We start from the raw sequence: 111,101 nt of genomic DNA on the forward strand, positions 1-111,101 counted from the left end.
CAGTGGTATCGCCTCGCAGCCGAGCAAGGCCATGCCGACGCTCAGTACAACCTCGGCGTCATGCATGGCAACGGCTTGGGCGTGCCGAAAGATGACGTTGAAGCTGTGCGGTGGTATCGCCTCGCAGCCGAGCAGGGCAATGCCTCCGCCCAGTTCAACCTCGGCGTCAGGTATACCAACGGCTGGGGCGTGCCGAAAGATGACGTTGAGGCTGTGCAGTGGTATCGCCTCGCATCCGAGCAAGGCGATGCCGTCGCCCAGTACAACCTCGGCGTCATGCATGACAACGGCAGGGGCGTGCCAAAAGATGCCGTTGAAGCTGTACGATGGTATCGCTTGGCAGCCGAGCAAGGTAATGTCAGCGCCCAAAACAACCTCGGCAACATGTATGAAGACGGCAGCGGCGTTCTGAAAGATGACATTGAAGCTGTGCGGTGGTATCGCTTGGCAGCCGAGCAAGGCCTTGCCAGCGCTCAGTACAACCTCGGCCTCATGTATGCCAACGGCTTGGGCGTGCTGAAAGACTTAGTCTTCGCGCACATGTGGTCGAATATCGCCGGTGCCAACGGTCATGAAAATGCACCAAAACTCCGCGATTTATTGGAAGGTGAAATCACGCCTGAACAAATTTCGGAAGCAACACGACGGGCAAGGGGTTGCATGTCTTCTGGATACAGCGACTGCGATTGAGACATATGGTTTCCATCGCAGCGCGAAGCCTACCACGATAGGGCAATCCGCAATGCGGGGGGGTGTCTGAAACTCTATTGCTATCTGCACAGGGACCGGCGTGTATTCAATCCCGGTATTGTTAATACAGGTTTCGCGCGCGCTGGTCATCCCCATCCTTCTAGTCGTCCGGTTACGGTTCCTTCGTTAGGTCCAGCTTATCCATGATTTCATCAAGGGCATCGTCGGGCTGGTCCGCCTCAAGTTTGCGAGTGGCTTCGTTAAGGCGCTCTATCTACTTTTCATCATTCTTTTCAATTGACTCACTCATTGCTTGCCTGCTGTATCAGTCAATATGGAAAAGCCGACGATTGCCTCTATAGATGAATTTCTAGCCAGCGACAAATTTTTGGATGGCCTACATCCAGAATGGGGCGAGGGGCGCTTAGGCGTACAGCAGTTCAAGTGGAACTTAGTAGATGGCTTGAATATTGCACTTAGGGCTCACCTTGACGTCAGCCTAAAGCCTTCCTTGGATAGGCCGACGGTTTTGCTCATTTTCCATGGCCACCCGATATTTCGGCTAGACGTTGTACCTGACAATGAGGAAAAGCCAAATCCGCCCTGGGCGGCAGCATTGAAGTTGCCCAACTACGTTAAGGGAACTCACACGCACCCATGGTACGCAAACAAGGAACATGTCGCGTTGAATTGGGATAAGGCACTGCCATGTAGAGAGCCACTGCACCATAAGTTGTCTGAGTTAGATCAGGTATTAGCATATGTAGCGGACGCCCTGAATATAACGATGACCCCTGAGCAAAGGGTTGTTTATCTACCGAAACAGGGTAGATTCTTGAACTAAGGAGGCGAGAAAATGGACTGTTTAAGCTTGCGAAGTTTGACCGCTCGCCTTGATAGCTGCGTCGAAAGCTCAGATGGTAATGTGTTCAAAACCCATTGCCTGTACCCTTCATTCTCGCCAGTTTTTGTAACAATCTCAGCATGGGGCGACGGCTTCCGCGTGTCGGATGGTGGGGGTGCCAGCGAGAGTGTAATCCGCCAAGGCCTTGACGCTCACGCCCTGACCGCTGCCCTTAAGGCAGCTAAAAACAAATATCACCTTATTGAGCACGATGGTGTTTTGTCTCTAAAGATCGACAGCGGTGATTGGATCGAGAACGCAATACTTGCTGTAGCAAATGCATCGGCAATGGCAGCAAGCTTGGCGTATGCTCATGTCGAGCAAAAATCTTCAAAAGATATGGTGCCAGAAATCATTGCGGCCCTTTCGGAATTTGCCCCACTTAGCCAAATTGCCACAGATTACCAAGTGCGCGGCCACAGTGGTAAGGTTCGGAAATTTGACGTTGCTGTTATTGGGCCTCACAACCTCTTGTTTAAAGCGGTAAGTCCATTCGCCGGGTCTGTAAATTCAGCCTACGTTGCTTTTTCAGATGCACTTCGTGAAGGTAGCCCAATGTATTCATCTAGCACTGGGTATGGTGTTTTCCGAGAAAAGCTAAGCAGCGAAGATGCCACGCTATTGAACGATGTGGCTATTCTTGCTCCAGTTGCTTCTATTGGCCATGCGGCAAAGCGGGACTTCATTCGTCACTCTTAAGCCCTTTGATATGTAGGGCGCTTTCCAATGGTGCCCTTAAGAGCACTAAACGAATGGCGGCAAAGCGCGAATGACCATCGCGCACAAAGGGGATGCAAAGGGGGATTGATACGCAAGATTATTGCGTATCAATCTGAATTATAAGGATAATTCATTTTTAAATGGTGCGGGCGGTGGGACTCGAACCCACACGGGGCTACGCCCCAACAGATTTTAAGTCTGGTATGTCTACCATTCCATCACGCCCGCATCAGGACGCGGGCGAAACATAGCCGCTTTCGCGCGGGTGTAAAGCCAATGCGGGCGGTCCGGTGCGGCGCGCCTACAACTCTTCTTCGGCCGCTTCAAGCGCTCCGAGCAGATGTCGCTCGGGCAACCACGGGTTCAATTCAAGTGCCGCGCGCAATACCAATGCGGCCTCGGCTGGGCGCTCAAGCGCCATCAGGGTCATCGCCTGCCCGGTCATTGCCGCGATGTGGCGCGGCGACAGAGCCACGGCACGTTCAAGATCAGGAAGCGCGGCGCTGTAATCCTGCCTTATGAAATTGACAAAGGCGCGCTGATTGTACCCTTCGGCATAGGCCGGACAATAGGCGACAAGCGCATCAAAGGCCTTGACCGCGCCCTCAAAATCATAAGCGGCGCGGCGGGTCATGCCCTCGTCCAGAAGGCCTTGGGCATAGTCATCGGGCGCATCGGCCCAATATTGCCACATCTGATTGGAAATGATCCGGCCCGAGACCTCATCCGGGGCAGATTGCGCAGCCTCTATAAGATCGCCGATTTCCGTACCATGGTCGGGCGCCTCAGGGCAGGTTGCTGCCGCGAGCGGTCCGCCCGCAAGCCCGGTCAATCCAAATGCCAGAACCAGATACCTCATGACCCATTAGTATGGGGCGAGCCTCCGATTGGTCAAATCACATCGGACAGGGCGTTTTCTTTGACTGCCTGCATCGCCACATAGGTCGAGGTATTGGACAGATGCGGCAGGGTCGAAATCTGCTCGGCCAGAACCCGGCGATAATCGCTCATACTCTGGGTACGGATTTTCATCAGATAGTCGAAATTTCCGGCGATCAGATGAACCTGCTCGATCTCGGGAATTTTCGCAACAGCCGCATTGAATTCGGCCAGGGCCGCCTCGCGCGTGTCATGCAGGCGAACCTCGACAAAACTGACGTGATCAAGCCCAAGACGGATCGGATCGAACAGCGCCCGATATCCGGTGATCACCCCGTCGCGTTCCAGCCGGCGCAACCGCGCCTGCGTGGGCGATTTCGACAGCCCGATTTCGCGCGCAAGCTCGGTCACGCTGATCCGGCCATTGCCAGCCAGAACCCTTAGAATCGCCCGGTCGAACCGGTCCAGGTCACTTTGTTCGCTTTGGTCCATCTTTTGCTCCAATATGATGCGTTTGACCTGATATTTACTTGTAATCGGGAAAAGTAACTTAATCAATCATGCTACCTTAGGCGATCTTAGCCAGAGGGATGCTTTCATGCCATATGACACCGATATTCGCCGCGCCATTGATCTGGCAACCTATGCTGACGAGGGCGAAACCCTTGCCCGTCTGATCGGGATAGCCGCTTTGTCCGAGGAAGACCGGTCGCGCATCTGCGCCCGTGGCGCGCAATTGGTTCGTGATATCCGGGGCCAGTCGAACCCCGGCCTGATGGAGGTGTTTCTGGCGGAATACGGTCTTTCGACCGATGAAGGCATCGCCCTGATGTGTCTGGCCGAGGCGCTGTTGCGGGTGCCGGATGCCGAAACCATCGACGCCCTGATCGAGGATAAAATCGCGCCGTCAAACTGGGGCAAGCATATGGGGCATTCGACCTCATCCTTGGTCAATGCCTCGACCTGGGCCCTGATGCTGACCGGCAAGGTTCTCAAGGAAGACGCCCCCGGCCCGGTCGGCCATCTGCGCAGCGCGATCAAACGCCTGGGCGAGCCGGTGATCCGCACCGCCGTCGCCCGCGCCATGAAGGAAATGGGCCGCCAGTTCGTTCTTGGCGAAAACATCCGCGCCGCCATGGACCGCGCCGCCAACATGGAGAAAAAGGGCTATTCCTATTCCTACGACATGCTTGGCGAGGCCGCGCGCACCGATGGCGACGCCACCCGCTATCACCTGAGCTATAGCCGCGCGATCACCGCGATTGCCGATGCCTGCACCAATGCCGATATCCGCGACAATCCCGGCATTTCGGTCAAGCTTTCGGCGCTGCACGCCCGCTATGAAGAGGCCCAGCAAGAACAGGTGATGGAGGTGCTGGTGCCACGCCTGCGCTCTCTCGCGCTGCTGGCGAAATCCGCCAGGATGGGTCTTAACATCGACGCCGAAGAGGCCGACCGCCTGTCGCTGTCGCTCGATGTGATCGAAGCCGTTCTGGCCGAGCCGGCGCTTGCGGGCTGGGACGGATTTGGCGTCGTGGTTCAGGCCTATGGCCACCGCGCCAGCCTCGTTCTTGACCATCTTTATGACCTCGCCACCCGGCTTGATCGCAAGATCATGGTCCGCCTCGTCAAGGGCGCCTATTGGGACACCGAAATCAAACGCGCCCAGGTTGAGGGCATCGAGGGCTTTCCGGTCTTCACCTCGAAAGCCGCCACCGACGTGAGCTATATCGCCAATGCGCGCAAACTCCTGTCGATGACCGACCGTATCTATCCGCAATTCGCCACCCATAACGCCCATACCGCCGCCGCCATTCTGGAAATGGGCAGCGATAAATCGACCTTCGAATTTCAGCGTCTGCACGGCATGGGCGAGGCCCTGCACGGCATCATCCTCAAGGCCGAGAATACCCGCTGTCGCATCTATGCCCCGGTCGGCGCGCATCGCGATCTGCTGGCCTATCTGGTGCGCCGCCTTCTGGAAAACGGCGCCAACTCAAGCTTCGTGAACCAGATCGTCGATGAAGAGGTCGCCCCCGAGGTGGTCGCGCGCGATCCGTTTGATGCGGTCAACGATCCGCCCGCCGATCTGGCCGGTGGCCCTGACCTGTTTCAGCCAGAGCGCCCCAATTCACGCGGCTTTGATCTTCATCACCGCCCGACGCTTGATGCGGTGATTGCCGCGCGCGACGCCTTTGCCACGCATAAATGGGCCGCCACCGCGCTTGTCGCGGGCAAGGCGAAGGGCAATGCGCCGGTGCGCGTCGACAACCCCGCCGATCCCGCCGACAGCCCCGGCACCGTCGCCCCCGCAAGCGCCGCCGAGATCGAAACCGCCCTGTCATCGGCAAGACCCTGGGATGCCGCCCCGGCCGAACGCGCCAAGGTTCTCAACAAGGTCGCCGACCTTTATGAGGAAAACTTTGGCGAGATTTTCGCCATCCTGTCGCGCGAGGCCGGCAAATCCATTCCCGATGCGGTGGCCGAACTGCGCGAAGCGGTCGATTTCCTGCGCTATTACGCCGCCAACGCCCCCGAGGCCCCGGCGGTTGGCATCTTTACCTGCATTTCGCCGTGGAATTTTCCGCTGGCGATTTTCAGCGGCCAGATTGCGGCGGCGCTTGCCGCAGGCAACGCGGTGCTGTCCAAGCCCGCCGAGCAAACCCCGATCATCGCGCATTTCGCGATCTCGCTGATGCACAAGGCGGGCCTGCCAAAAACTGCGGTGCAACTTTTGCCCGGTGCGGGCGATGTCGGCGCGGCGCTTACCTCTGACGCGCGCGTCGGCGGTGTGGCCTTTACCGGATCGACCGGCACGGCGATGAAAATCCGCGCCACCATGGCGCAAAACCTCGCCCCCGGCGCACCGCTGATTGCCGAAACCGGCGGTCTCAATGCGATGATCGTCGATTCCACCGCCCTGCCCGAACAGGCGGTGCAGGCAATCGTTGAATCCGCCTTTCAATCGGCTGGCCAACGCTGTTCCGCGCTGCGCTGCCTCTATGTGCAAGAGGATATCGCCGAAGATTTCATCAAGATGCTCAAGGGCGCGATGGATGTGCTCTGCGTCGGCACGCCCTGGCATATCTCGACAGATTGCGGCCCGGTGATCGACGAAACCGCGCGCAAAGGCATTGCCGATCACATCCAGAAGGCCCGCGCCGAAGGCCGCCTTATGCATGAGTTGATGACGCCGAACGCCGGCACTTTCATTGCCCCCAGCCTGATCCGTATTGGCGGAATTGAAGAGTTGGAGCGCGAAATCTTTGGTCCGGTCCTGCATCTGGCGACCTTCAAGGCCAAGCATCTGGACAAGGTAATTGATGCGATCAACGCCACCGGCTATGGGCTGACCTTTGGCCTGATGACGCGGATTGATGACCGGGTGCAACATGTGACCGAGCGGGTGCATGCCGGGAACATCTATGTCAACCGCAACCAGATTGGCGCCATCGTAGGCAGCCAACCCTTTGGCGGCGAGGGCCTATCGGGCACCGGCCCCAAGGCCGGCGGGCCGCATTATCTGACCCGCTACACCGCCCGCCCGGCGGCACCGGTCGAGGCCGAATGGTCCGGCGCGATGACAGCCAAGGACGCACAAACCGCCCTTGAGCGCACCAACGCCGTGCCCGGCACCCCGCGTCAGGACATCGTGCTGCCCGGCCCGACAGGCGAATCCAACCGCCTGACCACCCGCGTGCGCCCGGCCCTGTTGTGCCTTGGGCCGGGGGCCAAAGCCGCCGCTGAACAGGCCAAGGCAGTCACCGATCTTGGCGGCGTCGCAGTCGAGACCACAGGCAGCCTTGACCCAGAGGCGCTTCAGTCTCTTGCCGGGCTGTCAGGTGCGATCTGGTGGGGCGATGCCAAGACCGCGCGCAGCTACGCCCTGGCACTGAGCGAACGGACGGGTCCGATCATGCCGCTGATCACCGGCATGCCCGACACCGGCCATGCCCTGCATGAACGTCACGTCTGCGTCGATACAACGGCTGCGGGCGGCAATGCAGAACTCCTGGGCGGCATGGCTTGACCTTACCACAGCATGGGGCCAACGTGGCCCCATGTTCCCGATCCGCGACCATAACCCTTCGAGGCGCACGCCCTATGTGACCTATGCGCTGATTGCCCTCAACGTGGTGATCTTCATCGGCTATTGGCCCCTGTTCGGCGATGCCCGCGCACTCAATATGTTCTTTTACGATTGGGCCATGATCCCCGCGCGGGTCACGCAATCCGGCGAGTATTCCGGATTGCTGACCTCGATGTTTCTGCATGGCGGGGTCATGCATCTCTTGGGCAACATGCTGTTCCTGTGGATTTTCGGCGACAACATGGAGGACCGGATGGGCCACCTGCCCTATCTCGCCTTCTATCTCGCCTCGGGCGTCGGCGCGGGCCTTGCACAGCTAGCCTCCGACCCGTCTGCAATGGTGCCCACCGTCGGGGCCTCGGGGGCGATTGCGGGGGTGATGGGGGGCTATCTTCTGCTGTTTCCGCGCGCGCGGGTCGATATCCTGATCATCTTCATCGTGTTCTTCCGCATCATCACCATTCCGGCCGCGATCCTTCTGATACTGTGGTTCGCGATCCAGCTCTTTAGTGGCATCGGCGCCGACCTCAGTAATGGCGGCGTCGCCTATTGGGCGCATGCGGGTGGCTTCGTGGTCGGTGCGGCCCTGACCGTGCCACTGTTCCTGCGCCTCGGCGGGCGGCGCTTCTGGGATGCCACACACGGACAACCGCCCCATCCCGAGGCGCGCTATGTCTATCGGCGCACCTCCATTCCCCCCGTAAGGCGAAAACGATGACACAGCCCCACAAAGCCACCTGCCATTGCGGCGCGGTCGAACTGCGCGTGACACTGTCCGAGGGGCTGGCAAGCGCGCGCCGCTGCGATTGCAGCTTTTGCCGCAGGCGTGGCGCCGCCGCGGTCACCGCCCCGCTGTCCGGTCTCGAGGTGATCAAAGGCACCGACAATCTGACACTCTATCAATGGGGGACAGGCACGGCGAAACATTACTTCTGCAAGACCTGCGGGATTTACACCCACCATCAACGCCGCTCAAATCCGAATGAATACGGCGTCAACCTTGGCGCCTTGGACGGGATCAACCCACGCAACCTTGGTGACATCCCTTGGGTCGACGGGGTCAATCACCCCTCCGACACCTGAGTTCTTCTTGGCAAAAATACTCAAAAAGAAAATTCTACGAATTTTCCTAGCCCGCCTCAGCCGCGGATCACACCGGCGAATTTGTCGAAAATCGCCTCGTTGCCACAGATCACCTCGCCATCGGCAAGAATGTCGCCGCCCTTGCGCAGCGGCTCGATAAAGCCGCCCGCCTCGCGCACGATAACGATACCTGCCGCCATATCCCAGGCATTCAAGCGCCGCTCCCAAAAGCCGTCATAGCGCCCGGCCGCCACATAGGCCATGTCAAGCGCCGCAGAGCCCCACCGCCGCACGCCGGCACAGGTCGGCATGATCCGCGCCAGATCCTGAAGCGTTTCCGGCAGGTCGGCGCGCCCGCCAAACGGCAGGCCCGTCGCAAAGATTGACTCGATCATCTTGCCGCGCCCCGAGACCCGCAGGCGGCTTTCATTGAGCCAGGCCCCGGCGCCTTTCTCGGCAAAGAACGCCTCGTCCTTGGCCGCATCATAGATCACGCCGGCGACAATCTCGCCCTTGTGCTCAAGCGCGATTGAGACCGCCCAATGGGGCAGACCGTGCAAAAAATTCGTGGTGCCATCCAGCGGATCAACGATCCAGCGCCGCGTCGGGTCCTGCCCCTCTTCGCCGCCGCCCTCTTCGGCCAGCCAGCCATAGGTCGGGCGCGCGCCCATCAGTTCGGTCTTGATGATCTTTTCGGCGGCGATATCGGCGCGGCTGACAAAATCGCCGGCGCCCTTCATCGACACCTGAAGGTTTTCGACCTCGCGGAAATCCTTGGCCAATGCCCGCCCCGCTTTGCGCGCAGCTTTCAGCATGACGTTGAGATTGGCACTACCTACCATTGCGACGGCTCCTTTTGGGTCAGGCCGCGCGTATACGCCGCAAGTGCGCGCCACACAAGGGGGCGGCGGCCCAATCCGATCCGTTTGCCCTAATAGGGCATCGGGTGCTCTTTATGCGTCGCGTCGATCTCCTCAAGGACCTCGTCGCTTAACGTGATCTCGCCCGCGCCAAGCGCCAGATCAAGCTGTTGCGGGGTGGTCGCGCCGAAGATTGCAGAGCACAGGAACGGCCGCGTCAGACACCAGGCAAGCGCCATCTGCGAGGGATCAAGCCCGTGCCTTTGCGCAATCTCAAGGTAGGCATCGACGGCAGCAAAGGCACGCTCGGTCCTGCGCCCGCCAAGATCGCCGTTGATCGCCATGCGCGAGCCGCCGGGCACCGCCCCACCCTGATATTTGCCGCTCAGGAAACCGGCCGCTAGTGGGGAAAATGCCAAAAGGCCAACATCCTCATTCACGCTCAGCTCGGCCAGATCGGTATCAAAGAGCCGGCACATCAGCGAATATTCGTTCTGGATCGAGGCCGCCCTTGGCCCCTGCCCGGCCTCGGACAGACGCAGCCATTGCGCCGTGCCCCAGGCGCTTTCGTTGGACAGGCCAAAATACCGGATCGTGCCGCGATCGACCTCGCGCTGTAACACCTCAAGCGCCTCTTGCATATGCGCAAGCGTCTCGTCGCGGTTCTGGCCAGATGGATCAAAACGCCAGTTCTTGCGAAACATATAGCTGCCCCGGTTGGGCCAGTGAAACTGGTAGAGATCAATGCAATCGGTCCTGAGACGGCGCAACGAGCCTTCAATCGCCTCGGGGATGGTTTTGGCTGAAATCGGCGCGCCATCGCGGGCATGCTTGAAGCCTTCCCCGGAATGCTTGGTGGCAAGGATCACATCCTCGCGCCGACCGCTACGGGCAAACCAGTCGCCGATGATCTCTTCGGTCCGCCCGGTGGTTTCTCCCGAAATCGGGGTGGTCGGATACATCTCGGCGGTGTCGATGAAATTTACCCCGCGATCCAGGGCGCGCTCGATCTGGGCATGGCCCTCTTGCAGGGTGTTCTGCGTGCCCCATGTCATCGAGCCAAGGCAAAGCGCGCTTACCTGCAAGCCGGTGCGCCCCAACGGTCTTTTCTGCATCTTCCATCCCCGTTTATCTGTCGTTCGCGCGCAATCTAGCGAATTTGCGGCTCGCGTCACCCCCACATGGCAGGGCCTGACAAAAAGTAGTGAAGATGCTGGAATAACAGTCGTGACATCCGCCCTGCTACCCCGCCAATCCCATCGCCCGTTCGCTGGCGGCGCTGCGGGGCGCCGGGTGCATGGAAAGTGGCGCAAACGTGACATCCATTTCACCCCCAACCGTGTAGTGTTTGATGATGTATCGCATTGCCCTCTTGTTGTGTCTGATTGCCGGTCTCGCAACAGCCGCCCCGCAAACCTATCGCCTGAACACCGCCCGCTCGACGGTGGGCTTTACCTATGGGTTTGGCGAGGCTGAAAACAAAGGCCAGATGCCGGTCAAATCCGCCACCATGCAGATTGACCTCAGAAATGTCTCGGAAAGCCATATCGACGTCAGTCTTGATGCCGACGGCGCCAGGGCCGGGTTTTTCTTTGCCACGCAGGCGATGAAAGGGCCCGAGGTGCTCGACACGGCGCAGTTCCCCACGGTTCGGTTCACATCGACACGGATCACCGGCACCCTGCGCAAAGCCCGCATCGTCGGCAACCTGACCGTGCGCGGCGTTACCCGGCCTGTAACGCTCGACGCCGCGCTCTATCGACAGCGCGGCACAGACCCCGACGACCTTGACAACCTGACCGTTTTGCTGACCGGCACGATCAGCCGCTCTGCCTTTGGGGCAAACGGGTTTTCAGCCTATGTCGGCGACAAGATCGGATTACGCATCATCGCGCGGATTGAAAAATAGCCGCTCCTGCGGAAAACGACACCTCTTTGTCGAAAAACATCAAGGGCCCTCTGCGGCAGGATGACATGTTGGCGGCACAATGCGCGTGATCATTTCCTTTGCGGCCCTCTTTTTGTCGGTCATCCTGCTTCAGCTGTCCACCGGGGGCGTTGGCCCGCTGGATGCGCTCTCGGGGCTGGCGCTTGGCTTCACCACCGCGCAGATCGGCATTTTGGGATCTTCGCATTTTGTCGGCTTCTTCATCGGCTGCTGGTTCGCGCCGCGCCTGATGGGAAGCATCGGCCATTCACGCGCCTTTGCCGCCTTTACCTCGGCCGGGGCAATCGGGCTTTTGGCGCATATGGTGGTGATTGATCCCTATGCCTGGGCGCTGATGCGGGTCGCCTCGGGGCTTTGCGTGGCGGGGTGCTACACGGTGATCGAGGCCTGGCTTCAGGCCAAGGTCACCAATGAGACGCGCGGCCGCACGATGGGCATTTACCGGGTGGCGGATATGGGGGCCTCGCTGATGGCGCAAATGCTGATCAGCGTGCTCGCGCCGGCCTCTTACGTGTCCTACAACCTGCTGGCGATCCTGTGTTGCGCCGCGCTTTTGCCGCTCACGCTCAGCCGTCTGCGCGAGCCGGAAACCCCCGATGCCCCGCGCCTGCGCCCGATGCTGTTGATCGCCTGCTCGCCGCTGGCCGCCGCCGGGGTTCTGGTCGCCGCCCTCTCAAGTGCGTCGTTTCGGATGATCGGCCCGCTTTACGGCCAACAGGTCGGCCTTGCCGTGGATCAGATCGCGGGCTTTCTGGCGGTCTTCGTTCTGGGCGGGGCCGTGGCGCAATACCCGGTCGGCTGGCTGGCGGATCGCTATGACCGTCGCTGGGTTCTGATCGGCCTGTCGCTTGCCGCGATCCTGAGCAGCGTGATCACCGCTCTTACCCGTGACCTTGATACCTTTGGTATCCTGGCAACCGCGTTTTTCTTTGGCATGACCACCTTTCCGATCTATTCGGTCAGCGCCGCTCATGCCCATGATTTCGCCGAGGCGCATGAGCGGGTCGAGCTTTCGGCGGCCTTGATGTTCTTTTTCGCCCTTGGCGCGATTGCCGCGCCGCTCATGGCCTCGACCCTGATCGAGCAATATGGCCCGCCGGCCATGTTCGTGATGATCGCCGCCGGGCATGCCCTACTGGTGGTCTTTGGCCTGTTCCGCATGCGCATGCGCCCGGTCGCGGAACGGCGCACCTCTTATGTCTGGACACCGCGCACCTCGTTCGTGATTGGCCGCCTCACAAGGCGCAGCCGCGACAAACCTGAGAACCGGCGCTAGAACTGCCTGCAAAGACGCGCTAAAGGGGGCACGAACCTTCAAAAGGCAGGCAATATGGCACGGCATCTGATCACATCGGCAATTCCCTATATCAACGGGATCAAACACCTTGGCAATCTGGTCGGGAGCCAGCTTCCGGCCGATCTTTTTGCCCGCTTCCAGCGCAGCCGCGGCAATGAGGTGCTGTTTCTCTGCGCCACCGATGAACATGGCACCCCGGCGGAATTGGCCGCCGCCAAAGCGGGCAAGCCGGTGGCCGACTATTGCGCCGAAATGCATAGCATTCAGTCTGAGATCGCCAAGGGCTTTGGCCTTAGCTTTGACCATTTTGGCCGCTCGTCCAGCCCACAGAACCACGCCCTGACCCAGCATCTTGCCGGCAAGCTTTACGAGGCCGGGCTGATCGAGGAGGTGACCGAAAAACAGGTCTATTCCAATGCCGATAAACGCTTTTTGCCCGACCGCTATATCGAGGGCACCTGCCCCAATTGCGGATATGACAAGGCGCGTGGCGATCAATGCGAGAATTGCACCAAACAGCTTGACCCCACAGACTTGATCGACCCGCGCTCGGCGATTTCCGGGTCGACCGATCTTGAGGTGCGCGAAACCAAGCATCTGTTCCTGCGCCAAAGCCAGATGCGCGAGCGCCTGAGCGCCTGGATCGACACCAAGACCGACTGGCCGGTCCTGACCACCTCGATTGCGCGCAAATGGCTCAACGATGGCGACGGGCTTCAGGATCGCGGCATCACCCGCGATCTGGATTGGGGCATTCCGGTCAAGCGCGGCACCGATGATTGGCCGGGGATGGAGGGCAAGGTATTCTACGTCTGGTTCGACGCGCCGATCGAATACATTGCCTGCGCCGGGGAATGGGCCGAGGCGAACGGACTTGACGACGCCGCATGGGAACGCTGGTGGCGCACCGGGCGCGGCGCCGATGACGTGCGCTATACCCAGTTCATGGGCAAGGATAACGTCCCCTTTCATACGCTTGGCTTTCCGGCCACGATCATGGGCTCGGGCGAGGATTGGAAGCTTGTCGATTACATCAAGAGCTTCAACTATCTCAACTATGACGGCGGCCAGTTTTCGACCAGCCAGGGGCGCGGCGTGTTCATGGATCAGGCGCTTGAAATCCTGCCCGCCGATTACTGGCGCTGGTGGTTGCTTAGCCATGCGCCCGAAAGCTCGGACAGTGAATTCACATGGGAAAATTTTCAGGCCTCGGTCAACAAGGATCTGGCCGATGTGCTTGGCAATTTCGTCAGCCGCGTCACCAAGTTCTGTCGCTCGAAATTTGGCGAAGAGGTGCCTGCGGGCGGCGCATATGGCCCTGATGAGACCGCTTTGATCGAACGGCTGAACACGCGGGTGCGCGAGTATGAGGCGCTCATGGAGGCGATGGAGGTGCGCAAATCCGCCGCTGCGCTGCGCGCGATCTGGGTTGAGGGCAACGAATATCTGCAAAATGCCGCGCCGTGGTCAACCTTCAAGGACAGTCCCGAGCAGGCCGCGATGCAAATCCGCCTCGCGCTCAACCTGATCCGGCTTTACGCGGTGCTGAGCGCGCCGTTCATTCCCGAGGCCTCGGCCCGCATGCTGGCTGCGATGCACACTAAGGATGACAGCTGGCCGGATGACATTGGCGCGGCGCTGGAAACCTTTGCACCGGGCCATGACTTTGCCGTGCCCGAGGTTCTGTTTTCCAAGATCACTGATGAGGCACGCGAAGACTGGCAGGCCCGGTTTTCAGGTCAGCGCACCTAATCGCGAATGCGCTCAGAGGGTGGTTAGCACCCTTTGGGCGGTCATTTCCCCGGCCGAAAACGCGCCGTCGATCAGGCCGGGGCTTTGATCGGCACTCTCGGAGACGGCAAACCACAACCGCCCGCCCAGATGCCCGGCGCGTAAGGTTTCGGGGCCGATGCCCGGATGCTCTGGCGGCGTCGCGAGATCAAGCGTGCTGCAAATCAGCGGCTCTTGCGCCCAATCCTTGATGACAAGCTCTGACGGCGCGCCCGCCTCTGGCCCAAAGCAGCGCACAAGCTGATCCAGAATCGCCCCGCGCACCCCCTCCGGGTCGGCGGCGCGCTCCGTAGCGCCAATCCCGACAAAGCCGAACAACGCCCCTACCTCAGCAGACGCAGGCGTATGATCATGCAGTTCGGCCAGCGGCCCGCTGCGGCTGGCCATCCGCCCCGACAGCCCGGTCTCGCGCCAGAAGGCGCGCGGATAAATCGCAACCGCCTTGGCCTGTTGCGCCATCCATGTCGGCGCGGCGCGCATCGCGCTCTCAAGCGCCACTGGCAGGCCCATGATTTCAACCTTCTCAAGCGTGCCGCGCAGCGGCGTGGCAAGGATGACCTGGCGCGCGCCAAGGCTCTGACCGGCGGCGGTGGTCACCCGCAGCGCGCCATTGCCGGCCTCAACGCGCACCACCGTTGCGCCGGTCTGAATGGTCTCGGGTCGCAGCTTTGCGGCCAATGCATCGACAATCGCGGAAGGCCCGCCCACAAGGCGCGAAATGCCGTCCTGCCCGATCAGGTGCTGGCGGCGCGGCGGCCCGCCGAATCCGTCGAGAATACCGTCTCCCGCGTCATGCTGGGCAAAGGGCGCAAGCGCCAAACGGCCCATCCAACGCGCGACCGCAGGCTGCCAGCGGGGCCAGACCCATGTCGGACCCAGATCGCCCAGCACCGCGCCGTCATCGCCCCGCACGGCCTGAACGCGCCCGCCAATCTCTGCGCCGCCCTCAAGCACAACGACCCGCGCGCCGCCCTCTTGCAGGCAAAGCGCCGCCGTCAGCCCGGCAATGCCCGCGCCGATCACCAGAACGTCACTGTCACGATCCCTGGCCATGCTGTCCCCTCCTGCCCCGATGCCCTGGGCTTAGACCGGGGCCGCGCGAAAATGGCAAGCGGTGATGTGGCAGGTCGGATTTAGGGGGAGCCGCGCAACCTTGCGACGGACCAAAAAGCGGTGATCAATTCCCGCCGCTATCGCCTGACAAGAGCGTGAGCAGAGGCCTCAAGTCATTGACTCGGGGCCGCTTTGCGCGCTCTAGTAAAAAGCCCCATGCGCGAGGCTAAGTCATGAAAATCAACCTAGGCACGATTAAGGCACTATCGCTTTCGGCGCTACTTGCGGCGCTGTGCCTGCCCGCATTTGCCGGGGATGTCACCCGTGGCGAGGCCTTATTCAAGGATTGCCGCGCCTGTCATTCGGTAATTGACGAAACCGAAACCGCCATCATTCGCGGCGGGCGCACCGGCCCTAACCTCTATGGGGTGATCGGGCGTCATGCCGGCAGCGTGCCGGGGTTTTTCTATTCCACGTCGATGGTTGCCGCCGGGCAGCAGGGGCTGCGCTGGAACGAAGAGGATTTCGTGGTTTACGTCAAGGATGCGACCGCGTTTTTGCGCGACTATCTCGACGATCCCGATGCGCGCGGTAAAATGGCCTATAAGCTGCGCGATACCAAGAAGGCCCGCGATGTATGGGCGTATCTCGAAAGCGTCACCAAGGCCCCCTGACCCTAGATCGCACCCCAAAACCGGTTGATCCGCCGCACCTCTTCATGCCAGAGCGCAATAAACGATTCCGCCAGTTTCGAGGGCGGGCGATGCGCGGGCGTGAGCGTGGCAAAGGCCAGCGAAATACCCGGACGAAAGGGGCGGAACACCACCCGATCCTGATCAGTCCCGCGATAATGCAGATAGCTTTCGGCGCTGAGCGTGTCGATGATCGCACAGGCCAGACCGTCTTCGACAAAGGTCAAAAGCGGCAGGTAATATTGCGTCTCAAAGCGCACATCCAGATGCCGACCGGCCAGTGAAAACGCTTTGTGAAGCTCTTTGTGGCTATGGTGATCCGCATGCAGCGCCGCCAGCGGCCTGCCATCCAGATCGGCAGGCGTGAGTATCGGTTTTTGCGCCAGCGGACCATCGGCCGGAACCGCGCAGATGCAATCGCTGGCGAAGGGTTCAGAGCGCACCAATTGGGTGTTCACCCCGAATTCGACGCCAAGATCGGCAATCCCGAGGTCATAGCTTTGGGTTGACATCAATTGATGCACCTGCGGCGAGCTGCGCGTCAGCACGGTCACCTTGATACCATCATGGGCCCGGGTGATGCGGCTGATCATGCGTGGCAGCAAAAACACCGAGGGCCCCGGCATCGCCACGATCCGCAAACTGCCGCTTTCAAGATTGCGCAGGTTTTGCATGTTGCGCTGTGCCGAGGTCATGCGATCAAGGATTTCGGTCGCCTCGGCCAATAGATAATGCGCCTCGGGCACGGGCGACAACCGCTTGCCCTTGCGCTCAAACAGACAAAAGCCAAGCTCGGATTCAAGCTGGGCAATGGTGCTTGAAATCGCCGGTTGGGTCCGATGGAGGTTGCGCGCCGCTTGGCTGACAGAGCCGGCGAGCATCACTTCGCGAAACACCGTGAGTTGCAGTAAATTCATGAAATCACCCTTATAAGATATTTTTATATTAATCCAAAAATTTGCGATTTGTATTTATGTTTTTTCTGCGCCACGATGCGAGATATCGGGGGGGTGCGGCCCCACGCCTTTGGGCGTTGTCAATTGGCCAACTCACATTCCGCCCGCAACAAAAACCAACAGTGGAGAGATGAAAATGACATTTATGAAGCGAATTTCGGCGGCGCTCATGGCCGGCGCGCTGCTGGCCGGGCCGGCGCTTGCGCAGGATATGACGTTTTTCCGCATCGGCACCGGTGGCGCCGGCGGCACCTATTTCCCGATTGGCGGCATCATCGCCAACGCCATTTCCAACCCACCCGGCTCGCGCCCCTGCGACGAGGGCGGCAACTGTGGTGTGCCGGGCCTTGTGGCCATGGCGCAATCGACCAACGCCTCGGCGCATAACGTGAACGCCGTGCAGGCTGGTCAGATGGAGGCCGGTTTGACCGGCGCCGCGACGCTGCATTATGCCTATAAAGGCATCGGCGTGTTCGAGGGCAACCAAAAGCCTGATGTGCGCGTGATTGCCAACCTCTTCCCCGAAGATCTGCACCTTGTGCTGCCCAAGGACGCAAAACTGAACGGTCTGGCCGATCTCAAGGGCAAGCGCGTTGGCATTGCGCAGGCGGGTTCGGGCACGCAGATCGCGGTCGAGCTGATCCTTGCCGCGCATGGCATCACCCGCGATAACATCGAAGAGGCCGAGCTTAACAACACCCAAAGCGCCGAACGCCTGGCCGACGGGCAGCTTGACGCCTATTTCTATGCCGCCGGCACCCCGGTTGCGGCGATGATCCAGCTCGACAACACCAAGGGCATGGAAATCTATGACTGGACCGAGGAAGAATTGAAAACCGGCAACGAGGCCGTGCCCTATTACATCAGGTCATTGATCCCGGCGGGCACCTATCCGGGCGTTGATTATGACGTTGATACGCTGGCTGTGTCGGGGATGCTGATCACCAATGCCAATCAGCCAGAAGAGCTTGTCTATGAGATCACCAAGGCGCTTTGGTCTCCGACCGCACGCAAGCTCTTGGACAACGGTCACCCCAAAGGCAAGGCGATCACCGTTGAAACCGCGCTTGACGGGGTCGAAGGGATCGGCGTGCCGCTGCATCCCGGTGCCGAGAAATACTATCGCGAAATCGGCATGCTGAAGTAAATCAGCGCGCCCACCGGGGGTGGGTCACTTAACACCCGCCCCCGGTTTTTCGCCCCCCAATCCCCCGACAGGAGTGTTTCGCCATGAGCAGCGAGCAAACGCTGGATGCCAAGGCTCTGGAAGAGCTTGAGAAAAAGTACGATTCCGCGCTCAATACCCGCGACAACGGACCCGTGCTTAAAAAACTCGGATATTGGGCGGCGATCATCTTTGCGCTTTACCATATCTGGACCGCAGGCTTTGGCACGCCGGTCGATCATGTGCACATGGGCATTCACCTGGCCGGGCTTTATTTCTTTATTTTCATCAGTTTCCCTCTGATCCGCACGGCAAGCAGCCTGCATTACAAGGGCCCGAGCACGATGGCGCCGGGCAATGTGCCGCTCTATGACTGGGCGCTGATCGTGCTGAGCGTCCTGGCCGCCCTGTTTCTCTGGATAAGCTGGCGGGGCTTTACCGGCTTTGGCCTTGATATCCCCGAACAAACCCTGCGCCAGGGCAACCCGACCACCACCGATGTCGTGCTTGGCACGATCCTTGTTCTGTCAACGCTGGAAATTGCGCGGCGCACGATTGGCTTCGTGTTGCCGCTGATCATCATGGTGTTCATGATCTATGCGCTTTTCGGGCCGCAGATGCCCGCCCAGATCTTGCGCCATCCGGGCGTTGACTGGCGGCAGTTCGTCAACAACATGTATTTCCCGTCCGAAGGTATCTTTGGCATCACGCTCTGGGTGGTCTCGACGGTGGTGTTTCACTTTGTGCTGTTCGGCGTTGTCGCCCAACGCATGGGCCTTGGCCAGTTTTTTATCGACAATGCGATGATGCTGGCGGGGCGCTATACCGGCGGGCCGGCCAAGGTGTCGGTGGTATCCTCGGCGTTCTTCGGCACGATCTCCGGCTCGTCGATTGCCAACACGGTTTCGACCGGGTCACTGACCATCCCCAACATGAAAAAGATGGGCTATCCGGGCCATTTCGCCGCCGGGGTCGAGGCCGCCTCTTCCGCCGGCGGTCAGATCACCCCGCCGATCATGGGCGCGGCCAGCTTTCTTATGGCCGAATATCTTGAGGTGCCCTATACCACCATCGTGATCGCCGCCATCGTGCCCGCGCTGATGCATTATATCGGCGTGATTTCGATCGTGCATTTCACCGCCCGCCGCCTTGGCCTGACGGCCTATGCCAAAGAAGATCTGCCGCGTTTTCTGGCGGTCTGGCGCGAAGGCTGGGTCACGATCGTGCCGCTGATCGCGCTTTTGATGGTGCTGTTTTCGGGCTATTCCCCGAATATGGCGGCGTTCATGGGGCTGATGCTCTGTATCATCGTGGGGTTCTGCGGCATCGACAAGCCCGCCACCTTGATCATCCCGCTTGGGTTGTTGGGCTTTATCTTCTGGAAAGCCTCTCCGATGAGCGGGGCCGGATTTTCGCCGACAATCGCCGGGATGCTTGGCGCGCTCACGCTGATCGGATCGCTTCACCGCAACAAACGTCAGGATTTCGGCGACCTGCTTGATAGCTTTCACATCGGCGTGCAATACGCGCTCGCGGTCGGGGCGGCCTCGGCGGCGGTGGGGATCGTGGTCGGTGTGATCAACACCACCGGTGTCGGCTTTCGCATGGGCTTCATGGTCACCAACGGCGCCTCAGACATTTCGATGGCGATTGCGCCGCTGCTTGACTGGATGCCGGTCGAGGCCTTCAGCCAGCCTTCACTGCAACAGTTCATCTCGCTGGTGCTGATCGCCATGGCCTGTATCCTGATGGGGGCCGGCCTGCCGACGACGGCGCTTTATATCATGCTGGTTGCGGTCGCCACCCCCGCGCTTAGCCAGCTTGGCGTGCCGCCGCTCGCGACCCATATGTTCGTGCTCTATTACGGCGTCATATCCGAGATCACGCCGCCGGTCTGTGCCTCGGCCTATGCGGCGGCGGGGATTGCCAATGCCAACCCGTTTCGCACCGGCATGACCGCCTTTACCCTTGGCCTGGGCAAGTTGATGGTGCCGATGGTCTTTGTCTATGCGCCGACAATCCTGATCGTGCTGCCGGAATATTTCACGCTTGGCTCATTCCTTCAGGTCTCGATCACCAGTGGCTTCGGGATCTTCTGTATTGGTGCGGCGGTGGCGGGGTTCCTGATGGCGCCGTTGCGCGGGCTCTGGCGGCTTAGCTTTGTGGTCGGCGGCGTGCTTTTGGTCGCCCCCAGCCTTGGCAGCGACATCGCGGCGCTTGTGGTGATGGGCCCGGCCATCGCGATGCAGGTGATTGGTGGACGGACCGCAACCGCCCCGGCACGCAACGCATGAGCGCGCCGCAAATCACAGCCGTGATCGGCGGCGGCATCGTCGGGATTTGCACGGCAATTGCCCTGGCCGAGCGCGGCACGCCGGTGCGCCTGATTGATCGCGATGCCCCCGGTCAGGGGGCGTCAATGGGCAATGCCGGGGTGATTTCGCCGTTTTCGGTGGTGCCGCAATCGCTTCCGGGGTTGTGGCGCGATATCCCCCGCTGGGTGCTTGATCCTTCAGGGCCGGTGCACCTGCGCCCGCGGCACATCCCGCGGTTTCTGCCCTGGGCGCTCAGATTTCTGCGCGCAGGGCAACGTGACCGGGTGCACGCCACCGCAGCGGCAATGCATGCGCTCAACCACGACAATGTCACGCTCTACCGACAGCTTTTGGAAGGCACCGGGCACGAAGACCTTGTGCAGGACAGCTTTTACGTGATGGCCAGCCGCAGCGCCGCGCCCGCTCGGCTTGACAGTTTCACCAACCAGTTGCGCCGCAAATATGGCGCCGAATTAGAGGCCGTGGACGCCGCCGCGCTGCGGGGTCTTGAACCGGCGCTATCGCCTGCGTTCAAATCCGCGCTTTTGATCAAGGGACAGGCGCGCGCGCTGTCGCCGGGGCGTATCTGCGTCGTGCTGGCCGATAAGCTGCGCGGTTTGGGCGGCGAGGTGGTTTGCGCCAAGGTCACCGGGCTTTTGCGCACCGACGAGGATTGGCAGATCAACACCGACACCGGTCCAATCCGCGCCACCAATGTTGTGCTGGCCGCCGGGGCATGGTCGGCGCGGCTTTTGGCACCGCTTGGTATCGACGTGCCCCTTGAGGCCGAGCGTGGCTATCACCTTGCTTTTCCAGACGCCCCCGTGACGCTCAACAATTCGGTCATGGACGCGGATATGAAGCTTGTCGCGAGCAGCATGGAAGGCGCCCTGCGGGCCGCCGGCACTGCGGAATTCGGCGGGCTTGAGACCGAGGCAAGCCCGGCACGGGCAGAGGCGCTTGCCAAAGTGGCGCGCCAACTTTGCCCGGATCTGGCCGAGGCGCGGTATGAAACATGGTCGGGCCTGCGCCCGTCGTTTCCCGACAGCCTTCCGGCAATCGGGCCGATCAAAGGGCAACCCGGCCTGATCGCCGCCTTTGGTCATAGTCACTGGGGCTTTATGATGGGGCCGAAAACCGGGCGTCTGGCCGCCAGTCTGGCCATGGGCGAACAGCCCAATATAGACCTGTCCCCATATGATCCAACGCGGTTCCAGCACGCAACTTAGTCGGTGCCGTGCAGCGGGGGATCGGCGCGCAAGGCGGGATCGTAAAGGACATGGCATGCCCGGCCACGTGCCTTGGCAGCATAAAGCGCCAGATCCGAATCTTCCATCATGCGCGCCAGATCAGGGGTCTCATAGGCACAGCTCAGCGTCGCGCCGATGCTACCCGATACCCGGCATTCCTGCCCGTTATACATCACCGGCTCTTCCAGGCACAGGATCAGCCGAGTGGCAATTTCGCTCAGACGCGCGCGCGCGGTGACCCCGGCGAGAATCAGCACGAATTCATCGCCACCGGTGCGCGCGACAAGGTCATCGGCACGGGTTTGTGCCAGGATGCGACGGGCCACGTTCTGCAAGACCTGATCGCCGGCGGCATGGCCCAGGGTGTCATTCACCTGTTTGAAATAATCCAGGTCAAGGTGCATCAGGGCAAAATCCTGTTCGGTCTGCATCAGCCGTTCAAGCACATGATCCATCGCGCGGCGGTTTTTCAAACCGGTAAGCGTATCGGTATAGGCCTGCTCTTCGGCGGCGATGCGTGCCCCCTGAAGCCGCAGGTTGAGCTTGCGCGACGCCTCCATCGCGGCGGATTTCGCCTCGATCAGATAGAGCATCTCGATAGTCAGATCGGTCGCCGGAAAATCCCCGGCATTAAGGCCAAAATCGCGCACCGCATCGACCACGGAAATGCCAAAGGACAGGTTGATGATCGCCCCCCCCGGCGGCCCAAGCGATGCCGCGCCTTGCGGCAGCGCGATCAACACGCCTTTCATCCCGGTGCGCACGCCATCGCGCAATCGCAAATGCAACCGCGCGCCATGACAGCCCCGCAGCCCCGCCATGGTTTCGGCCACATGGGGACGACGCAGCTCGGCGATTTCCAGAAACCGTTCCCCGATCAAAGGCTTACCTGCAAAAACCTTCTGCAAGGTCGGCCCCGCATGCACCACATGCCCGCTGGCATTCAGCACCGCATGCATCGGGCACAAGACATCAAGCAAATCATAGGAGGGATAGGTTTCATCGCTCATCCGGTCAGCCCCCCGGCGCCAAGTTCAAAGCTCCGACCGCTGGCAAAAGCCGTCTCCAAAAGGCGAATCAGGATCACTTCGCGCCCTGCACTTGCCCCCCTGTATTCAAGAAAAACCAGGGCGCCATAGTCATCCGCCATGGCGCGCAGAACCCCCATCACCACGCGCCCAAGTCGCAGATCATGATGTTCGCACAGGCCGACGGTCAGGCTGTAACTGCCTTCGCCATGATCGCGCAATTCAAGCGTCGGCAAGTCAAGATCGAACACAGCAAGGCGGGCACGTTCGGCCAGATCATCCAGAGAGTGCAGGAAATCCACGAAATCCACCCCACCAAAGCGCAAAAGCCGTCGCGGCGCCTCGATATCGGGATGTGAGATCATATAGGTGCCGATATCCTCGAACAGGTCCGGCAAATCCTTGCCAAGACGCGTCGCCAGGGCCGCCAGGACCTCTTTGGTCACCTGCGGTTCATAGGTCATCATCGCCTCGAACTCTGTATACCCGAGATCGAGACGTCTTATGGTTTCAAGCCAGACGTCGCGCCCATAGGTATCGCGAACAAATCTCTCTATGGCGCGGTTAACCAGCCCGTGCATCGCAATCTCCACTCGTACCGCGCAACTGTGGCACGCCGGGGTTAACAAGCATTGAACGCCTGAAATTCAGTCAATGTTACACAGGCTTCGGCCAAGGCTTGTCACCGCCGGGACGCGTTGCTACATCTTTCATATCCGTTGGGGTGCCCGTTTCGGGCTGAGAGGCAATGATGCCAACCCACCGAACCTGATCCGGCTCGCACCGGCGGAGGGAACGGAGACAGCGCCACACAGCGGCGCCCTTCCCCCCTTGTGCCATGCGCTACACAAAGGAAGGCCGCCGATGCACCCGACACCACCCGAGCTTGTGATCGAGGGCAGCGCCCGGATTGGCGACACGCCGATTTTCGGGCCGCTGCGCCTTTGCATGCCTGCCGGGCGCTGGACCTGTCTTCTGGGGCCGTCGGGTGTCGGGAAAACCACGCTTTTGCGGCTTTTGGCCGGGGTTGATGATGTGACCGATTTTACCGGCACGATCACCGCCTCGGACGGTCTGGCCTTGCCGGGGCGGATGGCCCTGATGGCGCAGGGCGACCTGTTGATGCCCTGGCTTGACGTGCTGGGCAATGTCACGCTTGGCGCGCGCCTGCGCGGTGCGCCGCGCGACAAAGAGCGCGCGCTTGCCATGCTTAACCGTGTGGGCCTCGGCGAGCATGCCCGCAAGACGCCGGAGGCGCTTTCGGGCGGGCAACGCCAGCGGGTGGCGCTTGCGCGTACCCTGATGGAGGATCGCCCGATCGTGTTGCTGGACGAGCCGTTTTCGGCACTTGATGCCCGCACCCGCGCCCAGATGCAGGACCTGAGCGCCGAACATCTTATGGGGCGCACCGTTCTGATGGTCACTCATGACCCGGCCGAGGCCGCCCGTCTTGGCGATGCGATCCATATCCTGTCAGAATCCGGCCTGACCGATTTTACCCCACCCCAGGGCGCGCCGCCGCGCCCGGTGGATGACACCGAAACCCTTGCCGCACAGGGCCGCCTGTTGGCGCTCTTGCGCGCGCCCGCGATGCCATGAAACAGGAGCCTGCGATGCGCCCCACCGATCACCTCAAGTCGCTGTGCCAGTCGGACTGGGCTGCGGCCACAAACCATGCCTTTACCAACGATCTGGTCGCGGGAACCCTCGCGCAGGACAAGATGCTGGCCTATCTGCGCCAGGATTACCTGTTCATCGAGGGGTTTGTGCGGCTTCTGGCCTCGGCCATCGCGCAGGCGCCAAGCCTTGGTGATGCGATCCCGGCGGCGCAATTTCTGGGCCTGATTTCGGGGCCGGAAAATACCTATTTCCTGCGCGCCATTCCGGCCCTTGGCGGGCAGGCCGATCCGCCCGCGCCCGCGCATCCGGTGACCCGCGAATTTCAGGCGCTTATGGCGCAGGCGGCGCGCTCTGGGCGTTATGAACAGATGCTTGCGGTTCTGGTCGTCGCGGAATGGTCCTATCTCAGCTGGGCCAGCCCGCATGCCGACAAGGCCGGGGGCCTGCCGTTCTGGTTTGGCGAATGGATCACCCTGCATAGCGGCGCAGGGTTTGAGGGCGTCGTCGCCTATCTGCGTGATCAGCTTGATCGCGCATGGGAGGGCCTTGGCCCCGACGACAGACACGCGGTGGAAGAGACCTTCGTCACCGCCACCCGGCTTGAGCGCGCGTTCTTTGATGCCGCAGTTGAGGGATATAAACCCGCATGAGCCGCCTCGTTACCATTGTTACCTCGACCACCCTGGCGCTTGTCCTCTGGCAGGGGTTGGTGACGCTGGCCGATCTTCCGGCCTTTATCCTGCCGGGGCCGGGGCGGGTGTTTGAAACCCTTTGGGCGAGCCGCGCATTGATCGCCCATCACGCCACCATCACCGGCGCCGAGGTCTTGCTTGGGCTGGCCTTGGGGGCGGTTCTTGGCGGGTTTTCGGCAATTGGTCTTGCCGCCTCGCCGATGGCGCGCCGGTTGATCCGCCCGATGATGGTGTTCAGCCAGGCGATCCCGGTCTTTGCCCTCGCGCCGATCCTGACACTCTGGCTGGGTTATGGGCTTTGGTCCAAGGTGGCGATGGCGCTTTTGATCATCTATTTCCCGGTCACCTCGGCGTTCTTTGACGCGTTGATGCGCACACCGCAACACTGGCTTGATCTGGGGCGGATCATGGGGGCGAACCGGCACCGCCTTATGTGGCATATCCGGGTGCCTGCGGCCCTGCCCGGTTTTGCCTCGGGGTTGCGGCTGGCGGCGGTCTATGCCCCGATCGGCGCGATCATCGGCGAATGGGTCGGGGCGTCAAAGGGGCTTGGCTACCTGATGCTTCTGGCGAATGGGCGCGCCAAGATTGACCTTATGTTCGCGGCGCTGATCGTGCTGGCGCTGCTGACGCTTTTGCTGCATGCCGGGGTGGATCGGGCCTGTCGCAAATGGCTGGATGGCAAGGCCGCCCGGCATGGCCCTGCCTAGGACAGGCGCCCACCTGTGCAACGTTATTTGACCATGGTATTGTTGACTGCGAAAGTGAGGTTAAATGTCGGGTTGCTGCGGCCATAGCACAAATTTTGAGGGGCTCTCCGCCGATTACAAACGGCGGCTTTGGATCGTGATTGTCCTGAACGCCACGATGTTTCTGGTTGAGATGAGCGCCGGACAGCTGGCGCAGTCACAGGCGCTTCAGGCCGATGCGCTTGATTTTCTGGGCGACGCCCTGACCTATGGCATCTCGCTTGCGGTGATCGGAAAATCCGTCGGCATTCGCAGTACCGCCGCCCTCGCCAAGGGCATCAGCCTTGCCCTGATGGGGACATGGGTGTTCGGCGCAACCCTCTACCGGGTATTTTATCTCGGGCTGCCCGAGGCCTCGATCATGGGAGGCGTCGGGTTTCTGGCGCTCGCCACCAATGTCGCAAGCGTGCTCTTGCTGGTGCGCTACAAGGACGGGGATGCCAATGTGCGCTCGGTCTGGCTGTGTTCGCGCAACGACGCGATCGGCAATGTCGCGGTGATCATCGCGGCGCTGGCCGTCTGGGGCACGGCAACCGGCTGGCCCGATGTGATCGTGGCGGCGGTGATGGCGGGGCTGTTTCTGTCATCGGCCTTTCAGATCGTCACTCAGGCCCTGCACGAACGTCGCCACCTGGTGTAACGCCCCTTCCGCACGGAGACCTTTACCCCCCCGCACGCGGCGATCACGGCAAAGCGTTGAGTTTCTCCCAGCGGTCACGAAGCGCCGCACCTTCGGCCAAAAACCGTCGGCCGTTTGGCGCACATTCCAGGATACGGTCGATCCGGAAACGCCTGAAATCCTGCCGCAGGGTGCACCAGGCAATCAGCACCACGACATCAATGTAATAGATCAACGCCAATGGCCGGATCACCCTGTTGGTCTGGTGCTCTTCGAGGTCAAGATAGGCGATTTCAACCTCGGTCTCATCGCGAATATATCCCCGAAGCCGCGCGGCCTCGGCCCCATCCTGCGATATCCGGTTCCAGCCTGAAACATGCAGCGGCACCTGCGGTGCTCCGCCCGGCAGCGCAGTGGCGATCTTGTCGCCCGCCCGCCGCGCCGCACGTTCAAGACCGGCATCCCCGGTGCGATGAAGCAGGGCCATGCCCACATAAAGCGCCTCCAGTTCCTCGGATGTGAACATGAGGGGCGGCAGGTCAAATCCCGCGCGCAGAACATATCCGACACCGGCCTCTCCCTCGATCGGCACACGCATCGCCTGAAGCGCCGCCACATCACGATAAATCGTGCGCGGCGTCACTTCCAACTCATCCGCCAAGGCACGCGCCGTCACCGCTGCGCGCGCAGAGCGGAGAATCTGAATGATATCGAACATGCGGATCGAACGGGTCATATCGCAATCCTAACATATCTGCTGACAGTATGGTGTCAGCATGGGGTCGTTACACTGACAAAGCAGTACCAGGAGTCCCGGATGCTTGAAAACCACACCGCCCGGCCCGGTCCGGCGAAATCCAGTCCCTTCCCGAAGAGCCTGACCGGCTGGCGGATGCGGTCATGCAGGTCCGCGCTTAAGGGGGGCAAACCGACACCACGGAAACCTGCCCGGTGGTCGCGGTGAAAGCCTCGATCAAACCCGATCGCAGAGCGCTGGAAAAGGTCATGAATGCCCTGATTGATGCCCATCACGACGAAGAACCCGTGATTTTTGTGCGACAAGACTGGGCCAGCCGTACCGTCTATGATCGCAACGGGACCAACCCGAACCGCTGGTATAACAATGGCCGCGGCCTGCCCGCCAACTGACAGAAAAGAGCAAAGACATGATCAAATACTACTATCCCAATGGCGATACCTGCTATCGCGCCCTGCATACGGCCCATGCGGTCTATCACAGCGACGATGGCCGCCTGATCGCGCGCGCGATGCGGCCCGACAATTCCGAGCTGTACGAATTTGAAATCGCCGCCTTCGAACTGGTCGAACCCGGCGTGCGCTGTACCTGAACGAGAGGATAGTCCTGGCCATCGGCAGTAAAGTCCAAAAAAGCTTCAGCGCCCTTATCACCTGGCAAAAGGTGTTCTGCATCATTTCCTGCGCGTGGCGACACCGGTCTGGTGCCGTTATACGACGCGTTGGGCAAGACCGGCCCGCGCATCGACTGGACCCGGCTTTCACCGTTCCCTAAATACTCTCGCCGGAGGCGCCCCCGCGCCCCCTTCCATTTCCGCCCCTTTTGCGGGCGCGGGGTGGGCGGGTGGGAGCGCCCGCAAAAGGGGCGGCCAACAGCCTCAGAAATCCGTCGGCGCGCCTCCCTCGGCCTTGCGGCGCTCGACAAAGGCCGCAAGCTCCTCGCGGATGCTGTCCTCCATTGGCGGAGCTTCAAAACTGGCGATGATGTCCTGATAGACCTGATGCGCGCGCGCCGGGGTCCAGACGGCGCCTGCGGCCTCCCATGCCTCGAAGTTGCGCCAATCGCTCAGGAAGGGCTGATAAAACGCGGTGGTATAGCGATCCTGAGTGTGCTGAATGCCAAAGAAATGCCCCTGATCGCCCACTTCGCGAATGGCCTCAATGGCAATGTCGTCAACACCTGTAGCGGTGAGCATCGGGTCCATATAGCGCTCGATATGTTGAAGAATTTCGCAATCCATCACGAATTTCTCAGGGCTGGCGATCAGGCCGCCCTCAAGCCAACCAGCCGCGTGATAGACCATGTGCGCGCCCGATTGCACCGCCGACCACAGGCTGTTCGAGGTTTCCCAAATTGCCTGACCATCGGGCACATTGGCGGCGCAAACACCGCTTGCGCGCATCGGCAGCTTGTAGAACCGCGCCATTTGCCCGGTCATCTGCGTGGCGCGCATATATTCGGGCGTACCAAAGGCGGGCGAGCCTGATTTCATGTCGACATTGCTGGTGAAGGTGCCGATCGCACAGCACGCGCCGGGGCGGACAAGCTGGGCCAGAACCACCGCGCAGAGCGCCTCGGCCAGCGATTGCGCCACCGCGCCCGCCATGGTCACCGGGGCCATCGCGCCGGCAAGGGTAAAGGGCGTTACCACAAGCCCCTGATTGCGCCGTGCCAGCCGCATCCAGCCATCCAGCATCGGAAAGTCATGCTTGAGCGGCGAGGTCGAGTTGATGTTGGTGTACATCCGGGGCGTTTCCTCGAATTCCTCATGGCTCAGCCCGCCCGCGATGCGCACCATTTCCATCACGTCCTCGACGCGTTCCTTGCCAAGACAATAGGCATGCGCCACCTTGTCGGTCAGCGTCAGCTTGTCATAAAGCACGTCGAGATGGCGGATGCTGGCGTGGATGTCCTGCGGCTCGACCGGATAGCCGCCGACGAAATGCACACAGTTGAAATACTGGCTCAGCATAAGAAGATGCTGACACATCTCGCGGGTGCCGGTCACCTTGCGGCCGATCTTCATATCCCAATAACTGGGCGGCGAAGACACATTGCCAAAATTGAGGTGCCGCCCGCCAATCGTCAGCTTGTGATCTGGGTTGCGTGGCGTGATCGTCCATTGCTCGGGGGCTTTGGCGATCATCTCCATCACGAAGTCACGGCCCATGCGGACGTTTTCACCCTCAATGGTACAGCCGCCCGAGGCGCGCAGGATCTCGACCGCTTCGGGGTTCAGAAAGGTGATGCCGATCTCTTCGAGAATGCGCATCGCCCCGTCGTGGATGGCCTCGACCCCGGTTGCGTCCAGCGGTTCGGTCGGGCGGTCGGTATTGATCGGCGGGTTCCAGGGCATCTGTTCGATGACCGCGCTGCCGCGCCGCGCCACACTGCCCGCGCGCCCGCCGCTGCGTGTTCTGCGTTTGAGGTCTTCGGCCATATCCGCTCTCCCGATGCTCGCCTGATTTGACGAAACACCGCTCTTTGACGCGTTACATGCCGCTTTGCGACTCATCTTGTCGTTTTTGCTTTTTATGAAATCACGTTTGCCCGCGCCCTGCCCGCTTTGTCACGCGTCGCCCGGTGAACCAGAGGTAAATCGCGAGGCTCACCACCACCATAGCGCCCCCCATAAGCATGAGCGGCGTCGGCGCCTCGCCGACCCCAAGCCAGACCCAGATCGGCCCCAGAACGGTTTCAAGCAGCAACAAAAGGCTGACATTCGAGGCATGGGTATAGCGCGAGGCCAGCGACAGCGAGAAGAAGGACACCGGCAGGATCACCAGACCGCAGATCGCAATTGCCCAGATCTGGCCCTGCATCATGGCGGTGCTTCCGGTGATCATCGCGCCCGTGGCCCCGGCGATCAGCGCGCCAAGGCCGATCACCAAAAGGATCGGGATTTGGGGCTGGGCGCGCAGGATGACAAAGTTCATCGCTAGAACCAATGCCACGCCAAGTCCCGCCAAAGCCCCCAGAAACGCGTTGCGATCAAACCCTGCCTGCGCGCGCTCGCCGCCAAAGACCGCCAGGGCGATGCCCACCATCACCGCTATGATCGTGACCCATGTGGCCGGGCGCGTCGGTTCCTTGAGGATCAGACGGGCGAAAAGTGCGGCAAAGACCGGCACCGTCGCCACCGAAAACAGAACGACCGAGACCGGCGCATGGGCGATACCAAGGCTGAACAGCGTGGCATTGAAATATTGGCAGGCAAGGATCACGATGCCGTAGCCGCTGGCCAGCACCGCAAGATCGCACCGCTTCGTCCTGCTTGTCAGCACCCAGAGCGCCAGCATCACCACACCCATCAAGAGCCCGCGCCAGCCGACCATTTGATAGCCGCCCATGCCCGAGAGCCGCATGAACAGGGCATCCGGCGTCAGGGTCAGCGCGCCGAACATGGCCAGGAGCAGACCAAACAGAGGGTGGCGCGTCATCCCGCAAGCCAGCCGGGGATATGTCCGATATCGGGCAGAACCGCATCCGCCAGCGGCGCAAGCTCGGCCTCTTGCGCGGGGCCGGTCAGCACACCGATGGTCTGCATCCCCGCCGCGCGCCCGGCCATGAGATCATGCGTGCTGTCGCCAACCATCGCGATCCGGGCCGGATCAAGCGCCATGGCGGTGGCAAAGGCCAGAAGCGGTGCAGGCGAGGGTTTTTGCCCATGGCCGGAATCAAACCCGGCGATGAAATGGAAATGCTCGATCACACCAGCGGCCCCAAGATGCGCGCGCGCACCGTGTTCTGTGTCATTGGTCATCACCCCAAGCCGCAGCCCGGTCAGGGCCAGCCCGTCAAGAAAGGGGGCCAGCGGCACGGCGGGGGCAAGCGGCGCGCGGGCCGCAGAGTGCATCAAATAGACTTCGATCTCCTCCACCGCGCGCCGTGGCAGGGCGCGCGCCAGACATTCGGCCGCCTCGCGATTGGTGCCCGCAATGATCGGGCTGCCGGGGCGAAACCGGCGCCGCGCAAGATCGTAATCGGCCGCCGCCGCAAGCCGGTCCATCAGGGCCGTGTCGCCCGCGGCCAGATCACGGATCACCCCATAGGCCCAGACGCTCCAGGTGGCGTGAAAATCGAAAAGCGTGCCGTCCTTGTCAAACAGGATGCCATCGACCCGGCGGCTTGGCGCGGCGGCGTTCATGTCCAGTTGATCTGTTCGGCGCCGGGCAAAACCACGCGCGCCATCATCGGGCTTTCATAGCTCAGGCCCTGAGTATCGCAGAACTCAACCACCCAGGCGTCGTCCATCATTAAGAAGTCTAAAACCGCGCCGAGAAACTCCGGCTCGGTGGCGCGCGCGCGCAGGTCGGCCTCGGACGCGCCACTTGCCCCCAAAAACACCGGCAAAAGCTCGTCATGCCCGGCCAGCCAGGCCAAAGCCTGCAATGCGATCGTCTCGGCGGATTCTTGCTGCATGTTCATCTCGGTTAATTTTTTGAAAGGTTTTCTTAACTTCTGACATGGATAGTCGAGCATGTAAAAAGGGCAAGTCAGAAAGGCGCTGTGCCATGTCAGATAAAGTTCTGATTGTCGATGATCTGGCCACCAACAGGATCGTCCTAAAGGTCAAACTGTCGGCGGCCCATTACGAGGTGGTTCAGGCCACTTCGGCCTCCGAGGCATTGGCGATAGCCGCCAGCACCCGGCCTGACCTGATACTGGCCAGTGCCCATCTGTCGGGCATGGCCGCCGCCGATTTTGTGGCCGGGTTGCGCAAGATCAAGCCATTGAGCACCACCCCGATCATCCTGCTTCAAACCCATTCCTGTGCCCACGACCGGCACGCGGCCCTGCGCGCAGGGGCGGATGATATCCTGACCAAACCCGTGCAGGAGGCGGTCTTGCTTGCGCGGCTGCGCAACCTTTTGCGCCAGCACCACAACAGTTACGATCTGACACGGCAACCGGGGGGCGGCCATTTCTTTGGGTTTGCCGAAGCTCAGCGCGAATTTCAAATCCCCGGTCGCATCGCCATCGTCGCGCGCTCCAAGCCGGAGGCGCTGGCGCTACAGGGGATGATGTCGCACTCTTCGCAACATCAATTCAGCGCCTATGGCACCGATCAGGCCATGCCTATCGTCTCGACCCAACAAATCCCGGATGTCTATCTGTTGCGCTTTGGCCAGGCCGATGCAGAAGAGGGCTTGCGCCTTCTGGCCGAACTCAAGGCGGCGCAGCTCACCCATAGCTGCCCGGTGATCGCACTTCTGGACAAGAACACCAGCTCGCTTGCCGTAACCCTGTTGGACATGGGCGCAAATGATGTGATTATCGGCTTGGCGGATCGCGAAGAGCTTGCGCTTCGGATGGCCAACCAGTTGCGCCACAAACGCAACAGCGAGCAGATGCGCGCGCAGCTTTTGTCGGGCCTTCAGGCAGCTGTGGTCGATCCGCTGACCGGCGCCTATAATCGCCGCTATGCGCTGCCATTCCTGAAGCAACTTATTGAGGATACGCACCAAAGCGAGGAAAGCTTTGCCGTGATGGTGGCCGATCTGGATTTTTTCAAACAGGTGAACGACCGCTTTGGACATGCCGCAGGGGACAGGGTTCTTTGCGCCGTTACCACTCAACTTCGCGCGCATCTGCGCGAGGGTGACATGCTGGCGCGGATTGGCGGTGAAGAGTTTCTTATTATCACCCCCGGCACCAACCGGTTTCGCGCCCAGCAGACCGCAGACCGGCTCTGTCAGATGATCCACCAGACGCCGATCGCCGTGCCGGGAACAAGCGCGCCGCTTCATGTCACCATCAGCATTGGCGTGACCATGGCCCGGCACAATTCCGGCTGTGAGGCTCATACCGTTGACCTGTTGCTTGATCAGGCAGATCGCGCACTTTACCTGGCCAAGGCGCAGGGGCGCAACAAGGTGACCTTTTGCGCCCGCTCGGCGGCCTGAGGCGGGTGGCTAACCGGCCTTATCCTGACGAAAGGCACGCGGCGACTGCCCCCAGGCCTCGATAAAGGCGCGGGTAAAGGCGCTTCGGCTGGTAAATCCCACCATCTGGGCGATGCGTTTCACAGGGTCGCGCCGCTCACTCAAGAGCTGTGCAGCCCGCGCCAGGCGCAGCGCGCGCAAAAACCCCATCGGCGCGCGGCCATACGACATCTGAAACCGCGCGGCAAAGCGGGATCGGCTCATGCCTGCGACCTCGGCAAGCCCTTCCAGAGAATGGGCCGCGCCCGGATCATCCAGCATCGTGCGCAGGCTGCGCCATAGCCCCGGATCGGCCAGAGCACCGACCCAGAGAACCGCAGGGTCGCCCGCATCCAGCCGCTGGCGCAGCATCTCGATCACGCATTGCAACAACAGCGCCCGGATCATCGCCCGTCGCCCGGTGCGCGGTTGCGTCACCTCGCCGACCAGGGCGTTGATCGCCTGCGCCGCGCCAGGCGCATCCGCCAGATCAAGCAGCAGCGGCACGCGCATCAGATCGACAAGCCCATGGGTGTCACGCAAGCCAAGGCGAACCGTCGAACAGAGCACCACCATATTTCCGCTGCCTTCGCCGCGCGCGACATGCTGGTCAAGATCAAGCCCCGCAGGCTGGCAGACCGGCAACCCCACCTGGCCGCCGCCATGATTGCACAACGAATGATGCAGGCTTGAGGGCACAAGCACCAGCCGCCCCGGCACCAGATCAATCGGCGGCAAGGACTGAAAGCGAAGCTGCCCCTGACCGCCGAGCACATAGTGCAGCGTCGCACCGGGCACGCGCCCAAGCCCAAGCGTGCAGGCCCCTTCAAGCGCGCAAATGGCAAAGGGATCGGCCTCTATGTCAAGCTCGCTCAGGATAAGGTCATGCGGGTCAGGGGTCGGGTTTGGATTGGTCATATACATGGGGGTATCTTGCCATGGCTTGGCGAAACTGGCACCAAAACTAATCGTGAAGCCACGCTTTCGGGACGCAAAGGCACATCGAACCTGCCATCTTCAGGCTTGTGAAACCACAGTTCAAAAGGATGGAACGATGTGCAATTGCCACGATCACGATCATGACAATGACCCCAAATTCACCCGCCGCCAGGCCCTGACCGGCACCGCCGCCTTGGGCGCGGCCACCGCAGCCACCTTTGCCGCAGGCGCCGCCGAGGCGCAGACCACCGACCCCTATGCGCCCCCCGCAGAACCGGCCCTGCCGCCAAGCGACATGGTGCTTGATCTGGCGCGCACCGCGCTTGTGGTCACCGATCCGCAAATCGACTTTCTGTCGCCCGACGGGGTAACCTGGGGCGTGGTCGGCGAAAGTGTGACGCGCAATAACACGGTCGAGAACATCGGCCGCCTGTTTCGCGCGGCCAAGGCCAAGGGGCTCACCGTGGCGATCTCGCCGCATTATTACTATCCCACCGATCACGGCTGGAAATTTGAGGGCGCGCTTGAAAAACTGATGCACAAGATCGGCATGTTTGATCGCAAAGGCCCACTTACCCTCGACGGGTTCGAGGGGTCCGGCGCCGATTATATGCCTGAATACAAAGACTATATTCATGACGGTAAAACCATCATCTGTTCGCCGCACAAGGTTTATGGCCCCGAGACCAATGACATGGTCCTGCAACTGCGCAAGCGCGGTATTGATCAGGTGATCCTTGCGGGCATGTCGGCCAACCTCTGCACCGAAAGCCATATGCGCGAGTTGCTCGAACAGGGGTTCGAGGTGGCTGTGGTCTCTGACGGCACCGCCGCCGCGATGCTGCCCGAGGGCGACGGATATCTCGCCGCGCTTACCAACTTTCGCTACATGGCCAATGCGCTCTGGACCACGGACGAGGTTGTCGAAAAGCTGGGCTGACCCGGCCCGGCCCGGCGCGCCCGCCTTCGGGGATGAGGGCGGCGCGCCTTTTGCCTGCATCTCAACCGGGTGCAGGCATTTTCTTTTCCCGAAAACCGGCGTAACACTTTGTGAAACAGCAGATTTGGCAGGGATTTTACATGACTGAGACGATGATCGGCGTAATCGGCGGCTCTGGCCTCTATGAGATCGACGGGCTGGCGGATGCCGTCTGGCAAGCGGTTGAAACCCCTTGGGGCGCGCCTTCGGATCAGATCCTGACCGGCACGCTGGATGGCGTCAAAATGGCGTTTTTGCCGCGTCACGGGCGCGGTCATGTGCATTCGCCCACCACAGTGCCCTACCGCGCCAATATCGACGCGCTCAAACGTCTTGGCGTCACCGACGTGATCAGCGTTTCGGCCTGTGGCTCGTTTCGCGACAACATGGCGCCGGGTGATTTCGTCATCGTTGATCAGTTCATCGACCGCACCTTCGCGCGCGAGAAATCCTTCTTTGGCGCCGGATGCGTGGCACATGTCAGCGTGGCGCATCCGACCTGCCCGCGCCTTGGCGAGGCCTGCGACGCGGCGGCGCGCGCGTCCGGTATCACCGTGCACAGGGGCGGCACCTATCTCGCCATGGAGGGCCCGCAGTTTTCCACGCTGGCGGAATCGAAAATGTACCGCGAGGTCTGGGGCTGTGATGTGATCGGCATGACCAATATGCCCGAGGCCAAGCTCGCCCGAGAGGCCGAGCTTTGCTATGCCTCCGTCGCAATGATCACCGATTACGATAGCTGGCACCCCGATCACGGCGAGGTCGATGTGACCGCCATCATCGCCACGCTGATGGGCAACGCCGACAAGGGCCGCGACATGGTGCGTCGCCTGCCCGCGCTTTTGGGGGCGGATCGCGCGCCCTGCCCGCATGGCTGCGATCGGGCGCTTGAATTTGCCATCCTGACCGCCCCCGAGGCCCGCGATCCGGCGCTTGTGGCCAGGCTTGATGCGGTCGCGGGCCGCGTTCTCTGACGTAAAAGGATACCGATATGCCGCTTGATCTCTGGCTTACCTTCGTTGCCGCCTCGACCGCGCTTTTGCTCATCCCCGGCCCGACGGTTCTTTTGGTGCTCAGCTATGCGCTAAGCCAGGGCCGACGGGTCGCGCTTGCCTCGGCCACCGGCGTGGCCCTGGGCGACCTGATCGCGATGACCACCTCGCTTTTGGGGCTTGGCGCGCTTGTGCTGGCCTCGGCGACGTTATTTACCCTGCTCAAATGGGTCGGCGCCGCCTATCTGATCTGGATGGGTGTGAAACTGTTGCGCGCGCCGCGCTCCGCCGGGTTAGAGGCCGCCGCCACCGCCGAGAACAGCCCGCGTCAGGTTCTCACCCATGCCGCCGCCGTTACCGCCCTCAACCCGAAATCCATCGGTTTTTTCATTGCCTTCGTGCCGCAGTTCGTAACGCTCGGCGCCCCGCTTGGCCCGCAATTCGCGATCTTGATTGCCACATTTGTCGCGCTCGCGGCGATTAATGCGCTCGCCTATGCTATGTTGGCGGATCGGTTGCGCGCCACGATCAAGCGGCCTGCGGTGATTGCATGGTTGACGCGCTCGGGCGGCGTGGCCCTGATCGGGATGGGCCTCGTGACGGCAACCCTGCGCCGCTCTGCCTGACCGGGGGCCGGTAAACTCTTCGCGCGCGAACCGCGCAACACTGGACGCAGAGGCCCTTGTTCGTCACAACATTAAACATGACACGGATCACCGAAAAACTCACCGATCAGGCTTGGCGCCATCAGATAGGCCGCAAGTTCGAGTCGCTCACCGACGAGATATTTCAGGTCATCCGCTGGGTGCTTGTGGTCGGCTTTGCCAGCTATCTCGCCAAGTCCCATGACGAAGTCATCTTTGCCATCACCTATTGGATACTTTCGGCATTGCTCTTTGGCTATATCGCCTCGCGCTTCCTGCTGCGGCCCGAAATCCCGTTTCTCGGCAATCCCGAGGGCCGCCTCGCCCGCCTGCTTCAATCCGCGCTCAATTTCCTGCTTTGCGTCGTTGTCTTCGGCCTCACACTCTGGACCGTCAGCGCCCTTACCCAGGCCATCGCTGAATATCGTGGCGCGCTCTGAGCCCTTGCGCTTGCGCCCGCCTTGCGTCACAACCGCCGCCGGATCACAATCGGAGCCAGAGCATGCCTGCCACCAAAACCGTCAAGGATTATATCCGCACGATCAAGGATTTCCCGCATGAAGGCATCATGTTCCGGGATGTCACCACGCTTTTCGCCGATCCGCGCGGCTTTCGCATCGCCATCGACCAGATGCTGCACCCCTACGCCGGGCAACGCATCGACAAGGTTGTTGGCCTTGAGGCGCGCGGCTTCATCCTTGGCGGCGCCATTGCCCATCAACTGTCGGTGGGATTCGTGCCGGTCCGCAAAAAGGGAAAACTGCCCGCAGCGGTGATTTCAGAGGACTACCAGCTTGAATATGGCGAGGCGGTGGTTGAAATCCACGACGACGCCATCCAGCCGGGCGAGAAAATCCTCGTGGTCGATGACCTTCTGGCCACCGGCGGCACCGCAGCGGCGGGTATTCGCCTGATCGAACGATTGGGCGGTGAAATCCTAAGCTGTGCCTTCATCATCGACCTGCCCGATCTTGGCGGGCGCGCCCGGCTTGAAACCATGGGCATGGACGTTCACGCACTTTGTGCTTTCGACGGGCTCTGAACAGCTTTCACCATTCCAAAAATACTCAATTCCACCGCTCACCGCTACTGTAACTGTTGCCAGAATATCCCAAGATGGCGCTCTACGATCTCGGCGTAGCGGCCGCTGTCGCGCAGTGCCTTCAACCCGGCATTGACCCGGTACAGATGGGTTGTTCCGCGCCAGTGCTTTTTCGAGATCACCACATGAAGCGCCTCGCGTGAGAGCGGCGGATCAAGCGGCACGACACGACCGCGAAGGCCCATCGCCACGATCTTCGATGCGCCCTCAAACACATTCACCGTCACCGCATCCACCTCGCCCGCCATCAACGCCTCGAAACAGGCCTCGGGGCTTGGCGGCTGGATCAGCGTGACCTTGCCCTCGCTCAGCCAACGCCGGTCTGCCCGGTCAAGGTCATCGGAGATGGCACTCGCAGGGCGACACAGGTGACGCCCGACAATATCGGCATCGCTTTTGTACGTCAGCGCGCTATCGGCCCGCTTGAAAAGCATGATCGGCAGGTCAAGAACCGGATCGGAAAAGTGGAAATTCTGACAGATCTTTCCGCCCTTCGCAGCCGCGCAATCGGGCTTCACCCAGGGAAAGCCCATGTCATAGCGCTGTTCGTCCAGCAGCGGAAACAGGTGCTGCGTCCGGTCATCGACCCAGATCACCTCGTAGGGGACCGGCGCCGGGCTAAGTTCGAGCGCCGCGTTCAAAAGCTCGGTCACAAGCCCGTTGCCCGGCCAGTTCTGATCGGTGAAGGGCGGATTATTGCCCCTCGTCAACAGGGTCATTTCCGCGCCGGATTGCAACAACGGCGTCGCGTCAGCTACGGCATTGCTGGCCGGGCATGGAATATAGAGTTCGGTCCCCGGCCCGACCGCTTGCTGATTATCCGAAAGGTTGGCCTGATTGGCGTAATAGATCAGGGTCCATTGATCCTGATCGTCGTAATGCGCGGCGGCGATTGACGCCAGGGTATCGCCCGGCTGGGTACGATAGGTCACGTCGCAAAACGCGTTAGCCATGCCCGGCAGCACAAGCAGGACCGCCGCCGTGATGACGTCTTTGAATGCGCTCACCATCGGATCAGAACCCCGCCCAAATGCGGGTCATGTGGTTGTGCATAATCTGTTGATAGGTGCCATCCGACTTGATCCCCGCCAGCCCACGATTGAAAAGCGCAATGATCGCGCCGCCCTCCGGGTGGGATTTATGTACCACCACATGAAGCCCCTGAATCGACAGTGGCCGGGTCTGGACGATCTCGACCTGATCCTTGAGATTCAACTCTTTCAGGGCGGTGCGCCCGGTGAATTCGTTGATCGCAACCGCATCCACCTTGCCTTGGGTCAAAAGGTCGAAACACTGCGCGACGCTGCGGGGTTGTTCCAGTGTGATCCTGGCATCGGCCAGCCAGCGCCGTCCCGGGCGATCAAGGTCATGGGTGAACGATCCCGCCGGTCGGCAAAGCCGCTTGCCGAGCAGATCATCGTCGCTGTCAAAGGCCAGCGGGCGGGCCCTGTCGGTGAACAACAGGATCAACGTTTCAAAGATCGCGTCGGAAAACAGGAAGTTCCCACAGCGGTATTCATCGGGCTGCGCCGTGCAATCGGGCCGATACCAAGGGAAACCCACATCCAGAAGCGCATTCGATAACAGCGGATCAAGATGCGAGGCCCGATCTTCGACCCAGTGGATCGCATAGCCCTGCGCCGGCGCGGCCTTTGCCATGGCAGCATTGACCACATCGCTCAACAGGCCGCCATTGGGCAGGGTCGGCTCGGTAAAGGGGGCAAAATCGCCGGCGGTCAGCATGTTGATCTTGCCACGGGTCGCGGCACTGCCGGCCACCTGAATAATCGGGGCGGCGGCGCGGGCGGGGACACGGGGCATTTCGGTGCCACCGCTTAACCCGAGGGGCAGCCCGTTGATACAGGCCAGCCGCAGCGTCATGCCGGTATAAATCGAATCCGGACGTTCGCCGATCCTGTCGAGATTGGTGTTATGGATCGCCGTCCACATCCTGGCATCCTTATACTGGCTATCGGCAATCAACGACAGGCTATCGCCAGGCTTGACAGTATAGACCCCGCCACAGGTTTGCCCCGCCGCCGCCGTGCCAAAGAAACCCGCAACCGCCAAGAGACCACTAGCAATAGTATTCAGCATAATACACAACCCCCAGATAATGGGGCAATAAGGCCAGACCACCCGCTTGGGTCAAGGACCGTTTCAGGTGAAAAACGACGCACCCCACACGCCGGACGGGCAGCACCTTGAAATCTGGCGGTTTTACATCACCGACAGGCGCGCCTGAAGGCGCAGGGCATGGCTTGGGTCCTGGCTTGCGGCGGGCAAAACCGGATCATATCCCGCCCGGATCAGCGCGGCGATTTCGGGGCGCAGAATCACCTGCCCACCATCGGGCAGCGCCGCCAGCGGCGAGCGGTCCTGAAACGCGCGGTCCGACCACAAGAGGATGGTCTGCACGATTTGGCTCAGGGCCAGAGTTTCGGCAGGCACCGCGCCAAGCTGATCGTCCATCCGCAGGAACACGAAACTGGCCTTGATCGCACCATCCGCGTCAAACCGGAAAATCCGGTACTGATTGGCATCCGCCCGCTCAAGACGCGCCACAAGCGGCGCCAGATCAGGGATCAGCCGGTCAAGATCGGGCACCTCAAGCAATTCCTGCCAGTCGCGAAAGAAAAACAGCATCAGGTTGGCGCCAAGCTCGGGGTCGGTTTCGGCCATCTTGTGATCGGCCAATGTCACCACCGCCTCGATCGCGCCTTTGACCACGCTCAGGGTCTTGTCGTCGACGCCAAAAACGATCGGCACGATCGGCCGCCCCCAGCGGGCAAACAGAAAACTCTCGTCACTGCGCGTGAACAGCGCCTCGACATCCTGCGGCGTCAGCGGCTCGCTCATCGGATCACCCTTTCGGTTTTGCGCCCCCCGATAACAAAGCCTGCCGGGCTGCGCCATCCCCTGCGCCCAACCAAGGCGCGTGGGTTTCACCCACCCTACGGGCCGATGCGCCCGCCGCCCTAGTCCTCGAACATATCCGACTGCCCCCTGGCGCCGGGCGCGGGCAGGCCAAGATGATGCCAGCCGCCCTGCGTCAGCATCCGCCCGCGCGGGGTGCGCTGGATCAGGCCCTGCTGCAACAGGAACGGCTCAATCACCTCTTCCAGGGCGTCGCGCGATTCACTCAGCGCGGCACTGAGCGTCTCGATCCCGACCGGCCCGCCCTGATAGGCCTCGGCAATCAGGCGCAGATAGCGCCGGTCGGCGCCATCGAGCCCAAGGTGATCGACCCCCAACCGCGTCAGCGAGCTATCGGCAAGCCCTTTGGAGATCACGCCGTTGCCCTCGACCACGGCGAAATCCACCACCCGGCGCAACAGCCGCCCGGCGATCCGCGGCGTGCCGCGCGAGCGCCGGGCAATCTCCATCGCGCCGGAGCTGTCGGTCGGCACATTCAACAGCCGCGCATTGCGCGTCACGATCTCGTGCAGCTCTTCGATCTTGTAAAACTGAAGCCGCGTCGGAATGCCAAAGCGATCGCGCAGCGGCGTCGTCAAAAGGCCAAGCCGCGTGGTTGCACCGACAAGCGTGAAGGGCTGCAATTCAATCCGCACCGTGCGCGCGGCTGGCCCGGCCCCGATCACAAGATCAAGCTCGAAATCCTCAAGCGCGGGGTAAAGCACCTCTTCCACCGCCGGGTTCAGCCGGTGAATTTCGTCGATGAACAACACATCGTTGCGTTCAAGATTGGTCAGGATCGCCGCCAGATCGCCGGCCTTGGCCAGCACCGGCCCCGAGGTCATGCGAAACCCGACGCCAAGTTCTTTGGCCATGATCTGGGCCAGCGTCGTCTTGCCAAGGCCGGGGGGGCCATGAAACAGCGTGTGATCCATCGCCTCGCCGCGTTGGCGCGCCGATTGGATGAACACCGACAGGTTGGCGCGCGCCTCGGCCTGACCGATGAACTCCGACAGGGCCTGCGGGCGCAAACTGCGATCAAAATCTTCCGGAAGCTCCTCTGGCCGCACTGTCGGATCGGGCTGTGACATGGATTACCCCTTTGGCGCCAAGAGCTTGAGCGACAGCCGGATCAAGTCTGGCGTGGCCGCATCGGGGGCCTCGCCCGCCATTTGCGCCACCGCACTTGCCGCCTCGCCCGGGCTATAGCCAAGGTTGGTGAGCGCCGAGAGTGCCTCGGCCTGTGCGCCGCGATTGGGCGCGGCCGCAGGTGCCGGGGCGGCGGCGCGTGGTGCGCGCTCGATCACCGCGTCCTCGGCGTCATCCAGTACCGGCGCCGGGGTCGCGCCCATTGCCATCACCGTGGGCGCCTTGTCTTTCAGCTCGTTGACCACCCGTTGACCGGTTTTCGCGCCAATCCCCTTGGCCGCCGTGACCGAGTTCCAGTCGCCAAGCGCAATCGCGCGCCCGACACCATCGGGACCAAGTGCACCCAGAATGGCGAGCGAGGCCTTGGCGCCGACGCCCTGCACACTCATCAACAGGCGGTGCCATTCCTTTTCGACAAGGGTCGTGAACCCGAACAGTTGCAGGATATCCTCGCGCACCAGAAGATCGGTATAAAGCGCCACATGCTCGCCCACCCCCGGCAGCGACGAAAGCGTGCGCTCTGAGCAATAAACCAGATATCCAACCCCGCGCACGTCAATCAAAACGTAATCGCTTGTGCGATAATCAATCCGCCCTGCGATCCGCCCAATCATGCGCTTGCCCTCTGCACCGCATCGGCGAGCATGGAGGTGCTGCGCGCGTGATGGGCATGACAGATCGCCACCGCCAAAGCATCCGCCGCATCGGGCCCGGCCAATTCGACCCCCGGCAATTGCACCTTGACCATATGGGCGACCTGTTCCTTGGCGGCATGGCCGACGCCAACAACGGTTTTCTTGACCGTGTTCGGCGAATATTCCCCGACGGCAAGGCCGAATTGCGCCGGCACCAGAAGCGCGATACCACGCGCCTGCCCAAGCTTGAGAGTGCCCGCGCCATCCTTGTTGACGAAGGTCTGTTCGACCGCCGCCGCCTCGGGCGCATAACGATTCAAGATATCGGTGAGTTGGTCGTAGAGCGAGAGCAATCGCGCCGCCAGATCGGTGCCACTGGAATGGCAGATTCCGTTTGCCACATGGCTAAGGCGGCTTCCATTCACGTCGATCAAGCCCCAGCCAAGGTTTCGCAACCCGGGATCAATTCCCAAAACCCGCATTTTCCTGCCCTGCCCATCTGTTTTTCAAGCAATAGCACGAAACGGGAACAAAGGCCAAGCGGAATGCGAGTTTCCAAACTGCCCGTTTTGAGGGCACTGCGTTGCAAATCCGCCGCCATCACGTGGAGCTCACAGGGACGGCACCATATTAAACATCTGATAATTATGAATTTAAATCGCCTGCGAACCCATGCATAAAACGCATAAGGACTATGCAATAAACCCGGCTTGCAGGAATAGTTTTCTCTCACTACCTGCCTCTCAGACACAGACAAGCTCTGGCACCTCATATTCAAGGAACACAATCATGGCCGTCATCGACAGCACCCGTCCTCTCAATGCCTCCACCGGCTTCGGTGGCTTTTTCGCCCGCGTCCTTGGCGCGGTGTCTGCCTGGAACGAACGTCGCACCACGCGCAATGCGCTGTCGCAACTGTCAGACCGCGAACTTGACGATATCGGCCTGGCTCGTGGCGATATCGACGCGATTGCACGCCAAGTCTAAGCGCGGCGAAAGCCCAAAACATCAAAAGCCCTGCTGCGGAGCAATCCGCGCAGGGCTTTTTTGATGTCGAAACGCCAATGCTTGCTTAGCGCAGAACCGCGCGAAGCTTGCCCGCCAGGATCATGCTCAGGGGGTCGGATTGCATGGCAACCGCGCCAACCTGTTCAATGGTGCTGCCTTGCGAGAGCTGTACAAGACGTTCTTCATAAAGGTTCGGCCCGAGATGGGCGATAACCACCGCTTTGAAAAAGATGAAGCCAGCGACAAGATAAATGATCCCACGTACAGGAATACCGCTTTTGCGCCGCTTGGGGCGGAAAACGATAAGGCCGTCTTTGCTGACTTTGCTGACATAGCCACGCTCCAAACGGGCGCGCTTGCGGTCAATTGACTTAAGTCGAGTGTCAAACCCCTGGAATGCATCACTCATAATCATAATCCCATTCTCACGGCCCCCACCGCGATAAGGAAAAATTAGGCTCGAAATGTGGCGAGACTAAGGCAGGAGGCCCGTTCGGTCCGAATTTCGACTTATTTTACGACAGTTTTATTCAATGTGAGGGTGGTCCAGTCACCAATCTCTTCGCGATGCTCAAGACTGTTTCCAAGACCGCAATAAACCGCAATCACCTCGTCGGCCTGTTCATTCAGAATTCCCGAGAGAATCACCTTGGCCTCGTCCTGCAAGCGTGACGTCACGTCAGGCGCGAGGTCAATCAGCGGTCCCTTGAGGATATTGGCAAAGACAAGATCGAATGGCGCCGCGGCCACAAGGCGCGGGTGATCAAGGCCTGCCGCCTCGACACATTCGACGCGACCGACAAGATCGTTGGCGGCCACATTGGCCTCGGCCACCTCGACGGCGACCGCGTCAATATCGCTGGCCAGCATCACGCCGGGCCAGATCCGTGCCGCGCCCATCGCAAGAACCGCCGTACCACAACCAATATCAATGACCGATTTGCCGACGAACCCGGCATTGGCCAGCCGGTCAAGCGCGCGCAGACAGCCTAGCGTTGTGCCGTGATGCCCGGTGCCAAAGGCCATCGCCGCCTCGATCAGAAGCGGCTCGCAGTCGTCCGGCACCTTTTCGGCGTCATGGCTTCCGTAGACAAAGAAACGCCCGGCCTCGACCGGGGTCAGCTCTCGTCGCACCTTGGCGACCCAATCGGTTTCGGGCAATTCGGAAATGGTAAAGGGCTTGGCGCCGTGCATCACCGCCAAAAGCGCAAGCCCGGCCTGGTCGGGCGCCTCTTCAAAGTACGATCCGACCTCCCACAAGCCAGAGCCGTCTTCCATCTCAAAGGCACCAACGCCGGTGGGTTCCGGCGTGAGCGCCTCTAGCGCTTCGGCCAGGGCCTCGGCGCTGTCTTTGCCGGTGAGCGTGGTCAGGGCGGTAAAGGTCGGCATTGTGAAACTCTTTCAGGTCGGGGGTTTATTCGGCGGGCGCGGCAATGAAACGCGACAGGACGGTTTCATTGCCCGGCTCGGGGTGGCGCGGGATCAGCATCGCCAGCACGCAGGAGACACAGGCCATGGCCGAGGCCATGAAGAACACCGCCGCCGGCGAGACAAGCCACAAATACCCCAGAAGGGCCGGCAGGAACACCGCAGCGATATGGTTGATGGTAAAGGCCACGGCGGCGGTCGGCGCGATATCGCCGGGATCGGCGATCTTCTGGAAATAGGTCTTGAGCGCGAGTGCCAGCGAGAACAGGATATGATCGACCACATAAAGCGTCGCCGCCAGAACCACGCCCCAGCCAAAGAAATAGACCCCGCCATAGGCGGTAAAGAGCAGGGCCAGCCCGACATATTCAAAGATCAGCGTGCGGCGCTCGCCAAACAGGAACACAGCCCGCCCCATCAGCGGCGCAAAGATCATGTTGGCCACCAGATTGATCAGGAAAAGTGCCGTGACTTCATGCACCTGAAAGCCGAATTTTTCGACCATCATGAAGCCTGCGAAGACCACGAAAATCTGGCGCCGGGCGCCGGCCATGAGTTGCAGCGCATAATAGAGCCAGTAGCGGCGGCGCAGGACCATCTTCTTGATCTGCGGGTTGGGCGCCTCAAACCTCGGATAGGCGAAAAAGCAGAACACCGCGACGCAGGCCGTAAAGCCGCCAGAGATCATGTAGACCGTGTTATAGGTCAGGTTGAGCGCATCCCAGGTCATCACGATCAGAACATAGGCCACCAGCGTGGCCCCCGATCCCGCCGCCATCAACCAGCCCAGCATCTGCGGCGCACGCAGCTTGTCGATCCATTGCAATTGCAGCGATTGGTTGACCGTCTCGTAATAGTGAAACCCGATCGAGCTGAGCATGGTGATGGTCAGAATGCCGCCAAGCGAGGGAAATTGCGCCGTCATCGCCGTGGCCACGCCCAAAAGGCAAAGCGCGATCAGCCCAAGCACCTGTTCATGCATGAACATGATCAGGGCGATCACGCCAATCGCGAAAAAGCCGGGGATTTCGCGCACCGTGTGAAGCCAGCCAATGTCAGAGCCGTTGAACCCCGCCACCTCGATCACAAAGTTGTTGAGCAGCGCCGACCATGTCGCAAAGGCCACCGGCATCGCGGCGGCCATCAGGAACAACAGCGTCACAGGACGGCGCCAGAACGGCAATTGGCGCGCGTCGCCCAGAGGGAATTGTGGTTTCATGGGTTTTCTTTACGCCCAAGTTTCGGCTTTGGCGAGAGGACACACCCGCCGGCATCCGAAATCTTCAAAAGATTTCGGACCGCTTTCTTTTCAAGAAAGCGCGCGCGCCACAACCGATCTCAATAAAAACTCTGCGGGTCTATATCGACGCTCAGACGGGCCTGCGGCGGCAGGCGCACCTGCGCGACCCAGGCCGCCACCGCAGCTTGCAACGCGGCGCCCTTGGGGGCCTTCACCAAAAGCCGCACCCGGTGACGCCCGCGAATGCGCGCGACCGGGGCCGGAGCCGGGCCAAACACCTGCGCGCCGACCGCGCGCAGAGGGCCATCGCGCCGGGCAAGGTCTTCGCCGATGTCAAAAACCACCTGCATATCGGGCGAGGACAGGATGATCCCTGCCATCCGGCCATAGGGCGGCACGCCCGCCTGACGGCGCGCATCAGCCTCGGCGCGCCAAAAGCCGTTCTCGTCGCCCGCCAGAATGGCGCGGATCACCGGGTGTTCGGGCTGAAAGGTCTGCAACAGCGCGGTGCCGCGCCGTTCGGCCCGCCCGGCCCGCCCGGCCACCTGTCGCATAAGCTGAAACGTGCGCTCGGCGGCGCGCAGATCCGACCCTTGCAAACCAAGATCGGCGTCAATCACCCCGACCAGCGTCAACAGCGGAAAGTTATGCCCTTTCGCCACCAGTTGGGTGCCAATGATGATATCGGCGCCGCCCTGTGCGATCTCTTCGATCTGTTCCTTGAGCGCGCGCGCCGAACCGAACAGGTCCGACGAGAGCACCGCGATCCGTGCCTCCGGGAAAAGCGCGGTTGCCTCTTCGGCCAGCCGCTCGACCCCGGGGCCCACCGCCGCGAGCCGATCCTCGGCGCCGCAGGACGGGCAGGTTGTCGGCAAGGGCGCGCTTTCCCCGCATTGATGACAGATCAGGCGCTTTTGAAACCGGTGCTCGACCATGCGCGCATCGCAGTGCTCACAGCCGATCTGATGACCGCAGGCCCGACAGATCGTTGTCGGCGCATAGCCACGCCGGTTGAGGAACAAAAGCACCTGTTCGCCCCTGGCAATCCTGTCATTGGCGGCGACCTGAAGGCTGGGCGAGATCCAGCGGTTCGACGGTAATTTCTGCGCCCGCATGTCAATCGCCGCCAGGTCCGGCATCACCGCCGCGCCATAGCGCGCATCGAGGTCAAGCCGGTCATATTTGCCCGCCTCGGCATTGGCCCAGCTCTCAAGGCTTGGCGTCGCCGAGGCCAGAACCACCCGCGCACCGCATATCGCCGCGCGCAGCACCGCCATGTCGCGGGCATTATAAAGAACGCCGTCTTCCTGTTTGTAAGAAGTGTCGTGTTCCTCATCGACGATGATCAGGCCAAGGTTCTGGAACGGCAAAAACAGCGCCGAACGCGCACCGACCACCATTTGAGCCCCGCCCTGCCCGACCATCTTCCAGGTGCGGCGGCGTTCGGTCATGGTGACGCCGGAATGCCATTCGGCCGGGCGCGCGCCAAAGCGCACCTCGACCCGGTTGAGGAACTCTGCGGTAAGGGCGATTTCCGGCAGCAACACCAACGCCTGACGCCCCTGACGCAGGGCCTCGGCCACGGCTTCAAGGTAGACCTCGGTCTTGCCCGACCCGGTCACGCCGCGCAAAAGTGTGGTGCCATAGGTGCCGCTGCGCAGCCCCTCGCGCAGCGCACCGGCGGCCTCTTGCTGATCCTCGGTGAGGGATTTGGCCGGCAGGCTCGGGTCAAGCCGGGCAAAGGGCATGTCGCGCGGCGTGTCCTCTTCGCGCACCGCACCTTGAGTCACCAGCCCCTTGACCACCGACGATGTTACCCCCGCAAGATCGCTCAGCTCCTTGAGGGTAAAGCCAAGCCCGCCATAACCACGCAACACCTCAAGCACGCGGGTGCGCGCATCGGTGATGCGCGACGGCTCGCCCTCGCCCAAACGATAGATTTTTTGCATCGATGGCGGATTGCTCAGCCCCGGCGCGCGCGTCGCAAGGCGCAGCATGGCGGGCATCGGGGTCAGGGTATAATCGGCGGCGCGGCGCAGAAATTCCTGCATCTCGTCGCGCATCGGCGCCACATCCAGCACCCGGATGATGCTGCGCGCTTTCTTGAGGTCGAACCCGCCCTTGCCCGGCCCCCAGACCACGCCCAAGACCTTGCGCGGCCCAAGCGGCACCTCGACAAAGGCCCCCGGAAGACACCCGCCCTCGGGGGCAAGATAATCCAGCGGGCGATCAAGCGGCTGCGCCGTCAGAACCGCCACAAGCGCGCCTTCGTCAAAGAAGTCGGGGTTGGACGGGGGCAACGCGGGCTCCTCTCTCTGAGGGGGTTTCGGTGGGCTGATCTATGAGGTAAACGCTTGTCACAGAAAACCCAACCCGCGCAAAGGCACCCCTCATGAAATTCTTTGTCGATACCGCAGAAACCGATCAAATTGCCGAACTTAACGATCTTGGCATGGTCGATGGCGTGACCACCAACCCCTCGCTGATCCTGAAATCAGGCCGCGATATCCTTGAAGTGACCAAGGAGATCGCCGAAATGGTCGCGGGGCCGGTGAGTGCCGAAGTCGTCGCGCTAACGGCCGATGAGATGATCGCCGAGGGCCGCAAGCTTGCCAAGATCGCCGATAACATCGCCGTCAAGGTGCCGCTGACCTGGGATGGTCTCAAGGCGTGCAAGGTGCTCTCGGGCGAGGGCAACATGGTCAACGTCACGCTGTGCTTTTCGGCCAATCAGGCGCTTTTGGCGGCCAAGGCGGGCGCGACCTTTATCAGCCCCTTCATCGGACGGCTTGACGACATCAACCTCGATGGCATGGATCTGATCGCCGATATCCGCACGATCTATGACAATTACGGTTTCGAGACACAGATCCTCGCCGCCTCGATCAGAAGCGTCAATCACGCCTATCAGGCGGCGATGATCGGCGCCGATGTGATGACAGCGCCCCCCGCCGTGATCAAGAAAATGGCAGAGCACCCGCTGACCGATGCCGGGCTTGAAACCTTTATGGCCGACTGGGCAAAAACAGGGCAGCAAATCCTGTAACCCGTGCTATAACACCAAAAAACAAGACCGAGGCCGAGATGAGCAGCAAGCCGGAAATGAATGACGCGCTGCGCGAACGTATTATCGCGCAGCCGGATGTTATTCTTGAAGATCAAGACCTTATGCGCGCCCTTATCGCCGCGAACGAGCGGGCAATGGGCGGCAATATCGTCGATCTGCGCGGCATTGCGATGGACCGCCTTGAGGCGCGTCTTGACCGGCTTGAAGACACCCACCGCAGCGTGATTGCCGCCGCTTACGAAAATCTGGCGGGCACAAATCAGGTGCATCGTGCGATTTTGCGCATGCTCGACCCGGTCGAGTTTGAAACCTTCCTGCGCGATCTCGGCGGCGAAGTGGCGCATATCTTGCGGGTCGATTCGATCCGGCTTGTGCTTGAATCGGTGCAAAACGACAGTGACCCGGCGGTGCGCCGTCTGGGCGATGTCCTTTCCGTGGCCGAGCCCGGGTTCATCAAATCCTATCTGACCGGCGGGCGCGATGTGCCCGCACGGCAAGTGACGCTGCGCCAGATCAACGAGGGCGACATGCGGATCTATGGCCGCGATGCCACATTTGTGCGCTCCGAGGCCTGTTTGATGCTGGATTTCGGCCCGGATCGCCTGCCCGGCATGCTGGCCATGGGCGCCGAAGACCCGCATCAGTTCAGCCCGCAACAGGGCACTGATCTTCTGGCGTTCTTTGCCGGGGTCTTTGAGCGCTCGATGCGCCGCTGGCTGTCATGATTAGCCCGGCCGCCCGCGATTCGTTGCAGGGTTGGCTGGCGTCACAAAAGGCGCTCAACGGGGCCTCGGATCACACGCTTGATGCCTATTCACGCGATGTCGCGGGCTTTCTGGCCTTCATGACCGAACACAAGGGCGAGACGCAGGGCCTTGGCGCGCTCGCCCGGATCAGCACCGCCGATATGCGCAGCTGGATGGCGTTTACCCGTGGCCATGATGTCGGGTCACGCTCGCTGGCGCGCAAGCTTTCGGCGGTCAAAAGCTTTTATCGCTGGCTGTCAGAGCGCGAGGGGTTTGAACCCACCGCCGTTCTCGCCACCCGCTCGCCCAAGTTTCAGCGCAAGCTGCCGCGCCCGTTGTCGCCCGAGGCGGCAAGCGAGATGATCGACACCCTTGATATGCAATCAGAGACCCCGTGGATTTCGGCACGCGATCAGGCGGTTGTGACCCTGCTTTACGGCTGTGGGTTGCGGATATCCGAGGCTTTGGGCCTGACCGGGGCGGACCTTCCGATTGGCAACACGTTGCGGATCATCGGCAAGGGCAACAAGGAACGCATGGTGCCGGTGATTGCCCCGGCCCGCGACGCGGTCGAGCGTTATGTCGCCATGTGCCCCCATGAGATCACCCCGCAAAGCCCGGTGTTTCGCGGCGCGCGCGGCGGCAAGCTTAATCCGCGGGTGATCCAGAAAGTGGTTGAAAAAACCCGGATGCAGCTTGGCCTGCCCGCCACGGCCACCCCGCATGCCATGCGCCACAGCTTTGCCACCCACCTTTTGAACGCGGGCGGCGATCTGCGCGCGATCCAGGAATTGCTGGGCCATGCCTCGCTCTCGACCACGCAGGCCTATACGAGCGTCGATACCGCCCGCCTGCTTGAAGTTTACGCGCAGACGCATCCACAGGGACGCGGATAACGTCACTTCGGCCTCACGCAATAGTTAAGTTCCATTTCAGCCCAAACATGCGAGGGTTCCGCCTGAGCAACCCTCGTATTTATTGAACGAAATGGAGAACACACATGAAACGCCAGCTTTTTGCCGCCGCGACGCTCGCAGCAGGCCTTATGATGGGCCAGACGGCAGCAGCCGCGGATTGCAAAGTCGATGTCACCGATCCGTTTGATCTTGAGGCGGCCGCGATCAACGAAATTTACGACTGCATCAAGGCCGAGATGGTCGAGAAATACACCAAGGGTGATAATGACGTCGCCGCCGCCTATCGCGACTGGACCGTCAGCTCGACCCGCCCCGCCGTGGCCGGTGCGCATGGCAACCGCCTGTTGCAGACCTTTGCCAATGACATCGCCGCCGAACAATATCTCAAATTCGCCGACGAGGGCGTGGTGATGCCGGTCGGCTCGGTTCTGGCCAAGGAAAGCATCACCATCAGCAAGAAGAAGAAAAAGGCCGTCACCGGCCCGCTGTTCATCATGACCAAGGTCGAAGCCGGAGGCGCCCCCGAGACCGCCGATTGGGTCTATTCCGCAGTTCAGCCGAACGGCAAGATGATGAAGTTCAAACAAAGCTTTTGCCACGACTGTCACGTGTCCTGGGAAGCGCAGGATATGCTTGCCTATCCGCTGGAAGAGGTCCGCGTTTCCAACTAAGGCCAAAGGCCTTGCACTATGGCCCGGTCTCTTTTGGGACCGGGTTTTCCTTTTGCATATTTGGCGCGGCTGGTTCATTAAACGGCCATGACACCACATATGCGCGCTCTGCTTGTTCACCTTTTCACCGCCACTGGCGCGGTTTTTGCAATGCTGGCCATGTTGGCCGCGATTGATCGGGAATGGGAATTGATGTTCCTGTGGCTGGTCGTGGCCTTTGCGGTGGATGGCATCGACGGGCCGTTGGCGCGCAAGTTCGACGTAAAAACCCACGCGCCGGAATTTGATGGCGTGTTGCTTGATCTGATCATCGACTATCTGACCTATGTGTTCATCCCCGCCTTTGCACTGTTCAAGTCCGACCTATTGCCAGGCTGGACCGGATGGGTCGCCATCATCGTTATCACCTTTGCAAGTGCGATGTATTTCGCCGATACCCGCATGAAAACAAAAGACAATTCTTTTTCCGGTTTTCCGGGATGCTGGAACATGCTGGTGCTGGTGATGTTCGCGATCGAGCCTAATTTCTGGATCATTTTGACACTGGTTGCGATCTTGTCGGTGGCGATGTTCCTGCCGCTCAAGTTCATCCATCCGGTGCGCACCAAACGCTGGCGCTGGATATCTCTGCCGATGGCGCTTGCCTGGACGTTCTTTGCAGGCTGGGCGGCCTGGGTGCATTTTGATCCGCAAAGCTGGGCGCACTGGGGGCTGGTAATCACCAGCATCTATTTGATTTTCGTCGGCATCGTGCAGCAGATTTTCACGCAGCGCGGTGAACTCTGATCCCTCAGATAAGCAACCCCGCCGCCCCCTCGTGGCGCAACAGCCAGACCTTGGTTTCAACCCCGCCCTCACCGGAATAGCCGCCAAGACCCGAGGCGCCCAAAACCCGATGACAGGGGATGATCACCGGGATCGGATTGCCGCCACAGGCCGTGCCAATCGCCTGCGCCGGGGTGCCCAAACGGGTGGCAAGGTCGCCATAGGTGACGGTTTCGCCAAAGGGAATCTCACACATCGCATCGCAAACCCGGCGCTGAAACTCTGATCCCGCCACGTCGAGCGGCAGGTCAAACCGGGTCAGGCGCCCATCGAAATAGGCTGCAAGCTGGCTCAGGGCTTCGCTCAACACGGGCGTTTGAATGCCGTCCTCTTCCGCCGCCCAACGCAGGGCGGTGATCGCGGTTCCGTCGCTGATCACGGCAAGCGGGCCGATGGGCGACAACATGCTGGCAGATGGCATAACACCCCCTTTTGGCCCGCCGCGTGGGCATCTCGGATAAGGATCACAACAAGATAGAACGACAGGATCGCCGCAAAGAAACACCACACAGAGATGAATGCATAGGCATAAAACGCATAAGTCAGCGCAAGCGAGGCCGCAATCAGCCCGCCAAACACCTGTATCCTGCGATGCGAGGACAGGAAAAGCGCACCAACCACAAGCGCCGCATAAAACAGCCGCAGGACCGTGCGAGTGATGATCCCGTCATAGATCAGCGTCGTCTTATAGTCGAGTGAGCGCTCAACCACCTCCATCTATAGCCAGTCCCGGATCAGAAAGGACGGCAGGAACACCGAAAGCCCGTAAACACAGCCAATCGCGGTCATGATACCGATCACCCGCTTGCGCGCAGGTTCTGGCTCCACCATCCAAACTGCGACCGGCACCCAGGTCAGCCAGAGCAGATGGGAAAAGAACAAAAACCCGCACGAGGCGATGCAGACCGCCGTGTCATTGCCGCCCTCCAGCCCGAGCCAGACCACGCCTTCGAGGGCCTGCTGCACCCCAAAGGCCAGCGGGAAAGCCGCAAAGCCAAGCCAGGCCGGGTTCACACGCCGCACCCGCGCAATCGTATATAGCCCCAGCGGCACAAGTGTGGCAGAAACCGTAAAACTGGCCGCCGCGGAAAAGCACATCCTAACCTCCGAACCCCATGCGATGATGCAGGGGGCAAAGATCAAGTCTAGCCGCACCCATCTTGCGGGCATTGCGCTATGTCAAGGCGTGGCAGGTCAGATAGCTTTGACCTTTGCGGCCACTCTTTGACCCACGCTGTTCATCTTGCAGATGCAGCCAATTTTGCGAAAGAACCCAACTCTGACTTCGCTTGTTGCACCAAGCCGGTTAACAGCCGCGTAGCGGCCCGGCCATCGTCAGCCCCTCCCTTGGGCTGGCGATTTGGCTAATGCAGGCGCAACAATTGTTCTGGGAATGTATTTTGCCAGCATAAAGCGCTTTGTAATCTACGTCGGCTCACCATCCCAGGGGCTGACGTTGTCCTGACGTGACTAATATTCGCATTGTCCGCTCTGCCGACCTTCATGCGGATCGCGATGACGGTCGGGTTTGGGTCAGGTTTACCTGACAAACCCACGCGGCGTGATCACAAAAATGCGCGTTACCTGGTATCCAGCAACACCGCTTCGACCCGGCGGTTCATATCGCGCGAGGTCGGATTGCGGTTGCTGGCGACAGGCGCGAGATAGCCAAGGCCCTCGGCCTCAAGCTGGGCGCGGGAAACGCCGTGGGTCTCGACAAGACGCTCAAGCACGGCGCGCGCGCGGGCGCGCGACAGGTCGATATTGGCGTCAAGTGCACCAACGCTGTCAGTATGCCCGACAAGTGCCACGCGCCGCGAAGGATCGGCATTCAGAAACTCGGCCAGCGCGACAAGGCTGGCAAAAGGCCCCTCGCCAAGCGCTGTCGCGCCCGTGCTGAAATCAAGATCGCGCATCACCGCATGCCCGCTCTCAAGCATTGCATTCACCAGCGCCGGCACGGTCAGGGCCTCGCCCTTTTGACTTTGCCTGACAAACAGATCTGGTGTGGTTTGCATCGCCCCGGACCCATTCGCGACAATCTGGCTGATCTGGACATAGCCGGTCTCGCCAGAGCGGCTTACCAATACCGCGGCATGTTCAAGCCTGCCCCCGTCATCGCCCCGCCGTGCCGCCAGATAGCGGAAATCGAACAGATCGACAAACATGTCGGGCGCCGAGAGGATCGGCGCGTTGAACCTGAAATCGAACCCGCCGCACTCTTGATCGCTGCACTCGAAAAGCACCTGCCAACCGGCATCTTCAAGCTCTTGCCGCATGGGCATCAGAACCTGAAGCGTGGTCAGCCCCTGCCCGGTGACCCGCCAGGCCTGTTGTGTCACACGCCCCTCAAGGCGCTCTTGCGGCAGGCTGCCGTTTTCAAAAGGGCCTGTGGGCAGAAGAAAGGTATCGGCCTCTTGCACGACCTCGGCGCTCATCACCGCATTGCCCGGCAACGACAGTTCCAACGCCCCGCCGACCTGCGGCAGAAACAGCGCCAGAGCAAGGGAAAGCCCCGCGCGCATCACCCCTCGCGGGCCTGTGCGTGGTATTCGGGATTCGGTTGCATGCCCGTGGCGCTTGCCACCCGGTTGGTCATGTTGAAAAACGCCGCCACATTGGCAATATCCCAGATATCACGCTCATCAAATCCCACGTCGCGCAGCGCGGTGCGGTCGGTCTCTTCAATCGTGGCGCTCGCGGTGGTGACCTTGGCCGCGAAATCAAGCATCGCCCGCTGGCGCGCATCAAGCGGGGCAACCCGGTAATTCATCACCATCGCCTCGCCCAGCGCCGGATCACCCGACAACTGACGCACTGCCGCGCCATGGGCGACCTGACAATACCAGCAGCGATTGATCGAGCTGACAACAACCGCGATCATCTCGCGCTCAAGCTTGCTTAGCCCGCTATCGGCCAGCATCAACTCGTTATAAAGCGCGGCAAAGGTATTGAGCTTCTCGATATCAAAGGCGTGCGCCTGAAGCACATTCGGGATCATGCCAAGCTTGTCCTGGCAAATGTCGAAATACTTCTGCGTCGCCTCGGGCAGCGGATCGACCATCGGCAGGTCAAGCGCAGTGGTTTGTTCGGGTTTTGTCATCGCTTCGTCCTTTTGTCGGTAATGATACTGTCCCACAAGCGTGAACCCCATGGAAACATAGAGACCATTTGCACCCTGATTGGCCTGTGTGCAAACGACGGCAAGGTGGCTTGCGCCTGCGCCCGCCGCCCAATGCCCTGCCTGACGCATCATCAACCGCCCCATCCCGGCGCGGCGGTGACGCGCATGTACTTCAAGCGCATGCACCATGGCGATATGGTCGTGAATGGCGACAAATCCAACCGCCGCCGAGCGGCTGTCATGGCGCCCGAAAAGCGCGGTTTTGGGAAAAGGCGCCCGCTCCATCACCGCAATACGGCCCGCACCGATACCGCCTTCGGCCCAGATATCGCGCATGATTTCAAGCGGTTCCCAGATCGCAAAAGTCGACACAGGCGGCAGGGCGTCCTGTGACAATGCCGCGACCGGCGCCACATAGAGGTTGACCGGATCGACCACGCCGTATCCCGCGCTCTCAAGCATGGCGTCAAGCGCGTCCTCGCCGTCGCGGATCATGAAAAGCGGCGCTTGTCCCAAGGCCCGCATCGCGGTTTCGGCGGCGGCCAGATCGTCAGGGCAAACAGGCGCCCGTGCTGTCGCAGCAGAGACCCGTTTGCCCCCGCCTTGCCCGTCGCGGATCACCCAGGGGCCAAGATCGGTCCTGGCGGCAGGCGGCCATGTGGCCTCGACCACATCGTAAAGGCTTTGCAGGTCCGGGGTCATGCGGGAAATATCGCGGCAAGCTCGGCCATCGCCGCATCAATCCGCGCGCCATCCTGTCCCCGGATCACGATATTGGCACCATAACAGCCATCGCGCTGAAACGGATAGGAGCCGATCGAAAGATCGCCATAGCGCGCCGCCAATTCGCCAAGCGGCCCAGCGATATCGCCCTCGCCGCGATGAATCTCAAGGGTCTGCGACAAAACCGGCGCGCCCCCGGTCAAGGTTGGCAGGATGCTGGCCAGCATTGCCTGAAAGATCGAAGGCACCCCGGCCATCACATGCACATTCTCGATGCTGAACCCCGGCGCGGCGCTGATCGGATTGTCGATCAGGGTTGCCCCGTCGGGAATACGCGCCATACGCAATCGTGCCGCGTTCAAGTCCTGACCCGAGCGCTCATAATGCGCGGCCAGGATCGCGCGGGCATCCTCGCGAATGCCGATCGGGCGGTCAAAGGCGCGCGCCACGTTCTCAGCCGTAATATCATCATGGGTCGGCCCGATCCCGCCCGAGGTAAAGACAGTGTCATAGCCGCCACTCAGCGCCTTTACGGCGGCGACAATCGCCTCCGGATCATCGCTGATCACGCGGACCTCCTGCAAATCGATCCCCGCCTTGCTCAACTCTGTGGCAAGGTAATGCATATTCGCATCGCGCGTGCGCCCCGAAAGTATCTCATCCCCGATCACAAGCATGGCGGCGGTTGGGTTGGGCATGAAACGGGCCTCCTTGAACAGATCCATGACCCGGTATAGGCCTGCTGTCATGCGCTTTCAAACCCCTCTTGTGCCTGCCGTGCTCATCCGTCGCTACAAACGCTTTCTCGCCGATATCCGGCTGGAGGACGGGCGCGAGGTTACCGCCCATTGCGCCAACCCCGGAAGCATGATGGGTCTGGCCGAGCCGGGCCTGAAAATATGGGTCGAGCCGAATGACGACCCCAAGAAGAAACTGAAATTCGGATGGCGCCTGATCGAGCACGCCAACGGCCATTTCACCGGCGTCGATACCAGCCTGCCCAACCGCGCCCTGCGCGCCGCCCTTGAGATGGGCGAAATTTCTGAACTTGCCACCTATGGGACTGTCCGCCCGGAACAGAAGTACGCCACCAACAGCCGGATTGACTTCCTTTTGCAAAACCCCGGATTGCCCGATGCCTATGTCGAGGTGAAATCCGTCACCCTGTCGCGCACCACCGGTTTGGCCGAATTTCCCGATAGCGTAACCCTACGCGGCACCAAACATCTGGGCAACCTCGCCGAAATGGCAGGCGCCGGTCACCGCGCCATCCTGTTCTACTTGATCCAACGCACCGATTGCACGCACATGACACTTGCGGCTGATATCGACCCCACCTACGCCGCCACCTTCGCCAGGGCAAAGGCCGCAGGCGTCGAGGTACTGGCCTATGACACCAGGATTTCCCCCGAGGCGGTCACCCTTGGCACACGTCTGCCTGTCACATACTCCGATCCCAGTCACGACCGATGCAGTGTCAATTGAGTATTTTTGGAAAGATGAAAGTCCCTTCACTTTCACCATTCCTCAAATACTCATCCCAGCTTTCCTCCTCACCAGGGCCGTTTTGAACGTCACGGTTCCACCACCCCTGAGGAAGGCGCAGCCTGACGAGGACCAAAGCGCGCGCGTCAGCGCGCCCCGCCCGATCAGGCCTTGAACCCGCCGATGCCACGACCAAAGGCACAAATCCCCGCACTTGCCGCAGGCTCTGGCACTTTCCTGCAATCCCGCCTAAATAGGGCATAACAGATCAGGACTGCACGAGGCATTGACGTGAACAAACACAGGGGACGACTGACCCGCGAAGGCATCCGCATCCATGAAGATTCGGATTTTGCCGGTATGCACAAGGCTGGCGAATTGGCCGCCCGTATTCTCGATGAGATCGCCGATCATGTCTTTGTCGGCCAAAGCACTGGCGCACTCGACAAGATGATCGAGGACAAGGTCAACGCGGCGGGCGCCAAATCGGCCACAATCGGCTACAAAGGCTATCGCCACGCCAGCTGTATCAGCGTCAATCACGTGGTCTGTCACGGTATTCCTGGCGATAAGCTTCTGAAAGACGGCGATATCCTGAATGTCGATGTCACGGTGATCGTGGATGGCTGGTTTGGCGACACAAGCCGGATGTATGTCGCGGGCAAGCTCAGCCGCAAGGCAGAGCGGCTTATCCAGATCACCCATGATTCCCTGATGAAAGGGATCGAGGCGGTCAAGCCCGGCAAAACCTTTGGCGATATCGGCCACGCCATTCAATCCTTTGTCGAGGCCCACCGCATGTCTGTCGTGCGCGATTTCTGCGGCCACGGTCTCGGTCGGGTCTTTCACTCCCCGCCCAACGTGCTGCATTACGGGCGTCCGGGCACCGGTCCGGTTCTGGAAGAGGGCATGTTTTTCACCATCGAACCGATGGTCAATCTGGGCCGCCCGGAAACCAAGGTTCTGGCCGACGACTGGACGGCGGTGACACGCGACAAATCACTCTCGGCACAGTTCGAGCACTCGATTGGTGTGACTGCGAATGGCGCCGAGATTTTCACCCTTTCGCCTGCGGGCCGGTTTTACCCCACCTGGACCGCATGATCTCAATCAGCGCGCAGAACCGCCCCGGGGTTCATGATCCCCTTGGGATCAAGCGCCGCCTTGATCGTCCGCATTGCAGATAGTTTAGCCGGATCGCCATAGCGCTCAAGATCCTCGACCTTGAGCCGCCCGATGCCATGCTCGGCCGAGACCGACCCGCCCATCTCATGCACAAGATCATGAACCTTCCGCTTGATCAGGTCACGCTCGCCCGGATGATCGGCGCGGGTTTTTCCGGGCATCGGAAAGACGTTGTAATGCAGGTTGCCATCGCCAAGGTGGCCAAAACAGTTGATCCTGAACGCCCCCAGGGCGGCGATCACCTCTTGGCCTTTTTCGATAAAGTCGGGGATCACGCTCATCGGCAGGGAAATATCATGCGAACTTACCGATCCAACACGTCGGTTGGCCTCGGGGATTTGTTCGCGCACCTCCCAAAAGGCGTGCCGCTGTGCTTCTGATTGGGCGATCATGCCGTCGCTGACCAACTCCGCCTCCATTGCTTCAACAAACAGCGTCTCTAACGCACCCGCCGGGTCAAGCCCGCGCGCGAGGCCGACCTCGATCAACACGAACCATTCTGGATGCCCCTCAAACGGCTGGCGAATATCGGGCAATTCCTGCGCCAGAAACTCAAATCCCTGCCGGTGCATCAATTCAAACGCACTCACGCCTTCGCCCATATGATCGCGCGCCATTGCCAAAAGATCTAGCGCCGCGCGCGGATCGCGCACCACCATAACCGCCGTGCCCTCACCCGCCGGTCGCGGATAAAGCTTGAGAGCGGCGGCGGTGATCACCCCAAGCGTGCCCTCGGACCCGATCAAAAGGTGCTGCAGATCATAGCCGGTGTTGTCCTTGCGCAACCGCTTTAACCCATGCCAGATTTGCCCGTCCGGCAAAACCGCCTCAAGCCCAAGACACAAATCGCGCGCATTGCCATAGCGCAGCACATTCACCCCGCCCGCATTGGTCGCCAGATTGCCACCGATCCGGGCGCTGCCCTTGGCGGCAATGCTCAGCGGGAAAAGCCGGTCGGCCCTGGCCGCCGCCGCGTGAATGTCCTGAAGGATCGCGCCGGCCTCGACCACCATGACGTTTTCTTCGGGATAAATCCCGCGCAGCGCGCGCATCCGCTCAAGGCTCAGGATCACCGGCAGCGGGCCCTCGGGGCTGATCTGCCCGCCGACAAGGCCAGTGCCGCCACCGTAAGGCACAAGCGGCACGCAGGCCTCGGACGCGGCGCGCACGACCTTGGCCACATCCGCCGTGCAATCAGGCGCCACAATGACGCCCGCGCGCCCCTGCCAACGCCCACGCGGCTCTTCAAGATAGGCCGGGCTGGCCTCGCGAAAGGCAGCAACCGGCAACTCTGCACGCAGGTGCTCAACAAAGGCGGGGGTGGCGGAATTCAATGTCATGCGACCTACCTATCACGCAGGTCTTGGCATTCCAGCCTTTTCATCTTTCCGAAAATACTCAAATTCCGACATCCGCCCCGACCACATCGCTCATTCTCCGTCGCGCAGATAGGCGGGGCGCAACACCACGATGGTCGGTCTCTCGGGCAGGCTGCGCAAAGACAGCTCTATTTCGCTGGTTCCGGGGATAGATATCGCGAAATCATTTTCCATCCCCGCCAGAAACCGCCCCAAGGTGACATCGCCGAACCAGTGCATCGGGATGACCACGCTTGCCTTGACCCGGCGCAACACGCGCATCATGCTCTCGATGTCCATGGTAAACCCGCCATCGACCGGCGCCATCACCACGTCCATGCGGCCAAGGGCGGCATATTGATCGTCCGAGGGCTCGTGATGCAGATGCCCCAGATGGGCGATGCAAAGCCCCTCGGCCTCGAACACGAAAATCGAATTTCCGCTAGGCTCGACGCCGCCATTGTAGGACCGGATATCGGTCGAGACATTGCGCACCACCATCGCCCCAAGATCAAGATGGTGCTCGACCCCTTCGCCATATGGCCCCCATCCCGGCAAGACATGCGGAATGATCGGATCGGGGCTTGCGGTCCAATGGGTCTCATGGGCGTGGTTCATCGTCACCACATCAGGGATGAAATCGACATTGCCGATAAAGCCGGTGAAATCCGTCACCGCCGCAAGATCGCCCGCCTGTACAAGAAAGGAGGCATGCGCGATATAACGCAGGCGCACGGTATAATCGGGCAAGGGATCACTAAACCCGGCTTTGTGGATGTAGGTGCCCCCCGGAACGTCGCTCGCAAGGGCGATGCAATGGCTGGGTCGGCGCTCCTGCGCGTTGGTCTGTGTGGCCAGAAGCAGAGCCAAAAGGACAAGTCGGATCATCGGCATTCCTCCTTCATCTGAAAGAGAATAGCACGATTTGCCCCTTCGTCAGCCCTTACAGGCTGTCTCAGTCTGGCGCGGCGCGCAGGTCAGGGACATGACAAGCCCTTAGCCAACATCGGTCCGCCCGCGCCGGTCGGCGCGCAAGGCAGCATATAGCACATGGGTGCGCCAGCGGCCGTTGATCTGAAGATAGCTTTGCGCGACGCCCTCATATTTGAAGCCGCATTTTTCCAGCAACCCGCGTGAGGCGTGGTTTTCAGGCAGACAGGCCGCTTCGATCCGGCTCAGATCAAGCCGTTCAAAGGCGTAATGCACCACGCCTGCGATCGCCTCTTGCATATAGCCCTGACGCGAAAACCCCTCCCCGATCCAATAGCCAAGCGTGCCCGCCTGCGCCGGTCCGCGCCGGATATTGTCAAGCGTGATTGCCCCCAAAAGCATCTGATCCTCGCGCCGGATCAGAAACAGCGGCACTGCGCTTCCGTTGGAAATAGAGCGTTGCGCCCAATAGACCCGGTTCGAGAAGCCCTTGCGCGCAAGGTGATCGCTGGCCCAGAGCGGCTCCCACGGGGTAAGAAATTCGGCGCTTTGCGCCCGCAAGCCGCTCCAATGTCGAAAATCGCCAATCACCGGCTGGCGCAGGGTCAGACGCTCGGTCTCGATCCGCAACTTCCGACGTGGCAACAGCAGCATCAGGCGGCGCGCCTCTCATTGAGGCCGATCAGGGTTGGCGCAGCCGCCACCGGGCCATAGAGCGCAAGCGCCGAGGGCGCGCGCTCGACCGTGGTCCGGGCGATGCGGCGGACATCCTCAAGGGTGACCGCATCAATCCGCCCGACCACTTCGGAGAGATCCGGCACACGGCCCCAGATCTGGAGCATGCGCGCCAGACGCTCGGCGCGGTTTGACGGGCTTTCAAGGCCCATCAACAGCCCCGCCTTCATTTGGGCGCGGGCGCGCTCGACCTCAGGCGCGCTCATGTCATCGGCGGCGCGCTTCATCTCGTCAATGGTGATGCCCGCCAGATCGCCAAGCTGATCGGCGGAAGTGCCGGCATAGATCGTCATCATCCCGGTATCGGCATAGGCGCCGGCCTGAGCATAGATCGTATAGCAAAGCCCGCGCTTTTCGCGGATTTCCTGAAACAGGCGCGACGACATGCTGCCGCCAAGCGCGCTTGCATAGATCTGGGTGGTATAGATATCGGGGTCGGCGTAATCAGGGCTTTCAAAGGCAAGGGCGAAATGCGCCTGCTCCAGATCCTTGATATGGCGCGCCTCGCCGCCCCGAAATTTGGCAAGCGGTGGCTCGATCACAGCGCTCGGGATCATATCACCGAACATATCACTCGCCATGCGCACAAGGGCGTCGTGATCCACCGCCCCCGCCGCCGACAGGATCATCTGACCGGGGCGATAATACTGATCGACAAAGCCTTCAAGATCGGGCCGCGCAAAGCCGCGCACGCGCTCTTCTGCGCCCAGAATGGTGCGGCCAAGCGGGTGATCGGGATAGGCTTCTTCCTGCAACCAGTCAAAGATGATGTCGTCGGGCGTATCGGCGGCCTGTCCGATTTCCTGAAGGATCACGCCCCGCTCGACCTCGATCTCGCGCGTGTCAAACACCGGATTGCGTAGGATATCGGCCACCACATCAAGCGCCAAAGGCACGTCTTCTTTCAGCACCCGCACGTAATAGGCGGTCACTTCGCGGCTGGTATAGGCGTTGATATAGCCGCCCACATCCTCGATCGCCTCGGCGATCTGCAGGGCGTTACGTCGTTTGGTGCCCTTGAACGCCATATGTTCGAGAAAATGCGCGATGCCGTTCTGGTCGGCCCGCTCATTGCGGGCCCCGGCCAGAACCCAGACGCCAATGGCGGCCGATTGCAGGCCCGGCATATGCTCGGTGACAATGCGAAATCCGTTGGGAAGGGTGGTCAGTTGGACACTCAATGGGCGATCCGTTCCTTGATAAGGGTTTCGATGGCGGCCAGATCATTGGCCACCCGCGTCAAACGCTCTGGGCGGTTGTAAAGGTCGGCCATGCGCTCTGGTAAAGGCGCGTGCTGGCCCGAGGCCTCTTGCACGGCGTCCGGGAATTTGGCCGGATGCGCGGTTGCCAGCGTGATCATCGGCACGCCGATCTGGCGCGCGCTTTCGGCGACATGCACCCCGACGGCAGAATGCGGGCAGAGCAATTCGCCGGTTCCGGCCCATGTGCGCGAAATCGTGGCGCGAGTCTCATCCTCGTCGCAACGCCCCGAATCAAAGCTTTCGCGCAGGGCCTGCAAGGCGCCCTGGCTGACCGAAAAACCGCCCGCCTTGAGCTCGTCCATCAATTGCGCGACAGCGCCGCCATCCTCGCCGTAGGCATAGTACAGCGCGCGCTCGAAATTCGAGCTGACCTGAATATCCATCGACGGGCTGATCGAGGGGATCACGCCATCGGGTTTGTAGTCGCTGGTCGAAAGGCAGCGATGCAGGATGTCATTCTGATTGGTCGCCACCACAAGCCGGTCAATCGGCAGGCCCATGCGCCGCGCGATGTAGCCCGCGAAAATGTCACCGAAATTGCCAGTCGGCACGGTAAAGCTTACCTTGCGGTCCGGCGCGCCAAGCGACACGGCGGCGGTAAAATAATAGACCACCTGCGCCAGAACCCGCGCCCAGTTGATGCTATTGACGCCGGCAAGGCCGACCGCATCGCGAAACTCGAAGTCGTTGAACATATCCTTGACCCGCGCCTGCGCGTCATCAAAGTGCCCGTCAATGGCGAGCGCATGCACGTTATCCTCGGACGGGGTTGTCATCTGGCGGCGTTGCACCTCGGAGACCCGGCCATGCGGGTAGAGGACAAACACATCGACCGCCTCAAGGCCGCGAAACGCCTCGATCGCCGCCGATCCGGTATCGCCGCTGGTGGCGCCGACGATGCACACGCGGTTGCCCGAGCGTTTGAGGGAAAACTCAAACAGCTGGCCAATCAACTGCATCGCGAAATCCTTGAAGGCCAGCGTCGGCCCGTGAAACAACTCCAGCAGGAAATGCCCGCTATCAAGCTGTTTCAGGGGCGCGCGTGCGGCATGGCCAAAGCCCGCATAGGCGCGCGAAATGATGCCGCGAAATTCGGCATCGGTGAAAGCATCGCCCAGAAACGGGCGCATCACGCGAAAGGCGACCTCTTCATAGCTTTGCCCCTCAAGCGCGCGGATATCGGCCGCACTCATCTGCGGGATCGATTCGGGCAGGTAGAGACCGCCGTCGCGCGCCAGCCCGGTCAGCATCGCCTCTTCAAAGCTGAGCGTGGGCGCATTGCCCCGTGTCGAGATGTATTTCACGTCGTTTTGCCTTTCTCTGCCTGCCGCATGCGCCACAGGAAAAACCCGGTCATGGCAAGCCAGACAAGGGCCAGCGAATACCATGTAATTGCATAGTTGAGGTGATCGTTCGGAATGCCGCCGATGTCCAGTGGCAGCGGTTCCACGCCCGGCTCGGAGACCGACATCTTGCGCGCAACGACAAGGATCGGTTCGGTCCTGAGGATTTCGGCCATCGGCGCAAGATCGCGCGCGAACCAGATATTGCCCGCCACATCGTTTTCCGGGGTCGAGCTTAGCCGCTCATCGGGCCAATGCAGGTTGCCGGTGACCTCAACCGCGCCGCTTGGCGGGGCCGGAATCGGATCATTCACCGAGATAAAGCCGCGATCCAGAAGCACCCGGCGCGCGCCTGTGTCAAAGGCCGAAATCAGGCGATACCCGGCACCGATCTGTTTCTGGCTGACCAGCACGCGCAGTGCCTCTTGGCCAATGTCTCCGCTCAGGCGCACCGGAAGATAGCGGTCGGTTTTGATCTCTGGCTGTTCCGGCAGGGCCGCTGGCGGGGCGGTAATCCGGGCGCGGATATCGCCGAGGATCGCCTCTTTCCAGGCCAGCCGCTCAAGCTGCCAATTGCCAAGGCCGACAAGGACCGCGGCCCCGGCCAGGCCAAATATCACAGGAATAATGTAGCGGCGCACCGCGGGCCTCCGTCAAAGGAAAAGCGCGCACCCTCGTGCGCGCCTTGATGTTCTTGCCGTTCCGCGCGGATTGTTCAACCGCATTCCGCGCCGAGCCTCGGGCTTAGCCGCCCCAGATATAGATCGCGGCAAAGAGGAACAGCCAAACCACATCCACGAAGTGCCAGTACCAGGCCGCCGCTTCAAAACCGACATGCTGTTCGGGGGTGAAATGACCGCGTTGCAGGCGGATCAGGCAGATAAACAGGAAGATCGTGCCGATGACCACATGCGCACCATGAAAGCCGGTCGCCATGAAGAAGTTGGCGCCATAGATGTTACCGGCAAAGCCAAAGGCCGCGTGGCTATATTCATAGATCTGAAACACGGTGAAAAGCGCGCCAAGCGCAATCGCGATGATCAGCCCCCATTTCATGTCCTTGCGGTTGTTTTCATGCACAAGCGCGTGGTGCGCCCAGGTCGCGGCACAGCCCGAACACAGCAGGATCAGCGTGTTGATCAGCGGCAGGTGCCAGGGGTCGAATGTCTCGATGCCCGCCGGTGGCCAGACCGCATCAACCAGCGGGCTTTGCGGACCCATCGGGTACATGGCGTGCTTGAAAAAGCTCCAGAACCAAGCGGCGAAGAACATGACCTCGGACATGATGAACATCATGAAGCCATAGCGCAGGCCGATCCGCACGACAGGGGTATGATCGCCGGTCTCGCCTTCGTTCACCACATCGGCCCACCAGCCGAACATGACGTAAAGAACGCCAACAAACCCGGCCAAAAGCATCCACGGACCATGGTCGTGGAAGAAAAGGACCGCGCCGAACAGCATGACGAACCCCGCCAAGGCGCCCAAAAGCGGCCAGACAGAGGGGGGCAGAATGTGATAATCGTGATTTTTTTCGTGTGCCATCTTTGTATTTTCCCTCGTCGAAGGCTCAGTTCAATTTTGAATCGTTTTTGTTGCCCTGCTCAAGCGCCGCCTGGGCCTCTTGTGGCAGGTCAATTTCGTAGAACGTATAGGACAGGGTGATCGTATGCACGTATTTTGCGTCCCTGTCTGTTACGATTTCGGGGTCGACGTAAAACGTCACCGGCATTTGCACCCGCTCGCCGGGTTGCAGCACCTGTTCGCTAAAGCAGAAACAGTCGATCTTGGTAAAGAACCCACCCGCTTCATAGGGGGTGACGTTATAGCTGGCAGAGCCGGCGATAACGCGGTCGGTCGGGTTGTAGGCCTCGTAAAAGGCCAGGCCCGTCTCGCCGATTTTCAGCTCCATTTCATGCACGACGGGTTTGAATTCCCATGGCATGTTGCGGTCCTTACTGCCGTCAAAGCGGATCTTGATGGTTTTCTCAAGCACGGTGTCGCTTTGGGCTGCGGCCACGCCGGTGGTGCCGCCAAAGCCGGTCACCCGGCAAAACCAGTCGTAAAACGGCACCGAGGCCCAGGCGAGCCCGCCCATCAGAACAACCACACCCACAAGCCGGGTCACGGTTTTGAGTTTCGCATCCATCGCCATCAGTTTGTTGCCCCCTGTTTTGCAGGAACCTTGAAGTCGTTATCGGACACTTTGGCAATCGTCAGCCCGAACACCAGTGCCACGAAAATCGCCAGCACAAGGCCAAGCCCGAGATTACGGCCAAAGCGGCGCTTGTGAAGCTCATGTTCCTCGCGAAAGCTCATCCCCAGCCTCCGAGGCCATAACCGGCCAGGGCGGCCTCAAGAAGAATTGCGGTGAAATGGGCAAAGAGATAGTAAAGCGACAGTTTAAACGCTTTCTTTTCAATGCGGTATCCATCGGCCTCGGCCATGGCTTCGTCGCGTCGCCAGATCGCATAGGCATCGCGCAGGAACAGCGCGTTCAGCACCAGTGCCACCGCAAGATAAATCGGCCCGCCAATGCCGGTAAAGGCGGCGCCAACGGCGAGCATCGCAAGCAAGACGGTATAGACAAGGATGTGCCTGCGTGTCGACCTGCGCCCATGGGTCACGGTCAGCATCGGCACCCCGGCCTTGTGATAATCGCCCTTCATGAAAAGCGCCAGGGCCCAGAAATGCGGCGGCGTCCACATGAAGATAAGCGCAAACATCAGCACCGATTCGATACTGATTGATCCGGTCGCCGCCGCCCAGCCGATCATCGGCGGAAAGGCCCCTGCCGCGCCGCCAATGACGATGTTCTGCGGGGTCCAGCGTTTCAGGCCAATGGTGTAGATCACTACGTAGAAAAAGATCGTGAAGGCCAGAAGGCCCGCCGCCACGGCGTTGGTTGCAAGCCAGAGCATCACAACCGACATCACCGCCAGCGTCACCCCAAAGGCAAAGGCCTCATCGCGGGTGACTTTCCCTGCCGGAATGGGGCGCTTGCTGGTCCGCTTCATCAGCGCATCAATATCGGATTCCCACCACATGTTGAGCGCCCCGGACGCACCGCCGCCCACCGCGATGAACAGGATCGCGGCCAGCCCGACAATCGGATGCACCCCGACCGGCGCCGCCAGAAGGCCAACCAGAGCGGTAAACACCACCAGCGTCATCACCCGCGGCTTGAGCAGGGCGAAAAAATCGCCGAACTCGGCCTCGCCGCCCTGCGCCATTGGGGCGGTGGTGCTGCTGCTGTTGAGACTTGCGTCGCTCATGTCGCTCTCCGGTGCCCCGTGAAGGGCTGGGTTGGGAATGGATGCGCGCGGATTGCGCGCACCCCAGTCGGCCTAGTCGGCCATTGCCACATCAACCGGGCGCGGCGTGCCGGCATATTCCTCGATCGCGCCTTCCAGCCATTGGTCATATTCGGCCTGGCTCACCACCTTGACGGTGATCGGCATATAGGCATGCGACTGACCGCAAAGCTCTGAACACTGGCCGAAATAGATGCCTTCTTTCTCGGCCTTGAACCAAAGCTGGCTCAGGCGGCCGGGAACGGCATCCTGTTTCACGCCAAAGGCCGGGATGGTCCAGCTGTGGATCACATCGGCGCCTGTCAGTTGCATCACGACGACCTTGTTGACCGGAACCACAACCGATGTGTCGGTGGCCAGAAGGAACTCATCCTTGCTATACCCGGCCTCGACAAGCTGCGCCTCGACCTCGGGGGTCATGCGGTTGTCGCCGCCGGTTGCGGGTGCGCCGATCATGTAGCTGTCAAAGCCGAAATCGTGGTCGGTGTATTCATAGCCCCAGTACCACTGATAGCCGGTGACCTTGATATGCACCTCGCCCTCGGGGATTTCCTGTTGCTTGAACAGAATGGGCAGCGAAAACGCCCCGATGAACACCAGGATGACAATCGGGATGATTGTCCAGGCCACCTCGATCGGCGAATTATGGGTAAATGTTGCCGAGGTCGCGTTTACGCGGCGATTGTAACGCACGGCAACAACCGCAAGAAGCAGCACCACGAAAAGCACGATCGCGATGATGATCACGTTGATCATCCCGTCGAGCCACTGCAAATCGTGGGCCAGTTCGGTCGCTGCGGGCTGGAATCCCATCTTGCCATCTACGGGCTTGCCGACGATCTCAAGACCCTCCTGCGCCATGGCAGGAAGAGCGGAAAGGGCGGCCAGAACGGCCAGAAGGCTTGAAGTTAGTCGCATTTTACACCCTGATCGGTTGAAGCGGTTCATATATCTTAGTACGGGTCGACCCACCCAAGGGGCAGACTCCCATTGTCTCAGTCCCGTCTAAAACCATATTCTGCCCCAGACGACAAGAAAGACCATTGCGGCAAACGGACGCTTTTTTGATTTAGATCAAATTAACTGCCGCCGCCATACCGCCGATATATAGGACAAACGCCGCCATGACCGATACCCCTTTTCGCCCATTTGACAGCCTTCTTGACCGCGACACGGCGCTTGCGCACCTGCAAGAGGCCACCCGAGGCGCCGATGATGGCGAGCTTTTTCTGGAGCGGCACCGGTCCGAGGGGCTGCTGTTTGACGATGGTCGCGTCAAGACCGCATCTTACGATGCCTCCGAAGGGTTCGGGCTGCGTGCCGTGCGGGGTGAGGTCACGGGATATGCGCATTCCTCGGAAGTCAACGAGTCCGCCCTGATGCGCGCCGTTGACACCGCGCGGCTTGCGGTTGGCGAAGGTGGCGGCACGCTGGCCGCGGCACCCGCGCGCACCAATCGCCGCCTTTACACGGATGCCGACCCGATTGCCGGGGCCAGCTTTCCGGTCAAGCTTGAAACCCTGCGCGAGATTGACGGCTTTGCCCGCGATCTTGACGCCCGCGTGGTTCAGGTCTCGGCCTCGATTGCGGCCGCTTTGCAAGAGGTGACGATCCTGCGCCCGGACGGCACCGAAGTCAGCGACATTCGTCCGATGACCCGGGTCAATGTCTCGATCAGTGTCGAAGAGCAGGGTCGGCGCGAACAGGGCAGTGCGGGTGGCGGCGGGCGCATCGGCCTTGATGGCCTGCTCGATCCTGCCGACTGGCAGGCCAAGACCCGCGAGGCGCTGCGCATCGCGCTGGTGAACCTGCGCGCAGAGCCTGCGCCTGCGGGCGTCATGGATGTGGTGCTTGGCCCCGGCTGGCCCGGCATTCTGCTGCATGAGGCGATTGGCCATGGTCTTGAGGGCGATTTCAACCGCAAGGGAAGTTCGGCCTTTGCCGGGCTGATGGGCCAGCGGATTGCAGCGCCGGGCGTGACGGTGCTGGATGACGGCACGATTCCGGACCGGCGCGGCAGCATCACCTTTGACGACGAAGGCACGCCCTCGGGCAAGAATGTGCTGATCGAGGACGGGATCCTGGTGGGCTATATGCAGGACCGCCAGAACGCCCGCCTGATGGGGGTTGCCCCCACCGGCAACGGGCGGCGCGAAAGCTATGCCCACGCGCCGATGCCGCGGATGACCAACACCTATATGCTGGGCGGCCAGGCCGAGCCGGGCGATCTGGTGGCCGAGCTGAAAGACGGTATTTACGCCGTCGGCTTTGGCGGCGGGCAGGTCGATATCACCAATGGCAAGTTCGTGTTCAGCTGTACCGAGGCATACCGGGTGAAAAACGGCCAAATCGGCGCGCCGGTCAAAGGCGCCACCCTGATCGGTGACGGCGCGACCGCCCTTAACCAGATCCGCGCGCTTGGCAACGATATGGCGCTTGATCCCGGCATGGGCAATTGCGGCAAACAGGGCCAATGGGTGCCCGTCGGCGTGGGCCAGCCAACCGTTTTGATCGGCGGTTTGACAGTTGGCGGATCGGCCACCGGCTAGCACCGGGCGCACGCACCCGGTCTGACCCAGCGGAATGCGCTATCGCGCATACTTTGTTTTCAAAACCGCAAGACGCGACGTGACGGGATGCAGAATCCGTCGCGCTGCCCTGCTTTCATCTTTCTTTAAATACTCATTTGCGACGCCAGCGGCGGCACGCAACACGAAGGTCATTCCGAACCCCTGAAAACCACATCGTATTTGGATATTTTTTTCATTATATTATAACACCTTAGCCACAACCATCCAAGACCTCCGCTTTTACCGTCCCTGGTTTACCGCCCGTTAACCATCCGCGCTCTACTACTTGATACAGCAAGAAGACGAGGCCCTGATGTCTGAGGAACCACATCCTTCCACTCACCCCCCACTCCCACCCACCACGGAAGATGATCGGGTATCCTGGCTTCGTCTCTTGCGATCTCGCCGGGTTGGCCCCGCGACCTTTCACCGCCTCATGTCCGAACACGGCAGCGCCGACGCCGCGCTTGACGCCCTGCCCGGCGTCGCCCGTGATGCGGGCGTCGAGGATTACACGATCTGTCCGCTTGGCGTGGTTGAGTCAGAGATGCGCGCGGCTCACGCGGTCGGCGCGCGGTTACTATCGTGCAGGCATGCGGAATATCCCGAGTTTCTCAAACAGATATCCGACGCCCCGCCGCTGCTTTGGTGCATCGGTGACACCGGCATTCTGAAACGGCCGATGATCGGGCTCGTGGGCGCACGAAATGCATCCTCTCTCGGCACCCGGATGGCCAAATCGCTGGCCGCCGACCTGGCGTCGCGCGGATTTGTCATCACTTCGGGCCTGGCCCGCGGTGTGGATACCGCCGCCCATCTGGCCAGCCTTGAAGGCGGCACTGTCGCGGTGATGGCCGGCGGCGTCGATGTGATCTATCCGGCGGAGAATACCCGGCTTGCGCAGCAGATCGCCGAAACCGGGGTTCGCGTTTCAGAGCACCCCATCGGCCTTACCCCGCAAGCGCGGCATTTCCCAAGCCGCAACCGCCTTATCAGCGGCATGGCGCAGGCGGTCGTGGTGGTCGAGGCCGCCGCGAAATCCGGCTCGCTGATCACCGCGCGCAACGCGCTTGATCAGGGCCGCGAGGTGATGGCCGTGCCCGGACATCCCTTTGATGCGCGTGCCAGCGGCTGCAACATGCTGATCCGCGATGGCGCCCATCTTGTGCGCAACGCCGCCGATATCATTGACGCCCTTCCGGGGGCTGAGGCCACATCAGTTCAGCCCGACCTGCCGCTTGATGCGCCGCAAAAAGCGCCGCCCGCCCGAAGCCTTCGGGAAACCGCCGCCCTGCACGATCAGATTTTGCGCCGTCTCGGCCCCTCGCCGCTCGCCGAGGATCAGCTTATTCGCGATCTCTCGGCCTCGGCCCGATCTGTGGCGCCGGTGCTACTGGACCTGGAACTTGACGGGCAAATCACCCGTCAACCGGGCGGCTTGCTGTCGCTCGCGCGCTGAGACACAGGGCCGCAGCACCAATTACACGCCGCATTGACAATTCCCCTTGCCAGCCCACATGGTCCGCCGCCATAAGCCTCGTCCAGAGTTGAGAAGGAGTATCCATGCCCGTTGTCGTTGTCGAATCCCCCGCCAAGGCCAAGACGATCAACAAATATCTGGGCCCGGGATACACTGTTCTGGCAAGCTATGGCCACGTGCGTGACCTGCCGCCCAAGGACGGGTCGGTGGATACCGACAACGAATTCGAGATGAAATGGGAGGTCGGCACCGACAGCCGCAAACATGTCAAAGCCATCGCTGACGCCCTGAAGGACGACAACGCCCTGATTCTCGCGACTGACCCCGATCGCGAGGGCGAGGCGATCAGCTGGCATCTTGAAGACACCCTGCGCAAGCGCAAGGTGATCAAGAAGGACACCCCGGTCAGCCGCGTTGTGTTCAATGCGATCACCAAGAGCGCCGTCACCGAGGCGATGAAAAACCCGCGCCAGGTCGATGCGCCGCTGGTCGAGGCCTACCTGGCGCGCCGCGCTCTGGATTATCTGGTCGGGTTCAACCTCTCGCCGGTGCTCTGGCGCAAATTGCCGGGTGCGAAATCGGCGGGCCGGGTGCAATCGGTCTGTCTGCGCCTCATCGTCGAGCGCGAGATGGAAATCGAGGCGTTCAATGCGCGCGAATACTGGTCGCTCAAGGCGCTGTTTGCCACGCCGCGCGGACAGGAATACGAGGCGCGCCTGACGGTTCTGGCCGGCAAGAAGCTCGATAAGTTCGATCTTGCCAATGCCACCCAGGCCGAACTTGCGGTACAGGCGGTCACGTCGCGCGCCCTGAGCGTGAAATCGGTCGAGGCCAAGCCCGGCACCCGCAACCCCTCGGCGCCGTTCATGACATCGACCCTGCAACAAGAGGCGAGCCGCAAATTCGGCATGGGCGCGCGGCAATGCATGAACGCAGCGCAGCGTCTCTATGAGGCCGGTTATATCACCTATATGCGCACCGACGGGATTGACATGGCCCCCGAGGCGGTGATGGCCGCGCGCGACGCGATCAAGGATCGGTTTGGCGAAGACTACCTGCCCAAAAGCCCGCGGATGTACAAGAACAAGGCCAAGAACGCCCAAGAGGCCCACGAATGTATCCGCCCCACCGAGATGACCCGCGACGCGGGCAAGATCAAGACCACCGATGCCGATCAGCGCAAGCTTTACGATATGATCTGGAAGCGCACGCTGGCCTGTCAGATGGCCGCCGCGCGACTGGAACGCACCACGGTCGATATCGCCAGCGATGACGAACAGGTCGAATTGCGCGCCACCGGTCAGGTGATGATGTTTGACGGCTTTCTGCGGGTCTATGAAGAGGGCCGCGATGATGTGTCGGGCGATGACGATGATGATCGCCGCCTGCCCCAGATCACCCAGGGCGAAAAAGCCGCCTTTGCCAAATCTTCGCTGCGTGATCAGTTTACCAAGGCCAGCGATCAGGATGATGACGTGGTCGAGGGCGCAGGTGACGCAATGACGCGCAGCGATGCCGCGGTTCTGGCCGCCAACGAGGCCGTGCTTGCGCTTCGGCATTTCACCCAGCCACCGCCGCGCTATACCGAGGCGACGCTGGTCAAGAAGATGGAAGAGCTTGGCATTGGCCGCCCCTCGACCTATGCCAGCGTGATCACCACGATTCAGGATCGCGAATATGTCCGCAAGGAACAAAACCGCCTGATCCCCGAAGATAAGGGCCGGATCGTCACGATCTTTCTGCTGAATTTCTTTCGCCAGTATGTCGGCTATGAATTTACCGCCAACCTTGAAGAAGAGCTTGATGAGGTCAGCGCAGGCCAGGCCAATTACAAGGATGTGCTCGGTCGGTTCTGGCATGATTTCTCGGCGGCGATTGCCGAAACCTCCGATCTGCGGATCACCGAGGTGCTGGATGTGCTTGATGACGCGCTTGCCCCCACGCTTTACCCACCGCGCGAGGATGGCAGCGATCCGCGACAGTGCCCGCTTTGCGGCACCGGACAGCTGCACCTGAAAACCTCGAAAACCGGTGGCTTTGTCGGCTGTGGCAATTACCCCGAGTGCCGCTATACCCGCCCGATTGGCGGCGACGCCGCCGATGGCGGTGATCGGGTGCTGGGCGAGGACGGCGGCGATGAGATCAGCCTGCGGTCGGGGCGTTTTGGCCCTTATGTTCAGCGCGGTGAAGCCACCGAAGAGAATAAAAAGCCAAAGCGCGCCAGCCTGCCCAAGGGCTGGAAAGCCGAGGATATGGACCTTGAAAAGGCGCTCACGCTTCTGAGCCTGCCGCGCGAGGTGGGCGAGCATCCCGAGGGTGGCATGATCACCTCGAATTTCGGGCGGTTCGGCCCCTACCTGCATCACAAGGCCCCCGATGAGGCGAAAGGCATCTATGCCAACCTCAAGGACCCGGCGGATGTGTTTGAGGTCGGCATGAACCGCGCGGTCGAGCTTTTGGCCGCCAAGCGGGCCAATCCCGGCGGGCGCGGGCGCGCGGCGGCCAAGGCGCTGCGCGAACTCGGCGAACATCCCGACAGCGGCGGCCCGGTCAATGTGATGGAAGGGCGCTATGGCCCCTATATCAAATGGGACAAGGTCAATGCGACCTTGCCCAAGGGCACCGAGCCCGCCGATGTCACCATGGAGATGGCGGTGGAATTGATCGCGGCCAAGGCCTCCAAATCCGGCAAGGGCCGCAAGACGGCGGCGAAAAAACCCGCCGCAAAGAAGACAGCCGCCAAGAAACCCGCGGCGAAGAAAGCCCCGGCCAAAAAGGCCGCCCCGAAGAAAAAGGCGGTGGGCGACTAGCCCGCCCCGCCCCAAAGCGCCCGGCTGCGATACGTAGTAACCCCTAATTTCCGGCGATGCGGCGGCGCCTGCGTTGACATGCATGGGCGAAGCACCCCATACCGTGGCAACTGAACTTGAGGAGGGCTATTCATGAATAAGGTCTATGGCTCGGCGGCAGAGGCGCTGGACGGGCTGCTGTTCGAGGGAATGACGATCGCGGCGGGCGGCTTTGGCCTCTGCGGCATTCCCGAGCTGCTGTTGCAGGCGATCAAAGAGGCAGGCACCAAGGACCTGACCTTTGCCAGCAACAACGCGGGCGTTGACGATTTTGGCATCGGCATTCTGCTGCAAACCAAGCAGGTCAAGAAAATGCTAAGCTCTTATGTCGGCGAGAACGCCGAATTCATGCGCCAGTATCTTTCCGGCGAGCTTGAGCTTGAGTTCAACCCCCAGGGCACCCTGGCCGAGCGCATGCGCGCCGGCGGCTGTGGAATCCCCGGCTTTTACACCAAGACCGGTGTCGGCACCGTGATCGCCGAGGGCAAAGAGCACAAGGATTTCGACGGCGAGACCTATATCATGGAGAAGGGCATCTTTGCCGACCTCTCGATCGTCAAGGCGTGGAAGGCCGATGCCACCGGCAACCTGGTGTTCCGCAAGACCGCGCGCAACTTCAATCCGCCTGCCGCGATGTGTGGCAAGGTTTGTGTGGTTGAGGTCGAAGAGATCGTGCCGACCGGATCGCTTGACCCCGATCACATTCACCTGCCGGGCATCTATGTGCACCGGATCGTTCAGGGCGAGCACGAAAAACGCATTGAAAAAGTTACAACCCGTCAGAAGGGAGCCGCATAATGCCCTGGGATCGCGATCAAATGGCCGCCCGCGCGGCGCAAGAGCTTGAAGACGGCACCTATGTCAACCTCGGCATCGGCATCCCGACGCTGGTCAGCAACTATATCCCCGAGGGCGTCGAGGTCACGCTTCAGTCGGAAAACGGCATGCTTGGCATGGGCCCGTTTCCTTACGCAGGCGAGGAAGACCCCGACCTTATCAACGCGGGCAAGCAGACGATCACCGAATTGCCCCAGACCGCCTATTTCGATAGCTCGCAATCTTTCGGCATGATCCGAGGCGGCAAGATCGCCATGGCGATCCTTGGCGCGATGGAAGTGGCCGAAAACGGCGATCTGGCGAACTGGATGATCCCCGGCAAGCTTGTCAAAGGCATGGGCGGCGCGATGGATCTTGTGGCCGGTGTTGGCCGTGTGGTGGTGGTCATGGATCACACCAGCAAGCATGGCGACAGCAAGGTTCTAAAGGCCTGTACTCTGCCGCTGACCGGCACCGGGGTCGTCGATCGGATCATCACCAATCTGGGTGTGTTTGATGTTGTCGAGGGCGGCCTTAAAATCGTCGAATGTGCCGAGGGCGTGACCGAGGATGAATTGCGTGCCGCGACCGAGGCGACGATCGTCTGATTTGACGCATTATATATAAGGGCCTCTCAGGGGCGTTTGGCCGGGCCGGGACTTTCCTTGGCCTGGCCTTTTTATAGCAATGATACCGACCTAGTTCATCGCCAGGTTCAGAGCGCAGGCATCGGTGATCAATTCAGGCCGGGTCTTGCACAATCCGCGCGCCACCTCGTAAGCGGCCAGAACCTTGGGCACATAATCGCGGGTCTCGGCAAAGGGCGGCACGCCGTTGTGGGATTTGACCGCGTTTTCACCGGCATTATATCCGGCCAGTGCCAACAGGGCGTCCCCGTCAAATTCGCCCAGCAACCAATCAAGATAGGCAACACCGCCCTTGATGTTCTGATCCGGCAGCATGGCGTCAGTGACGCCAAAGCGGCTGGCGGTGGCGGGCATGAGCTGCATCAGGCCCTGCGCCCCGGCACCGCTTATCGCATCGGCGCGCCCGCCCGATTCAACCGCGATCACCGCGAGCACCAGGGCGGGCGACACCCGCGTGCCAATGGTTTCGCGCAGGATATGACGCCCTTCGGCCAATGCGATGTCCTGCAACACCTGAAGGCGCGGCGCGGTTATCCTCTGGCCCTTTGGCGGATTGGTGAGTTGCTGAGTGGCGGCGCGCAGCCGTGCGGGGGCATCTGCGCTCAATTCTGGCGGCACCAGTTCCCAGAACCAGCCATAGGTCGCGATGCGCGGCACCGGGGTGTCATCGGTCCTGGCGGGCGCATCTTTGGGGGGGGCTGCGCTTTGCGGCTCGATCTGAACATTGATGCGGCGCTTGACCCCCGGCGCGGGCGGCTTCTGGCGTTTGAAGGTAAATTCGGGAAAAGGCGGCGGATCACCGGCCTGCACCGGTAAAGGCCAGGACAGAATCGCGGCGATTCCAAATATTCTCAGGATTTTCATTGCGGGCTCTGCTCTGCCTCTGATTGATTGGCCACAGTATCGCAAAAGTGCGGATTTTTGGCCAGCATTGTCTTGAAAATCGGCACCGGTAAAACGGTTTTTGGCCACACTTCAGCCCTCCAGGGTTGCTTTTGTGTTTTTATCAATTTTTTACTTGTTTAATTTCAATGCTTTACATGAAATCCTTATGTTTTGTTAATCTTCACGAAAATCGCTTTAATGCCGCCTAATTCCCGCCCGATTTCACTGGCTATATCAGGTCATACCACGACGGCAGCGGGCCATAAAAACTCGACGGGCCCTACACCGAAGCGGTTGTTAACACTGAGCAAACTGATCCTTTGGAGGGACACACAATGATTAAATTTTTCAAAAACTTCTCGAAAGACGAAGACGGCGCCGTAACTGTTGACTGGGTCGTTCTGACCGCAGCCGTCGTTGGTCTGGGCGTTGCCGGTGTGGCATCGGTCAACACAGGTATCACCGGTCTGGCCACCAAAATCGGCACCGAAGTTGGCACCACCGCTACCGTCACAAGCTTGGGCGAGTTGGGTCAATAATCTGATCCCGGTCCGGCCCCGCCGGACCGCCCCCCCCCGATACCGATGGCCACGGATTCACATCCGTGGCCATTGGCGTATCTGACGCAGACCCAGCCAAAAAGCGCGAGATCGCCGCCCTGCGTCCCTGTTTTTGACACAATCCCCCGATATTCCGGGTTTTGATTTCGGTGACATCACCGAACAACAGGTTTCGACGGAAAGGAAACACCATGCGTTTGGTATTCGGACTCGTACTCATGCTGGGCCTTGGGCTTGCGGGCTTTGCCGTATACATGGCCAAAACTTACATTCAGGGTTATCAGACCCAACTCGCGCTGGAGCGCAAGCAACGCGCCCCGACGATTGAAACGGTTGACATCTACGTGGTCACGCGCCCGGTGAAATACGGCGAGCCTTTGGATAAAGCCGCGGTTCGGCTGGCCGCTTTCCCCAAGGAAACGCTTCCGGAAGGGGTTTTCACCACGCCCGAAGATCTGTTCTCGGAAGGCGAAAACACACCGCGCACCGTTCTTCGCAGTATGCAAACCAACGAGCCGGTTCTGGCGGTCAAGGTGACCGAACCGGGCGAAGACGCCGGCATCACATCGCAGCTTGAGCGCGGCATGCGCGCCTTTGCAATCAAGGTCGACGTTACAAGCGGCGTCTCCGGCTTTTTGCGCCCCGGTGACACGGTCGATATCTATTGGACCGGCAGCCTTGGATCGGGCAATTTGCGCACCGCCGAAAATTCAAGAGGCGACGTGACCAAGCTGATCGAGACCGGGGTCAAGCTGATCGCGGTGGACCAGGTCACCAACAGCGACATGACCGAAGCCGCGATTGCGCGCACGGTCACCGTCTCGGTACGTCCACAGCAGGTCGCAGCCCTGGCACAGGCCCAATCTTCAGGGCGCCTCTCGTTGTCGCTTGTCGGGGCACTTGATGACACCGTCGCCGAAGCGGTCGAGGTTGACCAGACACGCCTTTTGGGCATCACCGCCGCAGCGGTAGAAGAACAGGCCCCGGTTGAGGAAAGCTGTACCATCCGCACCCGACGTGGCGCCGAGGTGATCGTGACCGCCATTCCCTGCACCAATTAACACCCGGAAATGCGAATCATAGAGGGCATCCCACCCCGGGGTGCCCTTTTGGCTGCCGCAGCTATTTCAACACATCGCGGATAAATCTGAATAAAAACGCATTGATTCTTGAAAAAAATTCCGAACTGCCGCAGAGTAATGCCAAGTACGGGCATCAAGACCCGATAAATGAGGCGTGATCGGAAAGGCAGGTCACATGAAAATTACGAGCTATTTCTGGGCGGCCGTGGCCGGGCTCTCTTTTGCTATGAGTCCTGTTGCGCCAACCGCACAGGCAGAATCCATTCGGGTGGTCCGCAACGGAACCAACAGCAATCTGAACGTGCCAATGAACAGGGCCATCGTCGTTGAAAGCGATGTGCCCTTTGCAGAGCTCAGCATTGCCAATCCCGCGATTGCAGATATTTCAACTCTGTCGGATCGTACCATCTATGTGCTGGGCAAGGCGCCGGGGCGGACAACGCTCACGCTTTTGGACGGCACCGGGCGGCTGATCACCAATATCGACGTGCACGTCAGCGCCGATATCTCCGAATTCAAGGAACGTCTGCGCCAGATTTTGCCGGGCGAGGCGATCGAGGTGCGCACCGCAAATGACGGGATCGTCATGTCGGGCACCGTCTCAAGCAGTTCGCGGATGGAGCGTGCGCTCGATCTTGCCGAACGCTATGCCCCGGAACGGGTGTCGAACCTGATGTCGGTGTCGGGCAAACAGCAGATCATGCTGAAGGTTCGATTTGCCGAGATGCAACGGAGCGTGTCAAAGGCGCTGTCAAGCTCGCTCTCGATTGATGCACGTGGCGGCGGGCTTGGCGTTATTGGCGGCACCAATACCACCAATACGCAAGGCGGAATCCTGAATACACTGACCGGCGCCGTGCCGGGAACAAGCGATAACAATGCCGCATTTGCCTTTGGGTTTGATGTCGGCTCTGTCGAAGTCGGCATTTTGCTGGAAGCCCTGGAAACCAAGGGCATGGTGCGCACCCTGGCCGAGCCGAACCTGACCGCATTGTCGGGCCAGGAGGCCAAGTTTCTGGCCGGCGGCGAATTTCCCGTGCCAGTGCCGCAAGATGACAACACGACCACCATCGAATACAAGCCCTTCGGTGTCGAGTTGAACTTTGTGCCGCGCGTTGTCGAAGAGGGGATCATCAATCTTGAACTCGCCGCCGCAGTCTCTTCGATTGATACAGCCAATGGCCTTGTTGCCAATGGTCTCACGGTGCCCGCCTTCCGACGTCGCGACACCTCGACCACGGTGGTGCTGCGTGATGGCGACAGTTTTGCAATTGCCGGGCTCTTGCAGGACGATTTTCGCGATAATAACGGTCAGGTGCCATGGCTTGGCGACATTCCCATCCTGGGCACCCTGTTCCGCAGCGCCGATTACCAGCGCTCGCAAACCGAGCTTGTGATCATCGTTTCGGCTCATATGGTATCTCCGACACGTGGCGAGGCACTTGCCCTTCCCACAGATCGGGTACAGATTCCGAGCGAACAAGACCTGTTCCTGAATGGCCGTGTCGCCAAGGGCGTGAAATCAAAAGGACCGGCTGGCGAAGTTGCCAAGCAGGATTTCAGCGGCTCTTACGGCTACGTCATGGATTGATCGAAAGGCTGGGGCAATGAAACATCTTATCGCAATCGCAGGTCTCGTCGCCACCTCTGCCTGTTCTCAGCAGGGTGAGGTATACCGCTCCTATTTCACCGAGGCTGGGGCTTTGGTGGACGGCGGGAGTTTCGGCGACGCCAATATGAACAACCACTTGGTCATGACCGGCGAGAAAAGCTATGTCTATGATCTCTCGAACCGGTTTGCCAATGAGGTGCTGAGCACTGTCAACTTTGCCTTCAACTCGGCACAGCTTGATAGCGGCGCGCGTGATACGCTACGCGAGCAGGCAAATTGGATCCGCCAGTTCCCCGAAGTGCGCTTTCGGGTTTACGGTCATACCGATGCGGTTGGATCGAACCGATATAATAAAACCCTTGGGATGCGCCGCGCCCAAGCCGTGGTTTCCTTCCTGTCATCGCAGGGCATCAGCCGCTCTCGCCTAGAGGCCGTTGTTTCCTTTGGCGAGACGCAGCCGCTGATCGTGACGCAGGGCCGCGAACGCCGGAACCGGCGCACCGTGACCGAGGTCTCTGGTTTTGTGAAATCCAGCCCGATCATCATGGACGGCAAATATGCCGAGGTGGTCTATCGCGAATACATCAATAGCGCCGTGCCCGCCTCTACCCTCGAGATGGTTGCCAGCGACGGTGGCAGCGAGTAACGAAAGACCGGAATTCTCCCTGTTCGGCTTAGCCGGGCCAACTGAAACCCGCCCCAATTGGGCGGGTTTTTTGTATCTTAAGACCGCACAATTACGATCTTTTGGCCCAAATGTCGCCAAGATTTACAGTCATCTTCGTTCAGTAATGAGCGATCCCAAATAAATGGGGCGCCAGGCAGACCTCATGGGTTTCCATGTTTCGCGAGCGATTACGCGGGTTCTGCATGGCGATCGCAGTAACAGGACCGATCAAATGAGCAGTAGTGTGCTAAAACAACCCGAACCCAGCCCGATTATCGCCTGCACAATCAGCCGCGACGTACAGAACTTTGACCTGTTGATTGAAGATATGGAAACCGAGCTTGGCGAAAACTGGGGTGACCTTGGATTTGCCGAAGCCCTCGCCTTTCTCAATCAACCCGAAGCCGATTCTCTGGAGTTCGTGGCTGTTGCCATCGACGAAACCGACGAGGACGACCTTGTCATGCTGGGCGAAATCATCAGTCTCGCCAGTAAAAAGGACATCAAGGTCATCCTGATCGCGGAAGATGTCAGCCCGGCGGCCCTGCATCAGTTATTGCGTCAGGGGGCGGATGAATTCGTGCCCTACCCGCTGCCCGAGAATGAATTGAAATCCGCGATTGCGCGTCTGCAAAAACCAGCCCCTACAGCGGCCAGCGCGACCCCGGTTGCGATTGACCGGTCGACCGAAGGTACAGGTGTGCTTTTGGCGGTACAGGGTCTTGCCGGGGGCACCGGGGCGACGACGCTTGCGGTAAATCTTGCCTGGGAACTGGCCAATGTCGAAAAGGCGAATCCCCCCAAGGTGTGCCTGCTGGATTTCAGCCTGCAATTCGGATCGACCGCCACCTTTCTTGACCTGCCGCGCCGCGAGGTTGTGTTTGAAATGTGGTCGGACACGGAAACCATGGATGATGATGTCTTCCGTCAGGCGCTTGTCTGCTTTGAGGAAAAGCTTTGGGTGCTGACCGCGCCCAAGGACATGATCCCGCTGGACATGATCACATCCGAGGACGTCAACAAGGTGCTTGAGATTGCCCGGCGGCATTTCGATTATGTAATCGTCGACATGCCCACCACTCTGGTGCAATGGACCGAAGCGGTGCTGAACGCCTCGCAGATCTATTTTTCGACCCTGGAACTGGACATGCGCTCGGCGCAAAACGCCCTGCGGATGAAGCGCGCGCTGCAATCCGAGGACTTGCCGGTCGAAAAACTGCGGTTCTGCCTGAACCGCTCTCCGAAGTTTACCGATTTGAACGGCAAAAGCCGCGTGAAGCGCATGGCCGAAAGCCTTGAAATCAGTATCGAACTGTTACTGCCCGATGGTGGGCGCGCGGTTTGCCAAAGCTCGGACCACGGCCTGCCGCTTGCCTCTGCGGCGGCCAAGAATCCGTTACGCCGAGAAATTGCAAAACTGGCCAACTCATTGCATGAGCTGGGTAAAAGCGACGCAGAAGCCGCATAGAAAAGGGTCCAAAACCAATGTTTTCCCGTTATAAAAAACCTGCGGCCACCAAGGCTGGCACCAATTTGAAAGCCGTCCAGGAGCCCAAGACCGCACCACTCGAAGCTGCGGCACCGGCGGTGTCGTTTCGCAAACCTGCGCAAGTCGCGCCCGCCGCCGTTGTGGGCGCGGACAAGGAACGCAAGCGCAAGGATCGGATCGGCGAGATCAAGATCGAATTGCACCGCGCGCTTCTCGACAACCTCAACCTTGCCGCGCTCGATACCGCGTCAGAGAACGACCTGCGCGCCGAGATAAGCTCGATTGCCGGTGAATTCCTCGAAGAAAAAGGCATCGTTCTCAACCGCGAAGACCGCATAACCCTCACCCAAGAGCTTTATGATGAGGTCAAAGGCCTTGGCCCGCTTGAAACGCTGCTGAAAGACGACACGGTCAACGATATTCTGGTCAACGGCCCACATCAGATATTCGTGGAACGCGCCGGCATCCTGAGCCTGAGCGATGTGACCTTCAAAGATGAAAAACACCTGATGCGGATCATCGACAAGATCGTTTCGGCCGTGGGGCGGCGGGTGGATGAATCCAACCCCTATGTTGACGCCCGTCTTGCCGATGGGTCGCGTTTCAACGCCATGGTGCCGCCGGTCGCGGTCGACGGGAGCCTAGTGTCTATTCGGAAATTCAAGAAGGACAAGCTCGGCATCGACGATCTGGTCAAATTCGGCGCCTTCTCGGAAGAGATGGCCGCCTATTTGCAGGCTGCCGTTGCCACCCGTCTCAACGTGATCGTGTCGGGCGGGACCGGCTCGGGCAAGACGACCACGCTTAATGCGCTGTCATCGTTCATCGACAATGCCGAACGCATCCTGACCATCGAAGACACCGCCGAACTTCAGCTTCAACAGGTCCATGTCGGCCGGATGGAAAGCCGCCCGCCCAACGTGGAAGGCAAAGGCGAGGTAAGCCCGCGCGACTGTCTGAAAAACGCGCTTCGGATGCGCCCTGACCGGATCATCGTCGGTGAGACGCGCGGCGAAGAGGTGATCGACATGTTGCAGGCCATGAACACCGGCCACGACGGATCAATGACCACGATTCACGCCAACAACGCCCGCGACGCCATCAGCCGCCTGGAAAACATGGTCGCGATGGCCGGGATTGAAATGCCACTCAAGGCCGTTCGCTCTCAGGTTGCCTCGGCCGTGAACCTGATCGTGCAGGCCAGCCGTCTACAGGACGGGTCGCGCCGGATGACCTCGATCACGGAAGTGACCGGGATGGAGGGCGATGTGATCTCGATGCAGGAAATCTTTCGCTTCCAGCGCGTCGGCCTGAGCCCCGACAACAAGATCATCGGCCATTTCACCGGAACCGGCGTGCGCTCGAACTTTACAGAGCGCTTCCGCCTGTGGGGCTATGATCTTCCGCCTCATATCTTTGAACCCATCGCAGCGGAGTAACGCAGATGACCATCAGCGCAGAACCAATTATTTACGGCCTGATTTTCATCGGCGTTCTGGTCCTTGTCGAGGGCCTTTACCTGACGGTGTTCGGCCGTTCGATTAGCCTCAACAACCGGGTCAACCGGCGGCTTGAGATGCTGGACAAGACCGGCAACCGCGAAGAGGTGATGGAAAAGCTGCGCAAAGAGATGCAACAGCATCTTAAGGCACGCAAGATCCCGCTCTATTCGATCCTGTCCACCAAGGCGCAAAAGGCGGCGATTGCCTTTACCCCCAATCAGCTGATGCTGCTGATGGTGGGCGTAAGCGTGCTTGCCTTTCTTGGGCTGACGATCGGCACCGCAACGGCCATTCCCGTGCGCATTGCCGCGTCGATCGGGATGGGTGTTGGTGGCATTTTCACATGGATCAGCATGAAAGCGAACAAGCGCATGGGGATGCTCGAAGAGCAGCTGCCCGATGCGATCGAACTTATGGTGCGCTCGCTTCGGGTGGGCCATCCGTTTTCCGCCGCCATCGGGATTGTCGCGACCGAGGTCTCTGATCCTCTGGCCTCTGAATTTGGCATCATCGCCGACGAAGCCGCCTATGGCCGCGATATGGGCGAGGCCCTCAAGGATATGGCCGAACGTCTTGATATGCAGGATCTGCGGTTCCTGGCCGTTGCCGTGACCATTCAGCAGCAATCAGGCGGTAACCTTGCCGAGATTCTTGCCGGTCTGGCCAAGGTCATCCGCTCGCGCTTTCGCCTGTTTCGCCGGGTCAAGGCGATCACCGCCGAGGCAAAATGGTCAGGTAAATTCCTTTCGGGCTTTCCCATCCTCGCCTTGGTCGGCATTCAGGTGATCAAGCCCGATTACTATGACGAAGCGATGCTTCACCCCTTCTTCATTCCCGCCGTGCTGGTCGTGGGGGCCTTTCTGGTGCTCAACCTGATCGTCATGCGCGCGCTTGTCGACATCAAGGTCTGAAAAGGAACACCTCATGACACTTTTGACCCTGTTCACTGACGTATTGACCGGCGCACTTGGCCCGTTTGGCCCCATAATCGCAATCGGCGCGCTTGGTGTTATGCTTATTCTGCTGACCGTGCCGATCATGCTCAAGCAAAAGCAGGATCCGCTTAAAAAGCTCAAAGAGGCCAATGCCCGCAAAGGCTCCGGGGCCAAATCGGCGAAATTGCGCAGCGGCACGCGCAATGAAAAGCTGGATAAATACGCGACCTTTCTTGAGCCGCAGGATGAAAAACAACTGTCGAAGATGCGCCTGACCCTGATGCAGGCGGGGTATCGCGACAAGGATGCGGTGCGGTATTTCCATTTTGCCCAATTTGCGCTTGGCATTGGCCTTTTGCTCCTCGGGGTGATCTATTTTGTCCTGTTCAAATCCGGCGATGACGTCACAACCCAACAGACGTTGATGTATATTCTCGGGCCCGGTGGCGTCGGCTATATGTTGCCCAAATACTGGATCACAAAACGCCAGCAGTCGCGCCAGGAAGAAATCACCGACGGCTTTCCCGACAGCCTTGACATGATGCTTGTCTGTATCGAGGCCGGTCAGTCGATGGATCAGGCCATCATTCGCGTCTCTAATGAGATCCGCGCGTCTTATCCCGCGTTGGCCGATGAATTCCAGATCGTTTCCTTGCAGATCAAGGCCGGGCGCGACAAGGCTTCGGTTCTCAATGAGATGGCTGAACGCTGCGGCGTGCAGGATATCTCAAGCTTTGTGACGGTTCTTGTGCAGTCGCAGACCTTCGGCACCTCGGTCGGTGAGGCGTTGCGCGTCTACGCGGCGGAAATGCGTGACAAACGGGTCATGCGGGCCGAAGAAAAAGCCAACAAACTTCCGACAAAGATGACACTTGCCACGATGATGCTTACAGTACCACCATTGCTGATCATTCTGGTTGGGCCGTCCGCTCTGGGTATTATGAAACTCATGGACATGTCGGCCAAGTAAACGGGGCACGATGACTTCACGGGCGGGGACAGGTCTGGCGGTTTTTCTGACGCTGGTCGGCTGTGTCAAGCCAGGGCCTCCAGAGGGGCCTTACGCCCCTGGCCCGGTGCCGGGGGCCGAGGCGGTCGACGGGGTGATCGTCGGCCACCGCCTTATGGACGCGGGCGAATTCGAGCTGGCGCAAAAGGCCTATACACGCGCCGCCGTGACCCAGGGCATGACGGCCGATATTCTTGCCGGTCTTGGCAGCGCCAATCTGGGGCTTGGTCGGCTTGCAACGGCCGAACGCCTGCTGCGCAAAGCGATTGAAAAAGACCAGACCTCTCCTGAAATCTGGAACAATCTGGGTGTCGTGCTGGTCGAAAAACGTGAATATGTCGAAGCAGAACAGGTTTTTCGTCGCGCCTATGCTCTGGATGATGGCCAAAGTGACTCAATTCGCGACAATTTGCGCTTAGCGCTCGCAAAATCTGAAAATTCCGACTATGCTGATGTGCAAGAGCAAGACTATAAATTGGTACGGCGGGGCAGTGGCGACTATCTGGTCCGCAAGATACCATGACGAGGCAGCGGCAGTAAAAGGACGCAAAAATGCGCCACCCTATCCTGATTTCCCTGTGTGTGACGGGCGTTATTGCCCTGTCTGCATGCGAGCAATCCACCGAAAATGACGTCGATCGCGCCTTTCAGAGCATCAATGTCGTGGATGAAACCAACCTCAATGACGTGATGCTGGCAGCGGCTGACCCCAATGAGGCGGTGTCGTATTTTCAGCGCGCAGTCGGCGAAAAGCCGGATCGCATTGATCTGTTGCGCGGGCTTGGCAAATCCCTGATCCGGGCCAAGCGCCATACCGAGGCGGTCAGCACCTGGGTGAAAGTGACCGAGCATAAAGATGCCACGAATGAGGATCGCGTTGACCTGGCTGACGCGCTGATCCGCAACAACGAGTGGGAGCGTGCCGACAATATCCTTGATACCATCCCCCCCACATACGAGACGTTCAAACGCTACCGCCTTGAGGCAATGGTCGCCGACAGCAATCAGGACTGGAAAAAGGCCGACAGTTTCTATGAAATCGCCGTTGGCCTGACGACCCGCCCGGCCAGCGTGATGAACAACTGGGGTTATTCCAAGTTGACGCGCGGCGATTATCCCGGCGCAGAGCGGCTTTTCTCGGATTCGATACGACAGGACCCGGCGCTGTTTACCGCGAAAAACAACCTGGTTCTGGCACGCGGGGCACAACAGAAATATTCACTGCCCGTGTTGTCCGCCAATCAGGTAGAACGCGCGCAACTTCTTTATACGCTTGGCCTTTCGGCGATCAAACAGGGCGACACGGCGATTGGCAAGGGCCTGTTGCGTGATGCAATAGAGACCCATCCCCAACATTTCGAGGACGCCGCGCGTAGCCTGAGCGCCCTTGAATCGAACGTGTCCAACTAGGCCGGGGTGCGGCGATGCCACTTCAGATTACCGCCCAATCGGCACTTTGGTTCCTGCCGTTCGTTCTTCCGGTCTGTGTCTGGGTCGCCTGGAGCGATCTGCGGGCGATGAAAATACCCAACACCGCGGTGCTGACCCTGGCGGGCATCTTCGTGGTGATCGGGCTGATCGCGCTGCCGCTGTCAGATTACCCCTGGCGGTTCGTGCATCTTGCGGTGATGCTTGCGGTCGGGATTCTGGCCAATGCCGTCGGCGTCATGGGGGCTGGGGATGCCAAGTTTATCGCCGCCGCCGCCCCCTTCGTGGCGCTTGGCGATCTTGCCCTGTTGGGGGTTCTGTTTTCCGCCACCCTTCTGGCGGCCTTTGTCACGCATCGCATCGCCAAATACAGCCCGCTGCGCCGCCTTGCCCCGGAATGGCAAAGCTGGTCGGTGGGCAAGAAATTTCCGATGGGCTTTGCCCTTGGCGCCACTCTGGCGATTTATCTGGGGCTAGGCGCGCTCTACGGCGCGTAACGCGCTGTCTTTGCCGCACCCCTGCCCGAGGCTTTCCTTAATTTCTGCACCTTTGCCGGGCATGCTACCGACCAAGCCCGCCCGTTTTCCTGCGGTACGGGAGAAAAACAGCAACCAGGCGCAGAACAGGCACATCACATGAACATGCAAGTCAGCACCGGCGTTCAGCCCCCCCCGCCCCCAAGCAGCATCGAGGACATGCAGCTCCCGGTGGTGATGATGCGGGATATCCTGCTCAAGACCATGTTCCGCAAGAATCTTGATCTAGTAACCGAAGTCGCCGCCGCCATCTGTTTGCCGCGCGCGGTGACGCAGGAACTGATCGACATGGCGCGGGTCCAGAAACTGCTTGAGGCGACGGGGACCCTTAGCGCGAATGCGGGCGCCGAAATGGGCTATCAGCTGACCGATGCGGGCAAATCCCGCGCACTTGATGCGCTGAGCCAGTCGGAATATTTCGGCGCCATGCCGGTGCCCCTGGCGGTCTATCGTGAGCAGGTCAAGCGCCAGTCGATCCGCAACATCCAGATCACCCGTGATCAGCTGACCAATGCGATGGGGCACCTGATCCTGCCCAACAGCCTTCTGGATCACCTCGGTCCGGCGGTAAGTGCCGGGCGCTCGATCCTGATGTATGGCCCGCCGGGCAACGGGAAATCAAGTATTTCCAACGGTATACGCGATGCGATGGGCGACAGGATCTATGTGCCGCGCGCGATTGAATATTCCGGTCAGGTGATCACCGTCTATGATCCGATCGTGCATTCTTCGGCCGAGGTCGAGGTCGATGACCCCAATTCCCTGCGTCGTCGGCGCACCTTTGACACGCGCTATGTGCGTTGCGAACGCCCGACCGTGATCACCGGCGGTGAACTGAGCCTGTCGATGCTTGATCTGGTCTATAACCCCACCGCGCGCACCTATCAGGCGCCGCTTCAGCTTAAATCAACCGGCGGCATCTTTATCGTGGATGACCTTGGCCGTCAGGCCGAACCGCCGCAAAGCCTTGTGAACCGCTGGATCGTTCCGCTTGAAGAAAGCAAGGATATCCTTGCCTTGCAATCGGGCGAGAAATTCGAGGTGCCGTTTGACACGCTGGTGATCTTTTCGACCAACTTCCACCCCAACGAGATTTTCGACAAGGCCGCCCTGCGCCGGATTTTCTACAAGATCAAGATCGACGGGCCATGTCAGCAGGATTTCCTGAAAATCTTTGCCATGGTGGCGCGCAAGAAGGGCATGCCGCTGGACGAGGCGGCGCTGATCCATCTGATCAAGGAAAAATATCCGACCATCGACAATGTCTATGCCAATTATCAGCCGGTCTTTCTGATCGACCAGATGATCTCGATCTGCGAATTCGAGGGCATTCCTTATCAGATGTCACCCGACTTGCTTGACCGGGCCTGGGCCAACATGTTCGTCAAAGAAGAAGAAATCATTCACTGAGCCGTGCCGGGCCTTCGTAGGGTGGGTGAAACCCACGCGCGATCCCGGTCATGCGTGGGTTTCACCCACCCTACGGATCACCACACTGTCCGAGTTCTCTTTGCTTTGTGGCAAGGCGCGCCTACCTTAGCGGCATGATCCCCCTACCCGCCTGTTTCACCGATTGGTTTTCTGCCCGCGACTGGCAGCTTCACCCGCATCAGCACGACATGCTGGCGCGCGCAGATGCGCCCGCGACCCTGCTGATTGCGCCGACCGGCGGCGGCAAGACGCTGGCCGGCTTTCTGCCGACGCTGGTTGATCTGGCCGAGGGCAGGCACAGCGGCCTTCACACGCTTTACATCTCGCCGCTCAAGGCGCTTGCGGCAGATATAAAGCGCAATCTGACCGCACCAATAGAGGAAATGGGCCTTGCCATCCGGGTCGAGGATCGCACTGGCGACACCTCATCGCACACCAAACGCCGCCAACGCGCCGATCCGCCGCATATCCTTTTGACCACGCCCGAAAGTCTTGCCCTATTGGTGTCGTATGAGGATGCACCGCGCATTTTTGCCGGGCTGAAACGGGTGGTGATTGATGAAATCCACGCCCTCGCCGAAAGCAAGCGCGGCGATCAGCTTATGCTGGCGCTGTCGCGGCTAGAGGCGCTTTGCCCCGGCCTGCGCCGCGTTGGTCTTTCGGCCACGGTCGAGGATCCGCCCGCCCTTGCCCGCTACCTTGCGCATGGTGCGCATCCCTGTGACATCCTGCTGGCCGATCCCGGCCCTGACCCGGACATTTCCATGCTTGAGGTCTCTGAGCCACCGCCCTGGTCGGGCGGTGGCGCCGCCTATGCGATCCCGGCGGTGCTTGATCAGATCAAGCGCCACAAGACCACGCTTATCTTTCACAACACCCGCGCGCAGGCGGAAATTTTCTTTCATAATCTGTGGCTTGCCAATGACGACGCCCTACCGATCGCGGTTCATCACGGCAGTCTTGACCGGGCGCAGCGCAGCCGCATCGAGGCGGCAATGACGCGTGGCGAGTTGCGCGCGATCGTCTGCACCGGAAGCCTCGATCTCGGGATCGACTGGGGCGATGTCGATCTTGTCATTCAGGTTGGCGCACCCAAGACCGTCAAGCGTCTGGTGCAGCGGATCGGACGCGCCAATCACCGCTACAACGCGCCGTCCAAGGCGCTTTTGGTGCCCGCCAACCGCTTTGAGGTGGTCGAATGTCTGGCCGCGCTTCAGGCGGTGCGCGATCATGATCTTGATGGCGAGACGCGCGGGCCGGGGCCGCGCGACGTACTGTGCCAACATCTCCTGATTCGGGCCTGTACCGGGCCGTTTGACGCCGATGAGCTATTCAACGAGGTCACTGGCGTGGGCGCCTATGCGGGTCTGCCACGGGCCGAATTTGACGCCTGCCTGACGTTTTGCGCGACCGGCGGCTATGCCCTGCGCGCCTATGACCAATGGCAACGCCTGTTGCAGCGCGACGATGGGCAATGGCAATTGCGCGACCCGCGCAGCGCGCGCCTGATCCGCATGAACATCGGCACCATTCAGGACAGCGATACCCTCAAGGTGCGGATGAAACGCGCGCGCGGGGGCAGGCCGCTTGGCGAGGTCGAAGAAGCCTTTGCCGCCACCCTAAGCCCCGGTGACACCTTCCTGATCGGCGGGCAGATCGTGCGGTTTGAAAGCCTGCGCGAGATGGTGGTCGAGGTCAGCCGCGATGCGGGCCGCAAGCCGAAGATCGCCACCTTCATGGGCACCAAATTCGCCACCTCGACCCAGCTTTCAGAGCGTATTCTCGGGCTTCTGGCACAGCCCGACTGGCCCGATTTGCCAGCGGGCATCCGCGACTGGCTGCACCTGCAACGGCGGGTGTCCGAGATGCCAAAAGCAGGGCATCTACTGATTGAAAGCTTTGCCCATGACGGGCGCGAACAGACCTGTATTTACGGCTTTGCCGGGCGCAATGCGCAGCAAACCCTTGGCCTTTTGATCACCAAGCGGATGGAAGAGCTTGGCCTTGCGCCGCTGGGGTTTGTGGCCACGGATTACGCCACGCTGATCTGGGGGCTTGAGGCGGTGACAGATGCGGCACCGCTGTTTGACGCCGCAAGTCTGCGCGCCGGGTTCGAGAGCTGGCTTATGGGCAACGCGGTGATGAAGCGCACGTTCCGGGCCTCGGCGACGATTGCGGGCCTCATTCAACGCAATAGCCCGAGCACACGCAAAAGCGGGCGACAGGCGACGATGTCGTCGGATATTCTCTATGACACGCTGGCGAAATATGACCCCGGCCACCTGTTGCTGGAGATCACCCGGCAAGAGGCGATGCGCGGGCTGGTCGATTTTGGCCGGATCGAAGAGATGCTGGCGCGGGTCGATGGCCGGATCAGCCACAGACGCCTGGCACGGGTAAGCCCGCTTGCCGCACCGCTGTTGCTTGAGGCCGGGCGCACCCCGGTCAAAGGCGCGGCGGAAGAGCGGCTGTTGGCCGAGGAAACCGCGCGCCTGATGCAGGCGGCCGGGCTGGCGGGGTGATCGCGGCACTTGGCGCGGCCGCCTGTCAGGGCGGACAAGCACGCCCGATGACGCGCCGCCCTTGCAATGACGCGCGCATCGCGCCACCAAGGAGATATGGACGGTTATTCTTTCACCCTTGCCGGCGCAGAGTTGACGGCGCTGGCCTCGGGCGCACTTTATTGGGATGCGCCGAATTTGCTTTGTGTGTCGGATCTTCACCTTGGCAAGGCCGAGCGGCGCGCGCGATTGGGCGAACCACCGCTGCCGCCCTATGAAACCCGCGATACGCTAGGTCGGCTGGAAAGTGATCTGCGCCAGACCGGGGCCGGCACGGTGATCTGCCTTGGCGACAGCTTTGACGATAGCGCGGCGGCCGCCGCCCTGCCCGAGGCGGAAAAGCTCTGGATTTCCAAGCTTCAGGCCGGGCGGCGTTGGGTCTGGATCGAGGGCAATCACGATCCCGGTCCGGTCGATCTGGGCGGCACGCATATGACCGAATTGCCGGTGCCGCCGCTGGTATTTCGCCATATCGCCCGGTCCGGCCAGAGCGGCGAGGTGTCGGGGCATTATCATCCCAAGGTGCGGCTTGCGCTGCGCGGGCGCAGCCTGAGTCGCCCGGCGTTTCTGCTCGATAGCAATCGCGTGATCCTGCCGGCCTATGGCACCTATACCGGCGGGCTATTCAGCCATGATGCGACGCTGACGTCGCTGATGCGCCCCGATGCTCTGGCGATTCTGACGGGGCCGATGGTGCATGCCACACCGATGCCGCGCAGGGCCATTCTTCGGCTCTGACAGGCCGCCTCGTCTCACTCAAGCAGCCCCGCCGCCGTGAGGCGCGGGCGGTACTTGCGGCTGACCGGGACGCGATCGCCGTTGCGCAGGATCACGAAGGTCTTGTTGGCGCCCACCTGCTCGACCCCGACCACCGCAGACAGCGCCACCCAATGCGAGCGGTGGGTCCAAAGACCCTTGATCGGGTCCATTTCATCAACCGCATCGCCAAGCCGAAGGCGCAGCGTTTCAACCCCGCGATCGGTTGCCACCTCAACGAAATGGTCATTGGCCGAGAGATGTATGATTTCGCCCCCATCCAACGCTGACAGCCGCCGATGCAGGCGCGGCTTTGGCAGGTCTTCGCCCGTCTCACGACGCCAATATCCAGAGGGTTTTTCCAAACCGATCTGACGGCGCAGGATGAAGATGCCCCAGGCAATCACAAGGGTGTTGAAGGCAATACTTGGCAGGTGCAACTGCTCCGGCCCAAGAACCGGATCCATCCAGGCCCGAAGCCCCCAGATCAACGGCGTCAGAAAAACACTGGCCATCACGCCTGCACCAAGATCAAACAGGATCGGGTGGCGCATCCCGCACACCGTCGCCATGGTGGCGCGACAAAAATAGGCGACCAACAAGCCGCTGAAAATCGCGATACCCCAATAGGTGATCCGCGTCACAAGCGACATGGTTTCAAAGGTGCCGAATGGCCCGGCAATGACCGCAATGGCAATCGAGGCCAGCACCGTAGAAAGGGTCACGGAGGAAAACAGAGTGGAAAACGTTTCCACCAAATGGTTTCGAAAGTCAGGCCAATTCAACTCTATTCCCTTACGACACATTACCACTTATGCATGTATCAACCGTCACCCGGTATTCCAATAAATGACAGTGACATCACGTCACTTTATCGTCATCTTAATGGCGTCACCCAAGCAATGGGAATTGTAGCCGGAATGTCTCCTGACACTGAAGCCAGAATTCGCAACAGCTTTGCCGCACAAAGCATGATGCAGACCCTGGGCGCGACGCTTGGCGCCCTCGCGGCGGGCCATGTCGAAATCGAGGCGCCGATCCTGGCCACAAGCCGCCAGCAACACGGGTTTGGCCATGCCGGGCTGACCTTTGCCATCGGCGACAGCGCGGCGGGCTATGCGGCGCTGTCGGTCATGCCCGAGGGCTTCGAGGTTCTGACCACCGAAATGAAAATCAACCTTTTGGCCCCGGCAAAGGGCGACGCCCTGATCGCGCGCGGTGCCGTGGTCAAGGCAGGGCGGCGGTTGGTGATCGTGCGCGCGGATGTGTTTGCGCTTGAGGGCGGGCAGGAAACCCATATCGCGATGATGACCGGCACGATGATGCCGGTGCCGGGCGCCTAGTCCGGCGCGCGGCGCGCCCCCTTTCCCCGGTCTGCGCGATCCGCTAAGCCTGCGGGAACGCATTCAGCCAAAGGTCAGCCCATGAAACCCGTCCGCCTGCTTACCGGTATCCTGACCGTCGGCGGCTGGACGCTGCTTAGTCGGATGTTGGGCTTTATCCGCGATGTGATGATTGCAAGCTATCTTGGCCCCGGTGTGATGATGGATAGCTTTGTCGCCGCCTTTCGTCTTCCGAATATGTTTCGCCGGTTCTTTGCCGAAGGCGCGTTCAATGCGGCCTTTGTGCCAATGTTTTCCAAGCGGCTTGAGGCCGATGAAGACCCGTTTGGCTTTGCATCGCTGGCGCTCTCGGGGCTGGGGCTTGTGCTCTTGGCGCTGACCGGCTTGGCGCTGGTCTTTATGCCCGCGCTTGTCTGGGCCACGGCCGAGGGGTTTGTGGGCGATCAACGCTTTGATATCACCGTTGATTTCGGGCGCATCGTGTTTCCCTATATTCTGTTCATCTCGCTTGCCGCCCTGCTGTCCGGGGCGCTGAATGCCGCCGGGCGCTTTGCCGCCGCCGCCGCCGCGCCCGTGCTGTTGAATGTGATGCTGATCGCCGCCATGGCCGTGGCGGCCCTGCTGGGGGGCAAGGTCGCCCTCGCGCTGGTCTGGGCCATTCCCTTTGCCGGCGTGGCCCAACTTGTGCTGGTCTGGCAGGCGGCGCGCCGCGCGGGCCTGCATATCCGCCCGGTGCGCCCGCGCTGGACGCCTGCGATGTCGCAACTGGTGCGGGTTGCCGTGCCCGCCGCCCTTGCCGGGGGGGTGATGCAGGTCAACCTTCTGGTCGGTCAGCAGGTTGCATCGAACTACGACAAGGCGGTGAGCTGGCTTTATTCCGCAGACCGGCTCTATCAATTGCCGCTTGGGGTGGTCGGCATCGCGGTCGGAATCGTCTTGCTGCCCGATCTGTCACGACGCCTGAAATCGGGCGACGAGGCGGGCGGGCGCAGGGCCCTGTCGCGGGCGGGCGAGTTGTCGCTTGCCTTGACCGTGCCCTGCGCCGTGGCGCTTGTGGTGATCCCGCTTCAGCTTGTGGCGGTGCTGTTTGAACGCGGCGCCTTTGGCAGCGACGACAGCGCGGCAACCGCGCTTGCGGTGGCGATTTACGGGCTTGGCCTGCCCGCATTCGTGATGCAGAAAATCCTGCAACCGCTGTTTTTCGCCCGCGAAGACACCAAAAGCCCGTTTCGTTATGCGGTGGTGGCGATGCTCGTCAATGCGGCGCTTGCCATTGGTTTGGCGGTCTGGATCGGTTGGATCGCGGCGGCCTTTGCCACCACGCTGGCCGGCTGGGTCATGGTCTGGCAGTTGATGCGCGGCGCGCGCAGCTTTGGCGATGTGGCGCGGTTCGATGCGCAGTTTCATCGCCGAATCTGGCGGATCACCCTGGCCTCGGCCCTGATGGGGGCGGTGCTTTGGGGCGGCGGCGTGGTGCTTGGCCCGCTGTTTGCGATTGGCGGCTGGCGTTGGCTCGCGCTTTTGGTGCTTTTGACGGCGGGGGGGCTGTCTTACGCTGCCTTCGGCCAGATGTTGGGCGCCTTCCGCCTGTCGGAAATCCGCAGCACCCTACGCCGGTAAAGGCGTTATTCGTGGCGGATTTTAGCCCGGATTTTTGACCAGCCACCGGGGCTTAGGAAAAACGACGCCAGAAATCCGGTGCCAAAGCCCGACACATCCGCGATCCAGGTGCTGCTGCCGCCAAACACCAGGGCAAAGGTAAGCTGAAGCAACATCAGAATGCCGATCAGGCTAAAGGCGCGCGATTGTCTGGCGCCAAGCTGTCCCAGCCGGAGCCACATGAGATAGGTAAACCCGCCGATAAGGCCATAAACCCCCGGAAAGGCCCCGATAAGCCAAGGCTGATCGGTGACAAACAGCCCATAGACCGCCGCCCCCACGACCGAGCACAGCACGAACAACACCAGCACCGCCCATTGACGAAACACCTCGCCGACGAATTTGCCCATCGCCAAGAGCAACACCCCCGAAAACAGCGCGTGGGTAAAGCTGCTATGGATAAAGGCATAGCTGAGAAAGCGGCGCAGATGTTCGGCGGGAAATATCTGATTTTGCAACATCCACGCCATGATGTCGCCGTTAAAGCCGTAATCCTCGATCGCGATACTGCGCCAGCCCACCGCCTCGGGGCCGCCGATCAGGCCGCGCGCGCCAAGCGAAAACATCGCCTCGACGCCGACGATCACCAGAAACAGCGCCACCACCACCGGCGGAACCGGGTTGACGGGGCTTTCGTTTACGGGGTCTGACATGCCTGCTCTCCTTGACGGGGCTTTGGCGCATGGGTAAGCGAGGCGAGCGAAGAAATCCAGACGGAGATGACAAATGACCGAAGCAGGTTTCACACCGCGGGTCTTTTCGGGCATTCAGCCCTCGGGCAACCTGCATCTTGGCAACTATCTTGGCGCGCTCAAGCGGTTTGCCGATGCCCAGAACAAGGGCGTTCAGTCGATCTATTGCATGGTCGATCTGCACGCCGTCACCGTCTGGCAGGATCCGGTCGAGTTGCGCCACTCCACGCGCGAGCTTACGGCGGGGTTCATCGCCTCGGGGCTTGACCCGGCCAAATCCATTCTGTTCAACCAAAGCCAGGTCGCCGAGCACACGCAGCTTGCCTGGGTTTTTAACTGTGTGGCGCGCATGGGCTGGATGCAGCGCATGACCCAATTCAAGGACAAGGCGGGCAAGAATGCCCAGAACGCCTCGCTTGGGCTGTTTGCCTATCCGGCGCTGATGGCGGCCGATATTCTGGTCTATCACGCCACCCATGTGCCTGTGGGCGAGGATCAAAAACAGCATCTGGAATTGACCCGCGACATTGCGATCAAGTTCAACAATGACTTTGGCGTTGATTTCTTTCCGATCACCGAGCCGGTGATCGAGGGCACCGGCACGCGGGTGATGTCGCTGCGCGATGGCTCAAAGAAGATGTCGAAATCCGACCCCTCGGACATGAGCCGCATCAACCTGACCGATGATGCCGACACGATTGCCAGGAAAATCCGCAAGGCCAAGACCGATCCAGAGCCGCTTCCCTCCGAGGTAAAGGGGCTGGAAGAGCGCCCCGAGGCGCGCAATCTGGTGAATATCTATGCCGCCTTGGCGGATATGAGCGTTGATCAGGTTATGGCAGAGGTCGGCGGCAAGGCGTTCTCCGAATTCAAGCCGATGATGGCCGATCTCGCGGTTGAAAAACTGGCGCCTATTTCGGGTGAGATGTCACGCCTGATGCAGGATGTGAACGAGATCGACCGCATTCTGGCCGAGGGTGCCGGGCGCGCCCGCGCCATCGCCGCGCCTATCCTGCGCCAGACCTATGAGATCATGGGCATGGTCGGCCCGCGCGAGATCTGACCGAAACCCTATCGCCAAAAGGCCCGCCATGACCCCCGAAGAGATTGCCAAACTGCCCTATCGTCCCTGCGTCGGCGTCATGCTTGCCAATGCCGATGGTCATGTCTTTGTCGGCCAGCGGATCGACAATGACACTGCCGCCTGGCAGATGCCGCAGGGCGGGGTCGATCCCGGCGAGGCCCTGCGCGACGCGGCCCTGCGCGAATTGTGGGAGGAAACCGGCGTCACCGCCGACAATGTGCGGATCGAGGCCGAAACCAGCGATTGGATTCCCTATGATTTGCCGCACGATCTGGTGCCGCGCATCTGGAAGGGTCGCTATCGCGGGCAAGAGCAAAAGTGGTTCCTGCTGCGGTTTCTCGGCCGCGACAGTGATGTGAACATCGCCACCGCCCACCCCGAGTTTTCCGACTGGCGCTGGCTTCCGATAGACGAGCTGGTCGGCAATATCGTGCCTTTCAAGCGCCAGGTTTACGCCCGCGTTCTGGCCGAATTCGGCCCGTTGCTGTGATCCGTGCGGCGCTTGCCTGCGCGCTTTGCCTCGCGGCGGGGCCGGGGCTTGCGCTATCGTGCATGGCACCGGATGTGGCGCGCACCTATGCCCGCGCGGCCAACGCAGAGGCGCGCTATGTCGTGGTGCGGGGGCGGCTTGATTTCGATGCGGCGCAGTTGCCCGAAACCGATTGGCAAAACCAGCAGGCCACGCCGCCGCACACCGCGATCAAGGCCCGGATCACCGGCTGGGCACTCTCAAAGTCCGGATTTGATCGCCGTTTCGAGCGCAAGATCATGCTTGATCTGCAATGTTTCGGCCCCTGGTGCGCAAGCGCTGTGCCCGGGACCGACTATCTTGGCTTTCTAGAACAGCGCCCGGATGGCTATGTGCTTGCGCTTGATCCCTGCGGCGGCATGGGCTTTGCCACGCCGACGCAAGAGATGCTTGACCGGGTGAAAACCTGTTTTCAGACCGGGGTTTGCGCGCAGTGACAGCCCCCGCCGGGGGCATTCCCACCATCCCCGGCGCAAAAGCGCGCTACGCCGAGGCCTTGGCGCTCGCCTTGGGGCGCAACACATGCGGCACGGCGGGGTCATAAAGCGCGCTTTCGGTGAAATCGCTGATCTCTCCCAGCACTTTCCCGACCATGATCAATGCCGTGCGGGTGATCTTTTCGGCCCGCACCTTGGCATGGATATCGCCAAGCGTGCCGCGAATGAACATCTGATCCGGCCAGCCGACGCGATAGGCAACCACCACCGGGCAATCCTCGCCATAGTAAGGCGCCAGAACCCGGTGGATTTCGCGCAGGTTGCGCACCCCAAGATGAATCGCCAGCGTCGCGCCGGTGCGCGCGAAGTTCTCAAGCGTCTCGCCCTCGGGCATCGAGGTGGATTTCATCGACACCCGCGTCAGCACGATGGATTGCGCCACCTCCGGCACGGTCAGTTCCTGCCCCAAAGCCGCCGCCGCCGCCGCATAGGCGGGCACGCCGGGAATGATCTGATAATCGATACCATCGGCGCGCAAACGGCGAATCTGTTCGGCAATCGCGCCGTAAAGCGAGGGATCGCCGGAATGCACCCGCGCCACATCCTGCCCCTTGGCATGCGCGGCCTTGATCACGCCGTGGGTGTCATCAAGCGTCATCGGCGCGGTATCCATCACCAAGGCCCCCTCGGGCGCGCAATCAACCACCTGCGGCGGCACGAGGCTTCCGGCATAAAGACAGACCGGGCAATCGCCTATCACCCGCGCCGCCTTAAGAGTCAAAAGCTCCGGGTCACCCGGACCGGCACCAATAAAATAAACCGTCATCTTTATGCGTTCCCTGTGTTTTTGGCGGCGCGCGCCTGCGCCAGATCGCCGTCAATCTTGCGGGCATAGCCGCGCGGCGTGAACATGCGCGGGCCCTCGCCCAGCTGTGCCAGACGCGAATTGCTTGACCCGATCAGAACCACGGTCAGCATATCGACCTCGTCAACCTGCAATTCATCAAGTCGGCGATAGCGAATGTATTCCTCGGGTCGGCCAAGCGAGCTTGCCAGCATCACCGGCGTGTCCGCCGGGCGATGCCTGAGCAGGATATCGCGCGCCTCGGCCAGAAGGGTGCGGCGGGTTTTTGAAACCGGGTTGTAAAAGGCAATCACGAAATCGCCCTCAGCGGCGGCATGCAGGCGGCGGATGATATCCTCGCGCGGCGTCAAAAGATCGCTCAGGCTAATGGTGCAGAAATCATGCCCCAAAGGCGCCCCCGCCCGCGCCGCCGCGCCTTGCAGAGCCGACACACCAGGCGAACAGATCACCTCGACACGTCGCGCGGCGTCGCTTACGCCATGTTCCTCAGGGCCACGATCCAATAGCTCGAACACAAGCGCGCCCATGGCGTAAATACCGGCATCGCCCGAACAGACCAGCGCGACATTCTTGCCAAGCGCCGCCTGTTCCAGCGCATAGCGACAGCGCGCCTCTTCCCCGCCAAGCGGGAAATCCGAGCGTTCCTTGCCCGCCGCCAGCGGCCCCAACAGGTCGATATAAAGACCATAGCCGACAAGCTCTTCGGCCTCGGCCACAAGTCGGCTGACCTCGGGCGTGCGCCAGGCCGCCTGACCGGGGCCAATGCCCACCACCGAAAGCCGCCCGCGCGCGCGCCCCGGCATCTCGGTGACCGGCGCGTCGCTTCGGGTAAGCGCGCAGGTGGCGTTGGCGGTCTTGCGCTTGGGCACGACCAGATCGCCACCAACGGCCAAGGCCGCCCCCTCGCAAACCCCGTGACAGCCGACCTCGGCAAAGACCACCTCTGACGGGGTGGCAAGCCGGGGGGCCTGTGCCTCAAGCTCGGCGGCGGTGAACAGGCGGAACGGCACCCCGAGGCGGCGCGCCACCTCGTTCATCGCGCCCTCATCGGCCTTGAGGTCGATCGAGGCGACACAGGCCACGGCCCCCGGCGCGACGTTCGCTTGCGCAAGCGTATCGAGGACAAGCGCCCAGATTTCTTCAACGCCACAGCCCCGCGCACAGCCAAGCCCAAGCGCAAAGCGCTGCGGGTGATAGACCAGCCGCTCTTCGCCCCCTTGCTGGGGCGCCTCGCTCACGATCAGTTCGACCGCGCCGCCCGTGTCCTCGACGTCAAAGATCGCCTCGCCCGTGAGGCGAAGCCCCTTGCCCGCCAGCATCAGCGCCATCGCCGCCTTGGCATCTTCGGGGTTGGCCAAACGATAGCCCAACGGCGGCGCATCAAGCGCCACGCCCATCGCCACATCGCCCGCCGTCGTGACCGCCGCCACCGCGCCCAAGCCGTCGGCAATCTTGGCCGCAAGGCGATTGGCGCCGCGATGCCCGCCCAAAAGCGGCACCACGACCGCCCCGTCATCCGAGACCGACACAACCGGCGGCTCGGCCCGTTTGTCCGACAACATCGGCGCCACCGCGCGAATGAGGATGCCACTGGCGCACACCCCGACAACCGGCACGCCGGCGGCAAAGAGATCGCGCGCATGATCAAGCGCATTGGCAAAAAACGCATCGGCCCGCGTCACGCGTCCGTCGCGACCATGCACCTGGGCGTCGATCATTTTGGCGACGCGATGCGCGGTGCCCTCACCCGACCGGCTCAGCGCCAGAACAACAGGTTTCACAGCCATGGATCCGCCCCTTTCGTGAGCAATATCATAGAAAAATACGGTGCCGTTCCCGGCGCCTCCGCGAGCGGGCAAACAACCTCTTGCGGCAGGCTTGCGCGCTCGACGTAAACCGCGCGTGACGTCAGCCCGAGGCCGTCGATCACACCGCGGATTTTGGCCATGTGCCGTCCCACCTTCATGATGGCGACGCTTTCCGCCCCCTCGATCCGGGCGCGCAACTCGGCCTCGGGCAAAGGGCCGGGCAGCACGGTCAGCCGCTCATTGCGCGCCGCAAGCGGCAGGCCCGCCCGCGCCGCACAAGTGGTGATCGAGGTAACACCGGGCACGACCTCCACCTCGTACCGCCCGGAGAGGCGCGCAAAAAGATACATGAACGACCCGTAAAAGAAGGGATCGCCCTCGCAGAGACACACCACATCCTCGCCCGCCTCAAGCGCCGCCGCGATCTCGGCAGCGCCGGCATCATAGGCCGCCTGCGCAGGCGCGCGCGCCGGGCTCATCGGCACGTCCATCACGATTTCGCGGGCATCCGCTCTGATCACATCCGCCGCAATCGAGCGCGCAAAACTGTCGCCCCCGGCAAGCGTCGGATAGGCCACCACCTTCGCCTGCGAAATCAGCCGATGCGCCCGAAGTGTCATCAACTCCGGGTCCCCCGGCCCAAGCCCGACACCATATAGCTTACCAACCATGGGCAGACCCGTCTTTCATCTTTCCGGAAATACTCCCGCCGGAGGCGTCCGGCGCCTGCCACATGCACCAGTCTTTCATCGTTTGACCAGACTCCACTGCGTGACCGGCATCAGCGGGCGCCAACCGGTCAGTCGGCCCACCGGCTCGGCGCGATGCACCTGCAGCTTGACCAATTGCCCGCCATGGCGCTTTTGCAACTCCAGAAGCAAGGCCTCGCTTTCAAGCGTCACCGCATTAGACACAAGCCGCCCCAAAGGGCGCAACGCCGCCCAGGCCGCCTCAAACACCGCCTCGGACAGACCACCGCCGATAAACACCGCATCCGGCGCCTCAAGCCCCGCAAGTGCGCCGGGCACGCGACCCTCGATCAATTCCAGCTTGGGCACCCCAAGCGCCAGGGCATTGGCTGCCGCCATGGCACGGCGATCCGCGCGCGGCTCGATGCCGATGGCGCGGGCGTAGCGCGCACCGCGCATCCATTCCACCGCAACCGAGCCACAGCCGGTGCCGATATCCCACAACAGCGCACCGCGCATCGGCATCAGCTTGGCCAAGGTGGCGGCGCGCACCTCTTGCTTGGTCATGGTGCCGTCATGCCGAAACAGGTCGTCCGCCAGCCCCGGCACGCGCGGCAGCAGGGCCGCATCCGGCGCGGCAAGGCACTCGACCGCCAGCGTGTTGAACGGCGGCACCACGTGATCCCAGCTTTCGGCCAGACCATCAAAGCGCGCCTCATCCTTGCCGCCCATATTGGCCAGCACGCTCATCCGGGATTGGCCAAAGCCGCGCTCACTCAGAAACCGCGCAATCTGTGCGGGCGTCGCGGCGCCGGTGGTCAGGATCAACAGCCGCGCATCGGGTTGGATAAAGGCAATCATCTGCTCGACCGGGCGGCCATGCACGGTCAGCGTTTCGACATCCGGCAGGCTCCAGCCCATGCGGGCGGCGGCCAGTTGAAATGCCGAAAGCTGCGGATGATAGGTGATCTCACCCGGATCTATCGCCCGCCCGATGCGAGCGCCGACCGAAAACCACAAGGGATCACCGGTGGCCAGAACCACCACCCGACGGCCCTTGTGGGCGCGCAAAAGATCAATCAACGCATCAAACGGCGAGGGCCAGGCGATCCGCTCGGCATTTAGCCCCTCGGCAAGCTGGTGGTGGCGCTCGCCGCCCACAATCACCTCGGCCGCCTCGACGATGGCACGGGTGGCGGGCAAAAGCCCGTCCATCCCGTCTTCGCCGATCCCGACAATATGCAACCATGGCTCAGACATATGCATCCTTTCCACATCCGGATTTTTCGGTGAAAAATCTCATGCCCGCACCTCCGGCAAGCCGGCGGCAAGGGCATTCACCGCGGCCGAGGCGATCGCAGAGCCGCCGCGCCGTCCGCGCAGGGCGACGTAGTCACAGCCGCGCGGGTTGGCCGCCAGTTCGGCCTTGCTCTCGGCGGCGCCCACAAACCCGACGGGAAAACCAAGGATCACGGCCGGCTTTGGCGCGCCCTCGTCCAGCAGTTCAAGCAGATGAAACAAGGCCGTCGGCGCGTTGCCGATGGCCACGACGGCACCCTCAAGCCGCTCGACCCAAAGCTCGACCGCCGCCGCCGAGCGGGTGTTGCCGATACCGCCCGCGATCCCCGGCACGCGCGCGTCGTTGAGGGTGACTATCACCTCGTTTTCGCAGGGCAGATAGCGGCGAATGATCCCTGCCCCGACCATTTCGCAATCGCAAAGTACCGGCGCCCCGGCGCGCAGCGCCGCCTGTCCAGCCGCGAAAGCAGTGGCGGAAAAATCGAGCCGGTCGGCGACCTCGACCATGCCGCAGGCATGAATGAGGCGGATCGCCAGATCTTCCATGCCCGGCCCGAACCGGTCAAGCCGCGCCTCGCGACGCACGGTGGCAAAGCTCATTTCATAGATCGCCGATGGGCTTTTCTCGTAGGGGCGCACAGCTCGGACCTTGCATTTTGCGGCGGCGGCGGGTGCCTCCGGCGGGAGTATTTATGGAAAGATGAAAGCCCAGGTCAGGGTTTCGTCTTGCGCGCACTTTCCGGGCCATGTGGGTGGCTTGCATGCGGATAGGGCGCGTGGTGATGATGATGGTGATCATGATCGTGGTGATCATGATCGTGGTGGTGATGATCATGCGCGTGATCATGGTGGTGGTGCGCGTGGGCGGCCTCAAGACGGCAGAGACCGGTGCAGAAGGTGTCACAAAGCGCGCAATCGGCCACGTTTGAGCCCGGAGCCGAGGCGCCCTGACCCTCGACGTGGTGGTGGTGGCTTTCCTGCACGGCGCCCACTTCGGATTCGAATCCGAGAACCTGCGTGCGATATTTGCACATCACGCAGGTCGGCGGCGGCACATCGCTAAAGGCCGGATGTCCGGCGCCATTTTCGGCGGCAAGGGCGGCACGTTCGGCCGGAGTGATCTCGCGTCGCTCTTTGCCTTCGATGGCCAGAACCTGCGTGCGGTACTGGCATGTTCCGCAATTGGGCGGGGGCACGGCGCCGACCTGTTCGGTGATCCGCTCGGCGAAGGTTTCAAGCACCTTGGGGTGGTCGCCAAGATAGCCGGCCTTGACGAATTCGATCTGCGGATGCTCGGCGGCAACCTGATCGGTAAAGCCATAGATCCGGTCGATCAGGATGCCCGAGAACAGGAAATACGGAAACACGACAACGCGTTTATACCCCAGGCGGGCCACATGTTGCAGGCAAGGTTCGACCAGCGGGAAGGTCACCCCGGAATAGCCCACCTCGCACCAGCCAAAGCCGATACCTTCCTGAAGCATCCGGGCGATCTTGGCCACATTGCCATTGGCATCCGGGTCGGACGCGCCGCGCCCGATCACCACAAGGCAGGTGTCGTGCAGCGAGACCTCGCCCAGATCGGCATTGGCGCGATCAAGCGCCTCGCGGATACGCGCCCCGGCGGCGGCGATCATCTTGGGATCAACCCCAAGTTCGCGGCCGTAATGTACGTCGATGTCATGTCTGGCGGCATAGGTGTTGAGAACGGTGGGAATGTCGTTCTTGGAATGCATGGCGGCAAACAGCATTCCCGGCACCGCCAGAATACGCTCGCAGCCCGCTTCGCGCAGCCGGTCAAGGCCGTCGCGGATCACCGGGTTGGCAAATTCAAGATAGCCGTATTCGGTCATCCAGTCGGCAGGCAGATAGGCGGGCAGTTTTTCCGCCAGAACGCTGAATTCATCCACCGCCGCCTGGCTGCGCGAGCCATGGCCGCAGATCATCACACCGGTTTTCGTCATGGGCGTTACGCCTCCTGCACTTCGTCGTCTGTGGCCTCGTCGCCGGTCTCATTGTCAGAGGCCTGCGCATCCTTGCGCGCTTTGAGCCCGGCCCACAGACCGATGGCAATCGCCGCCCCGAGGGCCGCCGCGCCAAGCCAATGGCCATGGCCCGCAACCTCGGCCATATGGCCAGGGTGGGCCTGGGCGGCGGTGGCCGCGAGTAAGGTGATCGCAATGGTGGCAAACTTCATGAGGGGTCCCCCTTTTTGGTCAGGCGCGCGGTGCCGAAAAAGGGTGAGAGGGGCCTTTGCCCCAGACGATGCGACAGCGGCCCCCGATATGGGTCAGCCAAAAATCGCACACCTTTCCGGCCCATCCACGGGCTTCGTCTTGCCCCGCTTATAGGCGGGCGGGCCGGGGCGTGCAAACCAAGAAGCGCCGCGCCTGGCCTTGATTGCGACATGTGCAGCCCTGCACGTCCTCTGCGCGGTGCCGGGCCTTATCCGAGCCGCGGCTTCAGCCTAATTTCCAGGCAACAAAGGAGATCAGCACATGGGCCAACTGGTAAAAGGCGTCTGGAAGGACGAGTGGTATGACACCGAATCGACGGGCGGCAAATTTGTCCGCTCGACGGCGGCATTTCGCAACTGGATCACCGCGGATGGTGGCCCCGGCCCGTCCGGCGCGGCGGGCTTCAAGGCGCAATCGGGGCGGTATCACCTCTATGTGTCCTATGCCTGCCCCTGGGCGCATCGCACGTTGATCTTTCGCGCCATCAAAGGGTTGAGCGATCATATCGGCGTCTCGGCCGTGCATCCCGACATGATGTCCGAGGGCTGGGAGTTTCGCACCGATTTCGAAGGCGCGACCGGCGACACGCTTTATGGCCTGCCGTTTGCCCGCGATCTATATCTCAAGGCCGATCCAGAGATTTCGGGTCGCGTGACCGTGCCGATCCTCTGGGACAAAGAGCGCGAAACGATTGTCTCGAACGAATCGGCAGAGATCATCCGCATGTTCAACAGCGCCTTTGACGACCTGACCGGCAATCGCGACGATTACTGGCCAGAGGATCTGCGGGCCGAAATCGAGCCGGTGAATGCGCGGATTTACGACACGATCAATAACGGCGTCTACAAAGCCGGTTTTGCCACCAGCCAGGAGGCGTATGAGGCCGCCGTTTATCCGCTGTTTGATAGCCTTGACTGGCTTGAGAACCGCCTTGCCACGCATCGCTATCTGATGGGCGCGCGTGTGACCGAGGCCGACTGGCGGCTGTTTACCACGCTGATCCGGTTCGATCCGGTCTATCACCTGCATTTCAAATGCAACCGCAGGCGGATCGTGGATTACCCCAACCTCTGGGGCTATCTGCGCGAGCTTTACCAATGGCCCGGCGTGGCAGAGACGGTGAATTTCGAGCATATCGTGCGGCATTATCACTATAGCCACGACACGATTAACCCCAACCGGATCATCCCGATCAACCCACAGCCCGATTTTGACGCGCCCCACGGACGGGATCATCTGGTGGCAGGTTGACCGGACCAACAAGGCCAAAGGTGGCGCACCCTCAGTCCGGGGTGCGCCCATAATCCGCGTCGCTGACATGCTCAAGCCACTCGGCGACCGAACCGTCCAGGGCCTCTTGGATCGCCAGATGGCACATCATCCGGTCCGCGGTGGCGCCGTGCCAATGCTCTTCGCCGGGTGCAATCCACACCGTATCCCCGGCGCGGATCACCCTTGGCGCGGCGCCCCGCAGCCCGACAAGCCCGACCCCCGACAGCACATGCAATGTCTGACCCAGCGGGTGGGTATGCCAGGCGGTGCGCGCGCCCGGCTCGAACGTGACACGCAGGGCGCGCACCCTTGCGGGGGCCGGGGCCTCGATGATCGGGTCCTGCCAGACACGCCCGGTGAACCAGTCGGACGACGCAAGACGGCTGGGTTTGTCGCTGGTGAAAATCTCCATGATCGGCTCTCCTTGGTGGTGTCCTTGCATGGTAGCCTGATATCCGGTCACTGCAACGTCACCCTGCCTGCGCCCGGTCCAAGGCATGAGTGCGGGCAGCCGACCAATTTACGCGTCGAATCCCTTGACGCCCCGGCGCTTTGGGCCTAAAGACCCCAGACGGAATTCGGGGCGCTGCCGTTGGCGGTGCCCGTTTGTATTAAGAAGGGCCACGACGCGCCCTGGACCCAAGACGAGGATGAACCCATGTCGCGCCGCTGCGAACTGACCGGAAAAGGCCCGATGGTTGGCAATAACTCCAGCCACGCCAACAACAAAACACGTCGTCGGTATCTGCCGAACCTCAACGATGTAACGCTCCAGTCCGAAACCCTGAACCGTGGTATCAAGCTTCGGATCACGGCTGCGGCTCTGCGCAGTGTCGATCACCGGGGCGGGCTTGATGCCTTTCTTGCCAAGGCCAAGGACGACGAGCTGTCGACCTCTGCGCTGAAGGTCAAGAAAGAGATTGCCAAAGCCCAGGCCGCCGCTGCCTGAGCTGACGCGCTTTGACTGAAAGTCATGAAACAGCCCTGCCCATATGCGGCAGGGCTGTTTCCTTTTGTCGCTTGGCAACCCCCCTCGGCGCCCCCTATATCAGGGCGTGATGAAACCGCTTCGCCCCATATTGGCCCTTTGCCTTTGCACGCTAATGGCGCTGACCAGTCAGACCATGGCGGTGGCACGCGGCGCGCCTGCCCCGGCGGGCACGATGGTGCTTTGCACCGGCACCGGGCCGGTGACGGTTCTTGTGGATGCCGACGGCAAGCCGACCGGCGCGGTGCATATCTGCCCGGATTGCGCGCTTGGCCTGTTTCACGCCCTGCTGATCGGCCCGCATGACATGCCGCGCCTGGCAACCGCCACGGCGCTTGATCGCTTTGAAACCGCTTTGGAAATCGCAATCGCGGCACGCGCCGCCTTCATGGCCCGCGCGCCCCCTGCCCGCGTCTGATCGCACAAACTCACCCCTTTACTGTGACAGCCAAAAGGAGAGGCGCAATGTCCCTCAAATCCACCCTGTTCGCGGCGCTCGCCGTCACCACACTTGGCCTGCCGGTCTTTGCCCAGGACATCGACATCATGGACCCCTATGCCCGCAGCGCAGGCCCAATGGCCAAGACCGGCGCGGCCTTCATGCTGATCAACAACAATGGCGATGCCGATGATCGCCTGATCGACGTACGCTCGCCCATGGGCAAGCTGGTGCAGCTTCATACCCATATCCAGAACGCCGAGGGCGTGATGAAAATGACCCATGTCGAAGAAGGTTTTGTCGTCCCCGCGGGCGGCACGGCTGTCCTGCAACGCGGCGGTAACCACGTGATGTTCATGGGCCTCGATAAAGGCTTTGAGATGGGCGATACTGTGCCGCTGACGCTGGTCTTCGAGAAATCCGGCGAGATTGTCGTTGATGTCCCCGTCGACCCGACCCGCAAGCCCAGAGAGGGCCACGGCAAGATGCAGGGCTCCGGCAACTGATCCGGGCGACGCGGTGCGGGCCTAACCGCCAAGCACCGCGTCAACCCATTCCGGCACGATCACCGAGGCGCGCCCCAATCGCGTCTCGGCAAAATCGCGGGTGTTTTGCGATGCCTCAAGGTTGATCTCGATGGTATGCGCCCCCGCCCGCCCGGCATGCTGGGCAAAGGCCGCCGCCGGATAGACATTGCCCGAGGTGCCAATCGCGGCAAACACATCCGCCTCTTCCAGATGTTGCCAGATCGCCTCCATCGCATAGGGCATTTCGCCGAACCACACGATATCGGGCCGGGTGCTTGGCGCGGCGCACACCGGGCAGGCATCATGCGTCGCCATCACCATCGGCGCAGGCCAGCGCGCCCCGCACCCTGCACAAAGCGCGCCCGTCAAAGCGCCATGCATATGCAGAACCGCACGACTGCCTGCGGCCTCGTGAAGGGCATCGACATTCTGGGTCACAATGACCACCTCACCGCGATGCCGCTCTTGCAAGCGGCTTAACGCCAGATGCGCCGCATTGGGCGCAACCTCGGCCGCCTGCGCGCGGCGGGCGTTATAGAACCGGTGCACAAGGTCGGGATCGCGCGCAAACGCCTCTGGCGTCGCCACATCCTCAATCGCGTGCTGCGCCCAAAGCCCGCCTTCGTCGCGAAACGTCGAAATCCCGCTTTCCGCCGAAATACCTGCGCCTGTCAGAATGACGATCTTTTCCACGGCGTCCCTCCTGCCTGTCCTGCGCCTTGAAACCTGCCGGAAAGGGCCCGCGATGACCAGTGCAATCCGCTTTGTCTGGCGTTGCAAGTTCTGGCGCGCGCGGGCTTTGTGCGGCCACCAGGGCGCCCCCTTCGGGATTTCCGAAAGCCGCTTTCGGCCCATGGAAAAACCCGCCGGTCCGCGTGCCAAACTGCTTGCCCGGCGGCCGCTGGCTACGTCATGCATAGGGTAAGGAGACCTTGCCATGCCGATGACCTATCTGAAATCCGCCCCCGGACAGCCCCCCGAAACCGCCGCCGATGTGGCCGATACCGTGCAGGTGATGCTGGCGCGTTTGCGCAGCGGCGGCGCGCAGGTCGCGCTTGAATATGCCCGCAGCCTTGATGGCTGGCAGGGCGAAATCACCGTGACCCGCGATCAGATCACGGCGGCAAGCGCCCGCGTGCCCCAAGCCCTCAGGGACGACATTGATTGGGCGCATGACAATATCTCGCGTTTTGCCGAGGCACAGCGCGCCACCGCCCAGGACATGCAGATCGAATTGCGCCCCGGTCTGATCGCCGGTCAGCGCCAGATCCCGCTTGGCGCGGCGGGGTGTTACGTGCCCGGCGGACTTTATAGCCATATCGCCAGCGCCCTGATGAGCATCGCCACCGCGCGGGTCGCGGGTGTGGCCGATATCACCGCCTGCTCACCGCCCTGCGATGGCAAGGCCATTCCCGATGCGATGCTCTATGCGATGGATATCGCCGGGGCCACGCGCATTCTGACCATCGGCGGGGTGCAAGGCATCGCCGCCCTCGCCTTTGGCCTTTTCGGGGCACCGCCCGCCGATATTCTTGTCGGTCCCGGCAACGCCTATGTCGCCGAGGCCAAGCGCCAGCTGTTCGGCCCCATCGGCATCGACATGTTCGCAGGCCCTACCGATAGCCTGATCCTCGCCGATGTGACTGCCGCGCCCGAAACCGTCGCCGCCGATCTTGTGGGACAGGCCGAACATGGCGCCAATTCGCCGGTCTGGCTTGCCACCACCGATCGCGTGCTTGCAGATGCTGTGCTGGATCGTATTTCGGCGCTGATCGCCGCTCTGCCAGAGCCGAACAGAACCGCCGCCGCCACCGCCTGGGCCGATCTTGGCGAGGTCGTCCTTTGCGACACCCCCGAGGATATGGCCCGCTTCGCCGACACCCGCGCCCCCGAACACCTGCATGTGCAGGCGCGTGATCTTGACTGGTGGCGCATCCGGCTGCGCGCCTATGGCTCGCTGTTTCTGGGCGAGAAAACCACCGTTGCCTTTGGTGACAAGGCGGCCGGCCCCAACCACGTTCTGCCCACCTCGGGGGCGGCGCGCTATACTGGCGGGCTGTCGGTGCACAAGTTTCTCAAGACCGTCACCTGGCAAGAGGTCGATGATCGCGCCCTGCCCGATCTCGCCCGGGTCACCGCCAGCCTGAGCCGCGCCGAGCGGATGGAAGGGCACGCCCGCAGCGCCGATATCCGCCTTACCACCCCCACAATTGAGACAGCAACTGGCTAATGCCATGAAAACCGTGGGCATTCTTGGCGGCATGGGCCCCGAGGCAACGATCCTTTTGATGCAGAAACTGCTGGCCGCCGTGCCCGCGCGCGACGACGCCGATCACCTGCCGCTGATCGTGCATCAAAATCCACAGGTGCCAAGCCGGATCGCCGCGCTGATTGACGGCACCGGCACCGATCCCGGCCCGGTTCTGGCGCGGATGGCGCGCGATCTGCACGCCGCAGGGGCGCAGGCGCTTGCGATGCCTTGCAACACCGCGCATCACTATGCCCCCGCCGTGATCGCGGCGACGCCCCTGCCCTTCCTTGACATGCTGGACCTGACGGCGGCGGCGCTTGCCGCCAAGGGGGGCAAACGCATCGGCATGCTGGCCTCGCCCGCCACCC

At 61.2% G+C, this 111,101-nt stretch carries 113 protein-coding genes, 1 tRNA gene, 2 pseudogenes and 1 riboswitch (1 of these 117 running past the window's edge); of the genes and pseudogenes, 62 read left to right on the forward strand and 54 right to left on the reverse strand.

Annotated elements, in window-relative coordinates; genetic code table 11:
* Both BMZ91_RS21950 and BMZ91_RS09015 read left to right on the forward strand, forming a co-directional pair.
* Positions 1-690 (forward strand): tetratricopeptide repeat protein (locus BMZ91_RS21950; protein ID WP_143076320.1); only part of this gene is annotated, 690 nt, incomplete at its 5' end.
* An 856-nt stretch (positions 691-1,546) separates the two neighbouring features.
* On the forward strand, positions 1,547-2,293 hold the full coding sequence (locus tag BMZ91_RS09015) for a hypothetical protein (protein WP_143076321.1): 747 nt from the start codon (positions 1,547-1,549) through the stop codon (positions 2,291-2,293).
* 162 nt (positions 2,294-2,455) lie between these two features.
* On the opposite strand, the gene BMZ91_RS09020 is transcribed toward BMZ91_RS09015, so the two are convergent.
* From BMZ91_RS09020 to BMZ91_RS09030, 3 genes are all read right to left on the reverse strand, one after another.
* Positions 2,456-2,542, reverse strand: a tRNA-Leu gene (locus tag BMZ91_RS09020).
* Positions 2,543-2,615: 73 nt separating this feature from the next.
* Entirely contained in the window at positions 2,616-3,173 is a 558-nt protein-coding gene (locus tag BMZ91_RS09025) for a tetratricopeptide repeat protein (RefSeq protein ID WP_092837386.1), read from the reverse strand.
* A gap of 32 nt (positions 3,174-3,205) precedes the next feature.
* A complete protein-coding gene (locus BMZ91_RS09030; RefSeq protein ID WP_092837389.1) occupies positions 3,206-3,685 on the reverse strand; it encodes an Lrp/AsnC family transcriptional regulator in 480 nt (159 codons plus the stop codon).
* A 106-nt stretch (positions 3,686-3,791) separates the two neighbouring features.
* On the opposite strand from BMZ91_RS09030, the gene putA reads away from it, so the two are divergent.
* From putA to BMZ91_RS09045, 3 genes are read left to right on the forward strand one after another with little or no spacing between them, the layout of a single operon-like run.
* Positions 3,792-7,223: a bifunctional proline dehydrogenase/L-glutamate gamma-semialdehyde dehydrogenase PutA gene (putA, locus tag BMZ91_RS09035; protein WP_092837392.1), complete on the forward strand. Its 3,432-nt coding sequence runs from the start codon at positions 3,792-3,794 to the stop codon at positions 7,221-7,223.
* A gap of 31 nt (positions 7,224-7,254) precedes the next feature.
* Entirely contained in the window at positions 7,255-8,001 is a 747-nt protein-coding gene (locus tag BMZ91_RS09040) for a rhomboid family intramembrane serine protease (RefSeq protein ID WP_092837395.1), read from the forward strand.
* Positions 7,998-8,366, forward strand: coding sequence for a GFA family protein (locus BMZ91_RS09045; RefSeq protein ID WP_092837398.1), 369 nt, complete (start codon positions 7,998-8,000; stop codon positions 8,364-8,366). The genes BMZ91_RS09040 and BMZ91_RS09045 overlap by 4 nt, the downstream gene beginning before the upstream one ends.
* Positions 8,367-8,422: 56 nt before the next feature.
* Here the strand turns inward: BMZ91_RS09045 and BMZ91_RS09050 are convergent, their stop codons facing one another.
* Positions 8,423-9,208 (reverse strand): inositol monophosphatase family protein, encoded by a 786-nt coding sequence (locus tag BMZ91_RS09050; RefSeq protein ID WP_092837401.1) that lies wholly within the window; start codon positions 9,206-9,208, stop codon positions 8,423-8,425.
* Positions 9,209-9,297: 89 nt separating this feature from the next.
* Positions 9,298-10,341: an aldo/keto reductase gene (locus BMZ91_RS09055; RefSeq protein ID WP_092837404.1), complete on the reverse strand. Its 1,044-nt coding sequence runs from the start codon at positions 10,339-10,341 to the stop codon at positions 9,298-9,300.
* A 239-nt stretch (positions 10,342-10,580) separates the two neighbouring features.
* Here BMZ91_RS09055 and BMZ91_RS09060 point away from each other — a divergent pair, with 239 nt between their 5' ends.
* From BMZ91_RS09060 to metG, 3 genes are all read left to right on the forward strand, one after another.
* Positions 10,581-11,135, forward strand: a complete 555-nt coding sequence (locus BMZ91_RS09060) for a YceI family protein (protein ID WP_245736281.1) — start codon at positions 10,581-10,583, stop codon at positions 11,133-11,135.
* A gap of 79 nt (positions 11,136-11,214) precedes the next feature.
* The gene (locus BMZ91_RS09065) at positions 11,215-12,450 is read left to right on the forward strand and encodes an MFS transporter (RefSeq protein ID WP_092837410.1); all 1,236 of its coding nucleotides are present in this window, start codon (positions 11,215-11,217) and stop codon (positions 12,448-12,450) included.
* Between the two features lie 54 nt (positions 12,451-12,504).
* On the forward strand, positions 12,505-14,223 hold the full coding sequence (gene metG / locus BMZ91_RS09070; protein ID WP_092837412.1) for a methionine--tRNA ligase: 1,719 nt from the start codon (positions 12,505-12,507) through the stop codon (positions 14,221-14,223).
* A 12-nt stretch (positions 14,224-14,235) separates the two neighbouring features.
* Here metG and BMZ91_RS09075 read toward each other — a convergent pair whose 3' ends face one another.
* Positions 14,236-15,315 (reverse strand): flavin monoamine oxidase family protein, encoded by a 1,080-nt coding sequence (locus BMZ91_RS09075; protein ID WP_092837415.1) that lies wholly within the window; start codon positions 15,313-15,315, stop codon positions 14,236-14,238.
* 233 nt (positions 15,316-15,548) lie between these two features.
* Between BMZ91_RS09075 and BMZ91_RS09080 the strand changes: the two genes are divergently transcribed.
* Positions 15,549-15,989: a c-type cytochrome gene (locus BMZ91_RS09080; RefSeq protein ID WP_092837418.1), complete on the forward strand. Its 441-nt coding sequence runs from the start codon at positions 15,549-15,551 to the stop codon at positions 15,987-15,989.
* Between the two features lie 2 nt (positions 15,990-15,991).
* On the opposite strand, the gene BMZ91_RS09085 is transcribed toward BMZ91_RS09080, so the two are convergent.
* Entirely contained in the window at positions 15,992-16,924 is a 933-nt protein-coding gene (locus tag BMZ91_RS09085; protein ID WP_092837421.1) for a LysR family transcriptional regulator, read from the reverse strand.
* Between the two features lie 175 nt (positions 16,925-17,099).
* Here BMZ91_RS09085 and BMZ91_RS09090 point away from each other — a divergent pair, with 175 nt between their 5' ends.
* The 3 genes from BMZ91_RS09090 (at position 17,100) to BMZ91_RS09100 (ending at position 21,672) form a co-directional block, all read left to right on the forward strand.
* Positions 17,100-18,110 carry a TAXI family TRAP transporter solute-binding subunit gene (locus BMZ91_RS09090; protein ID WP_092837818.1) on the forward strand — a complete coding sequence of 337 codons (1,011 nt, stop codon included), beginning with the start codon at positions 17,100-17,102 and terminating at the stop codon, positions 18,108-18,110.
* A gap of 83 nt (positions 18,111-18,193) precedes the next feature.
* Positions 18,194-20,422, forward strand: a complete 2,229-nt coding sequence (locus BMZ91_RS09095) for a TRAP transporter permease (protein WP_092837424.1) — start codon at positions 18,194-18,196, stop codon at positions 20,420-20,422.
* Complete coding sequence (locus tag BMZ91_RS09100) at positions 20,419-21,672, forward strand: NAD(P)/FAD-dependent oxidoreductase (RefSeq protein ID WP_092837427.1); 1,254 nt, start codon at positions 20,419-20,421, stop codon at positions 21,670-21,672. The genes BMZ91_RS09095 and BMZ91_RS09100 overlap by 4 nt, the downstream gene beginning before the upstream one ends.
* On the opposite strand, the gene BMZ91_RS09105 is transcribed toward BMZ91_RS09100, so the two are convergent.
* A complete protein-coding gene (locus tag BMZ91_RS09105; protein ID WP_092837430.1) occupies positions 21,669-22,703 on the reverse strand; it encodes a GGDEF domain-containing protein in 1,035 nt (344 codons plus the stop codon). The genes BMZ91_RS09100 and BMZ91_RS09105 overlap by 4 nt on opposite strands.
* Entirely contained in the window at positions 22,700-23,302 is a 603-nt protein-coding gene (locus tag BMZ91_RS09110; RefSeq protein ID WP_092837821.1) for a heme NO-binding domain-containing protein, read from the reverse strand. Before BMZ91_RS09110 ends, BMZ91_RS09105 begins: the two co-directional genes overlap by 4 nt.
* Positions 23,303-23,431: 129 nt before the next feature.
* Positions 23,432-23,533, forward strand: a riboswitch (TPP riboswitch).
* Between the two features lie 52 nt (positions 23,534-23,585).
* On the opposite strand from BMZ91_RS09110, the gene BMZ91_RS09115 reads away from it, so the two are divergent.
* The 4 genes from BMZ91_RS09115 (at position 23,586) to BMZ91_RS09130 (ending at position 26,422) form a co-directional block, all read left to right on the forward strand.
* A complete protein-coding gene (locus BMZ91_RS09115) occupies positions 23,586-24,320 on the forward strand; it encodes an ABC transporter ATP-binding protein (RefSeq protein WP_092837433.1) in 735 nt (244 codons plus the stop codon).
* Positions 24,321-24,334: 14 nt separating this feature from the next.
* Positions 24,335-24,991 carry a TenA family protein gene (locus BMZ91_RS09120; RefSeq protein ID WP_092837824.1) on the forward strand — a complete coding sequence of 219 codons (657 nt, stop codon included), beginning with the start codon at positions 24,335-24,337 and terminating at the stop codon, positions 24,989-24,991.
* The gene (locus tag BMZ91_RS09125) at positions 24,988-25,743 is read left to right on the forward strand and encodes an ABC transporter permease (RefSeq protein ID WP_092837436.1); all 756 of its coding nucleotides are present in this window, start codon (positions 24,988-24,990) and stop codon (positions 25,741-25,743) included. The genes BMZ91_RS09120 and BMZ91_RS09125 overlap by 4 nt, the downstream gene beginning before the upstream one ends.
* Before the next feature lie 64 nt (positions 25,744-25,807).
* Positions 25,808-26,422: a cation efflux transmembrane domain-containing protein gene (locus BMZ91_RS09130; RefSeq protein ID WP_092837439.1), complete on the forward strand. Its 615-nt coding sequence runs from the start codon at positions 25,808-25,810 to the stop codon at positions 26,420-26,422.
* 43 nt (positions 26,423-26,465) lie between these two features.
* Here the strand turns inward: BMZ91_RS09130 and BMZ91_RS09135 are convergent, their stop codons facing one another.
* Entirely contained in the window at positions 26,466-27,137 is a 672-nt protein-coding gene (locus BMZ91_RS09135; protein WP_092837442.1) for a helix-turn-helix transcriptional regulator, read from the reverse strand.
* Between the two features lie 269 nt (positions 27,138-27,406).
* On the opposite strand from BMZ91_RS09135, the gene BMZ91_RS21425 reads away from it, so the two are divergent.
* Positions 27,407-27,550 (forward strand): hypothetical protein, encoded by a 144-nt coding sequence (locus tag BMZ91_RS21425; RefSeq protein ID WP_177193829.1) that lies wholly within the window; start codon positions 27,407-27,409, stop codon positions 27,548-27,550.
* A 17-nt stretch (positions 27,551-27,567) separates the two neighbouring features.
* Positions 27,568-27,750: a hypothetical protein gene (locus tag BMZ91_RS09145; protein ID WP_092837448.1), complete on the forward strand. Its 183-nt coding sequence runs from the start codon at positions 27,568-27,570 to the stop codon at positions 27,748-27,750.
* Between the two features lie 285 nt (positions 27,751-28,035).
* Here BMZ91_RS09145 and BMZ91_RS09150 read toward each other — a convergent pair whose 3' ends face one another.
* From BMZ91_RS09150 to BMZ91_RS09165, 4 genes are all read right to left on the reverse strand, one after another.
* Positions 28,036-29,598 carry a trimethylamine methyltransferase family protein gene (locus tag BMZ91_RS09150; RefSeq protein WP_092837451.1) on the reverse strand — a complete coding sequence of 521 codons (1,563 nt, stop codon included), beginning with the start codon at positions 29,596-29,598 and terminating at the stop codon, positions 28,036-28,038.
* A 100-nt stretch (positions 29,599-29,698) separates the two neighbouring features.
* On the reverse strand, positions 29,699-30,598 hold the full coding sequence (locus tag BMZ91_RS09155; protein WP_092837455.1) for a DMT family transporter: 900 nt from the start codon (positions 30,596-30,598) through the stop codon (positions 29,699-29,701).
* Positions 30,595-31,305 carry an HAD family hydrolase gene (locus BMZ91_RS09160; RefSeq protein ID WP_092837458.1) on the reverse strand — a complete coding sequence of 237 codons (711 nt, stop codon included), beginning with the start codon at positions 31,303-31,305 and terminating at the stop codon, positions 30,595-30,597. The genes BMZ91_RS09155 and BMZ91_RS09160 overlap by 4 nt, the downstream gene beginning before the upstream one ends.
* The gene (locus tag BMZ91_RS09165; protein WP_425441560.1) at positions 31,302-31,580 is read right to left on the reverse strand and encodes a DUF3572 domain-containing protein; all 279 of its coding nucleotides are present in this window, start codon (positions 31,578-31,580) and stop codon (positions 31,302-31,304) included. The genes BMZ91_RS09160 and BMZ91_RS09165 overlap by 4 nt, the downstream gene beginning before the upstream one ends.
* Positions 31,581-31,672: 92 nt before the next feature.
* Between BMZ91_RS09165 and BMZ91_RS09170 the strand changes: the two genes are divergently transcribed.
* Positions 31,673-33,064 carry a diguanylate cyclase gene (locus tag BMZ91_RS09170; RefSeq protein ID WP_245736284.1) on the forward strand — a complete coding sequence of 464 codons (1,392 nt, stop codon included), beginning with the start codon at positions 31,673-31,675 and terminating at the stop codon, positions 33,062-33,064.
* A 9-nt stretch (positions 33,065-33,073) separates the two neighbouring features.
* On the opposite strand, the gene BMZ91_RS09175 is transcribed toward BMZ91_RS09170, so the two are convergent.
* Positions 33,074-34,006: a helix-turn-helix transcriptional regulator gene (locus BMZ91_RS09175; RefSeq protein ID WP_245736286.1), complete on the reverse strand. Its 933-nt coding sequence runs from the start codon at positions 34,004-34,006 to the stop codon at positions 33,074-33,076.
* Positions 34,007-34,136: 130 nt separating this feature from the next.
* Between BMZ91_RS09175 and BMZ91_RS09180 the strand changes: the two genes are divergently transcribed.
* The 5 genes from BMZ91_RS09180 (at position 34,137) to BMZ91_RS09200 (ending at position 37,678) form a co-directional block, all read left to right on the forward strand.
* The gene (locus BMZ91_RS09180; RefSeq protein ID WP_092837467.1) at positions 34,137-34,961 is read left to right on the forward strand and encodes a cysteine hydrolase family protein; all 825 of its coding nucleotides are present in this window, start codon (positions 34,137-34,139) and stop codon (positions 34,959-34,961) included.
* A gap of 140 nt (positions 34,962-35,101) precedes the next feature.
* Entirely contained in the window at positions 35,102-35,974 is an 873-nt protein-coding gene (locus tag BMZ91_RS09185; protein WP_092837830.1) for an S-methyl-5'-thioadenosine phosphorylase, read from the forward strand.
* A gap of 17 nt (positions 35,975-35,991) precedes the next feature.
* Entirely contained in the window at positions 35,992-36,618 is a 627-nt protein-coding gene (locus BMZ91_RS09190) for a LysE family translocator (protein WP_092837470.1), read from the forward strand.
* 77 nt (positions 36,619-36,695) lie between these two features.
* Positions 36,696-37,076 carry a hypothetical protein gene (locus BMZ91_RS09195; RefSeq protein WP_092837473.1) on the forward strand — a complete coding sequence of 127 codons (381 nt, stop codon included), beginning with the start codon at positions 36,696-36,698 and terminating at the stop codon, positions 37,074-37,076.
* 62 nt (positions 37,077-37,138) lie between these two features.
* The gene (locus BMZ91_RS09200) at positions 37,139-37,678 is read left to right on the forward strand and encodes an adenine phosphoribosyltransferase (RefSeq protein ID WP_092837476.1); all 540 of its coding nucleotides are present in this window, start codon (positions 37,139-37,141) and stop codon (positions 37,676-37,678) included.
* 44 nt (positions 37,679-37,722) lie between these two features.
* Here the strand turns inward: BMZ91_RS09200 and BMZ91_RS09205 are convergent, their stop codons facing one another.
* The 6 genes from BMZ91_RS09205 to ruvC form a co-directional block, all read right to left on the reverse strand.
* On the reverse strand, positions 37,723-38,748 hold the full coding sequence (locus BMZ91_RS09205; RefSeq protein WP_092837479.1) for a transporter substrate-binding domain-containing protein: 1,026 nt from the start codon (positions 38,746-38,748) through the stop codon (positions 37,723-37,725).
* Positions 38,749-38,752: 4 nt separating this feature from the next.
* Positions 38,753-39,835 carry a transporter substrate-binding domain-containing protein gene (locus tag BMZ91_RS09210; RefSeq protein WP_092837482.1) on the reverse strand — a complete coding sequence of 361 codons (1,083 nt, stop codon included), beginning with the start codon at positions 39,833-39,835 and terminating at the stop codon, positions 38,753-38,755.
* Positions 39,836-39,958: 123 nt separating this feature from the next.
* Positions 39,959-40,597 carry a hypothetical protein gene (locus BMZ91_RS09215; RefSeq protein WP_092837484.1) on the reverse strand — a complete coding sequence of 213 codons (639 nt, stop codon included), beginning with the start codon at positions 40,595-40,597 and terminating at the stop codon, positions 39,959-39,961.
* Positions 40,598-40,716: 119 nt separating this feature from the next.
* The gene (ruvB, locus tag BMZ91_RS09220; protein WP_092837488.1) at positions 40,717-41,745 is read right to left on the reverse strand and encodes a Holliday junction branch migration DNA helicase RuvB; all 1,029 of its coding nucleotides are present in this window, start codon (positions 41,743-41,745) and stop codon (positions 40,717-40,719) included.
* Positions 41,746-41,748: 3 nt separating this feature from the next.
* Positions 41,749-42,417: a Holliday junction branch migration protein RuvA gene (gene ruvA / locus BMZ91_RS09225; protein WP_092837491.1), complete on the reverse strand. Its 669-nt coding sequence runs from the start codon at positions 42,415-42,417 to the stop codon at positions 41,749-41,751.
* The gene (gene ruvC / locus BMZ91_RS09230) at positions 42,414-42,920 is read right to left on the reverse strand and encodes a crossover junction endodeoxyribonuclease RuvC (protein ID WP_092837494.1); all 507 of its coding nucleotides are present in this window, start codon (positions 42,918-42,920) and stop codon (positions 42,414-42,416) included. Before ruvC ends, ruvA begins: the two co-directional genes overlap by 4 nt.
* 307 nt (positions 42,921-43,227) lie before the next feature.
* Between ruvC and BMZ91_RS09235 the strand changes: the two genes are divergently transcribed.
* Positions 43,228-43,425, forward strand: a complete 198-nt coding sequence (locus BMZ91_RS09235; protein WP_092837497.1) for a DUF1127 domain-containing protein — start codon at positions 43,228-43,230, stop codon at positions 43,423-43,425.
* An 85-nt stretch (positions 43,426-43,510) separates the two neighbouring features.
* Here the strand turns inward: BMZ91_RS09235 and BMZ91_RS09240 are convergent, their stop codons facing one another.
* From BMZ91_RS09240 to BMZ91_RS09255, 4 genes are all read right to left on the reverse strand, one after another.
* The gene (locus tag BMZ91_RS09240) at positions 43,511-43,855 is read right to left on the reverse strand and encodes a hypothetical protein (RefSeq protein WP_092837834.1); all 345 of its coding nucleotides are present in this window, start codon (positions 43,853-43,855) and stop codon (positions 43,511-43,513) included.
* 101 nt (positions 43,856-43,956) lie between these two features.
* Positions 43,957-44,835 carry a 50S ribosomal protein L11 methyltransferase gene (locus BMZ91_RS09245; RefSeq protein ID WP_092837500.1) on the reverse strand — a complete coding sequence of 293 codons (879 nt, stop codon included), beginning with the start codon at positions 44,833-44,835 and terminating at the stop codon, positions 43,957-43,959.
* A 25-nt stretch (positions 44,836-44,860) separates the two neighbouring features.
* Entirely contained in the window at positions 44,861-46,093 is a 1,233-nt protein-coding gene (locus BMZ91_RS09250; protein ID WP_092837503.1) for an MFS transporter, read from the reverse strand.
* Between the two features lie 119 nt (positions 46,094-46,212).
* A complete protein-coding gene (locus BMZ91_RS09255) occupies positions 46,213-48,414 on the reverse strand; it encodes a primosomal protein N' (protein WP_092837506.1) in 2,202 nt (733 codons plus the stop codon).
* A 92-nt stretch (positions 48,415-48,506) separates the two neighbouring features.
* Between BMZ91_RS09255 and fsa the strand changes: the two genes are divergently transcribed.
* The 5 genes from fsa to BMZ91_RS09280 all read left to right on the forward strand — a co-directional run bounded on the left by fsa (position 48,507) and on the right by BMZ91_RS09280 (position 52,301).
* On the forward strand, positions 48,507-49,160 hold the full coding sequence (gene fsa / locus BMZ91_RS09260; protein WP_092837509.1) for a fructose-6-phosphate aldolase: 654 nt from the start codon (positions 48,507-48,509) through the stop codon (positions 49,158-49,160).
* Between the two features lie 38 nt (positions 49,161-49,198).
* Positions 49,199-49,906, forward strand: a complete 708-nt coding sequence (locus tag BMZ91_RS09265) for a DUF484 family protein (protein ID WP_092837512.1) — start codon at positions 49,199-49,201, stop codon at positions 49,904-49,906.
* Complete coding sequence (locus tag BMZ91_RS09270) at positions 49,903-50,823, forward strand: tyrosine recombinase XerC (RefSeq protein WP_092837515.1); 921 nt, start codon at positions 49,903-49,905, stop codon at positions 50,821-50,823. The genes BMZ91_RS09265 and BMZ91_RS09270 overlap by 4 nt, the downstream gene beginning before the upstream one ends.
* 104 nt (positions 50,824-50,927) lie before the next feature.
* Positions 50,928-51,515 (forward strand): cytochrome P460 family protein, encoded by a 588-nt coding sequence (locus BMZ91_RS09275; RefSeq protein WP_092837518.1) that lies wholly within the window; start codon positions 50,928-50,930, stop codon positions 51,513-51,515.
* Between the two features lie 87 nt (positions 51,516-51,602).
* Positions 51,603-52,301, forward strand: a complete 699-nt coding sequence (locus tag BMZ91_RS09280) for a CDP-alcohol phosphatidyltransferase family protein (protein WP_092837521.1) — start codon at positions 51,603-51,605, stop codon at positions 52,299-52,301.
* A 4-nt stretch (positions 52,302-52,305) separates the two neighbouring features.
* On the opposite strand, the gene BMZ91_RS09285 is transcribed toward BMZ91_RS09280, so the two are convergent.
* The 6 genes and pseudogenes from BMZ91_RS09285 to BMZ91_RS09315 all read right to left on the reverse strand — a co-directional run bounded on the left by BMZ91_RS09285 (position 52,306) and on the right by BMZ91_RS09315 (position 56,885).
* Complete coding sequence (locus BMZ91_RS09285; protein WP_092837524.1) at positions 52,306-52,761, reverse strand: methylated-DNA--[protein]-cysteine S-methyltransferase; 456 nt, start codon at positions 52,759-52,761, stop codon at positions 52,306-52,308.
* Positions 52,716-53,510, reverse strand: a pseudogene (locus BMZ91_RS22005) (DUF6629 family protein). Before BMZ91_RS22005 ends, BMZ91_RS09285 begins: the two are co-directional and overlap by 46 nt.
* 410 nt (positions 53,511-53,920) lie before the next feature.
* Positions 53,921-54,865 carry an OmpA family protein gene (locus BMZ91_RS09300; RefSeq protein WP_092837533.1) on the reverse strand — a complete coding sequence of 315 codons (945 nt, stop codon included), beginning with the start codon at positions 54,863-54,865 and terminating at the stop codon, positions 53,921-53,923.
* Positions 54,865-55,443, reverse strand: a complete 579-nt coding sequence (locus tag BMZ91_RS09305) for a peroxidase-related enzyme (protein WP_092837839.1) — start codon at positions 55,441-55,443, stop codon at positions 54,865-54,867. The genes BMZ91_RS09300 and BMZ91_RS09305 overlap by 1 nt, the downstream gene beginning before the upstream one ends.
* A 36-nt stretch (positions 55,444-55,479) precedes the next feature.
* Positions 55,480-56,166: pseudogene (locus tag BMZ91_RS09310) on the reverse strand (GNAT family N-acetyltransferase); the annotation flags it as partial.
* A complete protein-coding gene (locus BMZ91_RS09315; protein ID WP_092837842.1) occupies positions 56,163-56,885 on the reverse strand; it encodes a competence/damage-inducible protein A in 723 nt (240 codons plus the stop codon). The pseudogene BMZ91_RS09310 and the gene BMZ91_RS09315, both read right to left, overlap by 4 nt.
* A gap of 49 nt (positions 56,886-56,934) precedes the next feature.
* Here BMZ91_RS09315 and sfsA point away from each other — a divergent pair, with 49 nt between their 5' ends.
* Positions 56,935-57,672, forward strand: a complete 738-nt coding sequence (sfsA, locus tag BMZ91_RS09320; RefSeq protein WP_092837536.1) for a DNA/RNA nuclease SfsA — start codon at positions 56,935-56,937, stop codon at positions 57,670-57,672.
* Between the two features lie 291 nt (positions 57,673-57,963).
* Positions 57,964-58,776 carry a type I methionyl aminopeptidase gene (gene map / locus BMZ91_RS09325; RefSeq protein ID WP_092837539.1) on the forward strand — a complete coding sequence of 271 codons (813 nt, stop codon included), beginning with the start codon at positions 57,964-57,966 and terminating at the stop codon, positions 58,774-58,776.
* 2 nt (positions 58,777-58,778) lie between these two features.
* Here map and BMZ91_RS09330 read toward each other — a convergent pair whose 3' ends face one another.
* From BMZ91_RS09330 to coxB, 11 genes are all read right to left on the reverse strand, one after another.
* Entirely contained in the window at positions 58,779-60,197 is a 1,419-nt protein-coding gene (locus tag BMZ91_RS09330) for an FAD-binding oxidoreductase (RefSeq protein ID WP_092837542.1), read from the reverse strand.
* Between the two features lie 90 nt (positions 60,198-60,287).
* Entirely contained in the window at positions 60,288-61,103 is an 816-nt protein-coding gene (locus BMZ91_RS09335; protein ID WP_092837845.1) for an MBL fold metallo-hydrolase, read from the reverse strand.
* A gap of 108 nt (positions 61,104-61,211) precedes the next feature.
* Positions 61,212-61,799, reverse strand: a complete 588-nt coding sequence (locus BMZ91_RS09340; protein WP_092837545.1) for a GNAT family N-acetyltransferase — start codon at positions 61,797-61,799, stop codon at positions 61,212-61,214.
* Complete coding sequence (locus BMZ91_RS09345) at positions 61,799-63,061, reverse strand: M16 family metallopeptidase (protein WP_092837548.1); 1,263 nt, start codon at positions 63,059-63,061, stop codon at positions 61,799-61,801. The genes BMZ91_RS09340 and BMZ91_RS09345 overlap by 1 nt, the downstream gene beginning before the upstream one ends.
* A complete protein-coding gene (gene thrC, locus BMZ91_RS09350; protein WP_092837551.1) occupies positions 63,058-64,446 on the reverse strand; it encodes a threonine synthase in 1,389 nt (462 codons plus the stop codon). Before thrC ends, BMZ91_RS09345 begins: the two co-directional genes overlap by 4 nt.
* The gene (locus BMZ91_RS09355; protein WP_092837554.1) at positions 64,443-65,126 is read right to left on the reverse strand and encodes an SURF1 family protein; all 684 of its coding nucleotides are present in this window, start codon (positions 65,124-65,126) and stop codon (positions 64,443-64,445) included. Before BMZ91_RS09355 ends, thrC begins: the two co-directional genes overlap by 4 nt.
* Before the next feature lie 103 nt (positions 65,127-65,229).
* Complete coding sequence (locus BMZ91_RS09360) at positions 65,230-66,030, reverse strand: cytochrome c oxidase subunit 3 (RefSeq protein WP_092837557.1); 801 nt, start codon at positions 66,028-66,030, stop codon at positions 65,230-65,232.
* A 25-nt stretch (positions 66,031-66,055) separates the two neighbouring features.
* The gene (locus BMZ91_RS09365) at positions 66,056-66,640 is read right to left on the reverse strand and encodes a cytochrome c oxidase assembly protein (RefSeq protein ID WP_092837560.1); all 585 of its coding nucleotides are present in this window, start codon (positions 66,638-66,640) and stop codon (positions 66,056-66,058) included.
* Complete coding sequence (locus BMZ91_RS21430; RefSeq protein ID WP_177193830.1) at positions 66,640-66,804, reverse strand: hypothetical protein; 165 nt, start codon at positions 66,802-66,804, stop codon at positions 66,640-66,642. The genes BMZ91_RS09365 and BMZ91_RS21430 overlap by 1 nt, the downstream gene beginning before the upstream one ends.
* Positions 66,801-67,760 (reverse strand): heme o synthase, encoded by a 960-nt coding sequence (gene cyoE / locus BMZ91_RS09370; RefSeq protein WP_092837563.1) that lies wholly within the window; start codon positions 67,758-67,760, stop codon positions 66,801-66,803. The genes BMZ91_RS21430 and cyoE overlap by 4 nt, the downstream gene beginning before the upstream one ends.
* A 72-nt stretch (positions 67,761-67,832) precedes the next feature.
* A complete protein-coding gene (gene coxB / locus BMZ91_RS09375) occupies positions 67,833-68,717 on the reverse strand; it encodes a cytochrome c oxidase subunit II (RefSeq protein ID WP_092837566.1) in 885 nt (294 codons plus the stop codon).
* A gap of 206 nt (positions 68,718-68,923) precedes the next feature.
* Between coxB and tldD the strand changes: the two genes are divergently transcribed.
* From tldD to BMZ91_RS09400, 5 genes are all read left to right on the forward strand, one after another.
* Entirely contained in the window at positions 68,924-70,348 is a 1,425-nt protein-coding gene (tldD, locus tag BMZ91_RS09380) for a metalloprotease TldD (protein ID WP_092837568.1), read from the forward strand.
* Positions 70,349-70,682: 334 nt separating this feature from the next.
* Complete coding sequence (dprA, locus tag BMZ91_RS09385; RefSeq protein WP_092837848.1) at positions 70,683-71,828, forward strand: DNA-processing protein DprA; 1,146 nt, start codon at positions 70,683-70,685, stop codon at positions 71,826-71,828.
* Between the two features lie 104 nt (positions 71,829-71,932).
* Positions 71,933-74,659 (forward strand): type I DNA topoisomerase, encoded by a 2,727-nt coding sequence (topA, locus tag BMZ91_RS09390; protein WP_092837571.1) that lies wholly within the window; start codon positions 71,933-71,935, stop codon positions 74,657-74,659.
* A gap of 132 nt (positions 74,660-74,791) precedes the next feature.
* Positions 74,792-75,496: a CoA transferase subunit A gene (locus BMZ91_RS09395; protein ID WP_092837574.1), complete on the forward strand. Its 705-nt coding sequence runs from the start codon at positions 74,792-74,794 to the stop codon at positions 75,494-75,496.
* A complete protein-coding gene (locus BMZ91_RS09400) occupies positions 75,496-76,122 on the forward strand; it encodes a 3-oxoacid CoA-transferase subunit B (RefSeq protein WP_092837577.1) in 627 nt (208 codons plus the stop codon). Before BMZ91_RS09395 ends, BMZ91_RS09400 begins: the two co-directional genes overlap by 1 nt.
* A 90-nt stretch (positions 76,123-76,212) precedes the next feature.
* Here the strand turns inward: BMZ91_RS09400 and BMZ91_RS09405 are convergent, their stop codons facing one another.
* On the reverse strand, positions 76,213-77,025 hold the full coding sequence (locus tag BMZ91_RS09405; RefSeq protein WP_092837580.1) for a lytic transglycosylase domain-containing protein: 813 nt from the start codon (positions 77,023-77,025) through the stop codon (positions 76,213-76,215).
* A 356-nt stretch (positions 77,026-77,381) separates the two neighbouring features.
* On the opposite strand from BMZ91_RS09405, the gene BMZ91_RS09410 reads away from it, so the two are divergent.
* The 14 genes from BMZ91_RS09410 (at position 77,382) to pdeM (ending at position 92,596) form a co-directional block, all read left to right on the forward strand.
* A complete protein-coding gene (locus tag BMZ91_RS09410; RefSeq protein WP_092837583.1) occupies positions 77,382-77,585 on the forward strand; it encodes a Flp family type IVb pilin in 204 nt (67 codons plus the stop codon).
* A 212-nt stretch (positions 77,586-77,797) separates the two neighbouring features.
* Positions 77,798-78,667, forward strand: coding sequence for a Flp pilus assembly protein CpaB (gene cpaB / locus BMZ91_RS09415; protein WP_092837586.1), 870 nt, complete (start codon positions 77,798-77,800; stop codon positions 78,665-78,667).
* Positions 78,668-78,863: 196 nt separating this feature from the next.
* Positions 78,864-80,279: a type II and III secretion system protein family protein gene (locus BMZ91_RS09420; RefSeq protein ID WP_092837589.1), complete on the forward strand. Its 1,416-nt coding sequence runs from the start codon at positions 78,864-78,866 to the stop codon at positions 80,277-80,279.
* A gap of 16 nt (positions 80,280-80,295) precedes the next feature.
* Positions 80,296-80,946 carry an OmpA family protein gene (locus BMZ91_RS09425; RefSeq protein ID WP_092837592.1) on the forward strand — a complete coding sequence of 217 codons (651 nt, stop codon included), beginning with the start codon at positions 80,296-80,298 and terminating at the stop codon, positions 80,944-80,946.
* 253 nt (positions 80,947-81,199) lie between these two features.
* Complete coding sequence (locus BMZ91_RS09430) at positions 81,200-82,435, forward strand: CpaE/TadZ family protein (protein WP_092837595.1); 1,236 nt, start codon at positions 81,200-81,202, stop codon at positions 82,433-82,435.
* Positions 82,436-82,452: 17 nt separating this feature from the next.
* Positions 82,453-83,895, forward strand: coding sequence for a TadA family conjugal transfer-associated ATPase (locus BMZ91_RS09435; protein ID WP_092837598.1), 1,443 nt, complete (start codon positions 82,453-82,455; stop codon positions 83,893-83,895).
* 5 nt (positions 83,896-83,900) lie between these two features.
* Positions 83,901-84,869, forward strand: coding sequence for a type II secretion system F family protein (locus BMZ91_RS09440; RefSeq protein WP_092837601.1), 969 nt, complete (start codon positions 83,901-83,903; stop codon positions 84,867-84,869).
* A 13-nt stretch (positions 84,870-84,882) separates the two neighbouring features.
* Complete coding sequence (locus BMZ91_RS09445) at positions 84,883-85,863, forward strand: type II secretion system F family protein (RefSeq protein WP_092837604.1); 981 nt, start codon at positions 84,883-84,885, stop codon at positions 85,861-85,863.
* A gap of 10 nt (positions 85,864-85,873) precedes the next feature.
* Entirely contained in the window at positions 85,874-86,425 is a 552-nt protein-coding gene (locus tag BMZ91_RS09450; protein ID WP_092837607.1) for a tetratricopeptide repeat protein, read from the forward strand.
* Between the two features lie 29 nt (positions 86,426-86,454).
* Positions 86,455-87,312 (forward strand): tetratricopeptide repeat protein, encoded by an 858-nt coding sequence (locus BMZ91_RS09455; RefSeq protein WP_092837610.1) that lies wholly within the window; start codon positions 86,455-86,457, stop codon positions 87,310-87,312.
* A gap of 14 nt (positions 87,313-87,326) precedes the next feature.
* Positions 87,327-87,827 (forward strand): prepilin peptidase, encoded by a 501-nt coding sequence (locus BMZ91_RS09460; RefSeq protein WP_092837613.1) that lies wholly within the window; start codon positions 87,327-87,329, stop codon positions 87,825-87,827.
* A gap of 138 nt (positions 87,828-87,965) precedes the next feature.
* Positions 87,966-89,276 (forward strand): ATPase, encoded by a 1,311-nt coding sequence (locus BMZ91_RS09465; RefSeq protein ID WP_092837615.1) that lies wholly within the window; start codon positions 87,966-87,968, stop codon positions 89,274-89,276.
* 134 nt (positions 89,277-89,410) lie between these two features.
* Complete coding sequence (locus tag BMZ91_RS09470) at positions 89,411-91,819, forward strand: ligase-associated DNA damage response DEXH box helicase (RefSeq protein ID WP_092837618.1); 2,409 nt, start codon at positions 89,411-89,413, stop codon at positions 91,817-91,819.
* A gap of 96 nt (positions 91,820-91,915) precedes the next feature.
* Positions 91,916-92,596 carry a ligase-associated DNA damage response endonuclease PdeM gene (pdeM, locus tag BMZ91_RS09475; RefSeq protein ID WP_092837621.1) on the forward strand — a complete coding sequence of 227 codons (681 nt, stop codon included), beginning with the start codon at positions 91,916-91,918 and terminating at the stop codon, positions 92,594-92,596.
* A gap of 14 nt (positions 92,597-92,610) precedes the next feature.
* On the opposite strand, the gene BMZ91_RS09480 is transcribed toward pdeM, so the two are convergent.
* Positions 92,611-93,339 carry a LytTR family DNA-binding domain-containing protein gene (locus tag BMZ91_RS09480; RefSeq protein WP_245736288.1) on the reverse strand — a complete coding sequence of 243 codons (729 nt, stop codon included), beginning with the start codon at positions 93,337-93,339 and terminating at the stop codon, positions 92,611-92,613.
* Between the two features lie 195 nt (positions 93,340-93,534).
* Between BMZ91_RS09480 and BMZ91_RS09485 the strand changes: the two genes are divergently transcribed.
* Both BMZ91_RS09485 and murJ read left to right on the forward strand, forming a co-directional pair.
* The gene (locus BMZ91_RS09485; RefSeq protein WP_092837627.1) at positions 93,535-93,957 is read left to right on the forward strand and encodes a PaaI family thioesterase; all 423 of its coding nucleotides are present in this window, start codon (positions 93,535-93,537) and stop codon (positions 93,955-93,957) included.
* A gap of 81 nt (positions 93,958-94,038) precedes the next feature.
* Positions 94,039-95,577 carry a murein biosynthesis integral membrane protein MurJ gene (murJ, locus tag BMZ91_RS09490; RefSeq protein ID WP_092837630.1) on the forward strand — a complete coding sequence of 513 codons (1,539 nt, stop codon included), beginning with the start codon at positions 94,039-94,041 and terminating at the stop codon, positions 95,575-95,577.
* 5 nt (positions 95,578-95,582) lie between these two features.
* Here the strand turns inward: murJ and BMZ91_RS09495 are convergent, their stop codons facing one another.
* Positions 95,583-96,269 (reverse strand): rhomboid family intramembrane serine protease, encoded by a 687-nt coding sequence (locus tag BMZ91_RS09495; RefSeq protein ID WP_092837633.1) that lies wholly within the window; start codon positions 96,267-96,269, stop codon positions 95,583-95,585.
* Positions 96,270-96,342: 73 nt separating this feature from the next.
* Here BMZ91_RS09495 and trpS point away from each other — a divergent pair, with 73 nt between their 5' ends.
* From trpS to BMZ91_RS09510, 3 genes are read left to right on the forward strand one after another with little or no spacing between them, the layout of a single operon-like run.
* Positions 96,343-97,371 carry a tryptophan--tRNA ligase gene (gene trpS / locus BMZ91_RS09500; RefSeq protein WP_092837636.1) on the forward strand — a complete coding sequence of 343 codons (1,029 nt, stop codon included), beginning with the start codon at positions 96,343-96,345 and terminating at the stop codon, positions 97,369-97,371.
* Positions 97,372-97,399: 28 nt separating this feature from the next.
* Positions 97,400-97,882 carry an RNA pyrophosphohydrolase gene (locus BMZ91_RS09505; RefSeq protein WP_092837639.1) on the forward strand — a complete coding sequence of 161 codons (483 nt, stop codon included), beginning with the start codon at positions 97,400-97,402 and terminating at the stop codon, positions 97,880-97,882.
* The gene (locus tag BMZ91_RS09510) at positions 97,879-98,358 is read left to right on the forward strand and encodes a hypothetical protein (RefSeq protein WP_092837642.1); all 480 of its coding nucleotides are present in this window, start codon (positions 97,879-97,881) and stop codon (positions 98,356-98,358) included. The genes BMZ91_RS09505 and BMZ91_RS09510 overlap by 4 nt, the downstream gene beginning before the upstream one ends.
* A gap of 46 nt (positions 98,359-98,404) precedes the next feature.
* Here BMZ91_RS09510 and cobM read toward each other — a convergent pair whose 3' ends face one another.
* From cobM to BMZ91_RS09545, 7 genes are all read right to left on the reverse strand, one after another.
* Complete coding sequence (gene cobM, locus BMZ91_RS09515; RefSeq protein WP_092837645.1) at positions 98,405-99,184, reverse strand: precorrin-4 C(11)-methyltransferase; 780 nt, start codon at positions 99,182-99,184, stop codon at positions 98,405-98,407.
* A gap of 2 nt (positions 99,185-99,186) precedes the next feature.
* The gene (cobJ, locus tag BMZ91_RS09520; RefSeq protein ID WP_092837649.1) at positions 99,187-101,010 is read right to left on the reverse strand and encodes a precorrin-3B C(17)-methyltransferase; all 1,824 of its coding nucleotides are present in this window, start codon (positions 101,008-101,010) and stop codon (positions 99,187-99,189) included.
* Positions 101,001-101,702, reverse strand: coding sequence for a precorrin-2 C(20)-methyltransferase (cobI, locus tag BMZ91_RS09525; RefSeq protein ID WP_092837652.1), 702 nt, complete (start codon positions 101,700-101,702; stop codon positions 101,001-101,003). Before cobI ends, cobJ begins: the two co-directional genes overlap by 10 nt.
* Positions 101,703-101,777: 75 nt before the next feature.
* Positions 101,778-102,980 (reverse strand): precorrin-6y C5,15-methyltransferase (decarboxylating) subunit CbiE, encoded by a 1,203-nt coding sequence (gene cbiE / locus BMZ91_RS09530; RefSeq protein WP_092837852.1) that lies wholly within the window; start codon positions 102,978-102,980, stop codon positions 101,778-101,780.
* A gap of 39 nt (positions 102,981-103,019) precedes the next feature.
* A complete protein-coding gene (locus BMZ91_RS09535; protein WP_092837655.1) occupies positions 103,020-103,658 on the reverse strand; it encodes a precorrin-8X methylmutase in 639 nt (212 codons plus the stop codon).
* 74 nt (positions 103,659-103,732) lie between these two features.
* Positions 103,733-104,983, reverse strand: a complete 1,251-nt coding sequence (locus tag BMZ91_RS09540; RefSeq protein WP_092837658.1) for a sirohydrochlorin chelatase — start codon at positions 104,981-104,983, stop codon at positions 103,733-103,735.
* A 5-nt stretch (positions 104,984-104,988) separates the two neighbouring features.
* Positions 104,989-105,216 (reverse strand): DUF6732 family protein, encoded by a 228-nt coding sequence (locus tag BMZ91_RS09545; protein ID WP_092837661.1) that lies wholly within the window; start codon positions 105,214-105,216, stop codon positions 104,989-104,991.
* A 301-nt stretch (positions 105,217-105,517) separates the two neighbouring features.
* Here BMZ91_RS09545 and BMZ91_RS09550 point away from each other — a divergent pair, with 301 nt between their 5' ends.
* Entirely contained in the window at positions 105,518-106,507 is a 990-nt protein-coding gene (locus tag BMZ91_RS09550; protein ID WP_092837664.1) for a glutathione S-transferase family protein, read from the forward strand.
* Between the two features lie 31 nt (positions 106,508-106,538).
* On the opposite strand, the gene BMZ91_RS09555 is transcribed toward BMZ91_RS09550, so the two are convergent.
* A complete protein-coding gene (locus BMZ91_RS09555; RefSeq protein WP_092837667.1) occupies positions 106,539-106,940 on the reverse strand; it encodes a (R)-mandelonitrile lyase in 402 nt (133 codons plus the stop codon).
* Positions 106,941-107,186: 246 nt separating this feature from the next.
* On the opposite strand from BMZ91_RS09555, the gene rpmB reads away from it, so the two are divergent.
* From rpmB to BMZ91_RS09570, 3 genes are all read left to right on the forward strand, one after another.
* Positions 107,187-107,477, forward strand: coding sequence for a 50S ribosomal protein L28 (gene rpmB / locus BMZ91_RS09560; protein ID WP_092837670.1), 291 nt, complete (start codon positions 107,187-107,189; stop codon positions 107,475-107,477).
* Positions 107,478-107,586: 109 nt separating this feature from the next.
* Positions 107,587-107,934 carry a hypothetical protein gene (locus BMZ91_RS09565; protein WP_143076322.1) on the forward strand — a complete coding sequence of 116 codons (348 nt, stop codon included), beginning with the start codon at positions 107,587-107,589 and terminating at the stop codon, positions 107,932-107,934.
* Between the two features lie 47 nt (positions 107,935-107,981).
* Positions 107,982-108,461, forward strand: a complete 480-nt coding sequence (locus BMZ91_RS09570) for a copper chaperone PCu(A)C (RefSeq protein WP_092837676.1) — start codon at positions 107,982-107,984, stop codon at positions 108,459-108,461.
* 21 nt (positions 108,462-108,482) lie between these two features.
* On the opposite strand, the gene BMZ91_RS09575 is transcribed toward BMZ91_RS09570, so the two are convergent.
* Positions 108,483-109,175 carry an NAD-dependent deacylase gene (locus BMZ91_RS09575; RefSeq protein ID WP_092837855.1) on the reverse strand — a complete coding sequence of 231 codons (693 nt, stop codon included), beginning with the start codon at positions 109,173-109,175 and terminating at the stop codon, positions 108,483-108,485.
* A 244-nt stretch (positions 109,176-109,419) separates the two neighbouring features.
* Between BMZ91_RS09575 and hisD the strand changes: the two genes are divergently transcribed.
* Both hisD and cuyB read left to right on the forward strand, forming a co-directional pair.
* A complete protein-coding gene (gene hisD, locus BMZ91_RS09580; protein ID WP_092837678.1) occupies positions 109,420-110,712 on the forward strand; it encodes a histidinol dehydrogenase in 1,293 nt (430 codons plus the stop codon).
* Between the two features lie 4 nt (positions 110,713-110,716).
* Positions 110,717-111,101, forward strand: partial view of a cysteate racemase gene (gene cuyB, locus BMZ91_RS09585; protein WP_092837681.1) — the 5' portion only. The gene runs 296 nt beyond the window's last position; the window shows 385 of its 681 coding nt (coding positions 1-385); its start codon is at positions 110,717-110,719; the stop codon falls past the right edge of the window.

The sequence above is a fragment of the Roseovarius lutimaris genome (genome assembly GCF_900115165.1).
GTDB classification, from domain to species: Bacteria; Pseudomonadota; Alphaproteobacteria; order Rhodobacterales; family Rhodobacteraceae; genus Roseovarius; species Roseovarius lutimaris.

Excerpts from the sequence above, each read along its gene's own strand:
- BMZ91_RS09425 (WP_092837592.1), top strand. The coding sequence starts at position 80,296 with ATGAAACATCTTATCGCAATCGCAGGTCTCGTCGCCACCTCTGCCTGT.
- BMZ91_RS09405 (WP_092837580.1), bottom strand. The coding sequence starts at position 77,025 with ATGAAAATCCTGAGAATATTTGGAATCGCCGCGATTCTGTCCTGGCCT.
- BMZ91_RS09130 (WP_092837439.1), top strand. The coding sequence starts at position 25,808 with ATGTCGGGTTGCTGCGGCCATAGCACAAATTTTGAGGGGCTCTCCGCC.
- BMZ91_RS09115 (WP_092837433.1), top strand. The coding sequence starts at position 23,586 with ATGCACCCGACACCACCCGAGCTTGTGATCGAGGGCAGCGCCCGGATT.
- cyoE (WP_092837563.1), bottom strand. The coding sequence starts at position 67,760 with ATGAGCGACGCAAGTCTCAACAGCAGCAGCACCACCGCCCCAATGGCG.
- BMZ91_RS09045 (WP_092837398.1), top strand. The coding sequence starts at position 7,998 with ATGACACAGCCCCACAAAGCCACCTGCCATTGCGGCGCGGTCGAACTG.
- BMZ91_RS09450 (WP_092837607.1), top strand. The coding sequence starts at position 85,874 with ATGACTTCACGGGCGGGGACAGGTCTGGCGGTTTTTCTGACGCTGGTC.
- BMZ91_RS09570 (WP_092837676.1), top strand. The coding sequence starts at position 107,982 with ATGTCCCTCAAATCCACCCTGTTCGCGGCGCTCGCCGTCACCACACTT.
- BMZ91_RS09410 (WP_092837583.1), top strand. The coding sequence starts at position 77,382 with ATGATTAAATTTTTCAAAAACTTCTCGAAAGACGAAGACGGCGCCGTA.
- BMZ91_RS09025 (WP_092837386.1), bottom strand. The coding sequence starts at position 3,173 with ATGAGGTATCTGGTTCTGGCATTTGGATTGACCGGGCTTGCGGGCGGA.
- BMZ91_RS09275 (WP_092837518.1), top strand. The coding sequence starts at position 50,928 with ATGAAACGCCAGCTTTTTGCCGCCGCGACGCTCGCAGCAGGCCTTATG.
- cobM (WP_092837645.1), bottom strand. The coding sequence starts at position 99,184 with ATGACGGTTTATTTTATTGGTGCCGGTCCGGGTGACCCGGAGCTTTTG.
- BMZ91_RS09195 (WP_092837473.1), top strand. The coding sequence starts at position 36,696 with ATGACACGGATCACCGAAAAACTCACCGATCAGGCTTGGCGCCATCAG.
- dprA (WP_092837848.1), top strand. The coding sequence starts at position 70,683 with ATGTCTGAGGAACCACATCCTTCCACTCACCCCCCACTCCCACCCACC.
- BMZ91_RS09465 (WP_092837615.1), top strand. The coding sequence starts at position 87,966 with ATGAACATGCAAGTCAGCACCGGCGTTCAGCCCCCCCCGCCCCCAAGC.
- BMZ91_RS09335 (WP_092837845.1), bottom strand. The coding sequence starts at position 61,103 with ATGATCCGACTTGTCCTTTTGGCTCTGCTTCTGGCCACACAGACCAAC.
- BMZ91_RS09215 (WP_092837484.1), bottom strand. The coding sequence starts at position 40,597 with ATGAGCGAGCCGCTGACGCCGCAGGATGTCGAGGCGCTGTTCACGCGC.
- BMZ91_RS09285 (WP_092837524.1), bottom strand. The coding sequence starts at position 52,761 with ATGCCATCTGCCAGCATGTTGTCGCCCATCGGCCCGCTTGCCGTGATC.
- BMZ91_RS09365 (WP_092837560.1), bottom strand. The coding sequence starts at position 66,640 with ATGGCGATGGATGCGAAACTCAAAACCGTGACCCGGCTTGTGGGTGTG.
- BMZ91_RS09180 (WP_092837467.1), top strand. The coding sequence starts at position 34,137 with ATGTGCAATTGCCACGATCACGATCATGACAATGACCCCAAATTCACC.
- BMZ91_RS09170 (WP_245736284.1), top strand. The coding sequence starts at position 31,673 with ATGTCAGATAAAGTTCTGATTGTCGATGATCTGGCCACCAACAGGATC.
- BMZ91_RS09055 (WP_092837404.1), bottom strand. The coding sequence starts at position 10,341 with ATGCAGAAAAGACCGTTGGGGCGCACCGGCTTGCAGGTAAGCGCGCTT.
- cbiE (WP_092837852.1), bottom strand. The coding sequence starts at position 102,980 with ATGTCTGAGCCATGGTTGCATATTGTCGGGATCGGCGAAGACGGGATG.
- BMZ91_RS09145 (WP_092837448.1), top strand. The coding sequence starts at position 27,568 with ATGATCAAATACTACTATCCCAATGGCGATACCTGCTATCGCGCCCTG.
- BMZ91_RS09565 (WP_143076322.1), top strand. The coding sequence starts at position 107,587 with ATGAAACCGCTTCGCCCCATATTGGCCCTTTGCCTTTGCACGCTAATG.
- BMZ91_RS09135 (WP_092837442.1), bottom strand. The coding sequence starts at position 27,137 with ATGACCCGTTCGATCCGCATGTTCGATATCATTCAGATTCTCCGCTCT.
- BMZ91_RS09200 (WP_092837476.1), top strand. The coding sequence starts at position 37,139 with ATGCCTGCCACCAAAACCGTCAAGGATTATATCCGCACGATCAAGGAT.
- BMZ91_RS09085 (WP_092837421.1), bottom strand. The coding sequence starts at position 16,924 with ATGAATTTACTGCAACTCACGGTGTTTCGCGAAGTGATGCTCGCCGGC.
- metG (WP_092837412.1), top strand. The coding sequence starts at position 12,505 with ATGGCACGGCATCTGATCACATCGGCAATTCCCTATATCAACGGGATC.
- trpS (WP_092837636.1), top strand. The coding sequence starts at position 96,343 with ATGACCGAAGCAGGTTTCACACCGCGGGTCTTTTCGGGCATTCAGCCC.
- BMZ91_RS09340 (WP_092837545.1), bottom strand. The coding sequence starts at position 61,799 with ATGCTGCTGTTGCCACGTCGGAAGTTGCGGATCGAGACCGAGCGTCTG.
- BMZ91_RS09125 (WP_092837436.1), top strand. The coding sequence starts at position 24,988 with ATGAGCCGCCTCGTTACCATTGTTACCTCGACCACCCTGGCGCTTGTC.
- BMZ91_RS09155 (WP_092837455.1), bottom strand. The coding sequence starts at position 30,598 with ATGACGCGCCACCCTCTGTTTGGTCTGCTCCTGGCCATGTTCGGCGCG.
- BMZ91_RS09395 (WP_092837574.1), top strand. The coding sequence starts at position 74,792 with ATGAATAAGGTCTATGGCTCGGCGGCAGAGGCGCTGGACGGGCTGCTG.
- BMZ91_RS09330 (WP_092837542.1), bottom strand. The coding sequence starts at position 60,197 with ATGACATTGAATTCCGCCACCCCCGCCTTTGTTGAGCACCTGCGTGCA.
- BMZ91_RS09270 (WP_092837515.1), top strand. The coding sequence starts at position 49,903 with ATGATTAGCCCGGCCGCCCGCGATTCGTTGCAGGGTTGGCTGGCGTCA.
- fsa (WP_092837509.1), top strand. The coding sequence starts at position 48,507 with ATGAAATTCTTTGTCGATACCGCAGAAACCGATCAAATTGCCGAACTT.
- BMZ91_RS09075 (WP_092837415.1), bottom strand. The coding sequence starts at position 15,315 with ATGGCCAGGGATCGTGACAGTGACGTTCTGGTGATCGGCGCGGGCATT.
- cobI (WP_092837652.1), bottom strand. The coding sequence starts at position 101,702 with ATGGTTGGTAAGCTATATGGTGTCGGGCTTGGGCCGGGGGACCCGGAG.
- BMZ91_RS09185 (WP_092837830.1), top strand. The coding sequence starts at position 35,102 with ATGACTGAGACGATGATCGGCGTAATCGGCGGCTCTGGCCTCTATGAG.
- BMZ91_RS09265 (WP_092837512.1), top strand. The coding sequence starts at position 49,199 with ATGAGCAGCAAGCCGGAAATGAATGACGCGCTGCGCGAACGTATTATC.
- sfsA (WP_092837536.1), top strand. The coding sequence starts at position 56,935 with ATGCGCTTTCAAACCCCTCTTGTGCCTGCCGTGCTCATCCGTCGCTAC.
- cpaB (WP_092837586.1), top strand. The coding sequence starts at position 77,798 with ATGCGTTTGGTATTCGGACTCGTACTCATGCTGGGCCTTGGGCTTGCG.
- BMZ91_RS09550 (WP_092837664.1), top strand. The coding sequence starts at position 105,518 with ATGGGCCAACTGGTAAAAGGCGTCTGGAAGGACGAGTGGTATGACACC.
- BMZ91_RS09420 (WP_092837589.1), top strand. The coding sequence starts at position 78,864 with ATGAAAATTACGAGCTATTTCTGGGCGGCCGTGGCCGGGCTCTCTTTT.
- BMZ91_RS09455 (WP_092837610.1), top strand. The coding sequence starts at position 86,455 with ATGCGCCACCCTATCCTGATTTCCCTGTGTGTGACGGGCGTTATTGCC.
- BMZ91_RS09495 (WP_092837633.1), bottom strand. The coding sequence starts at position 96,269 with ATGTCAGACCCCGTAAACGAAAGCCCCGTCAACCCGGTTCCGCCGGTG.
- BMZ91_RS09430 (WP_092837595.1), top strand. The coding sequence starts at position 81,200 with ATGAGCAGTAGTGTGCTAAAACAACCCGAACCCAGCCCGATTATCGCC.
- BMZ91_RS09015 (WP_143076321.1), top strand. The coding sequence starts at position 1,547 with ATGGACTGTTTAAGCTTGCGAAGTTTGACCGCTCGCCTTGATAGCTGC.
- BMZ91_RS09400 (WP_092837577.1), top strand. The coding sequence starts at position 75,496 with ATGCCCTGGGATCGCGATCAAATGGCCGCCCGCGCGGCGCAAGAGCTT.
- BMZ91_RS09505 (WP_092837639.1), top strand. The coding sequence starts at position 97,400 with ATGACCCCCGAAGAGATTGCCAAACTGCCCTATCGTCCCTGCGTCGGC.
- putA (WP_092837392.1), top strand. The coding sequence starts at position 3,792 with ATGCCATATGACACCGATATTCGCCGCGCCATTGATCTGGCAACCTAT.
- BMZ91_RS09555 (WP_092837667.1), bottom strand. The coding sequence starts at position 106,940 with ATGGAGATTTTCACCAGCGACAAACCCAGCCGTCTTGCGTCGTCCGAC.
- BMZ91_RS21425 (WP_177193829.1), top strand. The coding sequence starts at position 27,407 with ATGAATGCCCTGATTGATGCCCATCACGACGAAGAACCCGTGATTTTT.
- BMZ91_RS21430 (WP_177193830.1), bottom strand. The coding sequence starts at position 66,804 with ATGAGCTTTCGCGAGGAACATGAGCTTCACAAGCGCCGCTTTGGCCGT.
- BMZ91_RS09040 (WP_092837395.1), top strand. The coding sequence starts at position 7,255 with ATGTTCCCGATCCGCGACCATAACCCTTCGAGGCGCACGCCCTATGTG.
- BMZ91_RS09190 (WP_092837470.1), top strand. The coding sequence starts at position 35,992 with ATGCCGCTTGATCTCTGGCTTACCTTCGTTGCCGCCTCGACCGCGCTT.
- rpmB (WP_092837670.1), top strand. The coding sequence starts at position 107,187 with ATGTCGCGCCGCTGCGAACTGACCGGAAAAGGCCCGATGGTTGGCAAT.
- BMZ91_RS09150 (WP_092837451.1), bottom strand. The coding sequence starts at position 29,598 with ATGGCCGAAGACCTCAAACGCAGAACACGCAGCGGCGGGCGCGCGGGC.
- BMZ91_RS09210 (WP_092837482.1), bottom strand. The coding sequence starts at position 39,835 with ATGCTGAATACTATTGCTAGTGGTCTCTTGGCGGTTGCGGGTTTCTTT.
- BMZ91_RS09110 (WP_092837821.1), bottom strand. The coding sequence starts at position 23,302 with ATGCACGGGCTGGTTAACCGCGCCATAGAGAGATTTGTTCGCGATACC.
- hisD (WP_092837678.1), top strand. The coding sequence starts at position 109,420 with ATGCCGATGACCTATCTGAAATCCGCCCCCGGACAGCCCCCCGAAACC.
- BMZ91_RS09315 (WP_092837842.1), bottom strand. The coding sequence starts at position 56,885 with ATGCCCAACCCAACCGCCGCCATGCTTGTGATCGGGGATGAGATACTT.
- ruvB (WP_092837488.1), bottom strand. The coding sequence starts at position 41,745 with ATGTCACAGCCCGATCCGACAGTGCGGCCAGAGGAGCTTCCGGAAGAT.
- BMZ91_RS09540 (WP_092837658.1), bottom strand. The coding sequence starts at position 104,983 with ATGACGAAAACCGGTGTGATGATCTGCGGCCATGGCTCGCGCAGCCAG.
- BMZ91_RS09175 (WP_245736286.1), bottom strand. The coding sequence starts at position 34,006 with ATGTATATGACCAATCCAAACCCGACCCCTGACCCGCATGACCTTATC.
- topA (WP_092837571.1), top strand. The coding sequence starts at position 71,933 with ATGCCCGTTGTCGTTGTCGAATCCCCCGCCAAGGCCAAGACGATCAAC.
- BMZ91_RS09120 (WP_092837824.1), top strand. The coding sequence starts at position 24,335 with ATGCGCCCCACCGATCACCTCAAGTCGCTGTGCCAGTCGGACTGGGCT.
- murJ (WP_092837630.1), top strand. The coding sequence starts at position 94,039 with ATGAAACCCGTCCGCCTGCTTACCGGTATCCTGACCGTCGGCGGCTGG.
- BMZ91_RS09360 (WP_092837557.1), bottom strand. The coding sequence starts at position 66,030 with ATGGCACACGAAAAAAATCACGATTATCACATTCTGCCCCCCTCTGTC.
- pdeM (WP_092837621.1), top strand. The coding sequence starts at position 91,916 with ATGGACGGTTATTCTTTCACCCTTGCCGGCGCAGAGTTGACGGCGCTG.
- BMZ91_RS09235 (WP_092837497.1), top strand. The coding sequence starts at position 43,228 with ATGGCCGTCATCGACAGCACCCGTCCTCTCAATGCCTCCACCGGCTTC.
- BMZ91_RS09105 (WP_092837430.1), bottom strand. The coding sequence starts at position 22,703 with ATGAGCGATGAAACCTATCCCTCCTATGATTTGCTTGATGTCTTGTGC.
- BMZ91_RS09250 (WP_092837503.1), bottom strand. The coding sequence starts at position 46,093 with ATGAAACCACAATTCCCTCTGGGCGACGCGCGCCAATTGCCGTTCTGG.
- BMZ91_RS09435 (WP_092837598.1), top strand. The coding sequence starts at position 82,453 with ATGTTTTCCCGTTATAAAAAACCTGCGGCCACCAAGGCTGGCACCAAT.
- BMZ91_RS09240 (WP_092837834.1), bottom strand. The coding sequence starts at position 43,855 with ATGAGTGATGCATTCCAGGGGTTTGACACTCGACTTAAGTCAATTGAC.
- BMZ91_RS09205 (WP_092837479.1), bottom strand. The coding sequence starts at position 38,748 with ATGGTGAGCGCATTCAAAGACGTCATCACGGCGGCGGTCCTGCTTGTG.
- cobJ (WP_092837649.1), bottom strand. The coding sequence starts at position 101,010 with ATGGCTGTGAAACCTGTTGTTCTGGCGCTGAGCCGGTCGGGTGAGGGC.
- BMZ91_RS09305 (WP_092837839.1), bottom strand. The coding sequence starts at position 55,443 with ATGACAAAACCCGAACAAACCACTGCGCTTGACCTGCCGATGGTCGAT.
- ruvC (WP_092837494.1), bottom strand. The coding sequence starts at position 42,920 with ATGCGGGTTTTGGGAATTGATCCCGGGTTGCGAAACCTTGGCTGGGGC.
- BMZ91_RS09460 (WP_092837613.1), top strand. The coding sequence starts at position 87,327 with ATGCCACTTCAGATTACCGCCCAATCGGCACTTTGGTTCCTGCCGTTC.
- BMZ91_RS09245 (WP_092837500.1), bottom strand. The coding sequence starts at position 44,835 with ATGCCGACCTTTACCGCCCTGACCACGCTCACCGGCAAAGACAGCGCC.
- BMZ91_RS09050 (WP_092837401.1), bottom strand. The coding sequence starts at position 9,208 with ATGGTAGGTAGTGCCAATCTCAACGTCATGCTGAAAGCTGCGCGCAAA.
- ruvA (WP_092837491.1), bottom strand. The coding sequence starts at position 42,417 with ATGATTGGGCGGATCGCAGGGCGGATTGATTATCGCACAAGCGATTAC.
- coxB (WP_092837566.1), bottom strand. The coding sequence starts at position 68,717 with ATGCGACTAACTTCAAGCCTTCTGGCCGTTCTGGCCGCCCTTTCCGCT.
- BMZ91_RS09090 (WP_092837818.1), top strand. The coding sequence starts at position 17,100 with ATGACATTTATGAAGCGAATTTCGGCGGCGCTCATGGCCGGCGCGCTG.
- BMZ91_RS09445 (WP_092837604.1), top strand. The coding sequence starts at position 84,883 with ATGACACTTTTGACCCTGTTCACTGACGTATTGACCGGCGCACTTGGC.
- BMZ91_RS09300 (WP_092837533.1), bottom strand. The coding sequence starts at position 54,865 with ATGCGCGCGGGGCTTTCCCTTGCTCTGGCGCTGTTTCTGCCGCAGGTC.
- BMZ91_RS09545 (WP_092837661.1), bottom strand. The coding sequence starts at position 105,216 with ATGAAGTTTGCCACCATTGCGATCACCTTACTCGCGGCCACCGCCGCC.
- BMZ91_RS09080 (WP_092837418.1), top strand. The coding sequence starts at position 15,549 with ATGAAAATCAACCTAGGCACGATTAAGGCACTATCGCTTTCGGCGCTA.
- BMZ91_RS09440 (WP_092837601.1), top strand. The coding sequence starts at position 83,901 with ATGACCATCAGCGCAGAACCAATTATTTACGGCCTGATTTTCATCGGC.
- BMZ91_RS09030 (WP_092837389.1), bottom strand. The coding sequence starts at position 3,685 with ATGGACCAAAGCGAACAAAGTGACCTGGACCGGTTCGACCGGGCGATT.
- BMZ91_RS09470 (WP_092837618.1), top strand. The coding sequence starts at position 89,411 with ATGATCCCCCTACCCGCCTGTTTCACCGATTGGTTTTCTGCCCGCGAC.
- BMZ91_RS09160 (WP_092837458.1), bottom strand. The coding sequence starts at position 31,305 with ATGAACGCCGCCGCGCCAAGCCGCCGGGTCGATGGCATCCTGTTTGAC.
- BMZ91_RS09165 (WP_425441560.1), bottom strand. The coding sequence starts at position 31,580 with ATGCAGCAAGAATCCGCCGAGACGATCGCATTGCAGGCTTTGGCCTGG.
- BMZ91_RS09065 (WP_092837410.1), top strand. The coding sequence starts at position 11,215 with ATGCGCGTGATCATTTCCTTTGCGGCCCTCTTTTTGTCGGTCATCCTG.
- BMZ91_RS09095 (WP_092837424.1), top strand. The coding sequence starts at position 18,194 with ATGAGCAGCGAGCAAACGCTGGATGCCAAGGCTCTGGAAGAGCTTGAG.
- tldD (WP_092837568.1), top strand. The coding sequence starts at position 68,924 with ATGACCGATACCCCTTTTCGCCCATTTGACAGCCTTCTTGACCGCGAC.
- BMZ91_RS09100 (WP_092837427.1), top strand. The coding sequence starts at position 20,419 with ATGAGCGCGCCGCAAATCACAGCCGTGATCGGCGGCGGCATCGTCGGG.
- BMZ91_RS09485 (WP_092837627.1), top strand. The coding sequence starts at position 93,535 with ATGTCTCCTGACACTGAAGCCAGAATTCGCAACAGCTTTGCCGCACAA.
- BMZ91_RS09060 (WP_245736281.1), top strand. The coding sequence starts at position 10,581 with ATGTATCGCATTGCCCTCTTGTTGTGTCTGATTGCCGGTCTCGCAACA.
- BMZ91_RS09280 (WP_092837521.1), top strand. The coding sequence starts at position 51,603 with ATGACACCACATATGCGCGCTCTGCTTGTTCACCTTTTCACCGCCACT.